This window comes from Oscillibacter sp., from assembly GCF_028693505.1.
Taxonomy (GTDB): domain Bacteria; phylum Bacillota; class Clostridia; order Oscillospirales; family Oscillospiraceae; genus Oscillibacter.
This window is the reverse complement of the sequence record NZ_JAQUVF010000005.1, coordinates 1-84,052: the sequence shown is the minus strand read 5'-3', so window position 1 is coordinate 84,052 and position 84,052 is coordinate 1. Positions and strand designations below refer to the sequence as shown.

Genomic DNA, 84,052 nt, shown 5'->3' with positions numbered 1-84,052 from the left:
GCAGCGGGGGGAGGACCCATGGTGACCACGGTGACCTTGCAGCCGGTGGCGTCCTTGAGCTTCAGCGCGGCTTCCACCGCGTTCATGTCGTCCGGGTTCGTGATGGTCTGCATGGACGCACGGTTCAGCGTGCCGTCCGGATTCACGGCCACCTTGCCGGAGGTATCGGGGACCTGCTTGACACATACAATAATCTTCATGTCGTTTCTTCTCCTCTTATACTGATTTTCAATAAAACGGCAGTCCGTTTTATTGGGCCGCGCATCGCGGCCCGGCGGCAGCGCCACCGAAAACAAAGTTCAACGCTGTCTTTGCCGCCCTTGGCGGCACGGCATATCATGCCGTGCCAAAAACATGGTTCCGCGCTTTTGGCAAAGAGCAGTATTACAGACCCATGTTGGCGGAGATGACGATGCGCTGGACCTCGGAGGTACCCTCGTAGATCTCGGTGATCTTCGCGTCGCGCATCATGCGCTCCATGGGATAATCCTTCGTGTAGCCGTAGCCGCCGAACATTTGCAGCGCCTTGGTGGTGGTTTTCATGGCGTGCTCGGAGGTGAACAGCTTGGCCATGGCGGCCTCCTTGGTATAACGAACGCCCTGACCCTTGAGCATGGCGGCCTGATAGGTCAAAAGGCGGCCTGCCTCACAGCCCATCTCCATGTCCGCAAAGGTGAACTGGGTGTTCTGGAACTTGCTGATGGGCTTGCCGAACTGGACACGGCCCTTGGTATACTCAACGGCCTCGGCCATGGCACCCTCGGCAATGCCAAGGCCCTGGGCGGCAATGCCGATACGGCCGCCGTCCAGCGTCTGCATGGCGATGCCGAAGCCCTTGCCCTCGCGGCCCAGCATGTTTTCCTTGGGCACGATGCAGTCGGTGAACACGATCTCAGCGGTGGGAGAGCCGTGGAGGCCCAGCTTTTCTTCGTGCTTGCCGACAGAGAAGCCGGGGAAACTGCTCTCCACGATGAAAGCGGAGATGCCCTTGGTGCCCTTGGTCTTGTCGGTCATGGCGAACACCACGAACACGTCGGCCACATAGCCGTTGGTGATGAAAATTTTGGAGCCGTTCATCACGTAGTGGTCGCCTTCCAGCTTGGCCTCGGTCTGACCCTTGGAAGCATCGCTGCCGGCGTTGGGCTCGGTCAGCGCGAAAGCGCCCACCTTATGGCCGGTGGTCAGCATGGGGAGGTACTTGGCCTTCTGCTCCTCGGTGCCGTTGGCCAGGATGGGGTCGCAGCAAAGACCGTTATGGGTGGCGACGATATCGCCGGTGGAGGCGCACTGCTTGGAAAGCTCTTCCACGCAGATCGCGGCAGCCAAAGGATCGGCGCCCGTGCCGCCGTATTCCTTGGGCACGCACATACCCATCACGCCCATATTGAACAGCTTTTCAATGTTCTCCCGGGGATACTGGCAGGTACGGTCGGTTTCGGCAGCGATGGGCTTTACTTCGTTCTCGGTAAAGGCAGCCATCATCTTCCGGACCATCAGGTGCTCACGGCTCAAATTGAAATCCATCATGTATACTCCTTACATTTAAATTTTATAGAAAGCCTTTCGGCAGGACTCACAAACTCGCAATTCCGTACAGCGGAATCTTTTTTCAGATGAAGCCGGAGGAAGATTGGGGAACCGGGGTCCCCCAAATCTTTCCGAAGTCCGTCGCGGGGCAAAGCCCGCAGCGGGAAGGTCTTAGCGAATGCCGGCGATATCCTTGGCAAACTGCTTCTTGCCCTGAATATTGCCCTGACGGGCGATCATGATGCGCTGGGCCTGAGGAGAACCGGCGCCGTGCATGGACTCGGTGCGGTAACCCACCGCGGCGGCGCCCAGGCACATATTCTCCAAAAAGCGCATAACGCGCTGACGGTCCTCGGTGGAGACGCCCTCGCGGCCCACAAAGAACTTGTTGCAGATCTCGCCGATGGTCTCGCCGCTGCGGCCCACCACGGTCTCGGAGTGGAAGTCCTTCTGGGAGGGCATGGTGACCATCAGTCCGCCGGCCACGTCCTCGGCAAGGCGCACGATCTCATAGGGGAAGCGGGTCACGTTCTGCTTACAGACGTTGGCCAGCAGCAGATCGATCTGGTAGTTGCCGGCCTTGGTCTTGAAGCCCTGAGAGGAGCAGGCGATGCCGCAGCAGTACAGCGTTTCGTTCAGGTGGGTCATCTCAATGAGCTTATCCTTCACCGCGCTGGCCTTCTCCACGCCGTTATACTCGGCGGCAAGGGCGGTTGCGCCGATGACGACGTCGCCCACGCCCACCTTGCAGCCGCCGTAGCTCTGGCGGTGATAGCCGGCAAAGCGCTCCACCATCATGCCGGCAAATTCATACTCGCCGTTGAGGAAGATGTACTCGTTGGGAATGAACACGTGGTCCAGAACGACCAGTGCTTCCTGACCGCCGAACTTGGCGTTGCCCACGTCGATGGAGGAATCCTCCTCCATCTTGCGGGTATCGCAGGACTGGCGGCCGTAAATCATGTACATGCCCTCGGCGTCGGTGGGGCAGGCGAAGGAAACTGCCCAGTCCTTATCGGCCTCGGTCATGGAGATGGTGGGCATGAAGATGTGCCAGTGGCTGTTGACGGAGCCGGTCTGGTGGCACTTGGCGCCGCAGACCACGATGCCGTCCGCCCGGCGCTCCACCACATGGAGGAACATGTCGGGATCGGCCTGCTCGTGAGGAGCCTTGGACCGGTCGCCCTTGGGGTCGGTCATGGCGCCGTCCACCACCAGATCCTCGTCCTGCACCATGGTCAAAAACTTTTTGAAGTTTTCGTGATAGCGGGTGCCGTACTTCTCGTCCACCTCAAAGGTGGTGGAAAACACCGCGTTAAAGGAGTCCATGCCAACGCAGCGCTGGAAGCAGGAGGCCGTTTTCTGGCCCAGCAGACGCTGCATCTTCACCTTGTTAATGAGGTCCTCGGTGGACTGATGCAGGTGGGTGAAGCGGTTGATCTTATGGCCGGTGAGGCTGGAGGTAACGGTCATCAGCTCGGCATTCTGCGGGTCCTCCGCGCAGGCATAGGTCATGGCGACGCAGTTGATGGAGGGACGGATCATGGGGTGATCCACCCAGTTGTCCAGCTTCTCGCCAAACATGTACACCCGGGTATTCAGCTTGCGCAGACTCTCGATATACTCTTGTGCGGTCTTCATTTCGTGTAATCCTCCTTAAAATTATAGCGCTTTTAAAATTTTTTAAATGCGGCGGACCGTTTTTCGGGAAAGCGAACATGCTTTCCTTCCGGTCCGCGGCGGCATAGCGGGTTTTGTTTCCGGCGCGTTCCGGGAGGCGGCCAGAGGCCCTCTCCAGAGCAATGCCTGTCTATTTATAGTTATAGCAAAAATCATGCCACCTTTGCAAGAGGAACTTTTCCCCTCCGGTTTCTTTTTTCTATGCACATCGTCTGATTTTTGGGCAATATTTTGTGGATTCATTAGAGCAATTGATCCTTGCGCGAGGCCGTCTGGAGACGGTCTATTCACATTTGAATAGACCGGAATTCGATTCCGCTCAGCGAAATTCCATGCTTTTTTGTGCATGGCAAATAATTTTTCGACAAAATTTAGGATAAATTGACGATGCTTTTCACGCTTGCAACTCTTTCTATTCATTTTTGAATATGCTATACTCAAAAATGAATAGAACGCCTGTGGAGGACTGTTACAGGGGGTTGGGGGGAGTATTTTTGGCACATGCTACAAATTCGGCCCGTTTTTTGGATGCCGACATCAATCTCAAGGGGCTGTTTGACATCATCCGGCCGGAAAACAATCTGGTTCTGGCGGACGACATGATGCTCTCCGACGCCAAGGGCGTCATTCTCTGGGTCAGCGAGACCTACGAGAAAAATTTTGGGTTCGCCCACAATTCCATTGTGGGGAAGTCCGCCTTTGATTTGGAGGCGGACGGCACCTTCTCCCCCTGCATCACGGCGGAGATCATTCGGAAAAAGGAAAAGATCACCACCACCCAGACCATCAACCGCATTCACAAAAATGTGATGACCGTGGGGATTCCGCTGTTTGACGACCACGGGGAGCTGAAATACGCGGTGTGCTTTAACACGGTGTCCATGGAGCAGATCAACTCCATTCAGCGAAACTACCGCCATTTGCAGGATTCCCTTCAGCAATACACGCAGGAGATCGCGGAGCTGCGCACCCGGGCCACTTCCACCTCTCTGGTGTTTAAAAGCGCCTCCATGCAGCGGCTGTGGACGCTGATGCAAAACACCGCCAACACCAAGGCCAACATCCTCATCACCGGGGAGACGGGCGTTGGAAAAAGCGCCGTCGCCAAGGCCATTCACGCCATGAGCGACCGGGCGGCAGGCCCGTTTATCGAGGTCAACTGCGCGGTGCTCCACGAAAACCTGATCGAGTCCGAGCTTTTCGGCTATGAAAAGGGTGCGTTTACCGGCGCTTCCAGCAGCGGCAAGATCGGCAAGATCGAGCTTGCCAATCAGGGGACGCTGTTTCTGGACGAGATCGGCGAGCTGCCGCTGCACATTCAGTCCAAGCTGCTGCAGCTCATTCAGGAGAAAACCATTGAGCGGCTCTCCGGCACCAAGAAAATTGAGCTGAACTTCCGGCTGATCGTCGCCACCAACCGCAATCTGGAGGAGGAGGTCCAGCGGGGGCTGTTCCGCTCCGACCTTTTCTATCGCCTGAACGTCATCCGCATCCACATTCCGCCCCTGCGGCTGCGCAAGGAGGATATTTTCCCGCTGGCCCACCAGTTTTTGGCGCGGTTTTGCGGCGAATACGGCAAGACCCTGAATTTTAGTCCCCGGTTTCTGGCATTTCTCGAGCAGTACGACTGGCCCGGCAATGTGCGCCAGCTGGAAAACCTTATCGAGCGAATCGTCATCACCGTGCAGGACCCGATCATCGACGTTTCCGCGCTGCCTCCGGAATACACAGGGGATTCCGTCACCCCGGCGGCGATTTTGGCACAGGCCGGTTCCCTCTCGGAGCGAATGGACGCCTACGAGGGGCAGATCATCCGGGAGTCCTACCACCGCTGGGGAACCACCGTGGCGGTGGCGAAGGAGCTGGGGATCTCGCAGGCGACTGCGGCCCGAAAGGTGGCCAGATATGTACACAGCTGAGCAAAACAGGAAGGGCAGCGTGGGGCTGGTCTCTTTAAAAACAGAGCTGCGCCAGGAGCTGAAGCTGACGCCGCAGCTGCTGCAATCCATGGAGGTCCTGCAAATGAACGCGCAGGAGCTGCTGGACTACTTAAATCGCGTCAGTGAGGAAAACCCCCTGCTGGAGCAGGAGGACGCCACGAAGCTGCGCAGCGCCTACGCGGAGCTGCGGCAAAAGGCCAGCTGGCTGGACGGCGGCGCTTCCCCCTTTCTCGGGGAGGACGCGCTGGTGGAGCCGGGGGCCGTGGACCGGGAGCTGGAAAGCCTTTCCGCGTTTTTGCGGGACCAGCTGGAGCGGCTGCACCTGAAAGGACCCCTGCTGGCCCTGACCAAGTACCTCGCGCAGATGCTGGATGAGGACGGCTATCTCTCTTCGGAGGATTTGGAGGAACTATCCGATTTAAAAATTCCGGCATCGCTGCAAACGGAGGCGCTGGAGACGCTGCAATCTCTGGACCCGCCCGGCGTGGGCGCCCGCAGTCTTTCGGAATGCCTCCTGTTGCAGCTCAAGCGCCGGGGCGCGGACACTCCTTTTTTGCAAGCGCTGATCTCCCGGTTTCTGCCGGAGCTAGGCCGCAGGCACTACGGTCCCATTGTCCGGGAACTGGGCGTCACCCTTGGGGAAATCCACGACGCCGAGCGGGTGATTGCCCAGTTGGAACCCCATCCCGGGCGGGCCTTTCAGCCGGAGGAACCCACACTGTACATCCGGCCCGACGTATTCATTCTCCCGCTGGACGGGACGATGCAGGTGGTGCTGAACGAATACTATCTGCCCCATTTTTCCATCAGCAGCTACTATACCAACCTTTTGAAGGACGCGCCGGAGGAGGAGACCCGGACCTATTTACAGGAAAAGCTGCGCCAGGCCAAGTGGCTGGTGAACAGTCTGGAGCGCCGGGGCAGCACGCTCCGCCGCTGTGCCGACGCCATTTTGACCGCGCAGTACGAGTTCTTCACGGGGAAGGTCCCCGTGCTCTCCCCGATGAATCTCGCGTCTCTTGCAGAGGAGTTGCAGCTCCATCCCTCCACCGTCTCCCGGGCAACCCGGGGCAAGTACCTGCAATGCCGGCAGGGGACCTATCCGCTGCGCTATTTTTTCAGCCACTCCGTGGGCGGGGCGGACTGCTCCGCACAGGCCGTCCGGCGGCGGCTTTTGGAGCTGGTTCGCGCCGAGGACCCCCACCGCCCCCTCAGCGACCAGCAGCTGTGCCGCGCGCTGGAGGCGGAGGGGATGACGCTGGCCCGCCGCACTGTCGCCAAATACCGCTCCGCGCTGGGCTTGGCGCCCTCCGGCATCCGCAGGCGATGAGCACGCTTGGCTATCGATTCCACCGCAGGATTTTTTTCAGACCAAGTCAGTGAAAAACGAGAGGGCGCAGCAATTCGCTGCGCCCTCTCGGCTATTTTAGAAAGGTCCTTTCAGACGGTGACCACCTTGGCCGCCGCGTCCATCCGCTCCACAATGTCGTACATATTGCTGACCGTTCCAACCTTTAATTCTCCGGCGAGATTGTAAAAGTTCAGGCAGGTTCCGCAGACCAGAATCTCGCAGCCCTTTTTCTCCAGCGCCTGAAGGCTTTCCACGATCTGCGCTTCCCCGGCGGGAAGGCGCACGCCGCTGTTCATGAAGAGGAGTGCCCGGGGCGGCTCGGCGCGCTGGGTGAGCGTGTACAAGAACATTTTCATCAGGCTCCTGCCCAGCTCCCCGTCGCCCTCTCCGATGTGGTCCTTCCCGATAAAAAAGGTGCAGTCCTCAGTATGTTCCGCGGCGGGGCAGCACACCGTCTCCGGCGCGGTCTCTCCGCCGCCCTCCCCGGTGATGTGAACGTCAAACCCTCCGGAAATGGGGACGGCCTGGGCCGTCATGTGCTGACTTTGGGCCAGGCGGCTCAGATTCTGCACCGCCATGTCGTTATCCACCGAGATTGTCAGGTCCCGGACCCCTCCGTCGATGGCCTGTTTGGCCAGTATCACCGGCGTGGGGCACGCTTTTCCCAGCGCGTCAATTTTTACCGTCATCTGCTGCACGACCTTTCCTTATATTACTTCGCGGGCCTCGCCGCGTTCCACCAGATACAGCCGGTATGTTCCCGGCGCCACGACGCCAAGGCGCAGCGCCCGTTCCAGCGCGGGATAGTGCTGCGGCTCCACCCGCAGCGAGATGCCGCAGCTGGCGGAAATCTGCCGCAGGGTGGGCATTACCCGCACCGGGAGCAAGGGCAGCAGGCCGTGTTCCGCGCCGATCGCGGACGAGGTACTCTCAAATGTCAACAGATAATAGCGTTCGTCCATCTCACGTCACCATAAGATACGCGCCGTCCCGCTTTTCCACCACGTAACCCACAGCCTCCGCGCAGGGAAGTTCATCCCGCAGTGCCCTGAGCAGCGCGGGCGCGTCCTTTTCCGACACCGCCATCAAAAGTCCGCCGGAGGTCTGAGGGTCGTAAAGGAGGTCCTGCATGGCGAGACTCACCCCATCCGCCACGTGGGTATGCCCCTCGGCAAACCGCCGGTTGCGGTACATACCCTCGGGCAAAAGGCCCATTTCAGCCAATGCCAAAACGCCCGGCAGCAGCGGAATCTTTGCGCTTTCCACCACCACCGCTGCCTCGCCGCCCCGGGCCATTTCCAGCGCATGGCCCAAAAAGCCAAACCCCGTCACGTCCGTGCAGCTCCCCACGGGGAAGCGCACCATGACGTCCCGGGCGGCTTTGTTTAAAAAGGCCATCTGCGCCGTGACCTGACGCACCAGCGCCTCGTCCGCAAGGCCAGCTTTGGCGGCAGTGACGGCAACGCCCACGCCCAAGGGCTTTGTGAGAATCAGCACGTCCCCCACGCGGGCGCGGTCGTTGCGCAGGACCTTTGCCGGATGCACGAAGCCCGTCACCGCGAGACCGTACTTGGGCTCCCGGTCCCGAATGGAGTGCCCGCCGGTAATGATGGCCCCGGCCTCGTAAACCTTGTCGTAGCCGCCCCGCAAAACGGCGCGGACCGCCGCATCGTCCATCTCCGGGGAGACGCACAGCAAGTTGAGCGCCAACTTCGGCTCGCCGCCCATGGCGTACACGTCGCTCAGCGCGTTGGCGGCGGCGATCTGCCCAAACTGAAAGGGATCGTCCACAATGGGCGGAAAGAAATCCACTGTCTGGCAAAGGGCCAGCTCCTCGGAAATCTGATAGACGGAGGCGTCGTCGCTTTTGTCATAGCCCACCAGCAAGCGGGGGTCTGTGTGGGTGGGCAGACCTTCCAGCAATTGGGCCAGCACACCGGCCCCCACCTTTGCCCCGCATCCGGCGCACTCCGCCAGACGGGTCAATCGAATCTCAGAGGCCATGGTCAGCCCTCCTTCCGCTTTTGATGCACAAAATCGCCTCCAGCACGCCGCCGCCCACGGAGCGGGCCTTGTCGGAGACGGAAAAGCAGTGCTCCCTGCGGCACCGGGGGTCCACGTCCCCTGCCTTCATACCGGCATAGACCGGCGTCCCCTCCGGGAGAAGGCCCCGCAAAACGCCGGGAATCTCCGCCGTCATGGGCGCGGTGCCCACGTGCCCCACCACCTGTCCCGCCGCCACCAAATCACCGATTTGGGCCGTGGGGGTAAATAGCCCGTCCGCCGGGGCGCGGAGCAGCCGCTCCACGGTGTAGCCGCCGATCTCGCCGGGGACGCCGGTGTTGGGGGCGGGGGCGCGGTCCCACAAAACCCGGCCCAGATCGTGGCCCCGCTGGGTCTCCACCGCGGCGTGGCAGTCCACGCCGGGGGTAAAGCCGGGGCCAACGCCCACCACGCAGGCCGCCTGCGTAATTTGCGTCCCCAAATTCTTTTTGGCGAGGATGGCGTCCACCACGGCGTCCGGGTGCAGCGCTTCCACCGCCGCACCCGCCGGGTCCGTCAAAACCGCCACAAATCCTCGGCGCACAAGGTCCAGCGCCTCGTCCGGCGTGGCGGCAAGCACCGCCCGAACGCCCTCCACCTCGGCGCTTCCACGGTAAACCGCCTGCGAAAAGGCCACGGTGCACCGCACCGTGCTGGGCTGCGCCGTCTCGGTCATCACAAGGTCGAATCCGCTCTGAAAAAGGCGGCACGCGATGCCTGTGGCCAAATCGCCCGCGCCTTTAATGACTGCCAGCATTAGATGAACACCTCCCTGATTCCGTTTCTTTCCCGAAGGGCCGCCGTCACCACCCGGCACCCCGGCAGCGCCCGCCGGACCGCCCGGGCCGTCTCCACCGCGCCCTCCGGGGCCGCGTCCGCCTGATTGAGCAGCACCCGGAACCGCGCCGGGTCCGCTACGCCCTTATACTGACCGCGCTCCGACGTGAGCAGCCGCGCAAGCATCTGTGGCGTCAGCCGTTCCTCTGGCGAGACGTCCAGAGCCTTAGCCGCCAGCTCCCACCGGTGGCAGATTTCGCAAAGAGGCCGACCCAGCGCCGAAACGCCCGCCACAGCGATCACAAACCCGCCCGGCAGCAACACCGGCTCATGATCCGCCGGGGCCTTCACGGGAAGCCGCCGCGCCCCGTCCGCCTCCGCCAAAACCCAGTCTGCAAGGGAATATGCCGCCGCCAAGACCTCTGGCTCTGGCGGGCCCAGCTTCCCGTCTTGACAAAGTGTCCCGGCACAGACGGCGCGGCGAATCTTCAAAGCCGCCTCCAGCGCCGCCGCGCCGCCGGAGAGCACCAAAACCCCTGCCGCCGCCCCCTGCGCGCGGGTGATGCGGGTGGTAGTCACCGCCACGGCGCTTCGAGACGCCCCGGCGACCTCCTCTGTCAGGCAGCGCAGCAGCGTGCTTTTTCCGCCGCCGCCCACCAGCGAAGCGCTGCCCCGCTGAGGCAGTCCCAGCGCATCAAAAAGGTACACCGCTCCGCCTCCTTTTTACCGTTATTCTCGTTTCAGAATATCATGTTGACTTTCCAAAGTCAAACAAATATAATGTGGGCAACAAAGATTTTCAGGAGGCGCTTATGGCTGGATCGACCTTCACGCTCAAGCTCTCCCCCCGGCTGTTTGCGGATGGGGAAAAGTGCTTTGGCCCCGGCGCGGCGGAGCTTTTGGAGGGAGTGGACCGGGAGGGCTCCCTGCGGGGTGCCGCCGGGGGTATGGGAATGTCCTACTCCAACGCGTGGACCACCCTGCGGGAGTGCGAACGGGCGCTGGGCTTTCCGCTTTTGGAGCGGAAGGCGGGCGGTCCGGCGGGCGGCTGCTCCGTGCTGACGCCCCGGGGCCGCGCCCTGCTGGAGGGGTACCGGCGTCTGGAGGCGCGGCTGGCAGCGGAAAACGCGTCCCTGCTGGAAGAGGTAGGGCGCTTGAAGGAGGAATGACGGTGCGGGAATTTTTTAAGGTCCTCCGCGCTCAGCTCTCCCAAGGGGAGGATACGGCCCTTGCCACCATCGTGGCCCGCTCCGGCTCCGCCCCCCGGGGCGCGGGGGCGCGGATGCTGGTGGGCGCGCAGGGACGCCTTTGGGGCACCGTGGGCGGGGGCCGCATCGAGCGGGAGGCGGAGCTTCTGTCCCGGGACGCCCTGCGCCAAAAGCGCGGCGTTCTGCGGGAGTTTTGCCTCGGCGCGGACCAAGTGGAGAGCATCGGCATGGTCTGCGGCGGCGATGTGACGCTGGCGGTGACGTATCTCCCCGGCGGCGACGAAGGGCTTTGCGCGCTGGCGGACGCCGCCCTTGCGCTGCTGGACGCGGGCGGGGACGGCTGGCTCCTTTCCCCGCTGACGGGACCCCAGGCCGGTGAACTTTCGCTATTGCCCGCCGCCAAGGCGGCGGAGCGCTTTCCGGCGCTGACGTCCGCCGCCGGGGAATCGGTCCTTTTGGAAGCGGACGGCGACTCCCTTTTTGCCCAGCGTCTGGCGCGGCGGGGGGAGGTATACCTCTTCGGCGGGGGCCATGTGGCCCGGGAGCTGGCGCCGCTGCTGGCGCGGCTGGACTTTCCCTTCACCGTGGTGGATGACCGCCCGGAATTTTCCGTCCCGGCGGATTTCCCCGGCGCCCGGCGGGTGATCTGCACGGACTTTGCAAAGCTGCTGGACGCGGTGTCCCCCACCGGGGCGGACTATGCCGCCGTCATGACCCACGGCCACCTTTTCGATCTGGAGGTCCAAAAGCAGCTCCTCGCCACCCCCGTGGGATACATCGGCGTGATGGGCAGCCGGAAAAAGAAGGCGTTTGTCTTTGAAAAGCTGCTGGAAGCCGGGTTTTCGGACGCCGACCTTGCCCGCATCGTGACCCCCATCGGGCTTGCGCTGGGGGGCGAGACGCCCGCCGAAATCGCGCTGAGCATTGCCGCCCAGCTGGTAGCGCTTCGGGCGGGAAGGCAAAACCGGCACAAGCGCCCAATTTGAGGGCGGGTTTCCGGAATTTCAACATTGGGAGGAGCAGCCATGAAGCTGGTGCGGACGGAGGATGCCGTGGGACAGGTTTTGTGCCACGACGTCACGCAGATTATCCGGGGCGTCTCCAAGGGCCCCGTGTTCCGAAAGGGGCATATTATCGCCCGGGAGGACATTCCCGTGCTCCTCAGCGTGGGCAAGGAGCACCTGTACATCTGGGAGCATGACGAGCGGATGCTCCACGAGGACGAGGCGGCGGAGATCCTGCGCGGTATTTGCCAAGGCCCCCACATGCACGCCACCACCCCCAAGGAGGGGAAAATCGAACTGATCGCGGATTGCGACGGTCTTTTTCTGGTGGACACCCAGCGGCTGCGGGCGGTGAATGCGCTGGGGGAAATGATGATCGCCACCCGCTTTGCGGGGTTTCCCGTCAAGGCGGGAGACCGGCTTTGCGGCACCCGCGTCATTCCGCTGGTCATCGAAAAGGAAAAGATGCAGCGGGCGCGGGATGTGGCGGGGCAAACGCCCCTTTTGCAGCTCCTGCCCATGAAGGCGAAGCGCTACGGCCTTGTCACGACGGGAAGCGAGGTCTTTCACGGGCGGATTCAGGATACCTTTACCCCGGTCATTCGGGAGAAGCTCTCGGAATATGGCTGCGAGATCGCATTTCATCAGGTTTTGGACGACGACCCCGCCGCCATCACCGCCGCCGTCAATGAGATGCTGGCGCAGGGCGTGGAAATCGTGCTGTGCACCGGCGGCATGAGCGTGGACCCCGACGACCGCACGCCGCTGGCCATCCGCAACACGGGGGCGCGGATCGTCTCCTACGGAGCGCCGGTACTGCCGGGGGCCATGTTTCTTATGGCCTACACCGAGGACGGTCGGCCCGTGTGCGGGCTTCCCGGCTGCGTGATGTACGCCAGGCGGACGATTTTTGATCTGGTCCTCCCCCGGCTTTTATCGGGCGTGCCGGTAACGGCGGCTTGGCTGGCAACGCTGGGGCAGGGCGGGCTTTGCCTGAACTGTCCGGACTGTCATTTCCCCAACTGCGGATTTGGAAAGGGGGGCTAAAGCGATGGGCCTTACCCATATCGACGATAACGGGAACGCCGTCATGGTGGACGTGACGGAAAAAGCCGTGACACACCGCCGCGCCGTGGCGAGTGGACGCATCCGCATGAGCGAGGCGGCGTTTGCCGCCGTGCGGGACGGCACGGCAAAAAAGGGGGACGTGCTGGCGGTGGCGCAGGTGGCGGGGATTCTCGCCGCGAAGGAGACCCCCCGCCTGATTCCCCTGTGCCACAGCCTGAGCCTTACCGCCGCCGCGCTCTCCTTTGTGCTCCATCCGGACACGCGGGAGGTGGAGGCCGTCTGCACCACCCAGTGCGACGGAAAGACGGGAGTGGAGATGGAGGCCCTGACCGGCGTCACCGTGGCGTTGCTCACGGTTTACGACATGTGCAAGGCCATGGACAAGCGCATGGTGCTGGGGGAAATCCATCTGGTGGAAAAAGAGGGCGGCAAAAGCGGCCGCTTTTTCTTTGAGGAGACCACATGAGAGACGCCTTGGGACGGGAAATCGACTATCTCCGCGTTTCCGTCACCGACCGCTGCAACCTCCGCTGCCGGTACTGTATGCCCCACGGCGCCACACTGGTGTCCCACGCGGACATTTTGCGCTATGAGGAGCTTTTGCGCCTTTGCCGCATCGCCGCATCGCTGGGCGTCACCAAGTTCAAGGTGACCGGCGGCGAGCCGCTGGCGCGGCGGGACTGCGTGGAGTTCATGGGGCAGCTGAAACGGCTCCCCGGCGTGGAGCAGGTGACGCTTACCACCAACGGCCTCCTCCTCGGCGAGCAGGTGGACGCCTTGCGCGATGCGGGCGTGGACGGCGTGAACGTCAGTCTCGACACGCTGGAGGACGCTTGTTACGCCCAAATCACGGGAGCTAAGTCGGGGGACAGCCGGCGGGTTTTCGCGGCGGCGCAAGCCTGCGCGGAGGCGGGCATTCCCGTAAAGCTCAACGCCGTGCTGCTCCCGGAAACGCTAAGCGGCGTCGTCTCGCTGGTGGAAGCGGCCAACACGCTCCCCGCCGACGTGCGTTTTATCGAGCGCATGCCCATCGGTCCGGCGGGCGCGACGGCGCAGGTGACGGTAATCGAGGCCCTTTGCCGCCTGCGGGCGCACTGGGGGGACCTTGCCCCCACCCGGGAGCGGCGGGGCAACGGCCCGGCGCACTACTATCGAAGCGCCGCCCTCCGCGCCCGCATCGGCGTGATTGACGCGGTGAGCCACGGCTTTTGCAGCGCGTGCAACCGCATTCGTCTCACCAGCACGGGAGAGCTGAAGCCATGCCTTTGCTACGAGGACGGCACGGATTTGCGCCAGATACTGCGCAGCGGGGCAACGGACGGGGCACTGCGGGAGGCCATGGCCGCCTGCATTGCCCAAAAGCCGCCGCACCACTGCTTCGGTGAGGAAGCCGCCGCCACCGAACGGCGCGGCATGAACGAGATTGGAGGGTGAGCCATGGGAAAAGTGGTTGCCGTTTGCACCAGTCCCGCCCGGGGGACGGAAAAGGAAAACGTGGGCTTTGGCCGATTCACCCCGGAATGGGGACTGGTGGGGGACGCCCACGGTGGCGACTGGCACCGGCAGGTGAGCCTTCTCAGTGCGGACAAAATTGCCGCGTTTAATGAAAAGGGCGCAAAGGTACACTTCGGCGCTTTCGGGGAAAATCTGGTGGTGGAGGGCGTGGACTTCCGTGCGCTTCCCGTGGGGACCCGCCTGCGCTGCGGGACGGTTGTTTTGGAGCTGACGCAGCTCGGCAAGGACTGCCACAGCCACTGCGCCATCTACCAGCGGATGGGGGAGTGCATCATGCCCCGCCAGGGCGTGTTTGCCCGGGTTTTGGAGGGCGGCGACATCGCCGTTGGCGACGAGCTGTCCATTGAGTCCCGCCGGAAGGGCTTTGACGCGGCGGTCATCACCCTCTCCGACAAGGGCTTTTCCGGGGAGCGGGCGGACGAGAGCGGCAAGGCCCTTGCGGCCCGCTTGGAGCAGGCGGGCTACCGCATCATCGAGCATCTGCTGTTGCCAGACGGGATCGACCCCCTGCGCACCCAACTTATCCGCCTTTGCGACCAGCGCCAGCCGGATTTGATCCTCACCACCGGGGGGACGGGCTTCAGCCCCAGAGACCTGACCCCGGAAGCAACCCTCGCCGCGGCGGAGCGTCTGGCCCCCGGCATTGCCGAGGCCATTCGCGCTCACTCCATGACCATCACCCCCCGCGCCATGCTCTCCCGGGGCGTATCGGTCCTCCGGGGCCGGACCCTCATCGTCAACCTGCCGGGGAGCGTCCGGGCGGTGGAGGAAAGCCTCGACTGCTTCCTCCCGGTCCTGCCCCACGCACTGGAGGTCCTGCGGGGCGATGCGGGCGACTGCGGCGGAACCGTTTCCCACGGGCAAGAAGCATCGTCCGCCGAAACTGCCGAAAAAGAGGAATTGCCATGATGAAAACGTTTTGTGCCCTTGTCCTTGCACTGGGCCTTACCCTGTCTCTTGCCGCCTGCGGCGGCAAAACCGCCTCCGAAGAACCGCCCACCGCGCCTGAGCGTGAAGAGAGCGCCCCGCCCGTGGAAGTGGTGGTATTCGCGGCGGCCTCCCTAACGGAGAGCTTGCAACAGATCGCCCAGCGCTACGCCGCCGTTGCCCCCAACGTGACCCTCACCTTTAACTTTGACTCCTCCGGCACCCTGAAAACCCAGATTCAGGAGGGGGCGGCGTGCGACCTCTTCCTCTCCGCCGGGCAAAAGCAGATGGACCAGCTGGATGCAAGTGCTTCCCCCGACGTGAATACCGAGCAGCTGGATTTTGTGGACAGCGCCAGCCGCGTGGATCTTTTGGAAAACCGGGTGGTTTTGGCGGTGCCGGAGAAGAATCCCAAGAACATTCGGAGCTTTGACGACATGGCAAAGGGCCTTTTGGGCGGGACGATCCTCATGGCCGTTGGCAACAGCGACGTGCCCGTGGGGCAGTACACCCAGAAGATTTTGAACTACTATGATCTGGACGAGACGGCGCTATCCGGCGTCCTCACCTACGGCTCCAATGTGAAGGAGGTCACCACCCAAATTTTTGAGGGCAGCGTGGACTGCGGCGTGGTCTACTGCACGGACGCCTTCAGCGCGGGCCTTACGGCGGTGGACTCCGCCACGGCAGAGATGTGCGGCCGGGTCATCTATCCCGCCGCCGTGCTCAAGACCAGTACCCACGCCGAGGCCGCCCGGGCGTTTCTCACCTATCTCACCGGCGCGGACGCCATGGCTATCTTTGAAGCCGTCGGCTTCTCCGCTCCCTGACGCCATGGACTGGTATCCGCTGTGGAACTCGCTGCGCATCGCGGCCATTGCCAGCGTGTTGGTCTTTTTCGCGGGCATTGCCGCAGCTTACTATGTGGCCCGCCTGCCCCGCCTTTTGAAGGGAGTTCTGGACGTGGCGCTCACGCTGCCGCTGGTGCTGCCGCCCACGGTGTGCGGCTATTTTCTGCTGCTGCTTTTTGGAAATCAGCGCCCGCTGGGCCTTCTTTTGGCCCAGTTGGGTATCAAATTCGTCATGACATGGTACGGCGGGGTCCTCACCGCCGCCGTGGTGGCCTTTCCATTGATGTACCGCACCGCCCGGGGCGCGTTTGAAAGCTTTGACGAAACCCTTGCCCACGCAGGGCAAACGCTGGGGCTGAGCAATCTGTATATTTTCTGGCGCATCCGGATGCCGGTGTGCCGGCAGGGCATTCTGGCGGGCGCGGTGCTGGCGTTTGCACGGGCGCTGGGGGAGTACGGCGCCACCAGTATGCTCATCGGCTATACGCCGGGAAAAACCGCCACCATTTCCACCACGGTCTATCAGCTCTGGCGCACCAACGATGGCGCTGGGGCCTTCCGGTGGGTTTTGGTGAATCTTGCCATCAGCGCGGCGGTGCTGCTGGCGGTGAACCTGCTGGAACGGCGGGAGAAAAAGGGGGCGGCGGCATGAGCCTCACGGTGGACATCCACAAGCGGGCGGGGACCTTTTCACTGGACGCGGCCTTTTCCACGGGCGGCGGCGTGATGGGCTTACTCGGGGCCTCCGGCAGCGGCAAAAGCATGACGCTCCAGTGCATCGCGGGCATCCAGCGGCCGGATCGGGGCCGCATTGTCTTAAACGGAGCCACGCTGTTCGATTCCCAGCGGGGAATCGATCTCCCTCCGCAGAGCCGAGGCGTGGGGTATCTCTTCCAAAGCTACGCCCTCTTTCCCCACATGACCGTCCGGCAAAACCTGCTCTGCTCTTTGCGCCGGGAGCGGGACCGGGCGGCGCGGGAGCGGGAACTGCGCGCCGTGGCGGCGCTGCTGCATCTGGAGGGGCTGGAGAACCGCAGGCCCCATCAGCTCTCCGGCGGGCAGCAGCAGCGTGTCGCCCTGGCCCGGATTCTCTTGAACCGCCCGGCGCTTTTGCTGCTGGACGAACCGTTTTCCGCGCTGGACAGTCATCTGCGGGACCTGCTGCAACCGGAGCTGAAGGCGCTGCTGGCGGGCTTTGACGGGCAGGCCCTGCTGGTCACCCACAGCCGGGACGAGGCGTACCGCCTGTGTGGGGAAACCGCAGTGATCGACGGGGGCCGTCTGCTGGTCCAAAAGGAGACCCACGCGCTCTTTGCCGACCCGGAGCACCGGGAGGCCGCCCGGCTCACCGGCTGCAAAAACATCGTGGACGCCCGCAGGACGGGAGATCACGAGGTGGAGGTCCCTGCGTGGGGCGGCATTCGGCTGAAAACCGCCATTCCGGTGGGGGAAACCCTGTGCGCGGTGGGCATCCGTGCCCACGATTTCAGTTTGGAAACGGCGGAAAACCGCTTTCCCATCCAAGTGACCGACCAGCTGGAGGAGCCTTTTGAGTGGGTGGTGCGCTTTCGCTGCGCGGGGCAAAGCCCCGCCGCCCCCGACCTCTGGTGGCGGCTCCCCAAATCGCAAAAGAGCGCCGATTGTCCCCGGGCGCTGGGGGTGGCTCCCGCCGCCGTCCTGCCGCTCTATGCGGAACCGCCGCGAACAGAAAGGAAGCCCTCCCCATGACATCTGTTTATCTCGACCACGCCGCCACCTCCTTCCCAAAGCCGGAGGGGATGAGCCAGCGGATCAAGACGTATCTCGACACGGTGGGCGCTACCATCAACCGCTCCACCTATCAGCGGGCGCGGGACGCGGAGTGGGTGACCTACTCCCTGCGAAAGCATCTGGCAGCCTTTTTTCACTTTCCGGAGGACCCCAGTCACGTGATTTTGACCCCCGGCGCCACCTATGGACTGAATCTGATTCTCAAGGGCTTTTTGAAGCCGGGGGATCACTGCCTTGTCAGCGGCATGGAGCACAACGCCGTCATGCGTCCGCTCCAGCAGCTCTCGCAGCTGGGCGTGAGCTTTGACCGCATCCCCTGCGATCTCGACGGGCGGCTGAACCCTGCGGACATCCTCCCTCTGCTGCGACCAAATACCCGCTTGGTGATGCTGAGTCACGGCTCCAACGTCTGCGGCACGGTGCAGGACGCGGCGGCTGTCGGGGAACTCTGCGCGGCGCGGGGCGTGGCGTTTGCACTGGACGCGGCCCAGACCGCGGGACACCTCTCGGTGGACTTTTCCGCCTTCCACCTCTCCGCGCTGGCAGTCCCCGGGCACAAGGGCCTTCTCGGCCCCGCCGGTATCGGCGCGGTGCTGCTGACGCCGGCATTCGCCCGGGAGCTTGATCCCCTTGTCACCGGCGGCACCGGCAGCGTTTCCGACAGCGAGCTGCCGCCGCTTTGCCTGCCCGACCGCTTTGAGCCGGGCACGCCCAACCTGCCGGGGATTTACGGCCTCGAGTTTTCGCTCCAGTATCTGGAGACGGTGGGACTGGAAACAATTATGGCCCACGAAAACGCGCTGACCGCGCAGTTTTTACAGGGGCTCAGGGGCCTTTCCGGCATCCGTCTTGCCGGGATTTCAGGCCCTGCGGGCCGCACCGGCGTTTTTTCGCTGGACTTTCCCGGACGGGACAACGCCGAGGTGGCGGACGAGTTGGAAACCCGCTACGGCATTCTCACCCGCTGCGGCCTTCACTGCGCCCCCTCCGCCCACAAGACCCTGGGCACCTTTCCCCAGGGCACCGTCCGGTTCTCTCTGGGCTTTTCCACCACGGCGGCGGAGGTGGACGCCGCGCTTGCGGCAATCCGCGCCGTCCGTAAAGCATAAGGCCTTTGCCGCCGGGGGGTGCAGTATTCCGCTCGTCAAAGGGACAAGGAACCACTGACCGCCCGGTAAGCGGCATCCGGCACAAAAAAGCCACGGCGCGGAGGAATCCGCGCCGTGGCTCCTTTTCGGTTTTCCGCCGGTGAAGTTGGGCTTTTTCCTCAGGCGAAGGTCACCACGGTGCCGGTCTTGCCGTCCAGCGCGTCCAGACAGTGGTCAAGGCTTGTGATGATGGCCCGCTTATCCGGATTGGCCCGGACGAATTTCATGGCCGCTTCCACCTTGGGCAGCATACTGCCTACGCCGAATTGGCCTTCCTTCACGTACTGCGCGGCCTGCGCCAGAGAAAGGTGGCCCAGGTCCTCCTGATCCGGCTTTCCAAAGCGAATGGCCACCTTTTCCACCTCTGTGAGGATCAGCAGCACGTCGGCCCCCACCTCTTCGGCAAGCAGCTCTGCGGCAAAGTCCTTGTCGATGACGGCCGCCACCCCCTCCAGCGTACCGTCCGGATTCTCCGCCACGGGAACGCCGCCGCCGCCGCAGGTGATGACGATGGCCCGGTCCCACAAAAGGCGCACGGCGCTAATCTCCACAATGCGCCGGGGCAGCGGAGACGCCACCACCCGCCGCCAGCCCCGGCCCGCGTCCTCCCCCATGGTATACTGCTTTTCAGTTTCCAGCTGACGCGCTTCGGCCTCCGAATAAAAAGCGCCAATGGGCTTGGTGGGAGTTTGGAAGGCGGGGTCGTTTCGGTCCACCGCCACCTGCGTCACCAGCGTCACCACCGGGTAGTTCCGCCCCCGGCTGCTCAAGGCATATTTCAGCGCCTGCTGGATATGGTATCCGATATAGCCCTGACTCATGGCGCCGCAGACGTCAAAGGGCATGGGCGGCACGGTGTCCTTCGCCGTCTCGCTGGCCAGCACGATGCGGCCCACCTGGGGGCCGTTTCCGTGCACAATCGCCATCTCGTAACCGCGCTGACTGACCTCCGCAATATAGCCGCAGGTCCGTTTTACGACCTCCAGCCGCGCCTGGGCGGTGGGGGCGCTATCCTTGGACTGCAGGGCGTTTCCGCCCAGGGCAATGACAATCTTTTCCGGCATGAGCACACTTCCTCCTCTGGTAATGCCCCCAGTGTGCGCAGTCCGGGCCGGATTATGCAAAGGATTCCGAAAGACGGCAGGCGGGTTGCAAGGCGACAAAAAAGCCGCCGGAACACAAAGTTCCGGCGGCTGAGACTGTCGATCCCTCCTGACGGCCCAAAACACGCAGACGCGTCCGGGCAGACAGCTTGCGCCTTTACACCGGGAAATGAACAGGCGCCTGATCTGTCCCATGATTGCCAACAATCTTTTCCATCCAGATCATGTCGTACCAGCGGCCGAATTTATAGCCGCAATTGTGGAATTCCCCCACCTTTGAAAAGCCCATGTGGGCGTGAAACTCCGCGCTGTTTTTGCTCAGGTATTCATCCTCCGCTGCCGGATACCCGATGCAGGCATACAGATTCAAAATGCCCATTTCTTTCACTCTTTGGGCAAGCGCTTCATAGATCCGCCTGCCAAGGCCGCACTTTTTTGCGGCATGGTCAAGATAGACCGTCAGCTCGCAGGACCAGTCGTAGGCGGCCCGGCCCACGAAAGCGCCCGCATAGGCATAGCCCTGCACAATGCCATCCTGCTCCACAACAAGATAGGGGTAGCGCTTCATCGTATTGCGCATGCGGCGTTCAAATTCCGCAAGCGTCGGAACGGCATATTCAAATGTGATCGCGGTATGCTCCACATAGTAGGCGTAAATCTCCAAAATGCGCTTTGCGTCCGCAAGCGCTGCGTCTCTGATGATCGCGGTACCCATATCCTGCTCTTCCCTCCGTGTAATGTCCTCGGGACCAACCGACGAAGCGCCCGATTACGCTTTGCCGAAGGCCATCCCGTTTCAATGCGCGATTTTTTCGCTGTTGACGCTTTTGGTCACCGTCATCAGGAGAATTTTCAAATCAAAGAAGAAGTTCCAGTTTTCAATATAGTACAAGTCGTACTCGATGCGCTTTTTGATGGAGGTGTCGCCCCGGTAGCCATTTACCTGCGCCCAGCCGGTGATTCCCGGCCGCACCTGGTGCTTGACCATGTAGCGGGGGATCTCCTCCTTAAACTGGTCTACATAAAAAGGAACCTCCGGGCGGGGGCCCACCAGGCTCATGTCCCCCTTGAGTACATTGAAAAACTGGGGAAGCTCGTCAATGGAGCATTTGCGGATCAGGGAGCCAAAGGGGGTCTTGCGGGTGTCCGCATTCCGGCTCCAGCCCGTCTTTTCCGCCGCGTTCAAGCGCATGGAGCGGAATTTGTACATCTGGAAGGGGACCTTGTTCCGCCCCACCCGCTCCTGCTTGAAAAGAACGGGGCCGGGGGAGGAGAGCTTCACGCCCACAGCGGCAAACAGCATCAGCGGGGACGTCAGCACGATCAGCGTCAGTGACCCCGCAATGTCCATGGCCCGCTTTAAAAAGGCGTTTGCCATGTTATCCAGCGGAATCCGCCGGAGGTTAATCATGGGCAGGCCGTTGATGTTGTCCACCTGCGGGCTGGAGGGCATATAGGCGGCGTAAAAGGGAATGAGGGTGAGCTTCGTCCCGGTTTTTTCGCAGAGATTGATGATATGCCCCGTGAGGGCATATTCCTCCGGCGCCATGGCAAGGATCACCTCATCCGGATTCCGCTCCTCCAAGATCGCCTCCAGCTGGTCGTAGCCGCCAAGGCGCGCCGTGTCCTTCAAAAGGGCCTTGTCCGCAACATAGCCATCCACCAGAAAGCCAAGGTCCCGGTCCTCCCGTACCTTTTGCACATAGGCTTTCGCCATCTCGCCGCAGCCCACCACCAAAACGTGCTTTTGATTGTAGCCCAAACGCCGGTAGTGGCGCAGCGTGATGCGCAGCAGCGCCCGCTTGGACACCAGCAATGCATAGGCCAGCACACAGAAAAACACCAGCAGCCAACGGGACATCTCCGTCAGGCGGAACACGAACAGGGCGCTGATGAGCACCAGCGTATCCAGCACGGTGGCGAGGAAGAGCGTCTGCGCCTCCTTGTGGAAGCGCACCGTCCGATAGGATGCGTACAGCCCCGTCACCGCATAGGTGCCAAGGCACAGCGCCACCGCGCAAAGGCCCAGCCAGACATAGCTGGAAAATGCAAAGGACGCGCTGCCGTGAAACAAGTGAAAACGGACCCAGTAGGCAAGCAGCACGGAGAAAAAAACCAACACGCCGTCTGTGAGTACATTCAATTGATTCAGCAGTCGCTGATTTTCTCTAATCATGACGATTTTCCCCTGTTTCTATAAAAATCCAGTCTCATTTTAGTTGAAATAAAGTGTTATGTCAAATATAATAGAAAGATAACCTCTCACAGAAAGGCGTGCCATGAAACAGCGTGTATTATTCACCGCATCCACATTTTCTCATATCATGCAATTTCACCGCGCCTACCTGCGGGCGTTTCAAGCGCGCGGGTGGGAGGTCCACGTGGCCTGCGGCGGTGCGCCGCCCGCCCTGCCGGAGGCGGACCGTGTGATTTCCCTGCCCTTTGAAAAGAAGATGACCGCGCCCGCCAATTTCCGCGCCCAGGCCCAGCTGCGGCGTCTGATGCGGGAGGAGGGGTACGCGCTGGTCATTGCCCATACCTCGCTGGCGGCTTTCTTCACCCGCCGGGCCGCCGCGCCGCTCCACCCCCGCCCCGCCATTGTGAATGTGGCCCACGGCTATCTCTTTGGCGACCGGACCCCCGCCTGGAAGCGGGCGATCTTGCTGAGCGCCGAGTATTTGACGGCCCCGCAGACAGACCTGCTGCTCACCATGAATACGGAGGATTATCGCACTGCCTGCCGGTATCACCTGGGACGCCGGGTGGAAAACATTCCGGGCATCGGGGTGGACTTTTCCCGGCTGGACGCGCCCCCCGGCGCATCCGACGCGCTGCGCGCTACATACGGCTTTTCTCCCGACGATTTTGTGTTGCTTTACGCGGCGGAATTTTCCGCCCGCAAAAATCAGACCATGCTGATTCGGGCGCTATCAAGCCTGCCGGAACGGGTCAAGCTGGTGCTGCCCGGTCAGGGCGCTCTGCTGGACGATTGCCGGGCGCTGGCCGCGTCTTTGCATCTGGAGGGCCGCGTGGTGTTTCCCGGCCAGGTTTCCGACATGGCGGGTCTCTATGCGCTGTGCGACGCCGCCGTCTCCGCCAGCCGCTCGGAGGGGCTGCCCTTTAACGTGATGGAGTCCATGTACGCGGGGCTTCCCGTGGTGGCGAGCGCCGTAAAGGGCCACACCGATCTTTTGAGCGACGGCCTCACCGGCCTTCTCTATCCCTTCGGGGACGCGCCCGCTTTTTGCGACGCGGTGACGAAGTTGCTGGAGGACCCGGCGCTGCCCGCCGCCCTTGGCCGCGCCGCCCACGAAGCCGCGGCGCCCTATGCCCTCTCCCGCGTCCTGCCGTCGGTGATGGAGCGCTATCTCTCGCTGGTTCCCCAGGAGGCGAAACCCGTTTCCGCGTCCCACTGAAAATCAACAAGGAGTGATTTGTTTTGGCACATAAAAATCAGATGGCGTCCACGCCCCTTTCCGCCGCGCCTTCGCTTTTGGACACCATTTTTCCATGGGTTTTGCCGGTGCTGCTGTTTTTCTCCATCACCGGCACCAGCCGCTTTGCCGCCGCCTTGCTGGGGGCGGTGTTTCTGGTGTTTTCCATCGGCCGCCTTCCGCCCCGGCGTCTGCGGGAGCGCCTCTCGCCCCTGACGCTGGCAGTGTTTCTCTACGCGCTGGTATGCCTTTGCTCTGGTCTGTGGTCCCATTTTGGGTCCTACGCCGTGCGGGAGAGCGCCAAAACGCTGGCCGCCTTTTCCATCTTCGGCATCCTTCTGGTCCGGGCAAGGCGGGAAAAGCTCCGGGGGCTTTTGCAGGCGCTGAACGCCGTGCTGGCAGTGATTGCCCTCCTTTGCATCGACGCCTCCTCCCTCCAGCTCCTCTCCCGGGGATTTTCGTGGGTGATGGGCCTTTTCAAGGCTGGCTACCCCATGGATTCCATCGGCTATGAAACCGGCGTGCGCATCACCGGCATTTTCAGCAACGCCAACGTTTCCGCGGGTCTGCTGGCCTTTGGCCTTTTGATCTCGCTGTACCTTTTGCGCTCGGCGGCGGAGGAGCGGGAAAAGCTGGGGGTCTGTGTGGCGCTGGGCGTGCAGGCGCTGGCCTTTTTCCTCTCCTTCTCCATGGGCGCCATGGCGGCGTTCGCGGTAACCTGCCTTGTGTACGTGCTCTGCTCCGCCAAGGGCACCCGCCTTTCCCTGTTTTTGCTGATGCTGGAGTGCGTCGTGGCAACGGTGCTGTGCGCCTTTGCCGCCACACCCTTCCTTGGCGGCGGCGGAGCGGGCGTGGTGCCCGTGCTGGCGGCGATTGTCTGCGGTCTTTTGATCTGGGCGCTGGACCGCTTTGTGGGTAGACGCCTGCTTGCCAGACTGGACGGGCACGACAAAGCCGTGGCGATTTTCACGGCGGCGCTGGTGGCCCTCGCGGCAGTCTATGTGCTGCTGGCCTATTCCCTCACCGGCGGCATCACGCTATCCGGCACGCTCTCCCGGGCCGTCTATCCGGACGCGGGAAGCTACACCGTCTCTTTCGAGGGGATCGACGCAAGCGTCGTGATTTACAGCCAGACGGAGCCAGAGCTGATGATGCACACCAACACCCCGCTGTACGAGGGCAGCTTGTCCGGCGCATCCTTCACCGTGCCGGAGGGCAGCCGCGTGGTGTGGTTTGAGCTTGCCGGCGACGGGGACCTCTCCAGTCTCACCCTTTCCGACGGCACGGTTTTGCCGCTGGGCTACAAGCTCCTGCCGGACTTTGCGGCCAACCGGCTTCAGGGCTTGTGGGCCAACCAGAACTTCATCCAGCGTCTGGTGTTCTTCCGAGACGGCATGAAGCTCTTTTCCGCAAGCCCCCTCATCGGATGGGGCGCCGGCGGCGTGGAGGGGCAGCTGACAGGCGTGCAGAGCTTCTACTACGAATCGAAATACATTCACAACCAGTTTATTCAGATCATGGACGAGGCCGGCGTGCTGGGCCTTGCCGCCTTCGCTTTTCTGCTGGGGAGCGCGTTGTGGATGCTGGTGCGGCGGCGGAAAACGGATGCGGACCCCGTGCTTGCCATGCTGGCGGCCTGTCTGACCATGATGATCGCCCACTCCCTGACGGAGGTCGTCTGGTCCACGCAGGTTTATCAGTCGGCGGTATTCGTCCTGTTTGCCGTGTTAATCCTCCACTGCGCGGAGCCAAAGGCGGAGTCCATTCCCAGCCCGGCCCGGGGATGGACCGCCATGGCGGCGATGTGGTGCGTTGCCGCCGTATTCACCGGACTGCTGTCCGGCCACCTGCTGGCGGCCCGTCAGATGCGGAATCTGGATACCGGAAACATTACCCCCACGGAATTTATGTCGGCCATGCAGACAATGGACCGTCTGGATGTATACGACGACTCCGATTACAAGGTCAACCTCATGGGCAATGCCCTGCAAACGGGCACTGCCATCGGGCAGGGGCTTGCCTCCCGCTGCGCCCGGGAGCTTCTTGCCACGCAGGAGTACGACGCCTGCTACAACACGGCGGCCTATTACTATCTGCCGCTGCGGGACCTGCCCAATTTCTTTGACGCGGTGCAGACGGGTCTGCGGCAGGAGCGTTCCAATCCGGACGCCTGGAACAGCGCTTTCCATCTGTTCAAAAGTACCTTTGAGCAGCTGGAGGCCGCGGATATGGAGGACTTTGTGTCCGGCGTGCTCTCCACCGGGGAGCAGCTGGACGCCGCCAACGCCGACATGATGGCTCCCATCGTTCTGGACGACGGGAATCAGGCGCTTTTGGACTGCGCAAGATCGCTGGGCAGCGCTACCGGCGAGGCGGCACGAACGGTGCTCGCCGCCGCGCTGTCCTAAAGCCTTCCCGTGTTTTCACCCATTCCCAAACAACACTTTCTCGGAAATTACAGGCCCCGCGATCGCGGGGCCTGTAATTTTTTTGTGCATCCAGATGCCCGCTTTCGTGCCATCCGCAGCCGCACGTACTTCCATTCTTGCAGCCATTTTATCCCGGGTACGTTTATACATCATTTTATAAGGAGGTCGTATCATTTCATGCAGCAGACATCAACCTATCATCTGAATCAATGGGAGGCGGAGGACCGCATTCTCCGCACGGATTTCAACGCCGACAACTCAAAGCTTGAATCCGCCCTGCAGCAGGGCGTCACGGCATTGAACACAGCAAAGGCGGCGCTGGAGGCGGCTTTAAGCCAGGAACAGCAGGCCCGCAGCGCGGGCGACACGTCGGTCCGGCAGGACCTTTCCGCGTCCATTACCCAGCTGAGCAACACCAGCTCCGCGGCCATTTCCGCCGAGCAAACCGCAAGAACCCAGCAGGACGCCGCCATCCGGCGGGAATTTGCGGCGGCGGACGCGTCTGTATCCGCAGCCGCATCCGCCGCAAACAAACTGGTAAAGCTGGCGGACATCACCACCTCGGCAGGGGCCGCGCAGGTGGACCTTTCTCTGGGCGGCATCGCGCTTGCAAGCTACTCCGTCCTCATCATCATTCCGCGTCTGATCGCTTCCTGCGACGCCATCTATGTGCGGGCAAACAGCAATGCATACAGCGTTTATGAGGGCAGCGCCGGCTCCTCAAACTGCTTCGACAATATCTACCCATACAGCGGCGGCGCTTATGCAACCTGCTATCTATATGCCTACGGCACTAGCGTTGCCTGCCGCATCCAAAGTGAGGGCTTTCGGGGAAAGAACGCGGTAAGCGATGTCGTCCACAGCCGCGTGCTTGCCACAAATATTATTGCGCCCCCCGCCTTGCAGACCATAAATTTTGTGACCAATGACGCCAGCGCGATTGCCGCGGGCAGCAGACTGATTGTTTATGGAGTGAAATTATGATGATTGAAGTTTTGGTGTGCCGCGAGGACGGCACGCAGGTTCTTGAGCAAAAGCAGGTCCCGGATGACTATTTCACTTTCCGGCAGGAGGAAGCGCCCTCTGAGGAAAGCGCCGCGGAGTAACCGCTTCCCTTTGTCATATCCGGTCAAACGGACCAGACCGCGCCGCCAAAAGGCGGCGCGGTCTGGTCCGTTTATTTCTTTTTTACAAATGGAAGCGCCGCAATTGCAAAGGCGGGGAGAACGTACTATAATAAAACCGTTAAGAACCTTTGCGCACGGTCCGGTTGAACGGTCCGTCATTTTTTTGGCAGGTGATTTTGTGAAAGAGACCTTTGTCTATACGCTGCACGCCATCTTACCCATTCTGTTCATCATTGTTCTGGGCTATTTTGTCCGGCGGGTGGGACCGTGGTCCGAGTCCTTTTATAAACAGCTGAACAGTCTCTGTTTCCGGCTGTTTCTCCCCATTCAGCTTTTTTGCAATGTGTACGGCATTGACGACTTGACCAACATGAACTGGCGCGTCATCGGATATCTGTTTTCCAGCGTCTTTTTCTGTTTGCTGGCGGGACTGTTGGCGGCGAAGCTGTTCATTCCCGACCGGCGGCAAAAGGGCGTCATTACGCAGGTGGCCTTCCGCTCCAATCAGGCCATTCTGGGCCTTCCGCTGGCAAACGCGCTGGGCGGCGACGCCGCCATGGCCTTCGCCTCCATGGCCACCTCCGTCTGCGTGCCGCTGTTCAACGTGCTGGCGGTCATTGTGTTGACTGTTTTCGGCGGGGATGGGGAAAAGCGGACCTCCGCCCGCACACTGGTGCGCCGGGTCGTCAGCAATCCCCTGATTCTGGGGGCCTTGTCCGGCCTTTTGGTGGTGCTGATCCGGCAGTTTTTGCCGACGGTGGACGGCGTGAGCGTCTTTACCATCCGCAACCAGCTGCCTTCGCTTTACGCGGCGGCCACAAACCTTTCCAAGGTCGCCTCGCCGGTGATGCTGTTTGTGCTGGGCACCCGGTTGAACTTCGGCGCGGTGTCGGAGCTGCTTCCGCAGCTCACGCTGGGCGTTCTCCTGCGTCTGGTAATTTGTCCGGCAGCGGTCATCGGGATGGCGGTGGCACTGAGAACGCCGCTGGGACTCACCAGTCTGGAAATTCCGACGCTGGTGGCGGTGGCCTCCACCCCCGTCGCCGTCTCCAGCGCCGTGATGGCGCAGGAGATGGGCGGCGACGATCAGCTGGCGAACCAGCTGGTGGTCTGGACCAGCGCGCTTTCCATGGTGTCCATCTTCTGCATCGTTTATATTCTCCGCGTCGGCGGACTGCTGTGAAGGCTTTCAAAGGCGCGGACGGCCCAGTGAACAGCGTGCAAACCCCATCCGCGCCAAGGACCGATACAGAACAGTAAAGGAGGACTTACCATGCATCTGGTCAGTGGAGTTGTGAATCTTTTTCTTCTGGGCACGATCCTTTGGCTCGGCAGGCACGACATGAACAACGCCGTGTACGAAATTCCGGCGATGCTTGCCGTGGTTATCGGATGGGTTGCGATCTTCCGGTCCGGAAAGCGCCGCGAACCTTGACGCTCCGCTTGCGTGGGGTTGCCTCCGCTCACTTACAAAAAAAGCGTCGCCGTTTTTAACGGCGACGCTTTTTGGCGCTTTCACGGGAGCATCCGCTCTCTTTTTCAGGCGAGATACTTTTGCAGCGTGGCGCGGACCGCGCCGGGGCCGGAGAGCTCCTCCACAAAAAGCTTCTCGATCTTGTCGGATAGCGGCGTGGCGGTGAGGTCCACGCCGAAAATGCTCGCGTTTGCCAGAATCGGCCGCAGCTGCCCATGATAGCTGGCGGGATCGTTCCAGACGATGCCCCGGAGCTGGGCTTGCAGCGTTTCCTTGAGGGGGTCGTCGCTGACCTCCATCGCCTCGCCGGCGTCATTCACCGCCAGCAGATACCGCAGCCAGCCTGCCAGGGCCAGCGGCAGACTCACAAGGGCGTTCAGATCCCGGCCCTCGGCAAGATAGCTCTTGATGGTCTCGCCAAAACGGACGCCCACCTTTTGGGAGGTATCCGTGGCGATGCGGCGGGGATCGTCGGGCATAAAGACGTTGGGCAGCCGCTTTTCCACCACCTCGTCCAAAAAGGCCTTGGGAGAGACGATGCCCGGGTTTGTCACCACCGGCAGTCCTTCCACATAGCCAAGGCGCTTTACCAGCGCCACAATGTCCGCGTCCTTCATTTCATCGGCGATTTTGGTATAGCCCAGCAGGCAGCCGTTGACGCTCATGGCGGTGTGCAGGGGATTGAGGCAGGTGGTGACCTTCATGCGCTCCACCTTGTTGACGGTCTCCCGGTCGCAGAAAATGACGCCCACCTTGTCCAGCGGGGGACGGCCGTTGGGGAACTGATCCTCAATGACCAGATACTCCGGGCGCTCCGCGTTCACGAAGGCGGCGGTGTAGCCGCCCTTCTTGGTGACGATGGCCTCCATGCCCTCAATGCCGTCGGCGGTGAGGCTTTCCTCCACCACCTTGGAAGGGCGGGGCACGATCTTGTCGATCATGCTCCAGGGGAAGCTGACCTTGGACGGATCGTCCAGCCAGAGCGCAAAGCCGCTTTCCACCAGGCCGTTTTCCACCCACGCCTTTGCGATGGTGGATACGCTTTGGTGGAAGGTCTGCCCGTTGTGGCTGCAATTGTCAAAGCTGCAAACCGCCAGCGGGTAGCCGCCGGCGCGATAGCGCCAGTACAGGAATTTCGCAAGGCTCGCCATGGCGTTTTTCGTGTTGTGGGGGCCTTCCTTCATGTCCGCTTCCACGGCGGGCAGCAGCGTGCCGTCCGGATTGTGGAGTTTATAGCCCTTCTCCGTGATGGTGAAGGAGAGCATCTGCAAGCCGGGGTCGGTGAAAATCTCCCGGAAGCGGGCCATGGCGGCTTCATCGGCGCTGTCGGCCTTCAAGCCCTCGGCAATGCTGCCGATGATCTCCCGGTCGGTGGTGGCGTCCGGATTCAGCGTCACGGCAATGCAGAGGTTATCAAAGGGGGCGTAGGCAATGTCTAAAATGGCGGGGTCGTTGGTGTTGGCCATCAGCAAGCCCTTATCGGTCAGCCCCTCATTGAGCATCCGCTGGGCAAGGGAGGCGATATAGGCGCGGAAGATGTTGCCCGTGCCAAAGTGGATCCAGGTGGGCGCCTTTTTCGTTTTCTCCGCAGCGGCGGCCACGTCGTATTGAGGCAGCGTCACGTGGGCGGCAGCCCAGCCGGCCTTGTCGCTAAGCGACGCGCGGCATAATTTCATCGATGGTTCCCTCCATTCAAAATCATCCGGCGGCTGCGGACAGCCGCCGGAAAAAGGCGTTTAGTTGGCCAGCTCGGGGCGTCCGTTTTCGCGGCAGATGGCTTCCCACAGGCCGTTTAGATACGTGGCGCCCAGCGCGCGGTCATACAGACCGTAGCCGGGACGGCCCACCTCGTCCCAGATCATGCGGCCGTGGTCGGGCCGGATGTAAGTATTCGGGCAGGTGTCGTAGACCGCCTTCATGATGGCATACATGTCCAGATCGCCGGAGGAGGACAGATGCGCCGCCTCCCGGAAGTGGTGATAGCCCAGGAACTTGATGTTGCGCACGTGCATGGCGCCGATGCGGTCCATCTCGCCGAAATGGCGGATGATGGCGGGAATGTCATTATTGGGGTCGCTGCCAAGAGACCCGGTGCACAGGCACACGGTGTTGCAGGGGGAATCATGCAGCGCCACGATCTTGTCGTAGCCCTCCTGACTGTGGGCCAGACGGGGCAGGCCAAAAATGGGCCATGCGGGATCGTCCGGATGGCAGGCCATCTTCACGCCGACTTCCTCGCAGGTGGGGATCACGCCGTCCAGAAAATACTTATAGTTGTCCAGCATGTCCGCCACGGTGAGGCCTTTGTAGACCTCCATGGTCTTGTTCAGCTCGGCGAGGCGCGCGGGCTCCCAGCCGGGAATGGAGAAGCCGTTGGCGTTATTCATCGTGTATTCCACGATCTCCTGCGGAGTCATGTCGCCCAGATCCTTCTCGTCGAAGTACAGGCTGTTGGAGCCGTCCTCAGGAATCTCCCGGGCCACATCGGTGCGCAGGTAGTCCAGCACGGGCATGAAGTTGTAAATGATGACCTTCACGCCCACCTCGGCAAGGTTGCGGATGGTCTCGCAGTAGTTGGCGATAAACTGATCCCGGGTGGGCAGGCCCATCTTGATGTCCTCGTGGACGTTGACGGACTCGATGACCTCCACCTCAAGGCCCGCGGCATGCACGTGGTCGGCATAGGCCTTGCACTCTTCGTAGGTCCACACCTCTCCGGCGGCCTTCTCGTCCAGCACGCCCATCAGGCCGCTGACGCCGGGAATCTGCTTGATGTTTTGCAGGGAAATGGGGTCACGGCCCTCGCCGTACCAGCGGAATGTCATTTTCATGGGTAGTTCCTCCTTAAATCAATGATTGCTTTGCGCTTGGGTAACAGGGGTGAATCTATAAGCCACAAAACCGGAGAGTCCCCCGTGGGACTCTCCGGTCGGCTCAATCGGGAGACGCCGTATGTGGCGTGGGTGTCATCGAAAATAAGTTACTGATGCTCCGCCGCATAAGCGTCCAGATACTTGATGGCGTCCAGCAGCGAGCTCTTTTCAAAGAAGAAGGGCACGTTGGTCACGTTCCAGCGCTTGCCGTAGACACCGTCCACCAGCGCTTCGAGAATCTCGTCTCTCTGGTCGGCGGGAATTTCCAGATCCGCAGTGCAAACCGGCAGACCGATGGCCTTGTTGAACTCAAAAATCTGCTCAAAGCGGTCGTCGTTTTGCACGAGCAGCTGCACCAGCACGCAGTAGCCCACGCCGGTGCCGTGGGGGAAATGCTTGGGCAGCACGGCAAAGCCGGCCTGCAAGCCGTGGGAAATGGACACGCCGGTGTTCTCGCAGCCCACGCCGGAGAGCAGTGTGGCGGCCTCCACCACGTTTTCATAGGCAGGGGTGCGCAGGTGCTGCTTGGCAGCGCGCATAGCGGCAATGCCGTCCTTGACGAGGATATCGTAGCACAGCTTGGCGGACGCCATGCCCAGCATGGTGGGACGATAATCGTCCAAACCGGAGTTGCAGACATTGTTGTTGGCGGAAGACGCCTGTGCCTCGATGTAAGTTGCCAGCGCATCGCCGATACCGGACACCAGCATCCATGCGGGGCTCTGGATGGTGATTTCCGTATCCACCACAACAAAGTCGGGATTCTTGTAGTGGAACATCAACTCGTTTTGCGCGCCGGGATTGTTGATGACGGTGTGCGTGAAGGTGGGGGCGTCGGTGGTCAGCGCGGTGGCAAAGCTGATCCAGTTTTTGCGGTAAGTGGCAGCCACGGCCTTGTTCAGGTCCATGGTCTGGCCACCGCCCATGCCGATGAAGGTCTCGGGCACTTCGGGCAGGGTCTTGACGAAGGCCACCAGCTCGTCCAGCTCCTTGTGGCCGGCGTATCCGGGGAACTTCACGGTGTAGGCCTTCATGCCGGCCTCTTCAAACATCTTCGGCACACGGGTGGAGAAATCATCATAAAAATAGGGGTCAATGATCAACAGAGCTGTTTTGCCGAAATTGCCGGCAAACTTGGGCAGACGGTTAATCAGGCCGGGTCCCTGCATATAACGGGAGGGAGACTGGAAACAACGGCATTCTTTTGCTTTACCTGCAGGCATGGAATTGTACCTCCTGAAATAAAAAATTTTAAAATTGCGCGGACGTTCTTCCGACCAATTCGCGCTTGGACATCTATACTTATATTTATACTCCTAATTGCGTATCCGCCGCAACCATTATTTTACCAAATATCCGCCATCCACCGGAATCACGGCGCCGCACAGATAATCGCTGGCATGGGAGGCCAGAAAAAGCGCCGTGCCCTGCATGTCCTCGCCGGTGCCCCAGCGGCCCGCAGGGATTCTTCCGGTGATGATCTCGTATCTGGGGTTGGAGGGGTCCAGCAGCGCCGCGTTCATCTCGGTGGCCATATAGCCCGGCGCGATGGCGTTGACATTGACGCCCCGCCCTGCCCAGTCGTTGGACAGCTCCTTCGTCAGCTGCATCACGCCGCCCTTGGCCGCAGCGTAGGCGGGAATGGTCTGACCGCCAAAGAAGGAGATCATAGAGGCAATGTTGATGATCTTTCCATAGCCCTTTTTCAGCATGATCTTTCCGGCTTCCTGGCAGAGAATGAACACCGCGTCCAAATTCACGCTCAGCACATCGTCCCACTCGTTGAGGGGGAACTCCTCGGCGCTGTGCCGTCTCTGGATACCGTGGGCATTCACCAGCACGTCCAGATCCCCGCCCAGCTTTTCCACGCACTCGTGAAACACGCGGTACGTTTCTTCCCGCTGTGCCAGATCACCCTTGACGCCCTGACAGTCATAGCCCTTTTCCTGCATGGCTTTCGCCACCTCGTACACTTTCTCGGAGGTGCCAACAATTACCACTTTGCTGCCGGCCTTCATAAAGCCTTCCGCCATGCCAAGGCCCAAGCCCCGGGTGCCGCCGGTCACGATCACTTTTTTCCCGGATACGTCAAACAAGTTTTCCATCATGTCCACCTTTCCTCTCTTCATGTCCCGACTGCGCCGCCGCGCCTGCCGCAGGGCAGGGGCTTCTCAGGCAGCGCCACCAAAAGACATCACACGTCTTATGTCTAAATTATAGTTGTTTTTTTCGCAAAAAGCCATACCTATTATTGAACAAATGTTGCGCAGGAAAACTGTACAGAATTCCGAAACTTTGAAAAACGGCCTGCCCTTTGTGCCGGAAGGCCCCTGCCGCCTTGACAAGCGGCGGTATAATCGGGTATATAATAAGTGTTACAGCACACGTGGGATGTCCTACCCGTCGGTTGCCGCGAGCAACCGGCATTTTTATAGAAAGACAGGAATCGATTATGCCGGAATCCATTTTTGAAACGGTGCGGGAGAAGGAAAGCCCTCTGGCGGAGCAGGCGGCGGACCAGATCAGCCAGCTCATTATTGACCAGCAGCTGACCAACGGAGAAAAATTGCCCAACGAGTTCGATCTGGCAGAGCAGCTGAATGTGGGGCGGGGCACGGTGCGGGAGGCGGTCAAGCTGCTGGTGGCCAGAAATGTGCTGGAGATCCGCCGGGGCCGGGGCACCTTTGTCTCCCACCAGACCGGCGTGGTGCACGACCCGCTGGGCTTTGCCTACATGCCGGACCAGCTGCGTCTGGCCCACGAGCTGCTGGATATCCGCTTAAATGTGGAGCCGTGGGTGGCCTCGCTGGCCGCGCAGCAGGCCTCGCCGGAGGATATTGCGGAGCTGCGGGCGCTGTGCGCGGAGATTGAAGCGCTGATCCACACCGGGCAAAATCATCTGGGACGGGATGAAGCGCTGCATGTGCGCATTGCCTCCTGCACCCAAAACCGGGTGATCTCCAAATTGCTGCCGGTGATTACCTACTCCGTTCAGCTTTTCGGCAAGCTGACGGATGACCGCATTTATCAGGAGACGATTGACACGCATCGCCGCATTGTGGACGCCATCGCCAATCACGATTCGGATGCCGCCGGCGCCGGGATGCGCCAGCATCTCATGGGGAATCTTTCTTCCATTGCGGAGCAGGAGCGGTTGTATGCGGAGGGAAAATCCTCCGAAAAGCTGGAAAAGCTGCGTCCGTGATCTGATTTAAGGCAATACCGCACAAAGCCGTCAGGCGGTCTTTGTGCGGTGTTGCCTTAAAGAAAAAGAGGCTCCTCCCTGTTGGGAGGAGCCTCTTTTTCTGCGCCGTGAGCGGGCGGTTTATCCCACTTCCACGCTCACGTCGACGCTCTCCGGCTTTTTCCGGCGGAGCCAACGGCTGAAATTATCGATGACGGAATAATAGACGGGGGTGAACAGCAGCGTCACAATGGTGGAGATGGTCATGCCGCTCATCATGGTGATGCCCATGTCGCTCATCATTTCGTTGGTGTCGCCAATGCCCAGCGCCATGGGGACCATGGCAAGGATGGTGGTGAGGGTGGTCATCATCACCGGGCGGATACGAAGCGGGCAGGCCTTCAAAATGGCATCCTCCCGGCTCTCGCCCCGCTCCCGGCGGATGCGGATGTAGTCCACCAGAATGATGGAGTTATTCACCACGGTGCCCGCCAGCATAATAAGCGCCACCAGCGAGATCATGGACAGGTTCCGGCCGGTGAGCGGCAGGGCGAACAGCGCGCCGGTGAAGGCCACCGGCAGGATCATCATGATGATGACGGGCATCAGGAAGGATTCAAACTGCGCCGCCAGCACGAAGTAGACCAGTCCCAGCGCCACCAGCAGCGCCAGCATCAAATCCCCGAAGCTGTCCATCATGTCCTCATAGGCTCCGGCGGTCTCCACGGTATACCCGTCCGGCACAGAATAGCTATTTAAGATGGTGCTGATCTGTTTGGTCATAGCGGCCGTGTCGCCGCTGATGGTATCGCCGCTGATGGTCACCTGCCGGGACTGGTTCACCCGGGTGATGGTCTGCGGCGCCTGCACAACATTCACCTGTGCCACAGCGGAAAGGGGCACATGTCCGCCCATGGCGGTGGCTACCGGCATGGAGCGCAGGGCGTCCAAGTTTTCCGAGGCCGCGCCGTCGCCCTTGACCACCACGTCCAGCTCCTTGTTGTCAATGGTAACCTTTGTGGCGGTGGCGCCGGTCAGCTCCGCGCGGACGGCGGCGCCCACGGTGGCGGCGGTCAGTCCATACTGCGCGGCGGCTTCCCGATTCATGGTGACCTTCACCTGCGGAATCTGCTCCGCCACGGAACTGGTCACGTCCACAGCGTCGGGGAGCTTCGCGATCTGCGCGGTCAAATCGTCCGCGATCATGGCAAGCGTGGCATAATCCTCTCCCGTGACATTTACGCTGATCTCGCTGCCGCTCATCATCCCGGTCATCTCGGAGGTGCCCACGGTGATCTCGCATCCGGCGATATCCTGCAGCTTGGCCCGCAGATCGTCCGCCACCTGCGCGGATGAGCGGCTGCGCGCGCTCTTGTCCACCAAAACCACGCCCATGGTGGTGGAATCTCCGCTGGACATCATGGACCCGGAGCCGCTTTGCGCCATGTAATACATGCTCTCCAGCTCCGGCACCTGCGCTTCCACGATGGCGGATACCCGGTCGGCAATGGCGGTGGATTCCCCGATACCGGAGCCGGTGGGCATGGCGATGGTAACGGAGACCTGGCCTTGATCCATCTCGGGGATCAAAACCATCTTTGTGGACAAACAGCACACGGAAAACAGGACCACCAGTCCCACGGACACCAGCATCCCGGTTTTCAAGTGGTGCACGAAATAGTTCAAAAGCTTGAGATAGAAGTCGTTGAGCCGACGAATCCAGCCGCCGACCTTGGCGGAAACGGCGCCCTTCTTCTTACCCGCCCGCTTGAGCGTATCCTGCCGGACCTTCTCCTCGTCCAGCATCATGTAGCACAAAAGGGGCACCAGCGTCAGGGCAATGAACAGGGACGAGAGAATCAAAAAGGCGATAGTGAGGCAAAAATCCTTAAACATCATGCCCGCAATGCCGCCGGCAAGGCCCAGCGGGAGAAAGACCGCCACGGTGGTCAGTGTGGAGGCCATCACGGAGGAGGTCACTTCCTTTGTGCCCTCCACGCAGGCACTCATGCGCTCGTGCCCCTCGGCGACATACCGGTAAATATTCTCCAGCACCACAATGGAGTTATCCACGATCATGCCGACGCCCATGGCAATGCCGCCCAGACTCATCATATTGAGGGTCAGGTCGAACACGTTCATCAAAATGAACACCGTCAGAATACAGACCGGCATGGAAACCGCGATGGTCATGGTGGCGCCCCAGCGGCGCAGGAACAAGAACACCACCACCGCCGCCAAAACCACGCCCAGAATGATGTTCTGCACCGCGGATTCCACGGACATGTCAATGTAGTCCGAAGCAAGATAGGGGAGACTATAATGAATGGCATTGTTCTGCGCGGCCAGCTTGCCCATCCGCTTTTCCACGGCGGAGGCCGCCGCCGCCTCGTTGGCGCCGGACTGCTTGGAAACCTGCAGCAGCACGCAGTTGCTGCCGTCCATTCTGGCAACGGTGTCGGTGTCCTTCGTCTCCAGCGCCACGTCGGCCACCTCGCCCAGACGCACGCTGCCGCCTGCGGGCAGGGCCACCAGCATGGCCGCCACGTCCTCCACGGACTGGAACTTGGCGTCGGTGCTGACTGTCAGCTTTTTGGAGCCGTTTTGCAGATTGCCGCCGGGGTAGAGCAGATTCTCCGCCCCGAGGAACTGGGAAATGTAACTATTGGAAAGACCGAAGCCCGCCGCCCGGGCGGCGTCGATGCGCACGGCGACCTGCTGTTCCACGCCGCCGAAGATGCTCACCGAGGCCACGCCGTCGATGCGCTCCAGCGCGGGGGCCACCACGTCCTCCGCCAGCGACTGGAGCTTTGCCGGGTCGTCGCCTGTCAGGGCGACCATAGCGGTGGGCATCATGTCGCTGATGTTGAGATTGACGATGATGGGGTCCATGGCGCCGTCCGGCAGGGAGAGCAGATCGAACTGCTCCCGCAGCTTGGTGGCGGCGATATCCAGATTTGTCCCCTCCACATAGGTGATCTGGACCTGACTCACGCCGTCCTGAGAGGAGGAGGACACCTGATCCACGCCGGGAACGGACATGATGGCCGTTTCCAGCGGGCGGCTGACCAGCTCTTCCATATCACTGGGGTTTGCGCCGTTGTAATAGCACACCACCACCGCCATGGGCGCTTCCATGTCCGGCAGCAGCGCCATTTGCAGCTGCGTGGTGAAAACCGCGCCGAAAATCACGATCATGATGACCGCCAGCAGCGTGGTCACTTTATGCCTGATGCAAAATTTTGCCGTACTCATCCGTTTTTATTCCTCCCCGGTGACAACGCGGACAATGTCCCCGTCGGAGAGGTAGGATTGCCCGACGGTCACCAGCTGTTGCCCCTCGCTGAGGCCGGAGGTGATCTCCGTGACGCCGCTGCCGTTGAGGCCCGTGGTGACTTCCACCGATTTGGCGGTGTCGTTTTCCACCACAAAGACGTACTGCGTCTCGCCGCTTGTGAGAATGGCCTCCGTGGGAATGACCAGCGTCCCTTCGGAGACGTCGGTATGGAACGTCACGTCGGCAAACATGCCGGAAAGCAGCCCGGTGACCTCGGGCGGCACCGTGAGCGTGACCGTGTAGAGCTTGGTTTGCGCACTGGCCGCCTTTTCCACCGAGCGGATCACGGCGGAGAAGCTCTGCCCCACCGCGCTTACATAGACGTCCGCTTCATCGCCGGAGGCCAGCTTGGGCACCAGCGTCTCGGAGACGGAAACCGTGATCTTCATCTGGTCCGCGCCGTCGATGACCGCCAGGGGCATCGCGGCGGAGACAAACGCGTTTTCCACCGCGTTCATCGTCACCAGCGTTCCGGCGATGGGCGCTACCACGTTGCCCGCGGCATCCACATTCTCCAGCGCGGTATCCAGCTGCTCCAGTCCGGACTTGGCGTTTTGCATCCCGGCCTCCAGCTGGGAGAGCGTGGAGTTGCGGGTGGCGACGGCGGATTGCAATTGCAGCTCCGCCTGATCGATCTCCATTTGGGACGCCGCGCCGATGGCGAAAAGCGCCTTCAAATCGTTGACGTTCTTCTGGCACAGATTCACCTGCGCTTCAAAAACGCCCTTTTGATCCTGATAGCTCTGGGCGGCGGCCGCGTAGCTGATCTGCGCGGCGCTGCGGGAAGAGAGGGTGCTGACCACATCCAGCGTGCAGATCACGTCTCCCGGGCGCACCGTGTCCCCCGCCTCAAAGTAGACGGCGGTGCACTTGGCCGCGGAGGCGATCATGATGGTGGATTCGTTGTCTGCGGCGACCTTGCCGGAAACCTTGCTGTCGGTTGCGATGGTGTCTGCCGCCACGGTCTCCACCTGTACGGCGGTGCCGGCGACGGGGGTATCCTCTGCGGGAGCTTTCCCTCCGCAGGCGGTCAGTGAGAGCAGCAGACCTGCTCCCAGCAGTAAAGAGATGATTCGTTTCATGAAATATCGCTCCTCTTATTAGTTCAGGATGCCGTGCTGCACGGCCCAGCAGTAGCTGTTGTACGCGGAAAAGAGGTCGTCGGACGCGCCGCTGACCTTTTTCTCCGCCGCGCGCAGAGTATCCTTGGCGTCCAGCAGTGCGTTTTGCGACAGGGCACCCTGCTGGTATTTCAATTCTTTCGCCGCGTAGGCGCTCTGTTCGCACGAAAGAGATACCTGCGCCGCGCTTAGAATCTGCCGGTAATCCAGCACCTGGGCATACAGCGTGCCAAAGCGCAGCTCGTAGTCCTGCACCGCGGCGTTGTAGGTGTACTGGGCGGCCTGCCAGGCGCTTTTCGCCTGCCGGAACTCCAGCTTGCTTTCCCGGTATCCGGTGTCCACGCCCACGTCGTCGTAGGACTTCTTTGCGTCCTCCAGCGTCTTGGAAGCCGCGAGCATCTCGTAGCTTTTCTCCTTGGCCGCCGCCAAGTCCTTCTCCCGGTCCATGGCCCCCAGCTGCGCTTGCGTCACCGCCGGAATCGCGCCCAGCTTGATGGTCCCGGTCTGGTCCGCGCCGATCAGCAGCTCCAGCTGCAATTTGTAGTTTTGGATGTTCATGGAAAGCGTGTCAAGCCCGCTCACCAGCGCACTCCGCCCCGCCTTGGTCTGCTCCAGCGTCAGCGCGGAGACCTGCCCCAGCCGGTAGCGCAGCTCCATCTCCTCCACGGTACGGTTGAGGGCCGCCAGCTGGCGCTCCAGCGCGGATTCCTGGGTGTCCATGGCCAGCAGCGCCACATACAGCTTTTCGCCGCCCATGACGATCTGGTCCTGCAAATTTTCCAGCTGCCGCTTTGTGGCGGCGTTGTCCTTTTGGAGCTTCCCGTCTTTAATGTCGTCCAGCTGGTCCCGCAGGGCCGTGGTAGCCTGCTGGAGCTGTTCATATGTATAGGAATCCCCCTGCTGTGAGAGCGTCAGGAAGTGTTTGGCCTTGCCGATGTTGCTGATCTGGTCCCGCAGTTGCTCCGAAAGATCGTCGTAATCCATGTCCGCGAGAAACCGGATGCTCTCTTCCAGCGCCAAGAGCTGCAAGTTGTTCTCCCGGATGCGCCGCTCCAAATTCGCAAAGCTCAGCGTGCCCACCGCGTCCGGCGCGATGGTCACCGCGTCCGTCAGAGACTCCCCGGTCTCCGCCTTTTCTGCGTCCGGCCCTGCCAGCGTGGTCTCGGCGTTCTCTCCGGCTTCCGCCGTCTCTGCGGTTCCGGCGGTCTCTCCGGTCTGGGCGGCGTCCTCGGTCTGGGCATCGGCGGCGCTGGCCGTCTCCGCCGCCGGGGCTGCGCCGCTCGCTTCTTCTGCCAGCGCGGACACCCCGCACAGCGACAGCCCCAGCGCCAGCGCCAGCAGCAGGGCAAAAATTCGTTGTTTCATGGACTTTTCCTCCTATGTCTCCTGTCAGTCCGCCGCGTCCAGCGCGCCGTGCTGAATGATTTCCAGATGGCTCAGCAGCCGCTGGCGATACTCTGCCTCGCGTTCCGGGCAGACCAGACTGTCCATCAGCGAGGACCCCAGCGCCAGCAGCGTGAGATTGAATACCTGCCAGATAAATTCCGGGTCCCTCCGGCGAAACGCGGTGAGATCCAGCTCCGTCTGCACTTTTTCCAGCAGCACCGATGCGGGCATATGCGGCATCAGCTTGCGCACATCCATCCCCGGGTTGATCCGCATGATCTGGATGCAGCGCTCCAGCATCGGCTCCGTGGCCTCTCGCTCCCGCTTTGAAAACACGTCAAAGCAGCGGATCTGGGTCTCAAAAAGGTTTCCCCCGCACGCTTTCAGAATCTCCCGGTAATTCTCCGTAAAGCGGTCCCGCACAGCGCCCAGCAAATAGCCGAACAAATCCGCTTTGTCCGCAAAGTACTGATAGAAGCTCCCCCGGGGAACCCCTGCCCGCCGGACGATCTGATTGATGGAAACCTCCGCAAACTTCACCTCGGTGAACTCCGCCCACGCCGCGTCTAAAAAGCGCTCCCGTTTTTCTTCCGGAAGCCGCAAAAACGTTTCCTTACACATGGAATCCCCCTTCCACAAAAATCCGTGCCTGCCAGTTTATGACAGGGTGTCATTTTGTGACAACATGTCATTGATTATAGGCAGAAGAGCGCCGCCTGTCAATCGATTTTTTCGTCAAGAACTGTTAATATTTTATGAATGCGCGTGGCGGCAGGGTGCGCCTGACTCAAAAAGCCAATGGAGCTTGAAAGCGCGGGCTGAAAAAAGCGCCCGGGCAGGCCGTTTGCACGGCCCGCCGGGCGCTTTTTCTGTAATGGTTCCTGTTTTCGCTCCCCACTCAGGGCAGCAGACCGAAAAATTGCAGGGCCGTGCGGATCTCCCGGTCCCAAAAGTCAAAATCATGGATGCCGGGGGTGACGTGAAAGGTGTGGGAAAGGCGGGGGCATTCCGCCTTGATAAACGCCGCGAAGTCCTCGTTGTCCGCAAGAAGCGGATCGTCGTCTCCGCAAAGCTGCATCAGCCGGGGGGCGGGGGCAGCGGCGTCGTTGAGCCGGCGGGCCAGCTTTTTCAGGCTGAAGTCCGTGGACTCATAGTCGGCGGGCGTCCCAAACACACGATGGAGGTTTTCCCCCACCTCCGAAAGCGTGGGGATGGCAAGGCCCTTGTCCGCCGCGCTTGGGGGCAGCTCCGTCAGCCTGTCCATCCGCACAGCGGTGGAAAGACCTGCGGCGGCTCCGTACTGTTCCGGGCAGCTCAGGGCGGCTCGCAGCGCGCCGTAACCGCCCATGGACATGCCCGCGATAAAGGTCTCTTCCCGCTTTGGCGAGATGTGAAACCAGTTCTTCAGCGCCAGCGGCAGTTCCTTTGTGAGATAGGTGCCGTACCGGTGGGTCTGCGCGCCGTCCACATAGCAGCCCCGCCCGCCGTTTGGCATGACCACGATCACATCCGTGTTTTGGAGATAGGACTCCAGCCGGGTCAGTCGGAGCCAGCTGGTGTGATCCTGCCCGTGACCGTGCAGCAGGTAGAGCACGAAATAGGGCGCGCCGTCGCGGCTCTCGTGGGGCACGCCCCGCCGTTCCGGCAGCAGCATGGTCACCTGCGTGTTCATTGCCAGCTCGTAAGAGTAGAGATCCAGATTCAAAACCGCCATTGCAAAGTCTCCTTCTTTTCATTCAATGTGCCGCGCTGCTGTTTCAGCCGTTTTCCTGCCAGGTCACCAGACGGCGGTTGTCCTTTTCGCCCTCTTCCCGGGTCTTGGCATAGCTCTCCGGGCTGACGCCCATAATTCGCCTGAAGGTGTTGTAAAATGTACAGTAATTCTGAAAGCCCACCTCAACGGCGATCTCCGTCAGCGGCGTGCCCTTGCCCATCAGCAGCGTGGCGGTGTTGATCCGCTTTTCATCAATATACAGCTTGAGCGTGCTGCGGGTGATGTTTTTAAAGGTGCGGGAGAGGTAGGTGGGGTTATAGTTGGTCATGCGCCCCAGGGTCTTGAGGCTCAGGTCCTCGCCAATGTGCAGATTGATGTAATTGATCAGCTCGCAAACCAGATTGTCCTGCCGGGTCAGCGGCGCGCCGCCGCTGTTGAACCGCAGGAAATCATCCTGCAGGTAGGCCAGCATCTGGTGGAGAATCCCCAGCTGGAACACCATCTTCCCATGCTCCAGAGAGCAGTCCTGAAAGGCGTTGATGAGGTCGATGTACTTGTGGATATCCAAAGAGCCGAGATGAAGGACCGGATAGCCGCTGCCGTTCCGGCTGAAAATCTGGATGAGGTTGTCCGTCTTTGTGGAGCAGGACATGACAAAATTAAAGGTCAGCCCCACGCAAAAGCGCATATGGGCGTCGTTGTCCCGCACCAGCCAGACGTGCTCGTCCATCAAATCGCAGCGCACGATGTCCCCGAAGTTGACCTCATACTCCTGATCCAGCAGCCGGAATTTGGCGGGTTCTTTCCCCAAGTAAATGGCAAACTCATAAAAATCGTGAAAATGGAACAGCGGCGCCTTGTTTTTTCCGGTTTGATGCAGCTCCGCATCAAAGCCGAACTGGTCCGTATTATTGGAAAAATGTGCGGCATTGCTCGAAAACGCAGTGGGATTCAATTCTTGTGCCATCAATTTGTACCCAACACGGTAACCGCTCCGGTCGCCGCCTTTCTTTCGGATATAAAAACCCGATTTTTTCATGCAAAATAATATCAATTCAAATTTTTCTCACTTTTCAGCTCCAAAAAATAATATTTCATGAAAAGTAATCAAAATAATCAAACTTTTTTGCAAAAACAAAAATCAAGTTTTTTCGCAGGAGAGGGTTTTATAAGAGAAATTTTACAAAAAAATCTCTTATAGTACCGCAATATCTAATATAGTATCACAGCATCTAAAGAATTTCAATCCCAATAGTCGCAAAAAGTCATATCAACAGCAAAGCAGGGAGAGGCGGTGCCTCTCCCTGCTTTCTCAGTTGTTTTTCCCCAGATAGGCCTCTTTGACTTTTTCGTTTGCCAGCAGCTCCGCGCCGGTGCCGGAGAGGGTAATGTTGCCGGTTTCCAGCACATACGCAAGGTCCGCGATTTTCAAGGCCATGTTGGCGTTTTGCTCGATGAGCAATACGGTGACGCCCTGATGGTTGATCTCCCGGATGATGGAAAAGATATCCTGCACCACCAGCGGCGCAAGGCCCAGGGAGGGTTCGTCCAGCATCATCAGCTTGGGGCGGGACATCAGCGCCCGGCCCACGGCCAGCATTTGCTGCTCGCCGCCAGAGAGCGTACCGGAGAGCTGCCAGCTGCGCTCCTTCAGCCGAGGGAAGAGCTGGTACACCCACTGGATGTCCGTTTCGATCTCCGCCTTGTTCCGCCGGAGATAGGCGCCAATCTTCAGGTTTTCCAAAACCGTCATATCGGGAAATACCCGCCGACCCTCAGGGCTCATGGCGATTCCCGCGCTGATGATGCGGTCGACGGGCTTTCCCAGCAGTTCCTCGTCGTTCCACCGGATGGACCCGGAGGCGGCCTTTACCAGTCCGGTGATGGTGCGCAGCGTTGTGGATTTTCCCGCGCCGTTGGCGCCGATGAGCGTCACGATCTTTCCGTCCGGCACCTCCAGTGAGATGCCGCGCAGGGCCTGAATGCCGCCGTAGGCCACATGCAGGTTTTCAATCTTAAGCATCTTCCGCCACCCCCAGATACGCGTCGATGACACGCTTGTTGTTCTGGATCTCCGCCGGGGTCCCCTCGGCAATGAGCTTGCCGAAATCCAGCACGTAGATGCGGTCGGAGATATGCATGACCAGATTCATGTGGTGCTCGATGAGAAACACGGTGAGATGAAATTTGTTCCGGATATCCGCAATGAAGGCGGTCAGCTCGTCGGTCTCCTGGGGATTCATGCCCGCCGCCGGTTCGTCCAGCAGCAAAAGCTGCGGCTCGGCGGCAAGCGCCCGGGCGATCTCCAGCCGCCGCTGCTTGCCGTAAGGCAGGGAGGTGGCCAGTTCGTTCTTCACGTCCGCAAGGCCCACCGTCTCCAGGAGCTGTTCCACGCTCTGGCGCTGCTGGGCCTCCTCCTTGCGGTTTAGGCGGAAGGTGGCCGAAAGCACGTTGCTGGTGGCCCGGCAGTGCTTGGCAATGAGCACGTTGTCAAAAACGGTCTGGGACTTCCACAACCGGATGTTCTGGAAGGTGCGGGCCATGCCCAGCTTCGTGACCTTATCCGGTGTGGGGGCGAGGGCGCGGGTATACTCCCCGCCGTGCTGGCCCTTATAGAGCTTTTTCATCTTCCCCTGGGGATAGTTCTCAATGATCTTGTTGCCCTGAAACCAGACCGCGCCGTTGGTGGGCTGATACACGCCCGTGACCACGTTGAAGGCCGTGGTCTTTCCCGCGCCGTTGGGGCCGATGAGCGCCACGATCTCCCCTTCGTTGATCTCCAGATTCAGGTTGTCCACAGCCACCACACCGCCAAACTGCATGGTGGCGTTCTCGACTTTCAGAATGTTGTCACTCATTTTTCGGCGGCCTCCTTTTTGTGCTTTCTCCCCCGCCTGTCCAGCAGGTCCGGCAGCTCTCTGTCACCCATGATGCCCTTGCGGAAAAACAGCACAATTGCCATGATGATCACGGAAAATGCCGCCATACGGAAGCCGTTTTTAAAGAGCGACGGGGCGGAAATCCCCAAAAATGTGCCGGAGTCCAAGCCCCGCAGCAGCCACTCGGAGCTGAAAATATACAGGAAGCTTGCAAGGATGGACCCGGTGATGGAGCCGATGCCGCCGATGACCACGATCAGCAAAATCTCGTACGTCATGGCGCTTTTGAACGGCGCTGCGGCAATGGTGCCCATATACATGGCCATCATACCGCCGCCGATGCCCGCAAAGAAGGAGCTGATGACAAACGCGAGGCGCTTATGCCGCGCAAGATTGATGCCCATGGCCTCCGCCGCCACCTCATCGTCCCGGATGGCCTTGAAGGCCCGCCCGTAGGTGGAGTTGATGAGGAGCACAATGATGGCGATCATGCCCCCCGAGAGCAGCACGTAAGGCGTGGCGTGGGTAAAGGTCGGGTAGCTTTTGAGCAGGTTGGACCCGTTGGTGATGGGACCCAGCGCGTTCCACTGGAAAAAGGCCCGCAGAATCTCCGCAAAGCCCAGCGTGGCAATGGCCAGATAATCGGATTTCAGCCGCAGCACGGGAAGGCCTATGAGGTACGCCATCAGCGCCGCCAGAACGCCGCCCACCAGCAAAGCTGCCAGCATGCCCACCGTGGGGCCAACCGCGTCGCCCAAAATCCCGGCGCAGCTCTCCGGCAGGGAGAACTGGATCGAGCCGCCGTCAAAATACTGATAGACGCTGGCCCGCTTTGCCACCGGGATGGTCAGCACGCCGTAGGCGTAGGCGCCCAGCAGCATAAAGCCCGCCTGTCCCAGGGAGAAAAGGCCAGTAAAGCCGTTGAGCAGGTTCATGGAAACCGCCACCAGCGCGTACACCGTGGCTTTTTTGATGACCGTGACGGCAATGTGATAACCGGGCAGCAGCGCGTCCACCGTCAAACAGGCCGCCAGCAGCACCGCCAGCACCACAACCAAAAAGATGGATTTCTTTTTCTTCATTGTCATATGGTTCCCTCCTTATACCTTGTCGGTGACTTTTTCACCGAACAGGCCGGTGGGCTTCACACACAAAACCACAATCAGCAGCGCAAAGGTGAACGCGTCCGAAAACGTGGTGTAGCCCGCGCCCTTAATAAGCTCCTCGCAAAGGCCGATGATAAACGCGCCCACCACAGCGCCGGGAATGGAGCCGATGCCGCCGAACACCGCCGCCACGAAGGCCTTCAGTCCCGGCATGCCGCCGGAGGTGATGGCCACGGAGGGGTAGTTGGTGAAGTAGAGAATGGACCCCACTGCCGCGAGAAAGGAGCCGATCACAAACGTCATGGAAATCACGGCGTTGATGCGGATTCCCATGAGCTGGGCCGTTTCAAAATCCTTGGCGGCAGCCCGCATGGCCATGCCGATCTTGGTGTGGTTGATGAGATACACCAGCGCCAAAACCAGCAAAATGGTCAGCACCGGGGTGAGCAGCGTGACCCGCTTGGTGGATTGCCCGAAAACCATCACGTTGTCGGAAATCCACGGAATGGGGCGGGTCACCGGCTGGGGAATGCCGCCGGTAATGTAAAACGCCAGATTCTGAATCAGATAGCTCACGCCGATGGCGGAAATCATCAAGGACATCCGCGGCGCGGAGCGCAGCGGCTTGTAGGCCACCCGCTCGATGACAAAGCCCAGCAGCACCGTGGCAATCAGCACCAGCGGCAGCGCCAAATAGAGCGGCAGCGCGCTGGTGGCGTAAACCATCACAAGACCCGCCACCATGAACACGTCGCCGTGGGCAAAATTGATCAGCCGCAAAATACCGTAGACCAGCGTATACCCGATGGCGATCAGGGCATACTGGCCGCCCACGGAGATGCCGTTGATGATATAAGGCAATCCCTCTCCCATAAAAAAACCCTCCCGTGTGCGTTTTTCTCAGATTGGACCGTCTCAAAAAAGTGGGCCATCCCGTTCTTTTGAGGCGTCCCATTTCAAAAATGCGGAAAAAGGGGATGGCGGAGCGTTCCGCGCGCCATCCCCTTTTCTAAGGAAACTCTGATGAAAGCCCCACGTGTTGGTTTTATCAGAAGGTTCCAAAAATTTTCCGGATCAGTCCACGCCCTGCACCTTGACAAAGTCCCAGGCGCCGGTCTGGGTGTTGGCGGTCTTGATGTAGGCCGCGTCCCGCTTAGCGTCTCCAATATCGTCAAATTCAATCAGACCGGACACGCCCTCATAGCTCACGGAGGGCAGCGCCTCCATCACGGCCTTGGGGTCCGTGCTGCCGGCGGCCTTCAGCGCCTCCAGCGCGGTGAAGTAAGCGTCATAGCCCATGGCGGTGACAGCCGCGATCATGTCGTTGCCGCCGTTGTTGGTTTTGGCGTCGGCGTTGGCATTGATCCATTCCTTGATGCCATTGTCGAAGTCGGGGTTGCCGCCCTCTTGATAGAAGGTGGTGACCTTCACATCGACGGTTTTGCCGGTGGTGCTCTCCGCAACCTTGTTGTTGTCCCAAGTGTCGGAGCCCAGCAGAGCGCCGGTATAGCCCTGCGCGGCGGCGGCTTCAATGATCAGCTGGGCATAGTTGGTGGAAACGGGAGCGAAAATAACGCCCGCGCCCGCGCTCTTGGCATTGTTGATATAGGAAACAAAGTTGGCGCTGCCCTCGGGGAAGTCCTCCGCCACCACAGTGCCGCCCAGCTTCTGGAAGGCCTCGGTAAAGTAGTGGACCAGACCCTGATCGTAATCACTGCCCAGCATGGCCAGCGTATAGGCGGTGGTCACGCCCAGCTCTTTATAGGCGTAGTTGGCAAGCACCGTGCCCTGGAAGGGGTCCAGGAAGCAGATGCGGAAGTAGCAGTCATAGTCGGAGGTCACCTGCGGATTCGTGCAGGTCACGCCGATGGCCGGTACGCCGGCTTCCTCAAAGACCTTGCCGCCGGCAATGGATACGCCGGACCCGTAAGAGCCGAGGACCACGGACACGTCGCGGTTCACCAGCTCCGCCGCCGCAGAGGGTCCGTTTTCCGGTGTCGTCCGGTTATCCACGATCTCCAGCCGGACATCATAGGTCTCCCCGCCGATTTCCACCGTGGGTTGGACCGTGTTGGCATACTGCATGCCCAAAATCTCCTGTTTGCCGCCGGCGCCGTTATCGCCGGTCTGGGGCTCATAAATTCCGATGCGGACCGTTTTATTCCCAGAATCTGCGGGAGCGCTCCCGCTGGAGCCGCTCTGGTTGCCGCCGCAGCCGGTCAGCGCGCCGAGCATCATGGCAAGGGTCAGCAGGAAAGCAGACAGCTTTTTCATTCTTTTCATCCTCCTATTGTTGGCGAAGCGAAATGCCCGCCTCTTACATGGAAGCATTTTACGTGTTTTGGCGCGGCATTGCAAGGTAAATTATACACAGAAAGATTTCCATTCTTTCCCTTTTTTAAAAGGCTGTGTTTTTTCATAAGCGTTCATTTGTCTATACATCGCGGACATTCTTGCTTTTGTAAAAAAATTCGAGCAACAATTGTCCGTCCCTCACGGACGCACTCTTTTGGTGATTTCGCCAATCCGCGTTAAAAATGTTCCTGCCGTTTTGGACTTTCCTATGGGGGCGCCCTGACACGGGATAGGAAAGCAGGCCGTTTGCCAAAACGCAAACGGCCTGCACAGTCTGTCGATAAACCTTGAAATCCCGAAAAACGGGAAGGAAGATAGTTACGAAAGAAACCCAGGAAGGGTGTCTTTCGTTTTCAATCATAAGTTTTTGAAACTTTTCGCGGGTTTCAAAAACTTGCCCAGCGTGTCGAAAAGACTTTTTCGACACGCTGGGCAGGCCGTTTGCCAAAACGCAAACGGCCTGCCCAAATCATTTTTTTCGTTATTGAGGCGCGGCAGCTTCCCCGTCCAGCAGGCGGAGAAACGTCTCCCGCTCCATTGTCTCGTGCTCCAGCAGGAAGCGGGCCACCTCGTCCAGCTGGCGGCGGTTGGCTTCCAAAATGGCTTCGCATTGCGCGTAGGCGCTGTTCACCACGTGCTTGACTTCCTCGTCAATTTGGGCTGCCACCGCCTCGGAATAGCTGCGGCCCTGACTCATGGTGCGGCCAATGAACACCTCATCGTGGCCGGACTCAAAGGAGACCGTGCCGATGCGCTCGCTCATTCCGTACGTCGCCACCATTTTCCGGGCGATCTGGGTGGCACGCTGGATATCGTTGCTGGCGCCGGTGGAAATGTCCCCGATACACAGCTTTTCCGCCACGCGACCGCCCAGCAGAGCCACGATCTGATCCTCCATATAGCGCTTGGAAAGGTAAGACCGGTCCTCCTGCGGCAAAGAGATGGTCATGCCGCCAGCCTGCCCCCGGGGAACGATGGTAATTTGGCTGACCGGGTCCTGCCCCGGCAGCGCGTGCATCACCACGGCGTGCCCGGCCTCGTGCCAGGCGGTCAGCTCCCGCTCGTGCTGGGGGATGACCCGGCTCTTTTTCTCCGGCCCCGCGATGACTTTGATCTCGGCCTCTTTCAAATCGGCCATGGTGACGAATTTTTCGTTTTTCCTCGCCGCCAGCAGCGCGCCCTCGTTGATGAGGTTTTCCAGATCCGCGCCGGTAAAACCGGCGGTGCCCCGGGCCAGCTGCTCCAGATTCACGTCCTCCGCCAGGGGCTTGCCCTTGGCATGGACCTTCAAAATTTCTTCCCGGCCCCGAATATCCGGCAGTCCCACATAAATCTGGCGGTCAAACCGGCCGGGCCGCAGCAGTGCGGGGTCCAGCACGTCCGCGCGGTTGGTGGCGGCAAGAACCACCACGCCCTCGTTTGCGGCAAAGCCGTCCATCTCCACAAGGAGCTGATTGAGCGTCTGCTCCCGCTCGTCGTGTCCGCCGCCAAGGCCGGTGCCTCTCTGGCGGCCCACGGCGTCGATCTCGTCAATAAAAATGATGGCGGGCGCGGTCTTTTTCGCCTGATCGAACAGGTCCCGGACGCGGCTGGCGCCAACGCCCACATAGAGCTCCACAAAGTCGGAGCCGGAGATCGACAAAAAGCCCACCCCCGCCTCGCCGGCGACAGCCTTGGCAAGCAGCGTCTTGCCGGTGCCCGGAGGGCCGACCAGCAGCACGCCCTTGGGGACCCGGGCCCCCAGCGTCAGATATTTCTGGGGTTCCTTCAGGAATTCCACGATCTCCTGAAGCTCCTCTTTTTCCTCGTCCGCGCCTGCCACGTCCTCAAAGGTGACCTTGCGGTCCTTGTCCGTCAGCGTTCTGGTGCGGGCGGAGCCGAATTTCGCCATCCGGTCGCCGCCCATGCCGCCCTGTCCCCGGGCAAACATGAAATACCACATCACGCCCAGCAGCAGTGCCGAGAGCACCCAGGGCAACAAATACTCCAGCCAGTTGGTGGCGTGGTTTTGATAGTAATTATAGGAGGTGATGATGCCCTTGTCCGTCTGCTCCTGGACAAGATCGTTCAGATCCTTATAAAAATAGTCGAAATCATACAGCTCATAGTGTATCGTCTCGCTGCCGTCCACCGACTCCCGCAGGTGCAATGTCAGTGTGTTTTCCTCCACGGTAAAGGATTTCACCTTTTCCTGAAGAAACAGCTGCCGGACCTCCGAATACTCCACCTTGTTGGTCTGGCCGTTCATCTGCCACAGGAAGCTGGCGCATATCACGATGACCATGAGCAAAAAGAGAATGCTGAGGTTCGACGTGCGGTTTTGTTTTGTCACTGCGAGGCTACCTCCTTCGCGCTTTGGATCGCTTAATCCATCCGGCGCGGATTTTAGTTTCCGGCGTAAACCTCCGGTTTCAGAACGCCGATATAGGGAATGTTGCGGTATTGCTGGGCATAGTCCAGACCGTAGCCCACCACAAACTCATCCGGCACGGTAAAGCCAGCGAGGTCCGCAGTGATGTGTTTGGTGCGGCGGGAGGGCTTATCCAGCAGCGTGACAAGCGTAATGGAGGATGCGCCCTTTGCGAGGAAGTACTCCTTCAAAAATGCCAGCGTATTGCCGGAATCCAAAATGTCCTCCACAATGATGAGGTGGCGGCCGGTGATATCCTGCTGCAAATCCCGGGTGATCTGCACCCGGCCGGAGGATACCGTGGCATTCTGATAGGAGCTGACCGCGATAAATTCCACGTCGCTCTTCACCTGACAGGCCCGGACCAAATCCGCCATAAACACGAAGGACCCCTTCAAGACGCCCAGAAACAGCGGGTTCTTCCCCTGAAATTTTTCAAAAAGAATCTCGCCCAGCTGGTCCACCCGCGTTTTCAGTTCCTCTTCCGTCACCAGGACCTTCAAAATATCGTTTTCCATCTCACTTCTCATGCTTGTTCTCCTCTGTCTCTTTGATCAAAATAAAGGTTACCAGCACCGCTTCCTCCTTGGCGCGGGCCGCAAACTTTTCATCCGTGCCAAGAAAGGGCGCCGCCGCCGCGTCCGCCCCCACCCGCACCACCGGCATGGCGTCCCGCACGGGGGACGAAATGCCGTGGTCAAGGCAAAGCCGCTTCAGCGTTCTGGCACCCCGGCTGCCGGGAAGGGTCATGCGGTCGCCGCCGCGCCACGGGGTGACCCGCAGTGTCGTTTCCGCCGGGACACGCAGCGCAGCCGTCAAGCCGGAACTGCCCGCATTGCGGGCCGCTCCCGTCCCGCGCGCTTCCGCGCGCACCAGCCACCCGCCAAAACGCACCGTCTGCCCCACCCGGAGCAAAACCTCCTCCGGCGGCGTCAGATGTTCAACATACAATGTATACCGTCCCCGCCGGGCCGTCAAGCCGTAAGGCAGGGAAACCGCAGCGTCCGTCGAGCCGCCCCGCGCCAAACGCAGCACGGCCTCCACATGGACGTGGGCGAGATCTCTCCGTTTTCCTGCGGCCCGGGAGAGCACCAAAAGCACCGTGCGCTCCGCCAGGGCCTCGGGAAGCTGCGTCAAAACCCCGCAGGGAAGAGACAGCCCACGGGGCGTCTCCACCGCCTTGGCGGCCTCCTGCGCCGCCAAAAGCTCCAACGCCCGGTTTTCTCCCTCCAAAATGGCGGCGGCGCGGGACATATTCTCCACCGCCCGGGGATTCAGCGCCCGCAGCACCGGCAAAACCTGATGGCGCAGCACGTTCCGGGCGGCGTCATCCGTCTGGTTGGTCTCGTCCTCCACATGGGGGACCTGATTTTGCAGGGCGTAGGCCGTCAGCTCCGCCCGGGTGATCGTCAAAAAGGGACGGCAAACCCCGTCCCGCACCGCCGGAATGCCGGAAAGGCCCGCGGAGCCGGTGCCCCGCAGGAGGTTTAAAAGCATAGTCTCCGCGCTGTCGTCCGCGTGATGGGCGGTGAGGATGGCATCGCACCGGGCTTGTGCACAGGCTTGCCGCAAAAACTCGTACCGCAGCCGCCGGGCGGCTTCCTCCACAGAAAGGCCCTCCGCCGCCGAGAGCGCCCGGGTATCCCCCTGTCCGGAAAAAAACGGCACGCCCCGCTGGGCGCAGAAGTCGCGGACAAATTGCGCGTCCCGCTCCGCGCGCTCGCCCCGGAGGCCGTGATTGAAATGGGCGACCACGGGAGAAAACGCCGCCTGCCGCAGCATAAAATCCAGCAGGCACATGGAATCCAGTCCGCCGGAGACGGCGCAGAGCACTCGTCCGCCCCGGGGGAACTGCCGCTTTAAAAAGGCCCGGGCCGGGGCCAGCTCAGTCCTCATCGTCATACCGGGTATCCAGCGTGGAGAACTGGGTATATTCGGGCATCCAGCGCAGCTCCACCTTGCCGGTCTCGCCGTGGCGGTTTTTCGCCACGATGCACTCCGCAATGTTGTGCTTTTCGGAGTCCTCGTTATAGTAGTCGTCCCGGTACAAAAACAAAACGATATCCGCGTCCTGCTCGATGGCGCCGGATTCCCGGAGGTCGGAGAGCATGGGCCGCTTGTCGTCCCGCTTTTCATTGGCGCGGGAGAGCTGGCTCAGGCAGATCACGGGAACGTTGAGCTCTTTTGCCATGATCTTGAGCATACGGGACATGTCGGACACCACCTGCTGGCGGCTCTCGCCGCCGCCCTTACCCCCGGCGGAGGTCATCAGCTGCAAATAGTCGATGACCACCAGCCCCAAATCCTCCAGACGGCGGCACTTGGCGTTCATATCCGCCACGGACAGCATGGGATTGTCGTCGATGCGGATGTCCAGCTTGTTCAAAATGGTTGCCGCGCCGGCAATTTTTTCCCAGTCCGTCTCCCGCAGGGCGCCGGTTTTCAGGCGGTTGTTCTCCACCAGTGCCTCGGAGCTGAGCAGGCGGGTGGCCAGCTGCTCCCGGGACATTTCCAGCGAAAAGACCGCCACGGTTTTCTTGCTGCTCTTCGCCACGTTCAGCGCCACGTTCAGCGCGAACGAGGTCTTGCCCATGCCGGGTCGGGCGGCCAGCAGAAGGAGGTCGGACTTGTTGAGGCCCGTGATCTTCTGGTCCACGGCGGAAAGGCCGCAGGAAAGGCCCGGCAGATGGTTTTCACTCTCACTCATCTCGCTGAGACGGTCCAGCACATCGGGCAGCACCTGGCGCAGCGTCACCATCTCCTGCGCGCTTTGCCCCCGCCGGATGGCGTATACCTTTTGCTCGGCGGCCTCCAGAATGTCGCCCGCCTCGCCCATGCCCTCCTGCACCAGCGCCGTGATCTCGGACGCGGCCTGGGCCACGCCCCGCAACAGCGCCTTGTCCCGCACGATGGCCACATACTCCATCACGTTGGCGCTGGTGGGGGTGATCTCCATCAGCTGGGCAAGATAGGAGCGGGTGTTTTCGTCGTATGTCCCCGTTTTCTGCATTTCCTCACAGACGGTGATGCCGTCAATGGGCCTTGCGTAGGAAAACATGGAGTAAATCGTCTCAAAAATATCCCGGTTTTGCCGCAGATAAAAGTCCGACGGGCGCAGCTTGTCCATCACGTCCTTGACGCAGTTGGCGTCAATCAGCATGGAGCCGAGGACGGCCTGTTCGCCCTCCAGACTGTGGGGCATCTGCCGGGTCAAAAGATCTTCCATTGCCATCGTACTTACCTCCGGAAGGGATTTTCTCCCCCGCGCGTCAGGGGGAAGCGGGACGCCAAAAGGGGACGCGGCGCATGCAAAGCGGCGCGGTCAGAGCGCGGGCGCTTTGCATGGAGCGCCTGCGCTCTTATTTTTCTTCAAACACAAACACGTATACCGTGCCGCTCACTTCAAATCCCAGCTTTGCCTTGACCTGATAGCTGCCAAAGGCCTTGATGGGGTCCTCCAGCGCCAGCTTCTGCTTGGGGATTTCCACGCCGTACTGGGCCTTCAGCCCGTCGGAGATCTCCTTGGTGGTGACGGCGCCGAACAGCCGCCCCCCGTTGCCCGCCTTGGCGGTGAGCTTTACCATGCACTCCTTGAGCTTCTCCGCCGTGGCCTCGGCCTCCGCCTTCAATCGGGCCTCCTCGGCTTTGCGGGCCTTTTCCTTGAGGTTCATGGTGTTGATGGCGTCCGCCGTGGCGGCCATGGCCAGCTTTCTGGGCAGAAGGAAGTTCCGGGCATAGCCTTCGGACACTTCCACCATCTGGCCCTTTTTGCCCTGGCCCTTCACATCCTGTTGTAAAATCACTTTCATGGGTTTGTCTCTCCTTATTGCACTTGATTATTTCTCAAAATATGCGTCGATTGCCTCTGTCAGCTGCCCGCGCACGGCGTCGATGTCGCCGTTTTCCACGCGGCCGCCTGCCGTGGTGGAATTTCCGCCGCCACCCAGCGCCTCCAGAATCACCTGTACGTTCACCTCGCCAAGAGACCGGGCGGACATCAGCACATCCGTACCGTTGCGATAGATCACAAAGGACGCCTTCACGCCCTTAAGCGTCAGCAGTTCGTCCGCCGCCTGCGCCGCCGCCACCCGGTCCGCGCCGTCCTGTGGGATGACCGCAAGGGCGATATCCTCCCGGTACAATTCCGCCCGGCGGATAATATCATAGCGGGAAACCATGTCGCTCAGATCGTTTTGGAAAAGCCGCTGCACATCCGAGGTGTCCGCGCCGGCCCGGCGCAAAAAGGCCGCGGCCTCAAAGGTGCGTCCGCCGGTGCGGAGGGTGAAGTGCTTCGTGTCCAGAACAATGCCTGCCAGCAGCGCTTCCGCCTCCTGGCGCAAAAGGTCCGAGGGTTCCACCAGGTATTGCAAAAGCTCTGTCACCAGCTCGGAGGCCGAGGAGGCGTAGGGCTCGTGGAAGCTGAACGCCGCGTTTTCAATGTAGGTGGCCGCCCGGCGGTGGTGATCGATCACCGCCACGCGGTTGCAGGATTCCAGCAGCTGGGGGCTTTCCACCATGTCCGGCCGGTTGGTGTCCACCACCACCAGCAGCGCCCCCGGCTGGATCTTCAAAAACGCATCCGCAGCGGAGAGGAACACGTCCGCATACTCCGGCAGCTCGCGCATCATTTGCAGCACGGCATCCGCCGCGCTGTGCTCCAGATCCATCACAATGCGGGCGCGCTTGCCCCGCTTCCGGGCGGCGCAGCACACGCCCACGGCAGCCCCCAGCGCGTCCATGTCCGCAAAGCTGTGGCCCATGACATAGACCTCCGCCGCGTCCGCCATCAGCTCGCTGAGTGCGTTGGCCATCACCCGGGACTTGACCTTCGTCCGTTTTTCCGTGGTCTTGGCCCGGCCGCCGTAAAACTCAAAGTCCATCCGGTTGCGGACCACCGCCTGATCGCCGCCCCGGCTGAGCGCCATCTCTACGGAAAGGCTTGCGTTTTTATAAAGCTCCGCCATACTGTCGGCGTCCTTGCCCACGCCGATGGAGAGCGCCGGGTGGATACCCTCGCCCACCTTGATGTCGCGGATGGCGTCCAGCACGGAGAATTTATCCTCCGCAAAATGCTCGTAGTGCTGCTCTTCAAAAATGAAGAGGTAGCGGTCCCGCTCGATTTTCAAAAGCAGACCCTCTGCGCCGGATGCCCACTGGTTAAGCTTTTCGTCGATCTGGGCCAGAATGGCGCTGCGCTGGGTATCCGCGCAGGCTTTCATCAAATCCTCGTAGTTGTCCACCATCAAAAGCGCCAGCACGGGGCGGGTCTCGGTGTAGACCTCCCGCAGCTCGTCGGCCTCCGTGGTGTCCACCCAGTAAGTCGTTGCCACCAGATTCTGCTCCCCGCCCCGGCCCTTGGCCCGGACCAGACTGCCGTAGACCCGGAAGCGGCGGCTGTTCATAAACACCCGCTCGGGACACTCCTGCTTGCCCTCCAGCAGCCACTGCACCGGGCAGTCCGGCACGGCGTCCTCCACCTTCATTTCAAAAAGGTGCTCCCGCACCCCCGCCAGCTGCAAAAAGTTTTCGTTGCTCCAGATCACCTCGCGCGTATCCGGGCGAAACACCATGATGGGCAGCGGGGAATTGATGAGCGTGGATTTGCTGGCGGTTTCCACACTCCCGGTAACCCTGTCGATGTACTGCAAGATTCCCTGACGCCGCTTTTGATTCCCTCTGGTAAAGTAGATGTAGAGCCCCACCGTTGCCACACCCTCTGCCAACGCCAGCACGGGGCTGACGGTCACGGCGGCCAGTGTGAACACCAAAAGGCAGAGAAAATACAGCTTCAAATTCGGTTCCAGCAGGCGGGAGAGTTTTTTATTATTCATCGGATGGCTCCTTTTTCCGCTACTGATAGATTTAAATAGTATAGCAGTTTTTTGCCAAAGAAGCAACAGCCAAACGTCTCCATGCACGCAAAACGCGCTGCCGTCCGGATGAAAAAATTTCCTTTCGGCTACCAGCGCCGTCCGCCTGCGCCCCATGGCCCGCCTAAAAAAAATTGTATACAAACCGGTGTTTCTGTGCTATACTATAACAATCCAAGCGTTGAGAAGCGTTTCTTCTCCGCTTTCTTCGTATTTTACCGGCGCGGGCGGAAGTCTCGTCCGGTCAAATAAATAGACAGCTCTCATAGTTCAAAACGACATGGCGTAACTGAACCCCTGCCGGCGAAACGGGGCCGGGCAGGCAACGGGCGTCTTTATTTTGTGTGCGCTTTTTTGCACGTAAAAACACTTCGCCGCGTTTTGTCTTTCGTTGAGAGGTCTGTACATATCTTGTATACAAAAAGGAGTATTTCTATACTATGGCAGAAAAATTGAAAATCATCCCCCTTGGCGGTCTCAACGAAATCGGCAAAAACATGACCGCCTATGAGTACGGCGGGGAGATCATTGTGGTGGACTGCGGCATGGCGTTCCCCGATGACGACATGTACGGCATCGACTGCATCATTCCCGACGTCACGTACCTCATCAAAAACCGCGCCCGCATCCGCGGCCTGTTCATCACCCACGGACACGAGGACCACGTGGGGTCCATTCCCTATGTGCTCAAGCAGGTCAACATGCCCATTTACTGCACCCGTTTCACTGCCGGCCTCATCAAGCTGAAGCTGGATGAGCACGGCCTCACCAAGAGCACCAAGCTCATCACTGTGGAGTCCGGCAAATCCGTCCGGGCCGGAAAATTCACGGTGGAATTTATCCACGTGAACCACTCCATCGCCGATTCCGTGGCCTTTGCCATCCACACCCATATGGGCACGGTGGTCCACACCGGCGACTTCAAGATCGACTCCACCCCCATTGACGGCGAGGTCATTGACCTTGCCCGTCTGGGCGAGCTGGGGAAGGAAGGCGTTTTGGCGCTGTGCGCCGACTCCACCAACGTGGAGCGTCCCGGCTTCACCCCCTCGGAAAAAACCGTGGGCGTGACCTTTACCCGCCAGTTCAACAACTGCGACGACCGGATCATCGTCACAACCTTCGCCTCCAACGTCCACCGGGTCCAGCAGGTGCTGGACGCCGCCGCCGCCTGCGGGCGCAAGGTGGCAGTCACCGGGCGCAGCATGGAAAACATGATGCGCGTGTCCACGGAGCTGGGGTATATGAAGGTGCCCAAGAACACCCTGATGGACATCACCAAGATCAAGGGCCTGCCCAAAAACAAGCAGGTCATCGTCACCACCGGCTCTCAGGGCGAGGAAATGAGCGCCCTCTACCGCATGGCATTTTCCACCCACAAGCAGGTGGAGATCGGCGCGGGCGACAAGGTCATCATCTCCGCCTCTGCCGTCCCCGGCAACGAGGTGACGGTGGGCCGCGTCATCAACGAGCTGTTCCGCAAGGGGGCCACGGTGGTCTATGACCGGGCGGATATGCTGCACGTCTCCGGTCACGCCTGTCAGGAGGAGCTGAAGATCATCCACGCGCTGACTAAGCCCCGCTTCTTCGTCCCCCTCCACGGTGAGCAACGGATGCTGCAAATCCACAGCCAGCTTGCCCAGCAGATGGGCATGGACCGCAATCACATCGCCATTGCCGACAACGGCACCGCCATCGAGATCACCGCTAAGACCCTTAAGCTGGGCGGCAGCGTGCCCGCAGGCGAGGTATATGTGGACGGTTCCGGCGTGGGCGACGTGGGCGCCGTGGTCATGCGGGACCGCAAGCGTCTGGCTGAGGACGGCATGGTCGTGGTGGTTATGCCCGTCTCCTCCCACGACGGCGCGCTGCTCTCTCCGCCGGAGATCATCACCCGCGGCTTCATCTATGTGAAGGAGTCCGGCGATCTGATGAAGGATTTGCAAAGCGTGGCGGCGGAAGCCGCAGAGTCGGTGACCCGGAAGCACAGCCGGGACGAGGGCGAGCTGAAGGGCACCGTGAAATCCGCCGTCAGCAACTATCTCTTCAAAAACACCAAGCGCAATCCCATGGTCATTCCCGTTGTGACCAAACTGTAAGGTCCAAAACTTCCAAAAGCCTCCCGACAGATGCTGTCGGGAGGCTTTTTTTCAGCGGCAGGCCGCTCATTCCGCTTGACTTGCGGCCCACTGCCCCGGTTTGCGCCGAAGGAAACTCATTCCGTCGTCTCCGGCAGCTCTTTTCCGCACAAAAACCAGTCCTTGCAGGTCAGGCCCTGCTTTTCCGGACTGTTTTGCCGCTCCAGCAGCGCTTCATAGGTCTGCGGGGGCGGCACCAGCACCGGCTGGCCCGGCTGCCAGTTTGCCGGTGTGACCACATGGTTTTCATCCGTGGTTTGCAGCGCCGTGAGCAGCCGCAGAATTTCCGGGATGCTGCGCCCGTTGGTCAGCGGATAAATCAAAATCGCCCGGATTTTTTGCTCCGGATCGATGAGAAACACGTTGCGCACCGTTTCCTGCCGACTGGCGTCCGGCGCGATCATTCCATATTGCCGGGCGATCTCCCCCGTCCGGTCCGCGATCACGGGGAAGGGGACCTGAATGCCCGTGGTGAGATAGATGGCATAGACCCAGGCCAGATGAGAGGGATTGCTGTCGATGCTCAGCCCCAGCAGCTGGGCGTTGCGCGCGTCAAACTGCGCAATCGCCTTGGAAAAGGCGATAAATTCCGTGGTGCAAACCGGTGTGAAATCGCCGGGATGGGAAAACAGCACCACCCATTTCCCCTTATAGTCGGAAAGGCGCAGCGGTCCAAAGGTGGTAACGGCGGAAAAATCCGGCGCCTGCATTCCTAAAGAAAGATGATTGTCCATGGCATGACCTCCTTGCCTGACAGTGTATGCCCCATGTCGCGCGGGCGTTCCCGTTCCGGCGCAAAAAGGCCGCCCGCTTTCGCATAGGAACCGCTGTTTTTGCAAAGCCTATTTCCATAAATGACGACAGGAGGAACCATGAATGTCAGTTTCTTTGCAGGAAAGTGAGACCCTAAAAAACTTAATGCGCTCGTTTGCGGGGGAAAGTCAGGCGCGCAACCGCTATACCTTTGCAGCCTCGCTGTGCAAGCAGCAAAAGCTTCACGTGCTGGAGGCGGTGTTCCAGTTCACCGCCGGGCAGGAAAAGGAGCACGCGGAAATCTTCTACAACCACATGAAGGACCTGGGCGGGACCACCGTAGAGATCGACGCCAGCTACCCGCTGGACCAGACAAGCAACGTGGTGCAACTGCTGCGGTATGCCCAGCACAACGAGTATGAGGAATTTGATCCCGTATATCGGACGTTCGGGGAGATTGCCGCCAAGGAGGGCTTTTCCGCGGTGGCCTCCTCCTTCCGCCAGATCTCCAAAATCGAGCAGACCCACGGCAACCGCTTCGGCCATCTGGCGGACCTGCTGGAATCCGGCGCGCTGTTCGTCTCCGACACGGTGTGCGGCTGGATGTGCCTGAACTGCGGTCATATCCAAGAGGGGCTGGAGGCCCCGAAGGTCTGTCCCGTGTGCAACCACGATCAGGGCTTTTTTATCCGTCTGGAAATGGCGCCGTGGGGCGGTGCCTCCGTCCTTTGCTAAAACGCAGCCCATACAAAAAGCGCCCGGACAGATTGTCCGGACGCTCTTTTTCACTCAATAGCCGAGGATCAGGCCCTTTTCCATGGCGTAGAAGGAGGTGAGTCCGCGGCAGGGGAGGATATCCACCCGCTTGACGGGCAGGTCCGCTTGAATCTGTTCCTTCAGCCGCAGCGCCCCCGTCAGGTTTTCGCAGTGGGAGATCACGACCTCGGCCCCCGCGCAGTCCTTGCTGGCGCTCATCAGCGCGGTGATGGCCTTGTAGGTCTTGGCTTCGCCCCGGGCCTTGTCAGAGACATGGAGGGTGCCCTGGGGGGTGGCCTCGGCGATCACATGGATGCCAAGCGTATGAAGCAGCGTCCCCACCAGAGGCCGCATCCGGCCGTTTTTGATAAGATTGTCAAAGCTCTCCAGCGTAAAGCAGGTGCGCAGCGCGGCCTGATACAGCCGCAGCTGACCGCAGATCGTCTCGAAATCGCTCTCCGGCGCGGCTTCCACCAGCTCTTGGGCGCGGCGGATCAGCAGCACCATGACACCGGCAGTGGACTTGGAGTCAATGACGCAGACCTGCTTTTCCGGATGCTCCTCCAACACCATTTCCCGCCCCATCATGGCGGCGTTATAGGTGCCGGAAAGACTTGAGGAAATCGTAAAGCAAATGGTCCGGTCCCCCTTTTCAAAGGCGCGGGCAAACGCCGCCGGGGACGGGCAGGCCGTGGAGGACGCGCTTTTTTCCACGCCCATCGCCGCCAGCAGCAGCGGCACCTCCAGCTCGTCGTTATCCAAAAACTCCCGGTCACCCACCTGGAGCCGCAGCGGCACCGTCTCAAAATGGATCAGGTCGCTCTCAAAATCGGCCGCACGTAAATCGCAGCTGCTGTCACCCACAATGTTCCAGGTCATATGAATCTCCTTGTAATATAGTTTTGCATACCATATTTTTTCTTATCATACTGCGTCGGTCAGCGTTTGTCAATCCTTATCCGGTATTTCGGGCCTTGACAATGCCGCTTTTGAATGGTATGGTATCGAGTGTTCTGAAAAGAACAGTTCTTTCAAGAACAATAGAAGAGGAGAAGGGCATGCCTATTTCTTATACCCAAATGCTGCAATTTTATCAGCAGTTCGGAAAGTTTTATACCCGCCAGTTTGACCCGCTTCTGGAGCAGGCCGGTCTTTCCATGAAAGATGTGAATGTGTTGCTGTTTTTGGCGAATAATCCGGAATACGACACCGCCCGGGATGTGACGCTCTTCCGGGGGCTTTCCAAATCCCAGGTGTCGCAGGCCGTGGAATTTCTGGTGTCCCGGGGCCTTTTATCCCGCGTACCGGACCGGGCGGACCGGCGCATCGTTCACCTGACGCTCACAGACGCGGCGCGTCCGCTGGTGGCGGAGGCACAGCGGATTCAAAATGCCTGCGGCGAGCGCCTGCTCTCCGGCTTTTCTCCCGAGGAGATCGGTCAGCTGGACATGCTGCTGGAGAAGGCCCTGCGCAACGGTACCTCGCTGGGGAAGGGGGGCCTTGCATGACGCGGCAGAAAACGATAGATTTGGGACACGGCCCTGTGGGCCGTTTGCTGTTTTCGCTGGCTTTGCCGACGATCACCTCCCAGATCGTGAACATGCTCTACAATCTGGTGGACCGCGTATACATCGGCCACATGCAGCCTGTGGATTCCGTGGGCAAGCTGGCGCTGACCGGCGTGGGCGTGTGCCTGCCCATCATCATGGTCATCTCCGCCTTTGCGGCGCTGCTGGCTCTGGGCGGCGCGCCCAGAGCCTCCATTCAGGAGGGGCGGGGCGACAGTCGGGGCGCGGAGCAGATTATGGGCAACTGCTTTACGCTGCTGGTGGCGGCATCCTTGGTCCTGACCGTGGCGTTTCTGTTTTTTGCAAGACCGCTGCTGCTCACCTTTGGCGCCAGTGAAAACACCATCGGCTACGCCATGGAGTATATGCAGATCTATGCTCTCGGCACGCTCTTTGTGGAGGTGACGCTGGGCATGAACGGGTTTATCACCGCCCAGGGCTTCACCACCGTGGGGATGCAGACGGTGCTCATCGGCGCGGTGCTGAACACCATTCTGGACCCGCTCTTCATTTTCGGCCTGCACATGGGCGTGCGGGGCGCGGCGCTGGCAACGATCCTCTCGCAGGCCGTGTCGGCGGCGTGGGTGCTGCGTTTCCTTTCGGGAAAGCAGACCAAATGGAGGCTGCGGCGGGAGAGTCTGCGCCCTCGGGCAAAGGTGGTGGCGCCGTGTCTTGCGCTGGGGCTGGCGCCCTTTATCATGCAGTCCACGGAAAGCCTCATCGCCGCGTGCTTCAACGCCTCCCTGCTCCGCTACGGCGGGGACATCGCCGTGGGCGCCATGACGGTGCTCACCAGCATCATGCAGTTTGCCATGATGCCCCTGCACGGCCTCACCCAGGGCGCTCAGCCCATCATCAGCTACAACTACGGCGCGCGAAGCGCCCAGCGGGTGCGCGACGCGTTTTCCTGTCTGCTGCGCGTCTGCGTGGTATACTCTCTGGGACTGTGGGTGCTGGTGCAGCTGTTCCCCCGGGTATTCGCCCTGATTTTCAACAGCAATGCGGAGCTGGTGGATTACGCCGCTTGGGCGCTGCGGGTTTACATGGGCGCCACCGGCATCTTCGGCATCCAAATCGCCTGCCAGCAGACCTTCATTGCGCTGGGCAATGCCAAGGCGTCCCTTTTTTTGGCGGTGCTGCGAAAGATCATTTTGCTGATCCCCCTGATCTATATTCTGCCCCATTTCTTTGCCAGCAAAGCATTTGCGGTATTTTTGGCGGAGCCTGTGGCTGATTTTCTGGCGGTATGCACCACCGCGATTCTCTTTGCCCGACAGTTCAAAAAAAGCATGGCGGAGCTGGAAGCGCCGCCTGCCGAAGCATGAAGCCTGCCCCACCCGGGCAAACGAAGGAGGACCCGCGCTGCGGGTCCTCCTTCGTTTGCATTTTTTACGATTTGCGTGGGCTCAATCCGGCACCACCGGCACGGCGTCCGGGGGAATGGGGCAGGTATACCCCGCCGCCGTCTGCTTTTCAAATTCTGCTCTGGCCGCCGCCAGCAGCGCCGGGTCCTCCAGTAGATCGATGACGGCGCCGGCAAGCACCTTGCCCGCGTGGACGGCGGCCTTGTGGCCGATCTCCGTCCGATCGCAGGAGACATTCTGCCAGCTGTGGCCGGGGCAGCCGTTGGGCCAGGACGCCACGTGGATCTGCCCGGTGGGGCACTGCCAGCTCACGTCGCCCACGTCCGTGGAGCCGGGCTGGAAGGCCTCCCCCTGATAGAGCGGCACGAGGAAGTCATTCATCGCCCCGCCCGCCGCCGCGCGCAGAGAGCGCACCGTCTCCGCGATGGCGGCGTCGTACCCGGCCCCGATGCCGGGAAGCGCGTCGCTGCCGGGATAGGTGGCGGCGAGGGCGTTGGCGTACGCGTGCTCATCTGCTGTGTGGGCGGGAACGCCCAGCGCCTCGAAATTGCGGTAGAGCACCGTCTCCAGCGCGTGGTTTGGCACGGTGTCCGCCAGCGCGTCGATAAACTGCTTTTTGTAGGTGGTCTCCGTCATCAGCGCCGCGCCCCGGGCGATGTCGTCCACCCGCGCCTGTAGGGCTACCGCCTCCGCCACATGGTTGGACCGCACCATATACACAAAACGCTGGAGCGGGGCTGCACCACGTTGGGACTGCGACCGCCGGCGTCGGTGATGGCATAGTGGACGCGGGCCTTGTCGCTCATGTGCTCCCGCAGAAACTGAACGCCCAGATTCATCAGCTCCACCGCGTCCAGCGCACTGCGGCCCCGGTCCGGGTCTCCCGCGGCGTGGGCGGCGACGCCGGTAAAGTGGTATTGGGTCTGAATACAGGAGTTGGAGGAGCCGGTGACCACCTCGTTGACGTCATCGGGATGCCATGTGAGCGCCGCGTCCAGCGCCCGCCACAGGTTCTCCCGGGCCATAAAGGCCTTTGCCGCGCCGCCCTCCTCGCCGGGGCAGCCATACAGCACCACCGTGCCGGAGACGCCGCTCTTTTCAAGATAGGCCTTCACACCCAGTGCCGCGGCAAACGCCCCGGCGCCCAGCAGATTGTGCCCGCAGCCGTGTCCGCAGCCGCCGGGAATGCGCTCCTCCCGGGTGAGGCTCTCCGCCTTTTGGGAGAGGCCGGAGAGGGCGTCGTATTCCGCCAGGAGGCCGATCACCGGGCGCCCGCTGCCGTAGGCGGCGGAAAAGGCGGTGGGGATGCCGCAGATCCCCTTTTCCACGGTAAAGCCCTCCTGGGCCAAAACGGCGCAGTATTTGGCGCAAGAGCGCTCCTCCTGCAAGGAAAGCTCCGCGTATTCCCAGACGGAATCCGCCACGTCAGCCACCAGAGGGGCTTTTTTCTCCACCGCGGCAAGAGCCGCCTGTTTGTTTTGATTCATCAAAGACATCTTCTCCCTTTCTTGGATTCTCGCACTTTTTCGGTTTTGGCGACAGAGTCAGCAAAGGCACGCACACCGTGCGTGCCTTTGCCGGCAATATGCTTTTAAAGGACCTTGCTTAAGAAATCCCGGAGACGGGGATGCTGGGGATTTCCAAAAATGTCGGCAGGGGTGCCCTGCTCTAAAAGACGTCCGTCCGCCATGAACAAAACCCGGTTTCCCACCTCCCGGGCAAAGCCCATCTCGTGGGTCACCACCACCATGGTCGTGCCCTCGTGGGCCAGCTGTTTCATGACCTCCAGCACCTCACCCACCATTTCCGGGTCCAGCGCGGAGGTCGGCTCGTCAAAGAGCATGACGGAGGGTTCCATGGCAAGGGCCCGGACAATGGCCACCCGCTGCTTCTGACCGCCGGAGAGCTGGATGGGGTACGCGCCGGCCCGGTCCTTGAGGCCCACCCGGTCCAAAAGAGCCAGCGCCCGGTCCTCCGCCTCGGCCCGACTTATGTGCTTGACCTGAATGGGCGCGAGCGTCATGTTCTCCAGAATGGTCATGTGGGGGAAGAGGTTGAAATGCTGGAACACCATGCCCATCTTCTGGCGGTGCTGGTCGATATCCAGATTCACGATCTTGCCCTCGGCGTTTTTGACTTTTCGCTTGGTAATATCCACGCCGTCAAAGAGGATGGAGCCGCCGGTAGGCTCCTCCAGCAGGTTCAGGCTGCGCAAAAACGTGGACTTTCCGGAGCCGGAAGGCCCAATGACCACCATCACGTCTCCCCGCTCCACGTTGACCGTGACGCCGTCCAGCGCCTTGATGGCGCCCTTGTTGTAGTATTTCTTCAGGTCGGTGACCTGAATGAGACTATCTCTTGTCGCCACGGCTCATTCTCCTTTCGAAGTAGGCAATGACCTTGCTGGTGGGGAAGGTCAGGCAGAAGTACATCACCGCCACCACCAGCAGCGGCTCCAGCACCAGGAAGGTGCCCGCCTGCGCCGCCTTCACAGCGGACATCAGGTCCTGCACGCCGATGGTATATGTAATGGCGGATTCCTTAATGATCGTCACAAATTCGTTGCCGATGGCGGGAAGAATGTTCTTGATGGCCTGGGGCAGCACCACGAAGCGCATGTTCTGCCCCTGGGTGAGACCCAGAGAACGGGCCGCCTCCGTCTGGCCGCCGTCAATGGACTGGATACCGGCCCGGATGATCTCGGAGAGATAAGCGCCGGAGTTCAACGCCAGCGCGATGACGCCGGGCAAAAAGCGGTTCAGCTTCAAAAAGCCCAGCACGGTGACGGAGGGCAGATTGATGACGTTCTTATTGAACACCACCTGATAGACAATGAACAGCTGCACCAGCATGGGCGTGGCGCGGATGATCTCCACATACACCGTGGCAAGAAAGCTGATGGGATTGAAGCGGCTGAGCAGCAGCAAAAAGCCGCCGTCGCGCAAGTGCCCGTCCCGGTCCAGCCCGAGGGCGCGGAAGGGGCGGAAGTTGGTCATTCGCATCACGGCCAGCGCCAGCGCCAGCAGAAAACCCAAAATGACCGTGAACAAGGAGAGGTAGACGGTGCAGAGCATTCCCTCCTTGAACATGTCGGCGTACTGAAACACCTTTGCAAAACCTGCTGCGGAAATTTTCATTGCGTGAACTCCTTTCGGGGCTTCTTTCTTAGAACGCGCAAATCCTCCCCGCAAATCAGCGGGGAGGAAACGCGAATATTTCTTTGAAAAGGGGCTTAGCCTTCCAGCAGACCCTCGTGGATGTCGCCGGCAGCCAGCTCGTTGGCCTGGGTCACAAAGTCATCCATAGAGCCGTCCGCCAAGACGGCGGCAATGGCCTGATTGACGCCCGCCAGCAGCGGCGCATTGTCCTTGACGACGCCCACGGCGGAGCCTTCCACTTCATAAGGCACATCGAAGGCAATGTACAGATCGGGATAGTTCTTCTGATAGCTCTCCGCCACCACGGTCTCGATGAAGCCCGCGTCCAGCTTGCCGCCCAGCAGCTCGGAAACCACGTCCGTCACCTTGGCCAGCTGCACGATGTCGGCGTCGGGGGTGTTGGACACGGCCAGATCGTACTGAATGGAGCCCAGCTGGGCGCCAATGGCCAGAGAGGGATCGTTGAGCTGGGAGAGCTCCGTCCACTTATCCTTGTTGGCCTGGGTGGTCACCAGAGACTGGCCGCCCTGATAGTAGATGTCGGAAAAGTCCATGGCGTCCATCCGGGTGGGGTCGGGAGAAAGACCGGCCATGCCCAGATCCACGTTGCCGGCAGTGACCTCGCTCAAAACGCCGTCAAAGTCCATGGGGACCACTTCCAGCTCCAGACCCAGATAGTCGGCGATGTACTGCGCCAAGGCCATGTCAAAGCCGGAAAGCTGGGCGTTGCCCTGATCGTCAATGGCGTAAAACTCATAGGGGGCGAAGTCGGGGCTGGTGGCAACCGTCAGCTTGCCGCCGGTGACGGTGGTGATGTTCTTTTTCAGCTCGTCAATGGGCATGGCGGCGTAATCCACCGTCTCGTCCGAAGCGGGAGCGTCGGTTTTTTCGGGGGCGGCTTCCTTCTTGCCGCCGCAGGCGGCGAGCGAGAGGACCATTGCTACGCTCAGCAGCAGTGCAAATGCTTTCTTCATGATGCAATCTTCCTTTTCCAATCAAAGTTCTCTTCCCTCGCGGGGAGAGGTAAAATCGTCTTTGCCAGAAGGAAAGGTTTTCCTCCCGTTGACTGTGGATACCTTACCACGCCCGACTGTCCCTGTCAATACTTTTTCAGAAAAAATGCATATTTATTTGGTCGTTTTTGTCTGTGACGTGAAACATAGCAGCATTTTCCATGGTTTTACAGGGTTTGTTTGTGCGTTTTGCTCAGTTCCGGGTGAATAATTGCAATGAATATGCATTTCATATTTGCATACGAGCTGTCGTTCACGCGCGAACAAGCGGGCGCATTTGCGCCCGCTTGTTGCTTTCTTTATCCCAGCAGCACGCCCGCCACCAGAAACGCCATGGTCAGCACCAGAAAATACAAAATCAGCTTCCAGACATATTTGACCCACCGGTCGTAGGGCACATGGCCCAGCGCCAGCGCGCCCATGACCACCGCTGCGGTGGGCGTGATGATATTCACAAGGCCCGACGCGGACTGGAACGCCGTCACCACCAGATCGCCGCCCACGCCCGCGAATTTGCCCAGCGGCGCCATAATGGGCACCGACAGCGTGGCAAGTCCCAAGGAAGAGGGGATCAAAATGGTGAGAGGCAGGTAGATGAGGTAGACCAGCAGAACAAAGCTGATGCTGCCTGCGCCGGAGAGGGCCTGCTCGCCCCAGTGGAGGACGGTGTCGGTGATGCCGCCGTCGTTCATCAAAACGGTGATGCCGCGGCTGATGCCGATGATGAAGGCCACGCCCAGAAGGTCGGCGCAGCCCGCCACGAAGGTGTCGGCGATGTCCTCTTCTCCCATGCGGTCGATGAGACCGATGACAATGCCGCCCACCAGAAACAGGGCGGAAAGCTCCGGGAACCACCACCCCAGCGCAGGCAGGGGCAGTCCCATTTCGTCAAAGGGGATGACGCCGTAGATCATCACGAGAAAGGTCAGGCCGAAGAGCACCATAATGCCTTTGCGGCGGGTGGTGAAGGGCACGGACTCCTCCATGCTCACATGGAGCTTGCCCGCGCCCACGCCCACCACGGACCGGGACGGGTTCTTTTTCACCCGGGCGGCGTAGGCCATTACAAACCAGACGGCCGCCCCCTCGAACACGATCCATTGCAGTACCCGCAGCACAATGCCCTCCCCCAGCGACACGCCGGCAAAGCCTGCGGCGATGCCGGTTGCAAAGGGGTTGACCGTTGAGGCGATGATGCCGGCGCCCGCGCCCAGCAAAATGACGGAGATGCCCACCACCGCGTCATAGCCCGCCGCGAGGAACACAGGAATGAGCAGCGGGTAGAAGGCCATGGTCTCCTCCCACATGCCGTAGGTGGTGCCGCCCAGTCCAAAGAGCAGCATCAAAATGGGAATGAGCCATTTTTCCCGGCCGCCCAGCCGGTGGATCACGCTGCCGACGCCCGCGTCCACCGCGCCGGTTTTCATTACAATGCCCAGGAAACCGCCTACCATCAATATAAACACGCACACGTCCACCGCGTCGTAAAACCCGGAAAACGCGGCCTTCAGCACGTCTCCCACGCCTTGGGGCGTCGGCTCTACAAGATGGTAGGACCCGGCTATGGGCACACCGTCCACATACTCATAGGCGCCGGAGGGAATGAACCATGTGGCAACCGCCACCAAAATGATAAGCAGGAACAAAATCGTATACGCGGTAGGCATGCGGAATTTGGATTTGCCCAAGGGGCCTCCCTCCTTATTTGCCGATGGTGGCCACCAGAACGGCCTTAATGGAGTGCATCCGGTTTTCGGCCTCGTCAAACACCACGCTGTGGCGGCCGCGGAACACCTCGTCGGTGACCTCCCGAATGTCCACGCCCTTTTCCTCCCACTCCTTGGCAAGCTTGGTGTCCAGGTCGTGGAAGGAAGGCAGGCAGTGCAGGTACAAAACGTCCGGATTGCCGGTGGCTTTGAGGGTCTCCTCCGTCACGCGGTAGGGGGAGAGCAGCTTGGCCCGCTCGGGGATCAGCGCTTCCTCGCCCATGGAGGCCCAGATGTCGCCGTAGATCACGTCGGCGTCTTTGAGGCAGTTTTTGTCGTCGGTGATCTCAATGAGGCCGCCGTTTTCCCGGGCCGTGGCAAAGGTGCGCTTGACGATCTCAGGGTCCATTTCCTTGGCCAGCTGCTCCGGGCCAAGGCCCACAAAGTGCATGCCCATCTTCGCCGCGCCGATCATCCACGCGTAGCACATATTGTTGCGCACATCGCCGGGGAACACCACCTTCACCTTGTTCAGGGGCTTCGCGCAATGCTCCTCAATGGTCATCATATCCGCCAGAATCTGGGTGGGATGGTCGGCGTCGGTCAGGCCGTTCCAGACCGGGACGCCGGAAAATTTCGCCAGGTCCTCTACGGCTTTTTGCTCGTAGCCGCGGTACTCAATGCCGTCAAAAAAGCGGCCCAGCACCTTGGCGGAGTCCTCCAGAGACTCCTTTTTTCCCATCTGGGAGCTGTTTGCGTCCAGATACGTGACATGGGCGCTTTCCTGTGTGGCGGCCACCTCGAAGGAACAGCGGGTGCGGGTGGACGTCTTTTCAAACAGCAGCACAATGTGCTTGCCTTTCAAAGCGGGGTCGCAGATGCCGGCGCGGCGCTTGGCCTTCAGGTCATGCCCCAGATCCAGCAGATACCGGATTTCCTCGGGGGTAAAGTCTTGCAGAGTTAAAAAGCTCCGGCCTTTCAGATTCACTGCCATCTTATTATCTCCTTGTCATGATTGAACTTGCCGCAGGCATCCATTTTAAGATTTTGACTGCGGCGTGTACGTGGGCAAACTTCCTTGATCCAGCCGCCTTGGGCGGCGTTCACCAGTGACTTGGTCACTGGCGGTGGGGAATCGAAAGGGGGAGCGTGCTCCCTCTTTCTTACGTTCACGGATCGTCCCGCCACAGCGGCATGGACATGCACCGGGGTCCGCCCCGGCCGCGGCTGAGTTCCGCGCTGGGGATGGTGTGGATGCGGATGCCCGCCTCTTCGAGGGAACGGTTAGTCACGTAGTTGCGGGAGTAGACCACCACCTCGCCGGGGGCGATGGCCAGCGTGTTGCTGCCGTCGCTCCACTGCTCCCGTGCGGCGTCGATCTCACTGCCCTGTCCGCAGGGAATGAGGGTCACATGGTCCAGGTTCAGGTGTTCTTTGAGAATGTCCTCCAGCCGCCCGTCCTCCTGCCGGATCTTCATCTTCCGGTTTTCGTCCAGCTCCATTACGAACACGGTGATGCTGGAGAGAATGTTGGGGTGGACGGTGAACTTGTCCCGGTCCACCATGGTAAAGACCGTGTCCAGATGCATGAAGGAGCGGGTTTTGGGAATGTTGAAGGCCAGCACCTTCCGGAAGGTGGGACTCTCGGAGAGCACCGTCTCCGCCAGCGTGTCGATGGAGTCCTCCCGGGTGCGCTGGGAGATGCCAACGCCCAGCACCTGAGGGGAGAGGATCAGAATGTCGCCGCCCTCCAGAGAGCTGGTCTCGCCCCGCTCGTACCAGCGGGGTGCGTTCCGATACTCCGGATTGTGCTCAAAAATAAATTTGCCGAAGAGCGTCTCCCGGTTCCGGGTGGCGGTGTGCATTTTGTGGATGGAAACGCCCGTTCCGATGGTGGCAAAGGGGTCCCGGGTAAAATAGAGGTTTGGCAGGGGGTCCACGGCAAAGGGATACCCATCCTCCGCGGCGGAGAGATAGTCTCCCAGTTTTCCGCCCTTGCCCCGCAGCTGGCTTTTGCGGACGCCCGCCATCATGGCGGAGATCATCTCTTTATCCGGCATTTTACCGAAGTAATCCGCCAGAAGCTCTCCCGTGCGGGGGTCCTGCACGTCGGACTCCTTTAAAAATTGACGGATAAAGTCCTGCCGGACCTCGTCGCTGGTCAGCGAGTTTGCCACAAGGTCCGTCAGATACACGACCTCCACGCCCTGCTGGCGCAGACAGTCGGCAAAGGCGTCGTGTTCCCGCTGCGCCTCCCGCAGGTAAGGAATATCGTCGAACAGCAGACGCTCCAGATATTCCGGCATCAGGTTTTCCAGCTCTCCGCCGGGGCGGTGCAGCAAAACCTTTTTCAACCGGCCGATTTCAGACGTGTTATGGATTCCCGTCTCCAATTGGCTCACTCCTTTTCAGGGTCAAAAAGTAGGGTAGTTCGCTGTAAACTAGGGTTTCTGGATTTCGCGTTTTCATGCGTGTGAATTTGAATTTTCATAAAATGTTGGGGCGACGCAAAAAACCCCCGCCACGAAATTCGTGGCGGGGGTTTTTTAATAACGCGAAAATCAGCGGAGGTTTTCTTTTGCCAGCAGTTCCAGAATCCGTGCGTCGTCCTCGATGGTGGCGTTGGGCATCGGGAAGGTTCCGGCGCTGGAGGAGGCAATGCCCCGCAGCTTGATGGCTTCCTTCAAAACAGGCAGGAACGGATTGCGGATGGCATACAGGTCCATCAGACGGTCAATGCGCTGCTGGCCCTTGGCGATGCCGTCCAAATCGTTTTCCCGGAAGGCGCGCACCCAGGCGGAGGTGATCTCGGGCACCAGATTGCTCAGTGCGCCGATGCAGCCGTTGCCGCCGGAGATGACGTTGCGGGCAAAGTTGTCGTCAAAGCCGGAGTAAATTTCAAAGGTGGGGACACGGCTTTTGACCAGCTTAATCAGTTCCCGGGTGTGGTCCATGCCGCCGATGGTGTCTTTCAGTCCCACGATGTTGGGATGCATCAGCGCCAGCTGCACCACCGTCTCGGGGGGGATGGTATAGCCGGTGTTGTCGGGGAAGTTGTAGATGTAGATGTTGCCGTGGATCTCCTTGGCAAGACGGTCATAGTATTGCAGCAGTGCCTCCGGTCCGAAATGGAAGTAATAGGGAGGCAGAATCATCACGGCGTCAGCGCCGGCATCCAGTACGTAATTGGAAAAGGCGATGATCTCATCGGCCACCATGCTGGACGTGCCGATGATGAGCTTCACGCGATGGGCCACTTTTTCAATGGCGAACTTCGCCATCTCCCGGCGCTGTTCCATGTTCAGGGCGAAGAATTCGCTGGAGCTGCCCTCCACTAAAATGCCGTCAATGCCGTTTTCAATCAAATTGTTGTAAAGCCGCTCTTGGCTGGTGAGGTCCAGCGTACCATCCTCGTTGAAGAGCGTAATTGCGGGAGCAAGAAATGCCGCATTCATAATCTGATTCCCTTTCTTCGTTCGATTCGGTTTCCCCTGTTTTTGTTTGGTCTGTTTCATCTCTGCCGGAAATCACTCCAAGCCGCCACCCTGCATAGCGGAGTGGGCGTGCTCGGTATACATCTTGTAGAAGCCCTTGCGCGGCTCGCGGGGGATGATCCCCTTGGCGGAGCGCCGGGTAAGCTCGGCGGTGGCCTCCTCCACGGAGCAGGGCACGCCGTGGATGCCGGTCATGTTGATGGAGCGGTTTTCCACGCTGTAAGAAATCAGGTCGCCCTCTTCCAGGAAGGCAATGGGGCCGCCGGCAGCAGCCTCGGGAGAAACGTGTCCGATGGCGGCGCCGCGGGTCGCGCCGGAGAAGCGGCCGTCGGTAATCAGGGCAACAGTGCCGTTGATCCGCTCGTCGCAGCAGATAGCCTCCGTGGTGGCGACCATTTCGGGCATACCGCAGCCGCGGGGGCCCTCGTAGCGGATGATGACGATTTCGTGGGGATTGATAAGCTTCTTGGCCACGGCGTCGTAAGCGTCCTCTTCACTGTTGAACACGCGAGCCTTGGCGTTGACCACCTCGCGCTGGTTCTCCGCACAGGCGGCGTACTTCACCACGCTGCCGTCGGGGGCGATGTTGCCCTTCAAAATGGCCACGGAACCCTTTTCGTGGGCCTTTTCCACCGGGAAGATCACCTGCTCGCGCTTGAGGCCGTAGTTGGCGAGGTAGCCGAGGTTGCGCTCGAACCAGTTGTCCTTTTTCAGGTCCTCCAGATTCTCGCCCAGCGTCTTGCCGGTAGCGGTCATGACATCCATATCCAGCATGTCCTGCAACAGCCACTGGACCATGGGCACGCCGCCGGCGAACCAGAAGGATTCGGTCAGCTGGGTGCCGGAGGGATAGATGTTGCCGATGTGGGGCACCTGATGGTTGATCTCGTCAAACAGCTCGATGGGCATTTCGTAGCCCATCTCCCGGGCGATGGAGGGCAGGTGGAGCGTTGCGTTGGTGGAACCGCCGATGGCGCTATGGATGATGATGGCGTTGCGGAAGGCGGCAGGGGTCATGATCTGGCTGGCAGTGATGCCCTTTTCCGCCAGCTCCATGATCTTGCGGCCCGCCTCGCGGGAATATTGCAGCAGGTCCCGCATGGTGGCGGGCACCAGCGCGGCGCCGGGCAGGGTCAAGCCCAGCGCTTCGGCAAGGCACTGCATGGTGGAGGCGGTGCCCAGGAAGGTGCACGCACCCACAGAGGGGCAGCCGGTCAGCTTGTAGTCCCGCACTTCCTGGGGCGTGATGGCGCCGTCCCGCTTTTCACGCAGGGAGATGTCGCCGGCCACGATGGAGGTGGTCATGTTGGGACCGGGCCGCATAGAGCCGCCGGGCATAAAGATGGTGGGAATGTCCAGACGGGCCGCCGCCTTCAGGTGGGCGGGGATGGACTTGTCGCAGCTGGAGGCAAGGATCATGCCGTCCCAGGGCACTGCGCTGCCGTGGACTTCCACCATGTTGGCAATGGCCTCGCGGGAGGCCAGCACGAAGTTCATGCCGTCATGGCCCTGGGTGCAGCCGTCGCAGATATCGGTGGCGTAATACTTGGCAGGCTTACCGCCTTTTTCATACACGCCGTAAACGGCCTGCTCCACCATCTGATTGAGGTGATAGCTGCCGGGATGGGAGTCGCCGTAAACGCTCTCCACCATGATCTGCGGCTTCGTGATGTCAATATCGTCCCAGCCGGTGCCCATTTCCAGTGCATCGAACTGCGCCCAAAAGCGTCTCTCGTTCAAACTCTTTTGAATCATAGTAAACTCCTTATGTTTATTAAATTAACAGCGGTGGCATGACGTTTGCCATTCCGCCCGCCGCTTTTTTCAAATGTCATGTGCCGATGGTATCCGGCGGATCGCAAAAATCCGCCCGGCTTTCACGAAGCCGGTCCTGATTGGGAAAGGGTCACCGCCGCCGCCATACAGGCAAAGGCAGCGGTGGCCCTCTCTGCGCTTCATTGGTTGCTCGCAAGCCAAATTGTCAAGAATGCGACTGTTGGATCAGGCAGCGATCTGCCTTCTCCCGAATTGCGAAAGCTCTGCGTGGATTACATCAAACCGGCAACGATGAAGATGCAGCCGGCAACACCGGCGATCAAACCGGCAACGCCGCCGACCAGGGTGTTGTACTTGAATGTACGGGGAGCATCCATGTTGAACATGGACATGCTGACCCACCAGCCGGAGTCGTTGACGTGAGAGACGATCATGGTACCGGCGCCGATCATCACAGCGCAGGCAACGGGGCTGATGCCCAGAGAGCCCAGCATGGGCAGGCACAGACCGGCGGCGGTCATGCCGGCGGTGGTGCGGGAACCGACGGCGCATTCCATAGCGGCACCGATGACGAAGGGAACCAGCATGCCGGGGAAGCCGGTGGCGGCGACAACGTCGCCCAGCTGACCGGCAGCCTCAGCGCCCTTGATGATGGTGGCAAAACCGCCGCCGAAGCCGGTGACGATCAGGGGGATCAAAGCAACTTCCAGTGCTTCGCCGACCCAGCCGTTGAACATCATCTGGAAGAGGTTGGTCTCCTTCTTGCCAGTGGTTCTGTTGAAGCTGGCCAGAGCCTTTTCCTTATGGGTAGCAGCCAGCAGCCAGCCGCACACAACGCCCAGGAACATGGCGATGTTCCGGTTGCCGATGGTATCCAGAATCACGCGGGCGGTAGAGCCCTCGGCCATGGTCATGTCGGCAAAGGAGGCCAGAGCGATCAGAATAACGGGCAGCAGGATGGGGGACATGGCGGCCAGCACGCTGGGCAGACCCTCTTCCTTGATGAGCAGATCGTGGTAATCGCTGCTGGAGACCTCTTCAATGCCCTCCACATACTCGGGCTTGGGGGGATAGAAGTCCTTCGCGGCCCAGCCCTTCATGAGGACCCAGGTCAGCAGGTAAGCGATCAGAGAGCAAATGATGCCCCACAGAATGACAAGGCCCAGGTCTGCGCCCAGCAGGACGGAGACAGCCAGGATGCCGGGGGTGGGGGGCACCATGGAGTGCGTCAGGTTCAGGGGCAGGATGGTCATGGAAGCCATCAGACCCATGGGCTTGTGCTGGCGCTTGCCGATGATGGCGCACAGGGGGCTGATCAAAACCATGGTCACATCGCCGAAAACGGGGATGGACATGATGTAAGCGGCCATACCGGTGGACAGCTCCAGGTTCTTGCCGCGGAACAGCTTAATAAAGAAGTTGACCATGGACTTGGCGGCGCCGGAATCGCGAATAGAGCAGGCGATAATGGAGCCGAAGATGATGGTCATACCGATGCTGCCCAGCGTGGAACCAAAACCGCTGGCAATGGTGCCAACCGTATCGACCAGGGGCATGCCCAGAATCGAACCGGCCAGAACGCCACCGATAAACAGGGAAATAACGGGGTGAACGTTCATCTTTACGATTAAGAAAACCAGCACAGCGACGGAGATGATGATCGCCAGAATAAACTGCGTCATGATAGTAGTACCTCCTATAATTTTAACGTAGCCATAAGAACTTGCATGCGACTTCCCGCCATGGCTAAGCGGATTGCCGCACCGACCCGGGTGCATACTCGCCCGCGTCAGCGCTGAGAGCGGACGCATGCGTGATAACACGTCGTACGTCCTGCCGGCATCACGGATCCTGACAAACGGCACGGAGAGGACCCCGGTCCGTTTGCCTGTGTCTGTTTCGCAAGCTTCTCCCTTTTCTACCTCCCTTTCACATTCTCTCTTTCCTTTGGTGCAAGCGCAATTGGTATCTGTGTTTTCATCGACATCTATCAATGCCTATTTTACCACAAGATATCAACTTTTCAAGAACTGTGTGATATCTAAAAATATGCTTTTTGATTTCAGATAGAAACATTGACAAAATTTTGACTTTATGAAATTTGACCAATGTACTTTTGGCTGTATTTTTGTGATTTTATTGTAAATAAGATTATTTTTTGCAGGTTTTCTGCTTTTTTTGAAATTCTTTTTGTTGTATCCGTTTTATTTTTCACGCAGTTTATCATGTAACTATCATATTTTAACATATTGTTAATTGCTTTTTTGGAGGATTTCATCTGAAAAATATCCCTGTTTTCAGCAAAAACGGAGGTAAAAAATATCACAAATTTACACGCGGAACCGCCGTATTCTTTTCCGCAGGCAAACCGTTTGGCCCTAAAAAATTCCACCGTTTGCGCAATCGTTTTTTTACATATTTGAAAAAAAGGGCTGTTTTTTGCCAAAAAATATTCCAAAGCGCTGTTTTGTTTTTATTTTCACGCAAATGCCTTTTATAGGGGGGCAAGCAGGGTGAATGTATGAAATATTAAAGTGAAAATCAAAAAACATAATTTGCATTTTATTGCGTTTCCTATTACAATTATGCCGATACAATGAAAAATATTGTGGAAATTCCCCGCTTTTTTGCCCAAATTCTTTTGCTTTTTCCCGAAAGGCCGTTCTTTTTTCCTCCTTTTTCAGTGGAATTGCACGACGGAAATAGTGTCCGCATTTGAAATCAAAAACGCGACAAAGGTTATCGACCCCACTTGGCAAAAACGGTATATTAAGTTATGATAGCAGTGTCTGGTTCCTTTTGGGGCGCTTGTATTACTGTTTCAGCGTTTGCTTCCCCGATCGTCGCCCTTCGGAAATCCACTTTCAGAACGGCCGCGCCGCATCGTACCTCACTGCAGACGCCCGTTTTTTTGCCCATTATTGTCAAATAATTATCAAGCAAACTGAACTTGCGGCCGCTTTGCCCGCCGCAGTACGGGCTTTTATAAAGGGGGCTTGCGATCGTTTGACAATCGGCATGTTTTTCATTGAAACCCAAGTTGCTATCACTGTTACCCGCAGAAAAAAAGAAGAATCGAGGATCAGAAATGGGACACAAAGTTGTAATGGATGGTAATACCGCTGCTGCCTATGCATCTTACGCTTTTACTGAGGTTGCAGCCATTTACCCGATCACCCCCTCCTCCCAGATGGCAGAGGCCGTCGACGAGTGGGCCTCTCAGGGTAAAACAAACTTGTTTGGGAAACCCGTAAAGGTCATTGAAATGCAGTCCGAGGCCGGTGCGGCCGGCACCTGCCACGGCTCCTTGCAGGCCGGTGCGCTGACCACCACCTATACCGCCGCACAGGGTCTGCTGCTGATGATTCCTCCCATGTTCCGTATGGCCGGCGAGTTTTTGCCCGCGGTGTTCCACGTCTCTGCCCGGACCGTGGCCTCCAACATGTGGTCCATCTTCGGCGATCATTCCGACGTGATGACCTGCCGTTCCATCGGCTTTGCCATGCTGGCGTCCTCCTGCCCGCAGGAGGCAATGGACCTGGGCGCTGTGGCGCATCTTGCCGCCATCAAGGCCCGTCATCCCTTCATGCATTTCTTCGACGGCTTCCGCACCTCTCACGAGATGCAGAAGATCGACGCGCTGGAGTATGAGGCGCTGCGTCCTCTGGTGGACATGGATCAGGTTAACGCCTTCCGCAAGCACAGCCTGAACCCCGAGCATCCCCACGTCCGCGGCACCACCGCCAGCTCCGAGACCTATTTCCAGGGCCGTGAGGGCGGCAACTCCCACTACGCGGAGATCCCCGAGATCGTCCAGCACTACATGGACGAGATCAACAAGCTGACGGGCCGCAACTATCATCTGTATGATTATTACGGCGCCGAGGATGCCACCGAAGTTGTGGTGGCTATGGGCTCCGGCACCGAGACCATGCGCGAGACCGTGGACTATCTCAACAAGCAGGGCCGCAAGGTCGGCATGATCTCCGTGCACCTGTTCCGTCCCTTCTCCGCCAAGCATTTCCTCGCTGCCATGCCCGCAAGCGTCAAGAAGGTCGCCGTGCTGGACCGCACCAAGGAATCCGGCTCCGTGGGCGAGCCTTTGTTCCTGGACGTCAAGGCCGTTCTGACCAGCTCCGAGCGCAGCTTTGATTCCATCGTTGGCGGCCGCTTCGGCCTTGCCGGCAAGGACACCACCCCCAGCCAGATCGTGGCCGTGTACGAAAACCTCGCCCAGTCCGCCCCCAAGACCGATTTCACCATCGGCATCGAGGACGACGTGACCTTTACCTCTCTGCCCACCAAGAATCTGATCCTGCCCAAGCAGGGTGAGATCTCCTGCAAGCTGTGGGGTACCGGCGGCGACGGTACGGTGGGCGCCAACAAGAACTCCGTCAAGATCATCGGCGGCCAGACCGAGAAGTACGCCCAGGCCTACTTTGTATATGACGCGAAGAAGTCCGGCGGCGTTACCCAGAGCCACCTGCGCTTTAGCGACAACCCCATCCATGCGACTTATCTGGTCCAGGCCGCTGACTTTGTGGCCGTCCATAACGCCGCCTACCTCGAAAAGTTCGACGTGGACAGCGACCTCAAGGAGGGCGGCACCTTCCTGCTGAACTGCCAGTGGAACGAGGCCGAGCTGGAACAGCACCTGCCCGGCAGCCTCAAGCGCGGCCTTGCCGAGAAGAACGCCAGATTCTACACCATCGACGCTTCCGATATCGCCATGAAGCTGGGCCTTGGCAACCGCACGAACTCCGTGCTGCAGTCCGCCTTCTTCAAGCTGGCTGACATCATCCCCATGGACACCGCCATCACCGCCATGAAGGACGCCATCAAAAAGACGTACCTGGTGAAGGCCGGCCAGAAGGTGGTCGACATGAACTGCGCCGCCGTGGACGAGGGCGTCAACGCCCTGCACGCCGTGGAGATCCCCGAGAGCTGGAAGAACGCTCCCCTGGAGGAGAAGGACGACGGCAAGCACGACTTCCTGCATGATATCTTCAAGCCTCTGGACCAGATGCAGGGCGACAAGCTGCCCGTGTCCATCTTCCAGAAGTACGGCATCGTGGACGGCACCTGGCCCAACGGCACCTCCAAGAACGACAAGCGTGCCGACGCCATCATGGTTCCCGAGTGGGATGCCAGCAAGTGCATCCAGTGCAACCAGTGCGCCTACGTCTGCCCCCACGCGGCCATCCGCCCCGTGCTGGTGACGGAAGAGGAGAAGAAGGCTGCTCCCGCCGGATTTGAGACCATCGCCGCCAAGGGCCCCGGCCTCGAGAAGTATGGCTTCCGCATTCAGGTTTCCCCCTACGACTGCCTCGGCTGCGGCTGCTGCGTCAACGCCTGCCTCGCCAAGGACAACGCCTTGACCTTGAAGCCCGCCGCCACACAGGCTGTGCAGGCCGAGAACTGGACCTACGGCATTGAGACCGTCCCCGTCAAGAAGGACGCCGTCAACGTCAAGACCGTCAAGGGCAGCCAGTTCGCAAAGCCCTATTACGAGTTCCCACCCGCCTGCGCCGGCTGCGGCGAGACCGCTTACATCAAGCTGGTCACCCAGCTCTTCGGCGAGCGCATGTACATCGCCAATGCCTCCGGCTGCACCGCGGCCCACGGCGGCTCTCTGCCCTCCACGCCCTACTGCACGGACGACCGGGGCTTCGGACCTCCCTGGGAGCAGTCTCTGTTTGAGGACAACGCCGAGTTTGCCTTCGGCTTCCTGCAGGCCCACGAGACCGTCAACAGCGAGCTCGTGGACGCAGTCCAGCAGCTCAAGGACGCCGGCGTTGCTGCCGACGCTTGCGAGAAGTATCTCGCCGGCAAGGACAATGCCGAGGTTTCCCGCGAGGTCTCCGACGACCTGCTGGCCGCTCTTGAGAGCGCCGATGTGAAGGCGGAGGCCAAGGTTTCCGCAGACTTCGTCCTCCAGAACAAGGAATTCCTCTCCAAGAAGTCCGTCTGGGCCTTCGGCGGCGACGGCTGGGCTTACGATATCGGCTTCGGCGGTCTGGACCATGTCTTGGCCTCCGGCAAGGATATCAACATGCTGGTTCTGGATACCGAGGTGTACTCCAACACCGGCGGACAGTCCTCCAAGGCCACCAACGTGGGCGCCGTGGCGCAGTTTGCCGCTGCCGGCAAGCGCACCAAGAAGAAGGATCTGGGCATGATGCTCATGAGCTACGGCTACATCTATGTGGCACAGGTGGCCATGGGCGCCGATCCCAACCAGACCCTCAAGGCCCTCCGCGAAGCCGAGGCCTATCCCGGCCCCTCCGTGGTCATCTGCTACGCGCCCTGCACGTCTCACGGCATCCCCAAGGGCATGAGCAACTGCCAGCAGGAGATGAAGCGCGCCGTGGAGGCCGGTTACTGGCACCTGTACCGCTACAACCCGATGCTGCGGGAAGAGGGCAAGAATCCGTTCACTCTGGATTCCAAGGCTCCCGCCAACGACTTCATCGACTTCATCCGCTCCGAGCGCCGGTTTGCCTCTCTGGAGGCCAAGTTCCCCGAGGACGCCAAGAAGCTCTTCGCGGAGGCCGCACAGGGCGCACAGGACCGCTATGACAACTACGTCAACATGAGCAAGCGGTAAGTTTCCCCCTATATCCATACCATTCCTCCCTTTCCTAACCCAGTTGGAAAGCCGGCTCTGGACCGACCGCGCAAGCGGCCGGTCCTAGAGACGGGCCGGTTTTCCATCACTGGATCGGCGAGGGAGGCAATGTCGCCTTAAACCTTCCATTAAATCGCGGGCGGTTTCGCCGCGCCGCGGGAGTATGCACGAAGAGAGGATTATAGATTATGAAAACTGCTCAGGAGTATAAGGATAGCCTGCGCGAGCGGAACATCCGGGTCTACGTAAAGGGCGAGCTGCTGGACAGCCGCGCGGTCATTGACCATCCCTTTATCCGGGGCCATGTGAACTCCGCCTCCATGACCTACGCACTGGCCAACACCAAGGAGTACGAGGACTTGATGACCACCACCTCCCACCTCACCGGTCACAAGATCAACCGCTTCACCCACGTCCACCAGTCCACTGACGACCTTCTGAAGAAGGCCAAGATGCTGCGTACCATCTCCCAAAAGACCGGCACCTGCTATCAGCGCTGCGTGGGCTTTGACGCCATGAATGCCACCTACACCGTGACCTATGAGTGCGACAAGGCGCTGGGCACCGACTATCACGAGCGCTTCAAGAAGTTCCTCATCATGGTGCAGGACAACGACTATATGGTCGCCGGCGCTATGACCGACCCCAAGGGCGACCGCAGCCTGCGTCCCGGCCAGCAGAAGGACCCCGACATGTTCGTCCACGTGGTGGAAAAGCGGCCGGACGGCATTGTCATCCGCGGCGCCAAGGCCCACATGACCGGCATGGTCAACTCCCACTGGATGCTCATTATGCCCACCATGGGCATGCAGGAAGATGAGGCGCAGTACGCCGTCTCCTGCGCCATCCCTGTGGACGCCCCGGGCGTCACCCACATCTTCGGCCGCCAGACCAACGACGACCGCAAGTGCGAGGGCGCGATCGATCAGGGCAACGCCAACTACGGTATCGTGGGCGGCGAGTGCCTGACGGTTCTGGACGACGTGTTCGTTCCCAACGAGTATGTGTTCATGAACGGCGAGTATCAGTTCTCCGGTCTGCTGGTGGAGCGCTTTGCCTGCTATCACCGCTCCAACTACGGCGGATGCAAGGGCGGCGTCAGCGACGTTGTCATCGGCGCCGCAGCACTGTGGGCCGACTATCAGGGCACCAGCAAGGCAAGCCACATCAAGGATAAGCTCAATGAGATGATGCACCTGACGGAAACGCTGTACGCCTGCGCCGTCGCCGCCGCCTGCATGGGCGGGCCGACCCCCTCCGGCGCCTACTTTGTGGACCGCCTGATGGCCAACGTCTGCAAGCACAACGTCACCAAGCTCATCTATGATATCGACCGTCTGGCCCAGGATATCGGCGGCGGCATCATCGCCACCATGCCCTCCGAGTCCGATTTGAGAAACCCCGAGATCGGCAAGTGGGTTGAAAAGTACCTCCAGGGCGTCAGCGGCATCCCCACCGAGGACCGCATGCGCGTGGGCCGTCTGCTGGAGAACATGACCGGCGGCACCGCCCTCGTGGAATCCATGCACGGCGCAGGCTCTCCCCAGGCTCAGAAGGTCATGTACGGCAAGCTCTCCGGTCTGGAGCAGAAGAAGAAGTTTGCCGCCAACATTGCCGGCGTGGGCCGTACCAAGGAATAAGCAAATTTTTAAACCCTCTCAGCGCAGCTCCATACATATGCCCGGTCAGGGGCCGGAGGCGCGCTAATAATAAAGAAGGAATGAAGAAAGACTATGGATTTTTCTCTCACTCGTGAACAGGCCCTGGTCCGCAAGATGATGCAGGCCTTCACCGAAAACGAAGTAAAGCCCATCGCGGCCGAGATTGACCGCAACCACGAATACCCCGCCGAAAACGTTGCCAAGCTGTTTAAGCTGGGCGTCATGGGCATGACCATTCCCACCCAGTACGGCGGCATGGGCGCCGACCAGCTCTCCGCCGCCATCTGCACCGAGGAGCTGGCCAAGGCCTGCGCCTCCACCAGCGATATCGTGGCTGGCCACACCCTGTGCTGCGTGCCCATCTTTGAGCACGGCACCGAAGAGCAGAAGCAGAAGTACCTCCCCATGCTGACAAAGGGCGGCGTGCTGGGCGGCATGGGCATCACCGAGCCCAACGCCGGCAGCGATGCCTCCAAGAGCCAGACCGAGGCCAAGCTGGATGGCGACCACTACGTCATGAACGGCTCCAAGTGCTTCATCACCAACGGCCCCGACGCCGGCGTGTTCGTGGTGTTCGCCATGACCGACAAGTCCAAGGGCAACAAGGGCCTCTCCGCCTTCATCATTGAAAGCAGCTTCCCCGGCTTCTCCATCGGTAAGGTGGAAGAGAAGATGGGTCTCCACGGCGTGCACACCTCCGAGCTGGTGTTCACGGACATGATTGTCCCCAAGGAGAACCTGCTGGGCAAGGAAGGCGCCGGCTTCAAGATCTGCATGCAGACGCTGGATACCGGCCGTATCGGCATCGCCGCCCAGGCGCTGGGCATTGCCGAGGGCGCCATGGCCGAGGCCGTTGAGTATACCAAGGGCCGCGTCCAGTTCGGCAAGCCCATCAGCAAGTTCCAGAACACCCAGTTCACCTTTGCCGATATGTGCCTGCGCATTGAGTCCGCCCGGTTGCTGGCCTATCAGGCCGCCACCATGAAGGGTCAGGGCGTCCGCTGCAGCAAGGAGGCCGCCATGGCCAAGCTGTCCGCCTCCGAGACCGCCATGTGGGTCACCACCAAGGCGCTGCAAATGTTCGGCGGCTACGGCTATACCTGTGATTATCCCATGGAGCGCATGATGCGCGACGCGAAGATCACCGAGATCTACGAGGGTACCTCCGAGGTCCAGCGCATCGTCATCTCCGCCAACATGGGTCTGTGATAGGAGGAAGAAACGACATGAAGATTATTGTATGTGTCAAGCAGGTCCCCGATACCTCCGGCAAGGTGGCCGTGAATCCGGACGGCACGCTGAACCGTGCATCCATGCAGACCATCACGAACCCGGACGACATGAACGCGGTGGAAGCCGCGCTGAAGCTCAAGGACGCCACCGGCTGCAAAGTCACCGTGGTCACCATGGGTCCTCCCCCCGCTGC

Annotated in this window: 73 protein-coding genes and 2 pseudogenes; 27 read left to right on the top strand and 48 right to left on the bottom strand. The window is 60.2% G+C overall.

Annotation, left to right across the window (positions count from 1 at the left end):
- From PHI30_RS02755 to PHI30_RS02740, 4 genes and pseudogenes are all read right to left on the bottom strand, one after another.
- Positions 1-200 (bottom strand): annotated as a pseudogene (locus PHI30_RS02755) (electron transfer flavoprotein subunit beta); the annotation flags it as partial.
- Between the two features lie 184 nt (positions 201-384).
- On the bottom strand, positions 385-1,524 hold the full coding sequence (locus PHI30_RS02750; RefSeq protein WP_300023593.1) for an acyl-CoA dehydrogenase: 1,140 nt from the start codon (positions 1,522-1,524) through the stop codon (positions 385-387).
- 174 nt (positions 1,525-1,698) lie between these two features.
- Positions 1,699-3,168: a 4-hydroxyphenylacetate 3-hydroxylase N-terminal domain-containing protein gene (locus PHI30_RS02745; RefSeq protein ID WP_300023585.1), complete on the bottom strand. Its 1,470-nt coding sequence runs from the start codon at positions 3,166-3,168 to the stop codon at positions 1,699-1,701.
- A 42-nt stretch (positions 3,169-3,210) separates the two neighbouring features.
- A complete protein-coding gene (locus tag PHI30_RS02740; protein ID WP_300023582.1) occupies positions 3,211-3,627 on the bottom strand; it encodes a hypothetical protein in 417 nt (138 codons plus the stop codon).
- A gap of 74 nt (positions 3,628-3,701) precedes the next feature.
- On the opposite strand from PHI30_RS02740, the gene PHI30_RS02735 reads away from it, so the two are divergent.
- Both PHI30_RS02735 and rpoN read left to right on the top strand, forming a co-directional pair.
- Entirely contained in the window at positions 3,702-5,126 is a 1,425-nt protein-coding gene (locus PHI30_RS02735) for a sigma 54-interacting transcriptional regulator (protein WP_300023579.1), read from the top strand.
- Entirely contained in the window at positions 5,113-6,477 is a 1,365-nt protein-coding gene (gene rpoN / locus PHI30_RS02730) for an RNA polymerase factor sigma-54 (protein ID WP_300023576.1), read from the top strand. Before PHI30_RS02735 ends, rpoN begins: the two co-directional genes overlap by 14 nt.
- Positions 6,478-6,587: 110 nt before the next feature.
- On the opposite strand, the gene yedF is transcribed toward rpoN, so the two are convergent.
- The 5 genes from yedF to yqeC are packed head-to-tail and all read right to left on the bottom strand — an operon-like array spanning position 6,588 to position 10,026.
- On the bottom strand, positions 6,588-7,187 hold the full coding sequence (yedF, locus tag PHI30_RS02725; protein ID WP_300023574.1) for a sulfurtransferase-like selenium metabolism protein YedF: 600 nt from the start codon (positions 7,185-7,187) through the stop codon (positions 6,588-6,590).
- 18 nt (positions 7,188-7,205) lie between these two features.
- Positions 7,206-7,439 (bottom strand): DUF3343 domain-containing protein, encoded by a 234-nt coding sequence (locus tag PHI30_RS02720; protein ID WP_300023571.1) that lies wholly within the window; start codon positions 7,437-7,439, stop codon positions 7,206-7,208.
- A gap of 22 nt (positions 7,440-7,461) precedes the next feature.
- Positions 7,462-8,502, bottom strand: coding sequence for a selenide, water dikinase SelD (gene selD, locus PHI30_RS02715; RefSeq protein ID WP_300023568.1), 1,041 nt, complete (start codon positions 8,500-8,502; stop codon positions 7,462-7,464).
- Entirely contained in the window at positions 8,492-9,298 is an 807-nt protein-coding gene (gene yqeB / locus PHI30_RS02710) for a selenium-dependent molybdenum cofactor biosynthesis protein YqeB (protein ID WP_300023567.1), read from the bottom strand. The genes selD and yqeB overlap by 11 nt, the downstream gene beginning before the upstream one ends.
- Positions 9,298-10,026, bottom strand: coding sequence for a selenium cofactor biosynthesis protein YqeC (yqeC, locus tag PHI30_RS02705; protein WP_300023564.1), 729 nt, complete (start codon positions 10,024-10,026; stop codon positions 9,298-9,300). The genes yqeB and yqeC overlap by 1 nt, the downstream gene beginning before the upstream one ends.
- A gap of 104 nt (positions 10,027-10,130) precedes the next feature.
- On the opposite strand from yqeC, the gene PHI30_RS02700 reads away from it, so the two are divergent.
- Genes PHI30_RS02700 through PHI30_RS02655 form a run of 10 tightly spaced genes read left to right on the top strand, consistent with a single transcriptional unit; the run spans position 10,131 to position 18,770 of the window.
- Entirely contained in the window at positions 10,131-10,487 is a 357-nt protein-coding gene (locus PHI30_RS02700; RefSeq protein ID WP_300023560.1) for a LysR family transcriptional regulator, read from the top strand.
- 2 nt (positions 10,488-10,489) lie between these two features.
- Positions 10,490-11,512 carry an XdhC family protein gene (locus PHI30_RS02695; RefSeq protein WP_300023557.1) on the top strand — a complete coding sequence of 341 codons (1,023 nt, stop codon included), beginning with the start codon at positions 10,490-10,492 and terminating at the stop codon, positions 11,510-11,512.
- Between the two features lie 39 nt (positions 11,513-11,551).
- On the top strand, positions 11,552-12,577 hold the full coding sequence (locus PHI30_RS02690; RefSeq protein ID WP_300023555.1) for a molybdopterin-binding protein: 1,026 nt from the start codon (positions 11,552-11,554) through the stop codon (positions 12,575-12,577).
- A 4-nt stretch (positions 12,578-12,581) separates the two neighbouring features.
- Positions 12,582-13,064 (top strand): cyclic pyranopterin monophosphate synthase MoaC, encoded by a 483-nt coding sequence (gene moaC / locus PHI30_RS02685; RefSeq protein WP_300023552.1) that lies wholly within the window; start codon positions 12,582-12,584, stop codon positions 13,062-13,064.
- Positions 13,061-14,032, top strand: a complete 972-nt coding sequence (gene moaA / locus PHI30_RS02680; protein ID WP_300023549.1) for a GTP 3',8-cyclase MoaA — start codon at positions 13,061-13,063, stop codon at positions 14,030-14,032. Before moaC ends, moaA begins: the two co-directional genes overlap by 4 nt.
- A 3-nt stretch (positions 14,033-14,035) precedes the next feature.
- Positions 14,036-15,022 (top strand): MOSC domain-containing protein, encoded by a 987-nt coding sequence (locus tag PHI30_RS02675; RefSeq protein ID WP_300023546.1) that lies wholly within the window; start codon positions 14,036-14,038, stop codon positions 15,020-15,022.
- Positions 15,022-15,870, top strand: coding sequence for a molybdate ABC transporter substrate-binding protein (gene modA / locus PHI30_RS02670; RefSeq protein WP_300023590.1), 849 nt, complete (start codon positions 15,022-15,024; stop codon positions 15,868-15,870). The genes PHI30_RS02675 and modA overlap by 1 nt, the downstream gene beginning before the upstream one ends.
- A 4-nt stretch (positions 15,871-15,874) precedes the next feature.
- Entirely contained in the window at positions 15,875-16,543 is a 669-nt protein-coding gene (gene modB, locus PHI30_RS02665) for a molybdate ABC transporter permease subunit (RefSeq protein WP_300023543.1), read from the top strand.
- The gene (locus tag PHI30_RS02660; protein ID WP_300023540.1) at positions 16,540-17,619 is read left to right on the top strand and encodes a sulfate/molybdate ABC transporter ATP-binding protein; all 1,080 of its coding nucleotides are present in this window, start codon (positions 16,540-16,542) and stop codon (positions 17,617-17,619) included. The genes modB and PHI30_RS02660 overlap by 4 nt, the downstream gene beginning before the upstream one ends.
- Positions 17,616-18,770 carry an aminotransferase class V-fold PLP-dependent enzyme gene (locus tag PHI30_RS02655; RefSeq protein ID WP_300023538.1) on the top strand — a complete coding sequence of 385 codons (1,155 nt, stop codon included), beginning with the start codon at positions 17,616-17,618 and terminating at the stop codon, positions 18,768-18,770. Before PHI30_RS02660 ends, PHI30_RS02655 begins: the two co-directional genes overlap by 4 nt.
- A 158-nt stretch (positions 18,771-18,928) precedes the next feature.
- Here PHI30_RS02655 and arcC read toward each other — a convergent pair whose 3' ends face one another.
- The 3 genes from arcC to PHI30_RS02640 all read right to left on the bottom strand — a co-directional run bounded on the left by arcC (position 18,929) and on the right by PHI30_RS02640 (position 22,088).
- Positions 18,929-19,873 (bottom strand): carbamate kinase, encoded by a 945-nt coding sequence (gene arcC, locus PHI30_RS02650; protein ID WP_300023536.1) that lies wholly within the window; start codon positions 19,871-19,873, stop codon positions 18,929-18,931.
- 196 nt (positions 19,874-20,069) lie between these two features.
- Positions 20,070-20,627 (bottom strand): GNAT family N-acetyltransferase, encoded by a 558-nt coding sequence (locus PHI30_RS02645; protein WP_300023534.1) that lies wholly within the window; start codon positions 20,625-20,627, stop codon positions 20,070-20,072.
- Between the two features lie 81 nt (positions 20,628-20,708).
- Positions 20,709-22,088: an undecaprenyl-phosphate glucose phosphotransferase gene (locus PHI30_RS02640; RefSeq protein ID WP_300023531.1), complete on the bottom strand. Its 1,380-nt coding sequence runs from the start codon at positions 22,086-22,088 to the stop codon at positions 20,709-20,711.
- A gap of 148 nt (positions 22,089-22,236) precedes the next feature.
- On the opposite strand from PHI30_RS02640, the gene PHI30_RS02635 reads away from it, so the two are divergent.
- The 6 genes from PHI30_RS02635 to PHI30_RS02610 all read left to right on the top strand — a co-directional run bounded on the left by PHI30_RS02635 (position 22,237) and on the right by PHI30_RS02610 (position 28,337).
- Entirely contained in the window at positions 22,237-23,328 is a 1,092-nt protein-coding gene (locus PHI30_RS02635; RefSeq protein ID WP_300023528.1) for a glycosyltransferase, read from the top strand.
- A 23-nt stretch (positions 23,329-23,351) separates the two neighbouring features.
- Positions 23,352-25,754, top strand: a complete 2,403-nt coding sequence (locus PHI30_RS02630) for an O-antigen ligase (RefSeq protein WP_300023525.1) — start codon at positions 23,352-23,354, stop codon at positions 25,752-25,754.
- 198 nt (positions 25,755-25,952) lie between these two features.
- Entirely contained in the window at positions 25,953-26,759 is an 807-nt protein-coding gene (locus tag PHI30_RS02625; protein ID WP_300023522.1) for a hypothetical protein, read from the top strand.
- Entirely contained in the window at positions 26,756-26,881 is a 126-nt protein-coding gene (locus PHI30_RS02620) for a hypothetical protein (RefSeq protein WP_300023519.1), read from the top strand. The genes PHI30_RS02625 and PHI30_RS02620 overlap by 4 nt, the downstream gene beginning before the upstream one ends.
- A 199-nt stretch (positions 26,882-27,080) precedes the next feature.
- On the top strand, positions 27,081-28,085 hold the full coding sequence (locus PHI30_RS02615) for an AEC family transporter (protein ID WP_300023516.1): 1,005 nt from the start codon (positions 27,081-27,083) through the stop codon (positions 28,083-28,085).
- Positions 28,086-28,175: 90 nt separating this feature from the next.
- A complete protein-coding gene (locus tag PHI30_RS02610) occupies positions 28,176-28,337 on the top strand; it encodes a hypothetical protein (protein ID WP_300023513.1) in 162 nt (53 codons plus the stop codon).
- Positions 28,338-28,441: 104 nt separating this feature from the next.
- Here PHI30_RS02610 and PHI30_RS02605 read toward each other — a convergent pair whose 3' ends face one another.
- The 4 genes from PHI30_RS02605 to PHI30_RS02590 form a co-directional block, all read right to left on the bottom strand.
- Positions 28,442-30,052 (bottom strand): mannitol dehydrogenase family protein, encoded by a 1,611-nt coding sequence (locus PHI30_RS02605; protein ID WP_300023510.1) that lies wholly within the window; start codon positions 30,050-30,052, stop codon positions 28,442-28,444.
- Positions 30,053-30,112: 60 nt separating this feature from the next.
- A complete protein-coding gene (locus tag PHI30_RS02600) occupies positions 30,113-31,207 on the bottom strand; it encodes a mannonate dehydratase (RefSeq protein ID WP_300023507.1) in 1,095 nt (364 codons plus the stop codon).
- A 149-nt stretch (positions 31,208-31,356) separates the two neighbouring features.
- The gene (locus PHI30_RS02595) at positions 31,357-32,418 is read right to left on the bottom strand and encodes an iron-containing alcohol dehydrogenase (RefSeq protein WP_300023504.1); all 1,062 of its coding nucleotides are present in this window, start codon (positions 32,416-32,418) and stop codon (positions 31,357-31,359) included.
- A gap of 171 nt (positions 32,419-32,589) precedes the next feature.
- A complete protein-coding gene (locus PHI30_RS02590) occupies positions 32,590-33,357 on the bottom strand; it encodes an SDR family NAD(P)-dependent oxidoreductase (RefSeq protein ID WP_300023501.1) in 768 nt (255 codons plus the stop codon).
- Between the two features lie 344 nt (positions 33,358-33,701).
- Between PHI30_RS02590 and PHI30_RS02585 the strand changes: the two genes are divergently transcribed.
- Positions 33,702-34,454, top strand: a complete 753-nt coding sequence (locus PHI30_RS02585) for a FadR/GntR family transcriptional regulator (RefSeq protein ID WP_300023498.1) — start codon at positions 33,702-33,704, stop codon at positions 34,452-34,454.
- A 120-nt stretch (positions 34,455-34,574) separates the two neighbouring features.
- Here the strand turns inward: PHI30_RS02585 and PHI30_RS02580 are convergent, their stop codons facing one another.
- From PHI30_RS02580 to PHI30_RS02500, 17 genes are all read right to left on the bottom strand, one after another.
- Positions 34,575-37,688, bottom strand: coding sequence for an efflux RND transporter permease subunit (locus PHI30_RS02580; RefSeq protein ID WP_300023496.1), 3,114 nt, complete (start codon positions 37,686-37,688; stop codon positions 34,575-34,577).
- A gap of 6 nt (positions 37,689-37,694) precedes the next feature.
- Entirely contained in the window at positions 37,695-38,852 is a 1,158-nt protein-coding gene (locus PHI30_RS02575; RefSeq protein WP_300023493.1) for an efflux RND transporter periplasmic adaptor subunit, read from the bottom strand.
- 18 nt (positions 38,853-38,870) lie between these two features.
- Positions 38,871-40,256: a hypothetical protein gene (locus PHI30_RS02570; RefSeq protein ID WP_300023491.1), complete on the bottom strand. Its 1,386-nt coding sequence runs from the start codon at positions 40,254-40,256 to the stop codon at positions 38,871-38,873.
- A 24-nt stretch (positions 40,257-40,280) separates the two neighbouring features.
- Positions 40,281-40,898: a TetR/AcrR family transcriptional regulator gene (locus tag PHI30_RS02565; RefSeq protein WP_300023489.1), complete on the bottom strand. Its 618-nt coding sequence runs from the start codon at positions 40,896-40,898 to the stop codon at positions 40,281-40,283.
- Between the two features lie 277 nt (positions 40,899-41,175).
- Positions 41,176-41,991, bottom strand: a complete 816-nt coding sequence (locus tag PHI30_RS02560) for an alpha/beta hydrolase-fold protein (protein WP_300023487.1) — start codon at positions 41,989-41,991, stop codon at positions 41,176-41,178.
- Positions 41,992-42,034: 43 nt separating this feature from the next.
- Positions 42,035-42,958 carry an AraC family transcriptional regulator gene (locus tag PHI30_RS02555; RefSeq protein ID WP_300023484.1) on the bottom strand — a complete coding sequence of 308 codons (924 nt, stop codon included), beginning with the start codon at positions 42,956-42,958 and terminating at the stop codon, positions 42,035-42,037.
- Between the two features lie 345 nt (positions 42,959-43,303).
- Complete coding sequence (locus PHI30_RS02550) at positions 43,304-44,014, bottom strand: ABC transporter ATP-binding protein (RefSeq protein ID WP_300023481.1); 711 nt, start codon at positions 44,012-44,014, stop codon at positions 43,304-43,306.
- Positions 44,007-44,849, bottom strand: coding sequence for an ABC transporter ATP-binding protein (locus tag PHI30_RS02545; protein WP_300023479.1), 843 nt, complete (start codon positions 44,847-44,849; stop codon positions 44,007-44,009). The genes PHI30_RS02550 and PHI30_RS02545 overlap by 8 nt, the downstream gene beginning before the upstream one ends.
- Positions 44,846-45,958 (bottom strand): branched-chain amino acid ABC transporter permease, encoded by a 1,113-nt coding sequence (locus tag PHI30_RS02540; protein WP_300023477.1) that lies wholly within the window; start codon positions 45,956-45,958, stop codon positions 44,846-44,848. The genes PHI30_RS02545 and PHI30_RS02540 overlap by 4 nt, the downstream gene beginning before the upstream one ends.
- Before the next feature lie 12 nt (positions 45,959-45,970).
- Positions 45,971-46,849, bottom strand: a complete 879-nt coding sequence (locus tag PHI30_RS02535) for a branched-chain amino acid ABC transporter permease (protein WP_300023474.1) — start codon at positions 46,847-46,849, stop codon at positions 45,971-45,973.
- Between the two features lie 201 nt (positions 46,850-47,050).
- Positions 47,051-48,250 carry an ABC transporter substrate-binding protein gene (locus PHI30_RS02530; RefSeq protein ID WP_300023471.1) on the bottom strand — a complete coding sequence of 400 codons (1,200 nt, stop codon included), beginning with the start codon at positions 48,248-48,250 and terminating at the stop codon, positions 47,051-47,053.
- A 562-nt stretch (positions 48,251-48,812) separates the two neighbouring features.
- On the bottom strand, positions 48,813-50,615 hold the full coding sequence (gene ftsH / locus PHI30_RS02525; RefSeq protein WP_300023588.1) for an ATP-dependent zinc metalloprotease FtsH: 1,803 nt from the start codon (positions 50,613-50,615) through the stop codon (positions 48,813-48,815).
- Positions 50,616-50,716: 101 nt separating this feature from the next.
- Positions 50,717-51,271, bottom strand: coding sequence for a hypoxanthine phosphoribosyltransferase (hpt, locus tag PHI30_RS02520; RefSeq protein WP_300023469.1), 555 nt, complete (start codon positions 51,269-51,271; stop codon positions 50,717-50,719).
- Positions 51,261-52,643, bottom strand: a complete 1,383-nt coding sequence (tilS, locus tag PHI30_RS02515; RefSeq protein WP_300023467.1) for a tRNA lysidine(34) synthetase TilS — start codon at positions 52,641-52,643, stop codon at positions 51,261-51,263. The genes hpt and tilS overlap by 11 nt, the downstream gene beginning before the upstream one ends.
- A complete protein-coding gene (gene dnaB, locus PHI30_RS02510) occupies positions 52,627-53,973 on the bottom strand; it encodes a replicative DNA helicase (protein WP_300023464.1) in 1,347 nt (448 codons plus the stop codon). Before dnaB ends, tilS begins: the two co-directional genes overlap by 17 nt.
- A 127-nt stretch (positions 53,974-54,100) precedes the next feature.
- Complete coding sequence (gene rplI / locus PHI30_RS02505; RefSeq protein WP_300023462.1) at positions 54,101-54,550, bottom strand: 50S ribosomal protein L9; 450 nt, start codon at positions 54,548-54,550, stop codon at positions 54,101-54,103.
- A 27-nt stretch (positions 54,551-54,577) separates the two neighbouring features.
- Positions 54,578-56,572, bottom strand: a complete 1,995-nt coding sequence (locus tag PHI30_RS02500) for a DHH family phosphoesterase (protein WP_300023460.1) — start codon at positions 56,570-56,572, stop codon at positions 54,578-54,580.
- Between the two features lie 479 nt (positions 56,573-57,051).
- Between PHI30_RS02500 and PHI30_RS02495 the strand changes: the two genes are divergently transcribed.
- Positions 57,052-58,710 (top strand): ribonuclease J, encoded by a 1,659-nt coding sequence (locus PHI30_RS02495; RefSeq protein ID WP_300023457.1) that lies wholly within the window; start codon positions 57,052-57,054, stop codon positions 58,708-58,710.
- Between the two features lie 116 nt (positions 58,711-58,826).
- Here PHI30_RS02495 and PHI30_RS02490 read toward each other — a convergent pair whose 3' ends face one another.
- Positions 58,827-59,483 carry a peroxiredoxin gene (locus PHI30_RS02490; RefSeq protein WP_300023455.1) on the bottom strand — a complete coding sequence of 219 codons (657 nt, stop codon included), beginning with the start codon at positions 59,481-59,483 and terminating at the stop codon, positions 58,827-58,829.
- 142 nt (positions 59,484-59,625) lie between these two features.
- Between PHI30_RS02490 and rbr the strand changes: the two genes are divergently transcribed.
- A complete protein-coding gene (gene rbr / locus PHI30_RS02485; protein WP_300023453.1) occupies positions 59,626-60,237 on the top strand; it encodes a rubrerythrin in 612 nt (203 codons plus the stop codon).
- Between the two features lie 54 nt (positions 60,238-60,291).
- Here rbr and PHI30_RS02480 read toward each other — a convergent pair whose 3' ends face one another.
- Positions 60,292-61,137 carry a DegV family protein gene (locus PHI30_RS02480; RefSeq protein WP_300023450.1) on the bottom strand — a complete coding sequence of 282 codons (846 nt, stop codon included), beginning with the start codon at positions 61,135-61,137 and terminating at the stop codon, positions 60,292-60,294.
- Positions 61,138-61,316: 179 nt separating this feature from the next.
- Between PHI30_RS02480 and PHI30_RS02475 the strand changes: the two genes are divergently transcribed.
- Together PHI30_RS02475 and PHI30_RS02470 are read left to right on the top strand one after the other, a co-directional pair.
- Positions 61,317-61,766: a MarR family winged helix-turn-helix transcriptional regulator gene (locus PHI30_RS02475; protein WP_300023448.1), complete on the top strand. Its 450-nt coding sequence runs from the start codon at positions 61,317-61,319 to the stop codon at positions 61,764-61,766.
- On the top strand, positions 61,763-63,151 hold the full coding sequence (locus PHI30_RS02470) for an MATE family efflux transporter (RefSeq protein WP_300023445.1): 1,389 nt from the start codon (positions 61,763-61,765) through the stop codon (positions 63,149-63,151). Before PHI30_RS02475 ends, PHI30_RS02470 begins: the two co-directional genes overlap by 4 nt.
- 81 nt (positions 63,152-63,232) lie before the next feature.
- Here PHI30_RS02470 and PHI30_RS02465 read toward each other — a convergent pair whose 3' ends face one another.
- The 13 genes from PHI30_RS02465 to PHI30_RS02405 all read right to left on the bottom strand — a co-directional run bounded on the left by PHI30_RS02465 (position 63,233) and on the right by PHI30_RS02405 (position 77,096).
- Positions 63,233-63,904 carry a hypothetical protein gene (locus tag PHI30_RS02465; RefSeq protein WP_300023442.1) on the bottom strand — a complete coding sequence of 224 codons (672 nt, stop codon included), beginning with the start codon at positions 63,902-63,904 and terminating at the stop codon, positions 63,233-63,235.
- On the bottom strand, positions 63,871-64,677 hold the full coding sequence (locus PHI30_RS02460; RefSeq protein ID WP_300023439.1) for an amidohydrolase: 807 nt from the start codon (positions 64,675-64,677) through the stop codon (positions 63,871-63,873). The genes PHI30_RS02465 and PHI30_RS02460 overlap by 34 nt, the downstream gene beginning before the upstream one ends.
- Before the next feature lie 104 nt (positions 64,678-64,781).
- Entirely contained in the window at positions 64,782-65,558 is a 777-nt protein-coding gene (locus PHI30_RS02455; RefSeq protein WP_300023436.1) for an amino acid ABC transporter ATP-binding protein, read from the bottom strand.
- On the bottom strand, positions 65,542-66,327 hold the full coding sequence (locus tag PHI30_RS02450) for an amino acid ABC transporter permease (protein WP_300023433.1): 786 nt from the start codon (positions 66,325-66,327) through the stop codon (positions 65,542-65,544). The genes PHI30_RS02455 and PHI30_RS02450 overlap by 17 nt, the downstream gene beginning before the upstream one ends.
- Before the next feature lie 95 nt (positions 66,328-66,422).
- Complete coding sequence (locus PHI30_RS02445) at positions 66,423-67,322, bottom strand: transporter substrate-binding domain-containing protein (protein WP_300023430.1); 900 nt, start codon at positions 67,320-67,322, stop codon at positions 66,423-66,425.
- A gap of 338 nt (positions 67,323-67,660) precedes the next feature.
- Positions 67,661-69,049, bottom strand: coding sequence for a YfcC family protein (locus PHI30_RS02440; protein WP_300023427.1), 1,389 nt, complete (start codon positions 69,047-69,049; stop codon positions 67,661-67,663).
- 13 nt (positions 69,050-69,062) lie between these two features.
- On the bottom strand, positions 69,063-70,061 hold the full coding sequence (gene argF, locus PHI30_RS02435) for an ornithine carbamoyltransferase (protein ID WP_300023425.1): 999 nt from the start codon (positions 70,059-70,061) through the stop codon (positions 69,063-69,065).
- A 175-nt stretch (positions 70,062-70,236) separates the two neighbouring features.
- Complete coding sequence (arcA, locus tag PHI30_RS02430; RefSeq protein WP_300023422.1) at positions 70,237-71,460, bottom strand: arginine deiminase; 1,224 nt, start codon at positions 71,458-71,460, stop codon at positions 70,237-70,239.
- Positions 71,461-71,628: 168 nt separating this feature from the next.
- Positions 71,629-72,522, bottom strand: a complete 894-nt coding sequence (locus PHI30_RS02425; RefSeq protein ID WP_300023419.1) for a dihydrodipicolinate synthase family protein — start codon at positions 72,520-72,522, stop codon at positions 71,629-71,631.
- A gap of 72 nt (positions 72,523-72,594) precedes the next feature.
- Positions 72,595-74,316 (bottom strand): dihydroxy-acid dehydratase, encoded by a 1,722-nt coding sequence (gene ilvD, locus PHI30_RS02420; RefSeq protein WP_300023417.1) that lies wholly within the window; start codon positions 74,314-74,316, stop codon positions 72,595-72,597.
- Between the two features lie 293 nt (positions 74,317-74,609).
- Positions 74,610-76,019: a hypothetical protein gene (locus PHI30_RS02415; RefSeq protein WP_300023414.1), complete on the bottom strand. Its 1,410-nt coding sequence runs from the start codon at positions 76,017-76,019 to the stop codon at positions 74,610-74,612.
- Between the two features lie 410 nt (positions 76,020-76,429).
- Complete coding sequence (locus PHI30_RS02410) at positions 76,430-76,795, bottom strand: hypothetical protein (RefSeq protein WP_300023411.1); 366 nt, start codon at positions 76,793-76,795, stop codon at positions 76,430-76,432.
- On the bottom strand, positions 76,749-77,096 hold the full coding sequence (locus tag PHI30_RS02405; protein ID WP_300023408.1) for a hypothetical protein: 348 nt from the start codon (positions 77,094-77,096) through the stop codon (positions 76,749-76,751). The genes PHI30_RS02410 and PHI30_RS02405 overlap by 47 nt, the downstream gene beginning before the upstream one ends.
- A 347-nt stretch (positions 77,097-77,443) precedes the next feature.
- On the opposite strand from PHI30_RS02405, the gene nifJ reads away from it, so the two are divergent.
- The 4 genes and pseudogenes from nifJ to PHI30_RS02385 all read left to right on the top strand — a co-directional run.
- A complete protein-coding gene (gene nifJ, locus PHI30_RS02400; RefSeq protein ID WP_300023405.1) occupies positions 77,444-80,944 on the top strand; it encodes a pyruvate:ferredoxin (flavodoxin) oxidoreductase in 3,501 nt (1,166 codons plus the stop codon).
- 209 nt (positions 80,945-81,153) lie between these two features.
- Positions 81,154-82,605 carry a 4-hydroxyphenylacetate 3-hydroxylase N-terminal domain-containing protein gene (locus PHI30_RS02395; protein WP_300023402.1) on the top strand — a complete coding sequence of 484 codons (1,452 nt, stop codon included), beginning with the start codon at positions 81,154-81,156 and terminating at the stop codon, positions 82,603-82,605.
- A 93-nt stretch (positions 82,606-82,698) separates the two neighbouring features.
- Positions 82,699-83,835, top strand: a complete 1,137-nt coding sequence (locus PHI30_RS02390) for an acyl-CoA dehydrogenase (RefSeq protein ID WP_300023400.1) — start codon at positions 82,699-82,701, stop codon at positions 83,833-83,835.
- A 17-nt stretch (positions 83,836-83,852) separates the two neighbouring features.
- A pseudogene (locus PHI30_RS02385) lies at positions 83,853-84,052 on the top strand (electron transfer flavoprotein subunit beta); the annotation flags it as partial.

Bases quoted from the DNA above. Each gene is read 5' to 3' on its own strand.
- PHI30_RS02750 (WP_300023593.1), bottom strand. From the start codon at position 1,524: ATGGATTTCAATTTGAGCCGTGAGCACCTGATGGTCCGGAAGATGATG.
- PHI30_RS02745 (WP_300023585.1), bottom strand. From the start codon at position 3,168: ATGAAGACCGCACAAGAGTATATCGAGAGTCTGCGCAAGCTGAATACC.
- PHI30_RS02740 (WP_300023582.1), bottom strand. From the start codon at position 3,627: ATGAATAGAAAGAGTTGCAAGCGTGAAAAGCATCGTCAATTTATCCTA.
- rpoN (WP_300023576.1), top strand. From the start codon at position 5,113: ATGTACACAGCTGAGCAAAACAGGAAGGGCAGCGTGGGGCTGGTCTCT.
- yedF (WP_300023574.1), bottom strand. From the start codon at position 7,187: ATGACGGTAAAAATTGACGCGCTGGGAAAAGCGTGCCCCACGCCGGTG.
- selD (WP_300023568.1), bottom strand. From the start codon at position 8,502: ATGGCCTCTGAGATTCGATTGACCCGTCTGGCGGAGTGCGCCGGATGC.
- yqeB (WP_300023567.1), bottom strand. From the start codon at position 9,298: ATGCTGGCAGTCATTAAAGGCGCGGGCGATTTGGCCACAGGCATCGCG.
- PHI30_RS02700 (WP_300023560.1), top strand. From the start codon at position 10,131: ATGGCTGGATCGACCTTCACGCTCAAGCTCTCCCCCCGGCTGTTTGCG.
- PHI30_RS02690 (WP_300023555.1), top strand. From the start codon at position 11,552: ATGAAGCTGGTGCGGACGGAGGATGCCGTGGGACAGGTTTTGTGCCAC.
- moaC (WP_300023552.1), top strand. From the start codon at position 12,582: ATGGGCCTTACCCATATCGACGATAACGGGAACGCCGTCATGGTGGAC.
- moaA (WP_300023549.1), top strand. From the start codon at position 13,061: ATGAGAGACGCCTTGGGACGGGAAATCGACTATCTCCGCGTTTCCGTC.
- PHI30_RS02675 (WP_300023546.1), top strand. From the start codon at position 14,036: ATGGGAAAAGTGGTTGCCGTTTGCACCAGTCCCGCCCGGGGGACGGAA.
- modA (WP_300023590.1), top strand. From the start codon at position 15,022: ATGAAAACGTTTTGTGCCCTTGTCCTTGCACTGGGCCTTACCCTGTCT.
- modB (WP_300023543.1), top strand. From the start codon at position 15,875: ATGGACTGGTATCCGCTGTGGAACTCGCTGCGCATCGCGGCCATTGCC.
- PHI30_RS02660 (WP_300023540.1), top strand. From the start codon at position 16,540: ATGAGCCTCACGGTGGACATCCACAAGCGGGCGGGGACCTTTTCACTG.
- PHI30_RS02655 (WP_300023538.1), top strand. From the start codon at position 17,616: ATGACATCTGTTTATCTCGACCACGCCGCCACCTCCTTCCCAAAGCCG.
- arcC (WP_300023536.1), bottom strand. From the start codon at position 19,873: ATGCCGGAAAAGATTGTCATTGCCCTGGGCGGAAACGCCCTGCAGTCC.
- PHI30_RS02645 (WP_300023534.1), bottom strand. From the start codon at position 20,627: ATGGGTACCGCGATCATCAGAGACGCAGCGCTTGCGGACGCAAAGCGC.
- PHI30_RS02640 (WP_300023531.1), bottom strand. From the start codon at position 22,088: ATGATTAGAGAAAATCAGCGACTGCTGAATCAATTGAATGTACTCACA.
- PHI30_RS02635 (WP_300023528.1), top strand. From the start codon at position 22,237: ATGCAATTTCACCGCGCCTACCTGCGGGCGTTTCAAGCGCGCGGGTGG.
- PHI30_RS02625 (WP_300023522.1), top strand. From the start codon at position 25,953: ATGCAGCAGACATCAACCTATCATCTGAATCAATGGGAGGCGGAGGAC.
- PHI30_RS02620 (WP_300023519.1), top strand. From the start codon at position 26,756: ATGATGATTGAAGTTTTGGTGTGCCGCGAGGACGGCACGCAGGTTCTT.
- PHI30_RS02610 (WP_300023513.1), top strand. From the start codon at position 28,176: ATGCATCTGGTCAGTGGAGTTGTGAATCTTTTTCTTCTGGGCACGATC.
- PHI30_RS02605 (WP_300023510.1), bottom strand. From the start codon at position 30,052: ATGAAATTATGCCGCGCGTCGCTTAGCGACAAGGCCGGCTGGGCTGCC.
- PHI30_RS02600 (WP_300023507.1), bottom strand. From the start codon at position 31,207: ATGAAAATGACATTCCGCTGGTACGGCGAGGGCCGTGACCCCATTTCC.
- PHI30_RS02595 (WP_300023504.1), bottom strand. From the start codon at position 32,418: ATGCAGGGACCCGGCCTGATTAACCGTCTGCCCAAGTTTGCCGGCAAT.
- PHI30_RS02590 (WP_300023501.1), bottom strand. From the start codon at position 33,357: ATGATGGAAAACTTGTTTGACGTATCCGGGAAAAAAGTGATCGTGACC.
- PHI30_RS02585 (WP_300023498.1), top strand. From the start codon at position 33,702: ATGCCGGAATCCATTTTTGAAACGGTGCGGGAGAAGGAAAGCCCTCTG.
- PHI30_RS02580 (WP_300023496.1), bottom strand. From the start codon at position 37,688: ATGAGTACGGCAAAATTTTGCATCAGGCATAAAGTGACCACGCTGCTG.
- PHI30_RS02575 (WP_300023493.1), bottom strand. From the start codon at position 38,852: ATGAAACGAATCATCTCTTTACTGCTGGGAGCAGGTCTGCTGCTCTCA.
- PHI30_RS02570 (WP_300023491.1), bottom strand. From the start codon at position 40,256: ATGAAACAACGAATTTTTGCCCTGCTGCTGGCGCTGGCGCTGGGGCTG.
- PHI30_RS02565 (WP_300023489.1), bottom strand. From the start codon at position 40,898: ATGTGTAAGGAAACGTTTTTGCGGCTTCCGGAAGAAAAACGGGAGCGC.
- PHI30_RS02560 (WP_300023487.1), bottom strand. From the start codon at position 41,991: ATGGCGGTTTTGAATCTGGATCTCTACTCTTACGAGCTGGCAATGAAC.
- PHI30_RS02555 (WP_300023484.1), bottom strand. From the start codon at position 42,958: ATGGCACAAGAATTGAATCCCACTGCGTTTTCGAGCAATGCCGCACAT.
- PHI30_RS02550 (WP_300023481.1), bottom strand. From the start codon at position 44,014: ATGCTTAAGATTGAAAACCTGCATGTGGCCTACGGCGGCATTCAGGCC.
- PHI30_RS02545 (WP_300023479.1), bottom strand. From the start codon at position 44,849: ATGAGTGACAACATTCTGAAAGTCGAGAACGCCACCATGCAGTTTGGC.
- PHI30_RS02540 (WP_300023477.1), bottom strand. From the start codon at position 45,958: ATGACAATGAAGAAAAAGAAATCCATCTTTTTGGTTGTGGTGCTGGCG.
- PHI30_RS02535 (WP_300023474.1), bottom strand. From the start codon at position 46,849: ATGGGAGAGGGATTGCCTTATATCATCAACGGCATCTCCGTGGGCGGC.
- PHI30_RS02530 (WP_300023471.1), bottom strand. From the start codon at position 48,250: ATGAAAAAGCTGTCTGCTTTCCTGCTGACCCTTGCCATGATGCTCGGC.
- ftsH (WP_300023588.1), bottom strand. From the start codon at position 50,615: ATGGTCATCGTGATATGCGCCAGCTTCCTGTGGCAGATGAACGGCCAG.
- hpt (WP_300023469.1), bottom strand. From the start codon at position 51,271: ATGAGAAGTGAGATGGAAAACGATATTTTGAAGGTCCTGGTGACGGAA.
- tilS (WP_300023467.1), bottom strand. From the start codon at position 52,643: ATGACGATGAGGACTGAGCTGGCCCCGGCCCGGGCCTTTTTAAAGCGG.
- dnaB (WP_300023464.1), bottom strand. From the start codon at position 53,973: ATGGCAATGGAAGATCTTTTGACCCGGCAGATGCCCCACAGTCTGGAG.
- rplI (WP_300023462.1), bottom strand. From the start codon at position 54,550: ATGAAAGTGATTTTACAACAGGATGTGAAGGGCCAGGGCAAAAAGGGC.
- PHI30_RS02500 (WP_300023460.1), bottom strand. From the start codon at position 56,572: ATGAATAATAAAAAACTCTCCCGCCTGCTGGAACCGAATTTGAAGCTG.
- PHI30_RS02495 (WP_300023457.1), top strand. From the start codon at position 57,052: ATGGCAGAAAAATTGAAAATCATCCCCCTTGGCGGTCTCAACGAAATC.
- PHI30_RS02490 (WP_300023455.1), bottom strand. From the start codon at position 59,483: ATGGACAATCATCTTTCTTTAGGAATGCAGGCGCCGGATTTTTCCGCC.
- rbr (WP_300023453.1), top strand. From the start codon at position 59,626: ATGTCAGTTTCTTTGCAGGAAAGTGAGACCCTAAAAAACTTAATGCGC.
- PHI30_RS02480 (WP_300023450.1), bottom strand. From the start codon at position 61,137: ATGACCTGGAACATTGTGGGTGACAGCAGCTGCGATTTACGTGCGGCC.
- PHI30_RS02475 (WP_300023448.1), top strand. From the start codon at position 61,317: ATGCCTATTTCTTATACCCAAATGCTGCAATTTTATCAGCAGTTCGGA.
- PHI30_RS02470 (WP_300023445.1), top strand. From the start codon at position 61,763: ATGACGCGGCAGAAAACGATAGATTTGGGACACGGCCCTGTGGGCCGT.
- PHI30_RS02465 (WP_300023442.1), bottom strand. From the start codon at position 63,904: ATGGTGCGGTCCAACCATGTGGCGGAGGCGGTAGCCCTACAGGCGCGG.
- PHI30_RS02460 (WP_300023439.1), bottom strand. From the start codon at position 64,677: ATGAATCAAAACAAACAGGCGGCTCTTGCCGCGGTGGAGAAAAAAGCC.
- PHI30_RS02450 (WP_300023433.1), bottom strand. From the start codon at position 66,327: ATGAAAATTTCCGCAGCAGGTTTTGCAAAGGTGTTTCAGTACGCCGAC.
- PHI30_RS02445 (WP_300023430.1), bottom strand. From the start codon at position 67,322: ATGAAGAAAGCATTTGCACTGCTGCTGAGCGTAGCAATGGTCCTCTCG.
- argF (WP_300023425.1), bottom strand. From the start codon at position 70,061: ATGGCAGTGAATCTGAAAGGCCGGAGCTTTTTAACTCTGCAAGACTTT.
- PHI30_RS02425 (WP_300023419.1), bottom strand. From the start codon at position 72,522: ATGAATGCGGCATTTCTTGCTCCCGCAATTACGCTCTTCAACGAGGAT.
- ilvD (WP_300023417.1), bottom strand. From the start codon at position 74,316: ATGATTCAAAAGAGTTTGAACGAGAGACGCTTTTGGGCGCAGTTCGAT.
- PHI30_RS02415 (WP_300023414.1), bottom strand. From the start codon at position 76,019: ATGACGCAGTTTATTCTGGCGATCATCATCTCCGTCGCTGTGCTGGTT.
- nifJ (WP_300023405.1), top strand. From the start codon at position 77,444: ATGGATGGTAATACCGCTGCTGCCTATGCATCTTACGCTTTTACTGAG.
- PHI30_RS02395 (WP_300023402.1), top strand. From the start codon at position 81,154: ATGAAAACTGCTCAGGAGTATAAGGATAGCCTGCGCGAGCGGAACATC.
- PHI30_RS02390 (WP_300023400.1), top strand. From the start codon at position 82,699: ATGGATTTTTCTCTCACTCGTGAACAGGCCCTGGTCCGCAAGATGATG.